Below are 110,712 nucleotides of genomic sequence, written 5' to 3'. Positions count from 1 at the left end.
CGGTGTCCGCGAACGACTTCGTGGGAGCGGACTTCAGATACAGGGCCATGGGCCTTCCTCTCAATGCATACGTATGCTGAGATTATGACCCCGTATGCATCGGCGGTCAAGGGTTTAGAATCCGATGAACCACAGGAGGGGGATCCGCATGGTGGTCACGAGCCGCGATGTAGCACGCCTGGCCGGCGTATCGCAGCCCACCGTCTCGCGCGCCCTGCGAGATGACGCCCGGGTGTCGGAGGACACCAAGAAGCGCGTGCGCGATGCCGCACAGCTGCTGGGGTACGTACCCAGCGAGGCGGGTCGTGCACTGTCGTCCGGGCGCACGCGGCGCATCGGCCTGTTGGTGACGGATCTCGACAACCAGTTCTACTCGCACATCATCGCGCCCGTGCATCGCGAGCTCGAGCGACTCGGCTATCAGCTGATGCTGCACACCGAGACCGCCGACAACGAGACGGTCGCCGAGCGCCTCGCCGCCAACGGCCTCGACGGCGTGCTTCTGGCGACATCCACGGTCGACTCGGTCGCACCGCTTCGACTGCGCGATCGCGGCATGCCCTTCGTCTACTTCAATCGCATCGGCTCGCTGGTGAGCGCCGATGCCGCTGTGGTCGACCCGACCGCGGGCTACCGGGATGCCGTCGACCTCGTCGCCGACCTCGGTCACGTGCGGGTGGGCGCCGTGCTGGGGCCGGCGAACACCAGCACCGCGCAGGTCCGCGAGGCGGCCCTGCGCAGTGCCCTCTCCGCCCGCGGGCTTCTGCTGCCGGAGTCATGCGTGCGCAGGGCTCCCTATGACGCCGTCGAGGGCGAAAGGGTGGCGGCCGACCTGCTCGCCGGGGATGCCCCGCCCACGATGCTGTTCTGCGGCAACGACGTGGTCGCGTACGGTGCGCTGAACGCCGCGCGGCGAGCCGGACTCTCGGTCCCCGATGACCTGTCGATCATCGGCTTCGACGACCTCCCTGAGGCGGCCTGGCCCATCATCGACCTGTCGACCATCGGCTACGACATCACCGGCATGGCCCGCGCGGCGGCCGACCTGATCGTCCGCCGCATCGAGCATCCGGACGCCGAGCGCAGCGAACTGCGCTTCGAGTCGTCGTTCGTTGCTCGCAGCACCGTCGGGACGCCGCGCGCTCGCTGAGGGGTGCAGGCGCAGCGGCGGGGCTGAGTCTTGTCGCGCCCGCGATCCGGGTGCGCATCGCGCTGAGCAAGCGCGTGTTCCAGGATCGACCCTTGCATCTCGCAATGCATACGCATACACTGCCATCATCGACGATCTCTCAAGCGGACTTCGTCGACAAGGACAGCAGCAAAGGAGCAACAGCGTGCCTCTCGACCCGGTCGCATACCAGCCGTACAAGGATCCCGACGACTTCATCCGCGAGGTGACCGACCTGATCTGGGTGGACCGGTCGATCAGCTACATCCGCGAGAACTACGAGCCCGACTCCATCGTCCACGGCGCATACGGCACCTCCACGACCCGGGACGAGGTGATCGAGGGCACCCTGATGCGCATCTCGGACACCCCCGACCGCACGGGCCAGGCCGAGGACGTCATCTGGGAAGCGCGCGGCGACGACGCCTTCCTCAGCTCGCACCTCGTGCTCTCCGGTCACCTGCAGACCTCCGAGTACAGCCGCACCATCGCCAACTGCCTCTATCGCCGGGGACGCATGGTCGAGGAGTGGGTCGTGCGCGACTCCCTTGCCGGTGCGCTCGCCCATGGTGCCGATCTCGACGAGCTCGCCCGGCGGCAGGCGTTCCGCGGCTATCAGGGCTCGTGGACCGAGGCTGCGCCCGCCGATCCGATCGCCGCGGGTGACTCCGGCGTCCGTCCCGATGCTTATCGCAGCGAGGTCGAGCTGGTCATCGACATGATCAACACGGTGTGGAACGACCGCGACCTGCAGAAGGTCGAGAGCTACTTCCACCGCGACCTGGTCCTCCTCACGGTGGGCAACCGACTCGTCATCCGCCCCGAGGGCTACCGGCGTGCGCTGCTGCGCTTCCTGGAGTCCTTCCCGTCCGGGCGGTTCGAGATCCGTGACATCCAGACCAACTACGACGTCCGATACGCAGGGCTGCGCGTCGCCGTCACCTGGAAGTTCGTCGGCGACTACAACGGCCGCGCGAACTACGGCCCGCTCACCGGCAAGCCGGTGGACGTGCTCGGCATCTCGCAGTTCACCTTCCACCAGGGAGCCCTGGTCAAGGAAGTGCGGCTGTGGGACGACATCGCCCTGCGCGCGCAGATCGCCGGCATGCGCGGCGACGAGCCAGTCGGCCCCTCGAACATCTACTGAACGATCAATGCCCATCGGGGCGACAAGGAGAGAGTGAAATGAACGACGTCATCGTCGATGCGGCCGAGATCGATCGACGGACGATCCGCAAGTCGGACTGGGTCGCCTGCAACGCGGCCTTCATCGACTGCCGCACGCCCGGATCCGACAAGAAGGAGAACTACTCCTTCATCGGCGTGGGTGTCTCGCAGAACGCGAACCAGTACATCAACCTCACCGAACAGCACGGATTCAACACCGGGGCCGCAGGCATGCCCAACGGCATCTCCAACAACCTGCACCTGCATTTCACCGCTGAGGTGTTCGTCAACCTCGGCGGAGAGTTCCGGTTGCGGTGGGGTGTCGACGGGAAGCAGGGCGAGTACGTCAGCCACGATGGCGACATCATCTCCATCCCGACCTGGATCTTCCGCGGATTCACCAACGAGGGCCCGGACGACGGCATCCTCTACACGGTGCTCGGCCGTGACGACACGGGCGGCATCATCTGGGGGCCCTCGGTGCTGCGCGAGGCGGAGTCCTATGGCCTGCACCTCACGGCCGACAACCAGCTGATCGACACGGTGGCAGGCGATGTCCTCCCGGAGGGCGTCCAGCTGATCACGCCGATGAAGCAGCACTACATCGACGAGCTCACCTCGTACTCCGTCGAGGAGATGCGGTCGCGCGTCGTGCAGCCGGGCGACCGGCGCTACGACTCGCACGCGCTGCTGTGCACGGCGGTCGAGGGCGGGAAGGTCGACCTCGCGCTGGTGATCGGGTACGGGATGACGCAGAACCGCCGTCAGGTGCCCTCGATCCACGAGCCGCACTCGTTCAACCTCGCGTGGGTGCGTGCCGAGGCGGGCCAGGGCGTGCTGCGCTACCGCCAGGAGCAGACGCAGGCGCTTCTGGTCAAGTCGGGCCAGTGGGAGGTCGTGCTCAATGGCGACCCCGCGACCGCGCTGCGCTTCGGTCCCGGCGACTCGTTCTCGGTGCCCGTGGGAGCCTGGCGCTCGTTCACCTGCGTCGAGAACGGCGAGTCCGGTGCTGGCGAGGTGCTCGTGATCAACGGAGGAGACGATCGGGTGTACCCGGAGTGGGCACCTGAAGTCGTCGAGGCTGCCGCAGCCGCGGATGCCACCGTCGACCCGAACGGATACCTCGCGCCCCTCGGTGTGATGGTCACCGCGACAGAAGACGACTGACGACGATGTGGCGGGGGGGGGGGGGGGGGGGGGGGGGGCCCCCCCCCCCTCCCCCCCCCCCCCCCCCCCCCCCCTCCCCCTCCCTCCCCCCCCCCCCCCCCCCCCCCCCCCCGGCCCGGGATAGACCGGGATGTCGAGGTGCAGGTCGACATTGAGGTCGCCCAGAAGCACGACCTCCACGCCCGGCACCCCGCCATCCCTTTGTTGCACGTCGTCAGTCTCCCAGCGCCTGCGCGAAGTCGGCGATGAGGTCGTCGATCTTCTCGATGCCGGCCGACACGCGGATCATGCCCTGGGTGACGCCCATCTGCTGACGCTCCTCCTCGGGGATGTCGAGGAAGGCCATGGTCGCCGGAAGCTGGGTCACGGTGCGCACGCCGCCGAGGCTGGCCGCGAACGAGGCGAGCTTCAGGCTCTTGCATACCTGCGCCGCCTCCTCCTCGCTGGCGACGCTGAACGCCAGCATCGCACCGGGAGAGTCGAGCTGCTCCCGTGCCGCCTCGTACTGCGGGTGCGACGGATGGCCCGGGTAGTAGACGCGCTGCACCTTGGGGTGCGCCTCCAGCCACTCCACGAGACGGCCGGCGTTCTCGGTCATCCGCTCGACGCGCAGCGGAAGCGTCTGGATGCCGCGCAGCAGCAGCCAGGCGTTGAACGGCGACAGGGCCCCGCCGAGCTTGGTCAGCGTGTTCCAGCGGATCTGCTCCAGCCAGTCGGCGGGAAGGATCTCGGAGTTGATGCTGATGATGCCGCCGACGGCGTCGTTGTGCCCGCCGATGAACTTCGTGGCGCTCTCGAGCACGATGTCGACGCCGTGCTCGTGCGGACGGCAGACGATCGGGCTCGCGAAGGTGTTGTCGCAGATCACCACGATGCCGCGCTCATGCGCGAGCTCGGTGATCGCCCGCAGAGGAGCGACCTTCATGGTCGGGTTCGCGATGGTCTCGACGTAGACCGCCTTGGTCTCGGGGCGGATCGCCGCGCGCACCGCCTCCACGTCGGCGGAGTCCACGAAGGTCACCTCGATGCCGAAGTCCTGGATGCGGTGGTCGAAGAACTCGTGCGTGGAACTGTAGGTGGTCAGATCCACCACGATGTGATCGCCCACCCGCAGCAGGCCGAGCACGGCGTGCGACACCGCGGCCATGCCCGACGCCACGGCCAGCGCGTCCGTCGCGCCGGCGATCAGCGCCATCTGGTCGTCGAGCTTGTACTCGTTGGGGTTGCCGCAGCGGCTGTAGATGTTCACGCTGCGCCGGGCGCCGTCGACCACCTGGTCGTAGGCGTCGCCGTCGTACTGGTAGTTGGCCGACATGAAGATCGGGTAGCTGATCGACTGCGTGCTCTCCTCGGGCGAGTAGAACACGGCACGGCTGGCGAGGCTCAGCTCCTGCGGGTTGTCCACGGAAGGTCCTTTCTGTTCGAGTGCTGATGCGGCGTGCGCCGTCAGATCACTGCTTGAGCGCGCCGCTGGTCAGCCCGCCGATGACGTGGCGCTGGAACACCAGGTACACCAGGAACGAGCCGAGGGCGGCGAGGAGGATCGCGGCGAGAAGCACCGGGTAGTTGGTGGTGCGCTCCCCGACGAAGTCGGTGAGCCCGAGCGGCAGGGTCTTGCGCTCGGGGCTGTTGAGGATGACGAGCGGGAAGAGGAAGTCGTTCCACACCCAGATGACGTTCACGATCGCGGTGGTGAACATGGCCGGCTTCGCGATCGGCACCATCACCCGCGCGAAGGCGGACAGCTCGGATGCCCCGTCGATGCGCGCCGCCTCGATCAGATCGCGCGGAACCGTGGCGAAGAAGCCGCGCATGATCAGCACCGAGATCGGCAGGTTGAACGCCACGGTCGGCAGGATCACCCCGGGCAGAGTGTCCAGCATCCCCATCTCGCGGATGATCGCGACCAGCGGCACGAGGGCGATGTAGGCCGGGATCGCCATCGTCACGAGCATGACGATCTCCACGACGGGCATCCAGCGCGTGCGGTACACGACGAAGGCGTACCCGGCCGCCGTGGCGATGACGACGGTGATGAGCACCGAGACGAGCGTGACGATCAGCGAGTTCCCGGCATACAGGGCGAGGGACCCGTCGGCGAGCGCCGTGGCGTAGTTGTCCCACTGCAGACTGGACGGCAGCGACCAGACCGACTGCTGGAACTGCTGGTTCGTCTTGAACGAGCTGTAGATCATCCAGACGAACGGGAACAGCACCACGACCAGATGCACGCCCAGCAGCGCGATGACGGTGACCACGCCCGCGCTGAGCCTGGTGCGCGGGAGCTGCTCGCGCTCGCGTCTGCGCCGCCGGCGCGGCGTGAGCGCCTCGTCGGGCATGGTGACGGCCATGGTCGCCTGGCTCATCGTGCGACCTCCTTGATCGCCTTGGATCGGCGGGGCCGCGTGGCGGTGAGCACGAACACGCCGACGAGCACCGTGATCAGCAGCTGCGCGATGCCGATCGCCGAGGCGTAGCCCGCCTCGAAGTTGCCGAAGCCGGTCTTGAACAGGTACGTCGAGATGACGTCCGTGGCGTTGCTCGGCCCACCCCGCGTCATCACGAAGACGAGGGAGAAGGTCTTGAACGAGGTGACCACCGCGAGCAGCACCGTCGCCTGCACGTTGGAGGCGATCATCGGCGCGCTGATGCCGAAGAAGGTGCGGAAGTGACCCGCGCCGTCCAGGGATGCGGCCTCGTACACCGATTCGTCGACGTCCTGGAACGCGGCGACGAACAGCAGGATGTAGAGCCCCAGGTAGGTGAGGTTCATGACCACGAGCACGGCGGGCATCGCGAGGGTCTTGTCCCCGAGCCATCCCTTCGCGAGGTCGCCCAGGCCGATGAGGCGCAGGAACCCGTTGAGCAGGCCGAAGTAGGGGTTGTAGACGAACTGCCACAGCAGGCCGATGCAGATCTCGCTGATCACGACCGGGATGACGTAGAGGAACATCGCGGCGCGCTTGAACCGCGGGATGACCCGCACCAGCCAGTAGGCGATGACCATGCCGAGCCCGACCTGGAACACGATCGCCGCCACGGCGATGAGCACGTTGTTCCTGAGCGACGACCAGAACACCCCGTCCGCGGCGAGCCTGACGAAGTTGTCGATCCCGACCCACTCCCGGGGAGAGAAGCCGTCCCACTTGAAGAACGACAGCATGCCCGCGTTGGCGAGCGGGTAGGCGACGAAGATCGCCAGGAACGCCAGGGCGGGGACGAGGAACAGCAGGGCGATCAGCGACTCACGGCGCTTGGCGCGATGCAGCCCACCGCGCCGGGCGCGCTCCGAGAGAGCGCTCGTCATGGGCGCCCCCTCGGACCGGATCTCGCTGCGCACCCGCTCACTTCCCCGCGCTGATCGCTTCGTTGATCGCGTCGACGGCCTGCTGGGCGTCGACCGAGCCTTCGATCAGACCCTGCAGCGTCGAGTAGTAGACCGTGGTCGCCTTCGGCGGCAGAGCGGTGTCGTAGAACGGGTCGAGGTGCCCGGCCGGCTCGATGATGTCGGACACGATGCCCGAGAGCACGGGGCCCGCCACGTCCGGCGTGGTCGCGCCCTTCAGCGTCACCATGGTCTTGCGCAGCTCGACGTACTTCTTCATCACGTCGGGGCTCGTCATGTACTGCAGGAACTCGGTGGCCAGCTTCTTGTCCTTCGCCTTCTCCGAGATCGCGAAGGCGGCCGCGACGCCGGCGAGCGTGTCGGTCTGGTCGCCCTTGCCGGCGGCGACGGTCGGGAACGGGAAGTACCCCAGCTCGAAGCCGGCGGGCGCGTCGGCCGACATGCCGATCTGCCACGTGCCGTTGAGCACCATGGCCGCCTGCCCGTTCAGGAACAGCAGGTTCGCCTCCTGATCGGACATGCCGTTCGCCCCGGTCGGCAGGAGCTTCTTCTGCGCGAGGGTCTGCAGCGGCTCCGCGCCCTTGGCGTCGAGTGCGATCTTGCCGCCGTTCAGGAAGTCGGTGACCAGACCGCTGCCCTCCGTGCGCATCTGCCCGTACTGGAACCAGAAGGTCGCCGGCCAGCTGTCCTTGTTGCCGAGCGCCACGGGGACGATGCCGTCGGCCGCGATCTTCTCGCTGAGCTGCACGAACTCGTCCCACGTCTTCGGCGTCGTCCACCCCTTCTTCTCGAAGAGCGCCTTGTTGTACCAGACGACGGCGGCATCGATGTCGATCGGCACTGCGTAGGTGGAGTCGTCGAAGGTGACCGAGTCCATCGCGGCCGGGATGAAGCTGTCGCCCCAGCCGTCCTCGGCCAGAGCGTCGTCGAGGTCGGCGACCTGGCCGCTCTTGACGAAGGCGTCGAGGAACCCGCCCGGCAGGGTGTAGAAGACGTCGGGCGCGTCGCCCGTGGACATCGCGGTCTGCAGCTTGGTCTTGTACGACGACTGCTCGGCGGAGACCTCCTTGATCTTCGCCTCCGGATGCTCCTTCTTGAAGCCGTCCATCGCCCACTTCATGAACTCGACCTTGTCGGCCTGCCCGGCGTAGGCGTGCCAGATGGTCAGGCTGTCCGCGCCGCCTCCTGCGGCGGGGGCCGATCCACTGCCCACGCAACCGGACAACGCGACCAGCGCGCCGACGGCAAGCGCCGCCGCTGCGGCCTTGCGGAGGTGACGGTTCATGAGGACTCCTTCTGACGACACTGTCGGGAAACGTGGTATCACAATATACTCATCGAGTTGGATGTGGTAGCACCACATTACGATCCGCCGGCCAGATCGGAAGCGAGGATAGGACGCATGGCATCCCATGAGAGAGCCGGAGCGATGACGCTCCTGCGTGCAGCCCTTCCCGGTCTTTCCACCACCGAGCGCCGCGTCGCCGACTGGATCCTCACCCGGCCGGAGCACCTCCTCGAGGCATCGATGATCGACGTCGCGAAAGCATGCGATGTGAGCGACACCACCGTGCTGCGGATGTGCCGCAATGCCGGATTCGCGGGCTACACCGACCTGAAGCTCGCACTCGCCCGGGACCTCGCGACTCCGATGCAGCTCATCCACGACGATGTCGCGGACGGGGACGACCCGATGACCATCGCGCGGAAGGTGTTCGCGCACGCCGCCCTCTCCCTGCAGGACACCGCGGACGTGATCGCGCAGGACGACTTCACCGCCGCACTCGAACTGCTCGAGACGTCGCGCAGCGTGCTCGTCGGGGGCGTCGGCACGTCGGGCGTCGTCGGCCAGTCGTTCTATCAGCGCTGCCGGCGACTCGGCATCAGCTGCGACGCCCCTCAGGACTCGCAGGTGCAGAACATCCACGCCGCACTGCTCGACCCCGGTGACCTCGTCGTCGCGATCTCGTACTCCGGCGAGACGCGGTCGGTGGTCAGCATGGCCGAGGGCGCCAGGCGCGCGGGCGCGAAGGTGCTCGCGGTCACCGGAAACCGCGAATCGCACCTCGCCAAGGTCGCCGACGTGGTGCTGCAGAGCGTCTCGCACGAGACCAGGAACGAGCCCCTGGCGGCCCGTCTCTGCCAGCTCGCCCTTCTGGACGCCCTCTGCGTCGCGTACAGCCACCGTCATCTCGCCGACGTGCTGAGCAGGGATCAGCGCGCGGGCCAATCCATCGTCGAGAGCTCGTTCTAGCTCTCGATCCCACCCCACAGAGGAGTCGTACACGATGATCGTCCAGATCTACACCGCGCAGTCCGCCGATGAAGCGGTCGCGCTCGCAGAGCGCGGGGTCGACCACGTCGGTCTCACGCCCACGACCGTGGGACTGCCCGGCCAGATCAGCGAGGCTGTCGCCGCCGAAGCGGTGGCAGCACTGCGCGGACGCGCGCGTTCGGTGGCGCTCAGCGTTGAGACCGACCTGGCCGAGATCGCGCGCATGGCGGCGGCCGTGCGCCCCGACATCCTGCACCTGTGCGGCGAGATCGGCGCCGTCACGCCGGACGACGTGCGGGAGCTGCGCGGAATGCTGCCCGCCGGCATGGAGATCATGCAGGCGATAGCGGTCGGCGCCGAGGACGACATCGCGATGGCCAGGGAATACGCCGAGGTCGCCGACTACCTGATCCTGGACTCGTACACCACCGATGTGCAGGGGGTGGGCGCCGCGGGTGTGACGCACGACTGGTCGCGCAGTGCGGAGATCGTCGCGAGCGTGGGAATCCCGGTGATCCTCGCAGGCGGTCTCTCCGCGGCGAACGTCGCCGAGTCGATCGCGGCCGTGCGTCCGTGGGGCGTGGACTCGCTCACGCTCACGAACCGCCCTCTCGGGGACGGGCGCTTCGAGAAGGACCTCGACGCCGTGGCCGCGTTCGTCGAAGGCGCGACCGCGGTCGCCGCGGTCTGAGAGCGGCCGCGGTCGCGCGGGCATCCGCCTGCTCGGCGGGCATCCGCCTACTCGGCGAGATCGAGCACGGCCCGCACCATGGTGTCCTCGTCGATGCCGTGGTACCGGTAGACGTCGGCGAGGTCGCCGGCCTGCCCGAACCGGCTCACGCCGAGATGGCGGGCGGGAACGCCCTGGACGCCGGCGAGGAACGCCAGCGCGTGCGGATGCCCGTCCAGTACCGTCACCATCGGCACGGTCCGTTCCGCGGGCAGCACCTGATCGAGGATCCAGGTGTCCGCGCTCCCCTGCCCGCCGCGCGCCTGCACCGCCTCGAAGAGGAGCCCGGGGCTGGTGACCACGACCACGTCGACCTCCCTGCCGAGCGCAGCCAGACGGCCGGCGGCGCGCAGGGCATCCGGGACCATCACGCCCATCGCGACCAGCGTCGCCACGGGCGCATCCGCCGTGCGCAGCCGATAGGCCCCCGCGACGACCTGGCGGCGCCGGCGCTCCCGGGCCGCAGGGTCGGCGGGGATCGCCGCGAGGCTCTGGTCGACGGGCTTGGTCGACAGGCGCAGATACGCCGAGCGCCCACCCGGTCGGGCCATCTGCGACATCGCCGCCAGCAGCGACCACTCCACCTCCTGGACGAAGGCGGGTTCGTAGCTGAGCAGCTCGGGCTGCTCGATGCCGATCGACGGCGTCTTGATCGACTGGTGCGCGCCGCCTTCCGCTGCCAGGGAGACGCCCGACGGCGTGCCGATCAGGATCGACTGCCCGCCGGCGTACATGCCGTACGACCACGGTTCGAGTGCGCGCTCGACGAACGGATCGTAGAGCACCCCGATGGGGTACAGCGGCTGCCCCCAGCGGCTCCACGTCGTCCCCAGCTCGCCGATCAGGCTGACCAGATTGACCTCGGCGATCCCGAGTTCGATGTGCTGACCGCTCAGCCGCTCGCGCCAGTGCATGATCGTCTCGGGGTCGTCCTCGAACCAATCCTGCCGGTCGTCGGTCGACCACACGCCGACCTTGTTCAGCCAGCCGGCGAGATTCGTGCTGGTGCTCACGTCCGGGCTCGCGGTGACGACCCGGCGTGCGACGTCGGGCGCCGATCGGGTGAGATCGAGCAGCACGCGACCGAGCGCCGCCTGCGTCGTGCCGCTGCCGGTCGGCGTGCGGCCGAAGTCCGCGGGCACGGCCGGGACGACCGCGGCCGGAACGGGGTCGCGGCTCAGACGCCGTGCGGTGGCCGCGCACGCCCGCCCTTCCGGGGAGTCGGGCTCGAATCGCCGCCACGGGGCGGACGGATCCATCCCGGCCTCCTGCGCGAGCTGCGCGTACTGCTCGTGCGTGAGCAGCGAGGAGTGGTTCTGCGGATGCCCGGCCGTCGGGAGCCCGTTCCCCTTGATCGTGTACGCGATGATCACCGTCGGGCGCGCGTCGTCGATCTGCGCGAACGCCTCACGCAGCGTCGCCAGGTCGTGGCCGCCCAGGTTGCGGATCGTGGCGATCAGCTCGTCGTCGCCCACGGTCTCGAGCAGAGCGCGGATGGCCGGAGCCGATGCCTCGGCCCCCGGCAGGCGGTGGCGCAGCTCCGCCGCGGGGCAGCGCAGCAGCCGCTGGTACTCCGCATTGGGCATGTCGAGGATCCGCCGGCGGAGCTCCGCGCCTCCCGGATGCGAGAAGAGCGCTTCGAGCCGCTGCCCGAACGGCACGGTGATGACCTGCCACCCGGCGGCATCGAACATGCGCTCCAGCCTGCCTGCGGCGATGTTCGGCACCACCCGGTCGAGCGACTGCCGGTTCAGGTCGACGATCCAGACGATCTCCCCGAGGGCGGACACATGAGGGTCGAGCACCGCCTCCCAGACCGCCCCCTCGTCGAGTTCGGCGTCCCCGACCAGCGAGTACTGCCGCCCCTGCGCCGACGCCCCCGAGATCGTCGCCGCATAGCGGCGGGCGATCGCGCCCCAGATGGGTGCGGTCGCGCCGATCCCCACCGAGCCGGTGGAGTAGTCGACCGTGTCGGGGTCCTTCGACCGGCTCGGATAGCTCTGGATGCCGCCGAACTCGCGCAGTGAGCCCATGTGGTGGTCGTCGAGCTCACCGAGCAGATAGTGGATGCCGTGCAGCACCGGAGAGGCGTGCGGCTTCACCGACACGCGATCCTCGGGCTGGAGCTGGTCGAACCACAGCGCCGTCATGATCGTCGCGATGGACGCGCTGGACGCCTGGTGTCCTCCCACCTTGAGTCCGGAAGGGTTGGGACGGACGCGGTTGGCGTGGTGGATCATCGATGTCGACAGCCACAGCACCCGCTGCTCGATCGCGGCGAGCGTGCGGAGGTCTGCTGCGGAGTCGACGACGGGTGCGGCGAAGGCGTTCATGCGACGGATTCCTCGGAATGGGATGCGGCGTCCTCGCCGGCATCCGCGGATGCTCCGGCCCTTCTGGGACCACGGGCTGCAGGCGCATGATGCGCGCCGATGCCCGGAGATGAAGCAGATGTTTCCCCTATTGGAGCAAGAGGTGCCGTGATGGACAATAGTCGACATCGATGTTGAGCAGAACGGGCAGAATCCCGCGATCGAGAACAAGGATGGTGAGCACTGTGTCCAGCACCAGAACCGCCGACCGCACCGACCGGGAGCTGCTGCGCCGGCTGATCCGCACCCCGGGCGCGACGATCGTCGCCCTCGCCGAATCGGCGGGGCTCGCACGCAACACCGTCCGCGCACGCCTCTCCCGATACGACGAGGACGGGACGCTGCGCTCCTTCCAGCGCCGCATCGCCCCGGCGGCGCTGGGCTACCCGCTGAGCGCGTACGTGCTCACCCGCGTCACGCAGCGGAAACTCGATCAGGTCGGTGAGGCGCTGTCGGAGATCCCCGAGGTCATCGAGGTGCTCGGCCTCTCGGGGATCACCGATCTCATGATCCAGGTCGTCGCACGCGACGCCGACGACCTGTACCGGGTCGCCGGCCGCATCCTCGGCGTCGACGGCGTCAAGCGCACCAGCACGGGCCTGGTGATGCGCGAGATGGTGCCGTACCGCATCCAGCAGCTGCTGTGAGCGCCCCTGTGTTCATGAGCGGCTTCCGCATCGGATAGGATGGACAGGTTGTTTCCTGGTGACGTGTCCGAGCGGCCGAAGGAGCACGCTTGGAAAGCGTGTGTTGTGCAAGCAACCGCGGGTTCGAATCCCGCCGTCACCGCCGAATGAATGAAGGCCCCCGCTGAGCGGGGGCCTTCATTCATGTGTCGACGCGGAGACGCAGTACACGTCAGTCGAAGCGGATGCCGTACATCGTGGTGTCGGGCGCGGAGTACAGGCGGTGCATCCCCAGACGCTCGTAGAACGCGCCGGCGCCGGCGTTCGCGGGGTTCATGCCCAGGTGAAGACCGGGTACGCCACGACGGCGCAGCTCGTCGAAGAGGGTGTCGATCAGGCGGCGTCCCAGCCCCTGGCCCTGCGTCTCGGGCAGCAGATCGATGTGCAGGTGCGCGGGGTACTCGGTCGCGTGCTCCTGGCGCCCGGGTCCGCGGCGGGTCGCGTAGCCGATCATGCCGTCCTCACGGGTCGGCTCGCTCTCGCCCGACAGCGGGTACCGGTCCGCGACGCCCGGCCACCACTCGTCGCGGAACCACGTCTCGAACGCCTCGGTGTCGTCTGTGCTCACGATGTACCCGATCGTGCGCCCGTCCTCGGACTCCACCACCCAGGCCAGATCCGGATGCCGCTCCACGTAGGGCACCGCGAAGATGTCGCCCCAGAGCCGGTCGTCCCGGAAGAGCCCGGTCGCGTCGCGACCGACATCCGCGGTCTTCACGCACACCTCGTACATCGCCTCGCGATCCGAGGGACGGTAGGGGCGGATGCTCGACACGGGCGACTCCTTGGGATCGGGCGTTCCAGTACCCGTCCAGCCTAGCGACGCCCAGGCTCCGGCCGCCGCGGCGACCAGCAGCGGCGCCGCGACGCCGACCAGCGCCCCGCCGACGGTGTCGGTGAGCCAGTGCACGCTGAGGACGGTCCGCGACAGCGCCATGGCCGTCGTCCAGACGATGCCGGCCGCTGCCGTCCAGCGCCGCGGCCAGACGAGGTACAGCAGCACCGCGAGCGTGGCGGCGTTCGTCGTATGCCCGGAGGGGAATGATCCGGGGTCCGAGACGACCAGCATGTCCTCCGGCCGCGCACGGTCGAACAGCGCCTTCATCAGCTGAGCGAGTCCCACGCTCACCAGCAGTGCGGCGGCCGCGAGCACCGCGACCCGCCAGCGCCGCAGCAGCAGGAGGATCCCGATCGGCACCAGTGGCACGGCGAGGCCCGCCCGCCATCCCCCGCCGACGTAGTTCAGCACGTACGACAGCGCCAGCATCCACGGCTGCCTGACCTCGACCATCAGATCGTGCCAGCCCTGGTCGAGACCGTTCACCGCGCCACCAGGCAGCATCACGACGGTCCAGCCGATCACGGCGGCGATCGCCAGCATGCTGCCCGCCGCGATCAGCATCCTGGCCCTGGTCATCGTCCCATTCTGCCTGCCCGGCCCGATCGACCCGGCATCATGCGCGTCAGGGCGCGAGCATGGCGACCGTGCGCGGGCGCACGATCAGCCACAGCGACAGGATCGCCACCACCGCGCATCCGACCATCACGATCGCCATGGTGGTCGCCGTGATGCCGGACCCGGCCGAGATCAGCCCGACGGCGGGCGAGATGATCGCGGCGACGCCGTTGTTGCTCGCGCCCAGCACGGATGCCGCCGTGCCAGCGGCCTTGCCGTGCCGGTCGAGCGCGAGCACCTGCACGCACGGGAATGTGAATCCGCAGGCCGTCATGAACAGCCACAGCGGGATGACGGTGCCCCAGAACCCGGCGCCCACCTGGTCGCACACGATGATCGTCGCGCCCGAGATCAGCAGCAGAGCCGTCGAGAACGCCATCACCCACTGCGGCCCGAACCGCGCCGCCAACCGCGCGGACACCTGCACGCCACCGACCACCCCGAGCGAGTTCGCCGCGAAGAGCAGCCCGTACGCCTGGGGGTTCAGCCCGTGCGTCTGCTGGAACAGGAACGGCGAGGCCGACAGGTACGAGAACAGGCCGGAGAACGTCATGCCGCCGATGATCAGCACGCCCACGAACACCCGATCGGAGAACACGCTGCGGTAGCGCTGCAGCACGGTGCTGGACCCGCGCTCCTGCCGGCGCGCCTTCGGCAGCGTCTCGGGCAGCAGCAGGATCGCTGCGAGCAGCATCACCGCGCCGTAGCCGGCCAGGACCACGAAGATGCCCCGCCACGGCATGATCGTCAGCAGCCCCGAGCCGATGATCGGCGCGACCACGGGGGCGACGCCCGACACCAGCGACAGACGCGAGAGCATCACGACCAGTCGCCGCCCGCCGAACAGGTCGCGGACGATCGCCATGGCCACCACGCCGCCGGCGGCCGCTCCGATGCCCATCACCACGCGCGCCGCACCCAGCAGGATCAGATCCGGCGCGACCGCGGCGGCGATGCTGGCGAGCACGTGCAGTGCTGTCACCACGATCAGCGGCACGCGGCGCCCGACCTTGTCGCTGAGAGGCCCGACGATCAGCTGCCCGATCGCGAAGCCGATCATGGTTCCGGTGAGCGTCAGCTGGATCATCGCCGCCGACGTGGAGAAGTCCGCCTCCAGCTGCGGGAACGCTGGCAGGTACAGGTCGATCGTGAACGGCCCGAGCGCCGTGAGCGCCCCGAGCAGCAGGATGTAGAGCACCCGGCGTCCGGTGGAGATCGCGTCGCCCGGGTGCAGCATGATCGGCGCGGTCGCCGGGTTCGCCCCGAGGGTGCGGATCGCACCGGTCGGCATGGAGGTGCGGATGGTTCCGGTGATGGCCCGGATGCTGCCGGTGGGAGTGCGGTCGTCGCTCACGGGGAACTTTCGAGGGAGGAGCGGAAGCTGCGCTCGAATCGTTTCGACGCAGGGGAAGTCCTCCATGTTACTCGCCCCGCAGCGCGCTGCGGATTCTGCGCAGCGCGGCCTCAGCGTGCGGCGACGCGCGCCAGGCCCTCCTCCAGGTCGGCGATGAGGTCCGCGACGTCCTCGATTCCGACGGACAGCCGCACCACGTTCTCGGGGACGGCGAGCGCGGTGCCGCGCACCGAGGCGTGCGTCATCTCCGGCGGGTAGCCGATCAGCGACTCCACACCGCCGAGCGACTCCGCGAGCTGGAACAGCGTGGTCGACTCGGCGAACGCGCGCGCGGCTGCCGCGCCTCCGGAAAGACCGAGGGACAGCATCCCGCCGAAGCCGCTCATCTGGCGTGCGGCGATCTCGTGGCCGGGGTGCGAGGCGAGGCCGGGGTGGTAGACCTCGGAGAACTCCGGCCGCGCCGCCGCCCACTCGGCGATCGCCTGGGCGTTCTCGCTGTGCTGACGCACCCGCACGGCGAGCGTCTTGATGCCGCGCGTCGTGAGCCAGGCGTCCAGGGGCGCGGACACCGCACCCACGGCGAACTGCTGGAAGCGCACCGCCTCCTCGAACCGGTCGTCGGCCAGCACCACCGCCCCGCCGAGCACGTCGGAATGCCCGCCGAGGTACTTGGTGGTCGAGTGGACCACGATGTCGGCTCCGAGCGCGAGCGGCTGCTGCAGCGCCGGCGAGGCGAACGTGTTGTCGACGACCAGCACCGCACCGGCGGCGTGCGCGATCTCCGCGACCACGGCGATGTCGACGATCTTCAGCAGCGGGTTGCTGGGGGTCTCCAGCCACACGATCCTCGTCTCGGGCCGGAGCGCCGCGCGGATGGCATCCGCGTCCTGCAGCTCCACCGTGGTGGTCTCGATGCCCCAGGGCGCCAGCACCTTCGTGAGCAGGCGGTAGGTGCCGCCGTACACGTCGTTGCCGAGCAGCACGTGGTCGCCGGGCCGCAGGATGCCGCGCAGCAGCGCATCCTCGGCGGCGAGCCCCGACGAGAACGACAGCGCCGAGGCGCCGCCCTCCAGAGCCGCGAGCTGCGTCTCGAGCGACGAGCGCGTGGGGTTTCCCGCGCGGTTGTACTCGTAGCCCTCCCGGAATCCGCCGATGCCGTCCTGCACGTGCGTGGACGCCTGGTAGATGGGCGGGATGATCGCGCCGGTCGTCGGGTCGGGCTCCTGACCCGCGTGGATGGCTCGGGTGGCGAAGGCGCGGTCGGTCATGACTCTCCTCAGGTCGTGTGGGGCGGTGTGCCCACGGTACGCCCGGCGACCAGGGCATCCGGCTTCCTGTTACGTCGCGAGACGACCTCAGCGGGAGAGGTAGCCGAGCAGATCCTGACGGGTGAGGACCGTGTGCGGGCGCCCGTCGACCGTGACGAGCAGGGCGTCGGCGTCGGCGAGCGCGCTGCGCGCCTGCGCGACCGGGGTGTGGATGCCGATGAGCGGCAGCCGCTCCCCCACGTGCATGCCGACCGGGTCGGCGGGCCGCGCCTCGCCGCGGAACAGCAGGTCCAGTAGCCCCTTCTCATCCACTGCGCCGACGACCTCGCCCATCATCACGGGCGGCTCGGCGCTGAGGACCAGCAGTTGCGAGACGTCGTACTCGGTCATGGTTCCGATGGCCTCGAGCACGGTCTCGTCGGGATGTGTGTGCACCAGGGCGGGGATCGCCCGGTGGGTCTCCTGCTTGAGCTTGATCACGACGTCGCGCGCGGCCAGCACGTCCGCGACGGTCTCCTCCGCCTCCACCTCACTGAAGCCGTAGGAGCGCATCCACGAATCGTTGAAGATCTTGCCCAGGTATCCGCGCCCGCCGTCCGGCAGCAGCACCACCATCACGGCATCCGCGGGCAGATCCCGTGCGACCCGCAGCGCGCCGACCACTGCCATCCCGCTGGATCCGCCGACGAGGATGCCCTCCTCGCGGGCGAGCCGGCGAGTCATGGCGAACGCCTCGGCATCCGTGACGGCGACGATCTCGTTCGGCACCTGCGGGTCGTACGCCCCGGGCCAGATGTCCTCCCCCACGCCCTCGACGAGATACGGCCGGCCGGTTCCGCCCGAGTACACGCTGCCCTCGGGGTCGACGCCGATCACGCGCACGCGGTCGTCCGAGACCTCGCGCAGGTACCGGCCGGTGCCGCTGATCGTGCCGCCGGTGCCGACGCCGGCGACGAAGTGCGTGATCTCGCCGTCGGTGTCGCGCCAGATCTCGGGCCCCGTGGTCTCGTAGTGGCTGCGCGGCCCGTTGGGGTTCTCGTACTGGTTGGGCTTGAACGCGCCGGGGATCTCACGGGCCAGCCGATCGCTGACGCTGTAGTACGACTCGGGGCTGTCGGCGGGGACAGAGGTCGGCGTCACGACGACCTCGGCGCCGTAGGCGCGCAGCACGTCGATCTTGTCGGCGCCCACCTTGTCGGGCACCACGAACACGCAGCGGTAGCCGCGCTGCTGCGCGACCAGTGCCAGCCCGACGCCGGTGTTGCCGCTGGTGGGCTCGACGATCGTGCCGCCCGGCTTCAGATCACCGGCGGCCTCGGCCGCGTCGATGATGCGACTGGCGATCCGGTCCTTGGCGGAGCCGCCGGGGTTCAGGTACTCGAGCTTGACCAGGACGGTGCAGGCGATGCCGGAGGTCACCCGGTTGAGCCTGACCAGGGGCGTGTCGCCGACGAGGTCGACGATGTTCTCGGCATAGCGCATGCGCTCCACCGTAGATGCACGGAAGCCGGATGCCGCTTGTGTTTCAGCCTGCGCGGGCTCTGTGTCCCGCGCAGGCCGCATTGCGGCATCCGGCTTCCGCCCGGCTCAGCCCTTGGTCGCGCCGGCCAGCAGGCCGCGCACGAAGAAGCGCTGCAGCGCGAAGAACACGATCAGCGGCACCACGATCGCGATCAGCGTGCCCGCCGACTGCAGGAACCAGCGGTTGCCCCAGGTGCCCGACAGCGAGTTCAGCGCCTGGGTGATCGGCAGCGCGCCGGGCGAGGCGAAGATCGTCGCGACCAGCAGGTCGTTCCACACCCACAGGAACTGGAAGATGCCGAACGAGGCGATGGCCGGCATCGCGAGCGGCAGGATGATCCGGAAGAACACCTGGCCGTGGCCGGCGCCGTCCACTCGAGCCGCCTCGACGATGTCGCCCGGGATCTCCGCGATGAAGTTGTGCAGCATGAACGTCGCCAGCGGCAGGGCGAAGATCGCGTGCGCGATCCACACCCGGGCGAAGCTGTAGTCCAGGTCGTTCAGCGTGAAGCCGGGGAAGACCGCCACATCGCCGATCGTCAGCCCGTTGGAGAACAGGCTCAGCAGCGGCACCAGGGCCATCTGCAGCGGCACGATCTGCAGCGCGAACACGAACACGAACAGCAGGTTGCGGCCCTTGAAGTCGATCCACGCGAACGCGTAGGCGGCGAGCGACGCGATCACGATCGGGAACACGGTGGCGGGGATCGTGATCGCGAGCGAGTTCACGAACGCCGTAGCCAGCGTGGTCGACGTGCCACCCGCGTTGAGCGCCTGCGCGTAGTTGTCCAGGGTGAACTTCGGGTCGGTGAAGACGGTCCACCAGCCGGTCGACTGCGTGTCGGCGCCGGGGCGGAACGAGGTCACGAACAGGCCGAAGGTGGGGATCGTCCAGAAGAAGGCGATGATCACGGCTGCGATCGTCGCGCCCTTCGAAGTGAGCTTCTTGTGGGCGATGGCCTCATTGCGGCGGGTGTCGCGGGCGACCTGGCGCTTGCTGCGGGTGTCGCGGACGATGGCTTCGGTGGCGCTCATCAGCGGATCTCCCTCTGCTTGGCCATGGATCGGGCGTTGTAGATGATCAGCGGCAGCACGAAGATGAACAGCACCACGGCCAGCGCCGAGGAGTGCCCGTAGCTCTGGAACCGCTGCTGCTGGTTGACCATCTCGAAGCCGAGCACGGTGGTGTCGTCGCGTCCGCCCGTCATCACCGCGACGATGTCGTACACCTTCAGCGACATGATCGTGATGGTCGTCAGCACGACGATCAGCGAGGAGCGGATGCCAGGGACCGTGACGTTCGTGAACCGCTGCCACGCGTTCGTGCCGTCGAGCTCGGCTGCCTCGAGCTGCTCGGTGGGAACGGCCTTGATCGCGGCGGAGAGGATCACCATCGCGAATCCGGTCTGGGTCCAGATGAAGACGATCAGCAGCATGATCGTGTTGAGCAGCGGCTTGACCGCCAGCCAGTTCACGGGGTCGCCGCCGAAGATCGTGACGATGGCGTTCAGCAGGCCGAGCTGGTCGCCCTGCCGGTAGTCGTACATGAACTTCCAGATGATGCCGGCGCCCACGAACGAGATCGCGACCGGCATGAACACCAGCACCTTGAGCACCTTCTCGCCGCGGGCGCGGTCGATGAAGACGGCGTAGGCCAGGCCGAACGCGACCGAGATGGTCGGGGCCAGCAGCGCCCAGATGAGCGTGTTGATGACGGACCAGGTCCCGACCGGGTTCGTGAACACCCAGACGTAGTTCTCGAAGCCGACGAACTCCTTGCCCGTCTTGTCGAAGAAGGACTTGAAGAAGGTCGCAACGGCCGGGTAGATCAGGCCCATCAGCAGCATGATCGCCGCCGGTGCCATGAAGAGGATCAGCTGGAACAGGTAGCCGGCGCCCTGCCGCGACCGGTAGTCGGCGAAGAACAGCAGCGCTCCGGAGAGCAGCGCGATCCCCACGACGTAGAGCACGGCGTTCGAGTACGGCCGCAGCAGCATGAACGCGAGCACCGGGATCACCATGCACGCGACGAGCCGCATGATGAAGTAGCCCTTGCCAGGGCGCGGGGCGTACTCGATCAGCACCAGCACGATCGCCACGACGAGGCCGAAGGCGAGCAGCACGACCGGGATCTGCACCAGCGGATGCAGGCCGCCCAGCCACATGAAGAACGTGTTCAGCGAGACCGGGCCCAGCGCGATGCGGGCGGCGTTCTCCACGGGGGCGGAGAAGAGCAGCAGGAAGAACAGGGCGACGATCAGCGCGAAACCGACCACCACGAGGGTGCGGGTGAGCGCGCGTCCCCTCCGGTCGGTGCCGTGCGTGGTCCGGGGCAGTTCGCCCGTACCCTGATCCTCATCTTCGACGATCACTTGCGACATGGATTCCCCTTCTGTGAGGCGGGTGCGGGGCGGGCGTCTCCGCCCTACCCCGCACCCGTCAGCAGGTTGCGCTCAGACTAGCGCGACCGATCAGTTGTTGTAACCGGCCTGGATGTCGCTGAGCACCTGATCGGTGGCCTTGCCGTCGATCCAGTCGACCATGCCCTTCCAGAACGAACCGGAGCCGACGGTCGCCGGCATCAGGTCGGACGCGTCGAAGCGGAACGTCGTCTTGTCGTCCTGCATGATCTTCATGGCATCCTGCAGGAACTCGCTCGAGGCCAGGCTCGGGTCGGCGTTCTTGTTGGCGGAGATCACACCGCCGAGCTTGACGCGGGCGTCCGCGAACTCGGGCGAAGCCATGAACTCGAGCACCTTGACGGTGGACTTGTCCGCGTTGAAGCCGGCGACGAACTCGCCACCGCCCTCGACGCTGAGCTCGCCCTCCTTGGTGCCGGGCATGATGAACGCGTACACGTCACCGTCGGGGGCGACCTTCGGGGTCTCGCCCGCGGCGTTCTTCACGTCGAGGAAGTTCGCCGACAGGAACGACGCCTGGTGCGTGAGCGCGCAGCTGCCGTCCGCGACCTTGGCAGCGACGTCGCCGAACGCGGTCGAGTTGATGCTCTTCACGTCGCCGAAGCCGGCGTTCACGTAGTCCGGGTTCTTCAGGATGGAGCCGACCGCCTCGAACGCGTCCTTGATCTCCGGGTCGGTGAACTTCACGTCACCGGCGACCCACTTGTCGTAGACGTCGGGGCCCGCCTGGCGGAGGACGAGGTCCTCGACCCAGTCGGTGCCGGGCCAGCCCGAGGCGTCACCCGAGGCGAAGCCCGCGCACCAGGGCGCCGTGCCGGTCTTGGACCGGATGGTGTCGGTGAGCTTGATCATGTCGTCCCAGGTCTTGGGGACCTCGACGCCCCACTCCTTGAACTTCGCCGGCGAGTACCAGATGTAGCCCTTGAGGTTGGCGAGCATCGGCGCGGAGTAGAACGTGCCGTCGATCGTGCCATAGTTCTTCCAGTCCTTCGACCAGTTCTCGTCGACCGCCTTCGACACCCCTTCCGGGGCCTTCTGCACCTTGCCGGTCTCGACGAGGGACTTCAGCAGACCCGGCTGCGGGACGATCGCGATGTCAGGCGCGTCGCCACCGGTGACCTTGGTGACGATGTTGCCCTCGAAGCTCTTGTCACCGGTGTACTCGACCTTGATCCCGGTGTCCTTGGTGAACTGCGCGAACGTCTTGTTGAGGTCGTCGGCCTCGGAGCCGGTGATGCCGCCGGAGATGCGGACCGTGGTCTTGCCCTCCGAGCCGCCGTTCCCGCCGCCCGGCGTCGCCTCCGCGCATCCGGACAGTGCGATCGCAGCCGCACCGACCAGAGCGAGGGGAGCAAGTAGGCGGTATCGCTGTGACAGAGCCATGTGTTTTCTCCTCATTCGGGTGGATCCCGGCCCTCAGGCTGCGATCTCCGCAACCTTTGAGGAACCGATTCCAGGACAACCTACTTGCCCTGAGCGCCCTTGCACAACGCCACGCACAGAGATCTTCACAACCGTTGTGGAGACGTGATGCGTCGCGTGGGAGCGCTCCCATAGCCTATCCTGTGGAACCGGTTCCTTTCGACGCGGCATCCGGATACGCTGTCGTGAGCCCACCCCGGACGCCCGACCGGGCATCCGATTCGGAGGAATGATGAGCACGATCGCCGATGTCGCCGCACGCGCCGGCGTCTCCAAGGCGACCGCGAGCCGCGCGCTGAGCGGGGGCGGCTACGTGTCGCAGGAGACCCGCGCGCGCGTGCAGGCCGCAGCATCCGAGCTCGCGTACGTCGCGCACTCGTCGGCGACCAGCCTGGCGACCGGACGCTCGCTCTCCGTCGGCGTGATCATGCCTGCGCTGGACCGCTGGTTCTTCGCCGAGCTGCTCGCGGGCATCCAGGAGGGACTGCTCGCCTCCGGCCAGGACCTCGTGCTCTACGGCATCCAGGAGGGCACGGCCGAGCGCGCCCGGCTCTTCGAGGAGGTGCTCCCTCGGCGCCGGCTGGACGGCATCATCGCGGTGGGCATCCAGCCCAGCGCCCACGAGCTGGAACGCCTGATCCAGGTGGAGTCGCCCCTGGTCAGCGTCGGCGCCTACAGCGAGGACACCAGCGCCGTCTCGATCGACGACGCCGCCGCCGCGCGGATCGCCACCGAGCATCTGATCGACCTCGGCCACCGCGACATCGCCTTCCTCGGCGGCAGGGCGGATGCCGCGACCCATGCTTTCGGCGACGAGCAGCGCCGGTCGGGCTACCGCGAGGCCATGACCGCCGCAGGTCTCGCCGAGTTCATCCGGCACGCCGACGGCGAGCCGACCATGCCGGGCGGATACGAGGCGGGCGTGCGGATCCTCGGCGACAGGCAGAACCGGCCGACCGCTCTCGTGGCCGTCTGCGACGAGGCCGCGATCGGCGGCGTGATCGGCGCACGAAGGCTCGGCCTGTCGGTCCCGGCCGAGCTCAGCATCGTCGGCATCGACGACCATGAGCACGCCGAGATGTTCGCCCTCACCACCGTGCGGCAGCAGCCGCGGGTGCAGGGGCGCGCGGCGGTCGATCTGCTGCGCCAGCGCATGGAGGCGCCGGATGCCGTCCCCGAGCGGCGCGTGCTCCCCTCCGAGCTCGTGGTGCGTGCATCGACCGCCGCGCCGCGGACATAGCAGAGGGCCCCGGGACGAATCCCGAGGCCCTCCGAGCGCTGTGAAGCGCGGGACGATGCGCTTCGCGCTTCGCCCCAGACAGAATTACTTGAGGGTGACCGTGGCGCCGGCGGCCTCCAGGGCCTCCTTCGCCTTGTCAGCGGTCTCCTTGTTGGCGCCCTCGAGGACGGCCTTCGGCGCGCCGTCGACGACAGCCTTGGCCTCGCCGAGGCCCAGCGAGGTGAGCTCGCGGACCGTCTTGATGACCTGGATCTTCTTGTCGCCGGCAGCCTCGAGGATGACGTCGAACGAGTCCTTCTCCTCCTCGGCCTCGGCCGCACCAGCGCCACCAGCAGCGCCGGCGACGGCGACGGGGGCAGCAGCGGTGACGTCGAACTTCTCCTCGAACGCCTTCACGAACTCGCTGAGCTCGACAAGGGTCAGACCAGCGAACTGCTCAAGCAGCTCCTCGGTGGAAAGCTTCGCCATGATGTATCTCCTAATAAATGGGGTTTGGGTGAAAGAACGCAGGTCGCTTACGCGGCCTCGGCGGTCTCCAGCTTTTCGCGAAGAGCATCGATGGTGGCGGCAGCCTTGCCCATCGTCGCCTTCATCATGCCCGCTGCCTTCGCCAGCAGAACCTCACGGCTCTCGAGCGAGGCGTACTTGTTGACCTCGTCGGCGCTGAGGGTCTTACCCTCGAAGACGCCGCCCTTGATCACGAGAAGCGGGTTGGCCTTGGCGAAGTCACGCATGGCCTTGGCAGTGGCGACGAAGTCACCGTGCACGAACGCCACGGCCGACGGACCCTTGAGGTCGTCGTCCAGCGTCGTGATCCCCGCGTTGTTGGCGGCGATCTTGGTCAGCGTGTTCTTCACCACGGCGTATTCCGCGTCCTGACGGATGTCGTTGCGCAGCTGCTTGAGCTGGGCAACCGTCAGACCGCGGTACTCGGTCAGCAGGACGGCGTTCGAGTTCTCGAAGTTCTTCGTGAGCTCGGCAACCGTTGCATCCTTCTGCGCCATGGTCACTCCTTACGTGTACGGATGCCGCGCGGCTGCGTGGCATCGACCTCGACCACCCCGCCTGAAAAGCAGAAACGCCCCGGCGCAAGCGCACGGAGCGTGAAACCCTCTGTGTCACCTGCGCGGGCCCCTGCTGAGCAGTGCTTCGATCCTCGTGCTCGCGCACGACGATGACCGGCGGTCTTCGGTTGCCTCCAGCTTACGGCATCCGTCCCTCTCCCCCAAATCCAGTCGACGGAACGGCTCCACACCACACACCATTTCCGTCGAGAGCACGGCATCTCGCCGAACGCACGGCCTGTAGACGCAGACTTCCCGGGCACTCGGCGAATTCCCGTGCTCTCGACGATGAGAAGCGACGACGCAGGTCACGGAGAGCTGATGTGGAAGGAAGACAGGCGAAGCGCGAGGTCACGAGCGGTGCGGATGTGTGAGGAGCCCCAACGCGCGAACGGCCGGTGAGTGGTTCCGCGTATCCAGTCCTCGCGCTCCTTCTCCTCGAGCATGACCTGATCGATGGTCTTCCCGGATCGCATCGCCTCATCGAGGTACTTGCCCTTGCCATCGAACTCGCCGAACGCGTTGACATCGTCGAGACCGAAGTCGACAAAGAACATCCTGCCGGCGGGGCCCCGAACCGGGACCTGCAGTTGCGGTGGAGCGAAGCCGAGCCTGTGCAGCTGCAACCTGCTCACGCTCTCTCCCGGAAGCTGCGCACGCCCGTCTGCGAAGTTCGCCACCCAGCGCGCCTGCCGCACACCGCGCGCGCCCGCAGCAGTGTCGAGCCTCTGCTGTTGTCCCGCGCGCCACGATTCGATCGCGTCGAGGTCCCACTCCCGAATGCGCTGCCCCATCAGTCGCTCAGCGGCGTCGGCGACAGCGACGGCCGCCTCGAGCGGCAGAATGCGGCACAGATCGAGAACCGTGCGGGAAAGGTTCGTGCAGCGAATGCCGTCGATGACCACCAAATCCTCGGGCGGCAGCGGCTCGACATGACGAAGCACATCCGGGGCACTCGAGATCCTCCGCGGGGCGTCCGTGGTCATGTGCACTCGCACGAGTCCGGTGCGATAGAACGGCAGACGCCACAGCACACCCGCCGATGCGTACGACATCGCCGCGCCTCCTTCGGAGTCACGCGCGACGGCGATCACCTGCGCCCGGTGCTGCTCCTCCGGAGTGAGTCGCTGATATTCCTCCGCATCGATGTACCAGCCCCTCCGCATGTGCCGCATGGTCTTGGCCCGGACAGCCGCGGCGATCTTGCGATCCGTCCAGCCGTTGAGGATGAGGTCCTCGCGTGAGCGCACCAGGTGTTCGAGATGCGCGCCAGTATCCCTCGCAGAGGGGAGTCGCGTGTCCGCGTCGATGAGCATGGCCCATGTTCCAACGTGCCCGACCCGCATGAACTCCGATTCCCACGACCTGTGCACAGCCCGACGACATCTCTCACCTGTGCAGGCCGAATCCCCAGCATCCGCCCCGGGTCCCTCCCGCCCCCACCCACACACCCGTCGAGAGCACGACATCTCGCCGAGCGCACGGCTTGTTGGCGTGAACGTCCTGTGCTGTCGGCGAGGTCCCGTGCTCTCGACGAAATAGATGGGGAGGCGGAGGAGACGAGAGCACGGCGTGGGCGCTCGGGAGGGTGGGAGGCGAGGCGTAGGGTCGAAGGGTGACACCGGAACTCGAAGCGCGCATCATCGCGGACTCCCGCGATCGGGTCGCCTGGCTTCGGGCACGAGCGCGCGGGATCACCGCGACCGACGTCGCGGGTCTCTCCGGAGAGGCATCCATCATCCGTGCGGCTGATGCCAAGCTCGGGCACGGTCCGCGCTTCGGCGGGAACGCCTACACCGATCACGGCCGGCGCCGCGAGCCGGAGATCGCCGCCTGGGTCGCCGCGACCCACGGCATCCTGCCCTCCTCCGCCCTGTTCCGCGCCGAGGTCGAGCAGCGCCACCTCGCCACACCCGACGGCGTCTGCGTCGACGGGGAGGGCCGCGTGCTTCTCGCCGAGATCAAGACCACCAACAAGTCCTGGGCCACGATCCCGCGCACCTATCTTCGCCAGGTGTGGTGGCAGCAGTACGTGCTCGGGGCCGAGCGGACGCTGTTCGTCTGGGAGGAGCACGTCGACTTCCAGCCGATCCACGACGAGCCCAAGAGCGTGTGGATCGAACGCGACGACAAGGAGATCGGCCGCCTCGTGGGGCTCGCCAACCGCCTGATCGACGAGCTCTACCACCGCACGACGGGCCAGACCCCTCCTGCACGCGGCCCCATCGCGCCCAACCGCCGCGATGCCCTGCGCGAGCGCGACATGTTCCGCGCACTCGCCCTGTCCGACTGAGGCCGCTCGGACCGGATCCGCGCGTCGCCGCGCCGGTCGCTCACGCGGCGGAGCGCTCGCGCTCCTTCGCCCTGCGTCGCACGCGCAGATCCCCGAGGAGCATCGGGATCCAGGCCACGGCGCACACGGCGGCGACGATCAGGGCGATCGTGGTGAGGACCATCGGCGCCGTCACCGAGCCCTCCGGCGAGAAGCCCGCCTCGACGGCGTCGAGCACGCCCATCCGGAAGAACCAGGCGGGCAGGGCGATCGTGATGGCCGGCCCGATCAGGCCGACCGCGTACCCGCTGAGCAGCACCGCTCCGACCGTTCCCAGCAGAGCCACCGGCATCGCGAACGACCGCGGATCATTCGTCGCGCAGCTTCCGCCGCCGCAGTCCCAGTCCATCTGGTCGGCGGTGTACGCGAATGCGTACGCCGCCCAGGTCGCGACGGCCACGAGGAGGATGGCTCCCACCGCCGCGAGCACCTTGCGATCTCCTCCCACGAACGGCTTCACACGATCCATCCTATGAACGGCCGGAGGCTTCGAAGAACCGGCGGTCATCAGAGCGGTGCGAGCACGCGGCGCGCTTCGGCCGCCACCTCCGAGGCGATCGCGTCGAGCAGCGGGGAGCGCAGGTTCCACTGCTGCCAGTAGAGCGGCACCCGGATGAGCGGATCACCGAGGGAGACCAGCGCGTCCGAGACGTGCGGCGCGGGGATGAGGCCCCACCCCAGCCCGAATCGCACCGCCTCGGAGAAGTCGTGGGAGGCCGGAACATAGTGCCGCGGCACCGACCAGGGGTCCACTCCCCTGGCCCTCAGCCAGCCCTGCTGCAGCGCGTCGCGCCGGTCGAAGTCCACGAACGGCGCATGCTGCAGCGCCTCGGGCGTCACGCCGTCGGGGAACCAGCGAGCCACGTAGTCGGCCGTCGCCATCGCGCGGTACTCCAGTACGCCCAGGGGCGTGACGGCGCTGCCGCCGACGGGCTCGGCCTCACTGGTGACGGCCGCCATCACCTCGCCCGACTCCAGCATCCGCGCGGTGTAGTCCTGGTCGTCGCGGTGCAGGTCGACGTCGATCGGATGCTGTCGCGCGACGCGCGCGAGCGGCGCGAGGAACCACGACGCCATCGAGTCGGCGTTCACTGCGAGCGGCACGCGCACGCGCGTCGCCCTGGCGGCATCCGCGTCGCCGAGCCCGAACGCGGCGACCGTGTCGTGCTCGAGCAGCTCGACCTGCCTGGCCAGGCGCACGAGCGCCTCACCGGCTTCGGTCGCGCGGACGGGACGGGAGCGCACCAGCACAGCACGACCGATCTGCACCTCCAGCGCCTTGATCCGCTGGCTCACCGCGGACTGCGTGATGTGCAGCCGCCGGGCAGCCGCCTCGAAGCTGCCCTCGTCCACGACTGCGGCCACGGTCGCCGCGAGCTGAGCATCGATCCTCATATCAGTCACGCTAATGGTGGAGCAGTTCTCTTCGCTGGTGCTGATGTCGGTGCGGACCTAACGTGGAGTCGTGCTCACCCTGCTCTCCGGCCTCGGCCTCATGTTCTCGCTCATCATCGCCGTCGGCGCGCAGAACGTGTTCGTGCTGCGCCAGGGCCTGCGTCGCGAGCACGTGCTGCCCGTGGTGCTCATCTGCGCGGCCTCCGACGCCCTGCTCGTGCTCGCCGGAACCGCCGGCCTGGGCTATCTGATCGGCCAGCTCCCCTGGCTGCTCGTCGCGGCGCGCTGGCTGGGCGGCATCTCCCTGGTCGTCTACGGGATCTACGCCGCGCGTCGCGCCTGGGGCTCGAACGGCGAGTCGCTCGTCGCAGACGCCTCGCCCGCCACGGACGCCGAGGGCGGACCGGGCGCAGGGGGCACGGCCACGGCCACGCGATCGCGCCTGGCGACGGTGGTCATCGCGACGCTGGCCTTCACCTACCTGAATCCCAACGTCTACCTCGACACCGTGCTGCTGATCGGGTCGATCGCCGCGACGCACGGTGATCAGCGCTGGCTGTTCGCCTCCGGCGCGATCCTGGCGAGCATCACGTGGTTCTTCGCGCTCGGCTTCGGCGCCCGGCACCTGGGGCGCTGGCTGCGCACCCCCCGGGCCTGGCGCATCCTCGACACGGGCATCGCCGTGCTGCTGGTGGTCATGGGCGTGCTGCTGGTGCTCCCCGTCTTCACCGGCTGACCGGCGGCGGGTCATCCTGCGGCGTCGCCGCCCTCGAGCGGCCGCAGGATGCGGGTGAGGAAGCGGCGAGTGCGCTCCTGCCGCGGAGAGGAGAAGAGCTGCGCAGGCGGCCCTTCCTCGACCACCACTCCGCCGTCGAGGAACAGCACATGATCGGCGGCCTCACGGGCGAAGCCGAGCTCGTGCGTGACGACGATCATCGACCAGCCCTCGTCGGCGAGCTCCTTGATCACCAGGAGCACCTCCCCGACGAGTTCGGGATCGAGGGCGCTGGTGGGCTCGTCGAACAGCAACAGCTCGGGTCGCAGCGCCAGCGCGCGCACGATGCCGACCCGCTGCTGCTGACCGCCCGAGAGCTCGTGCGGATACGCGTCCTCGCGGTCGCCGAGGCCGACCCTGGCCAGCAGGTCGCGCGCCTCGGCGATCACCTCCGCCTTCGCACGTCGCTGCACGCGCCATGGGCCCTCGATGACGTTCTGCAGCACGGTGAGGTGCGGGAAGAGGTTGTGCTGCTGGAACACCATGGCCGAGCGATCGCGCAGCGCGAATCTCTCCCTGGCGTCGATGCCGGCGGCGAAGTCCGCAGCCGGGGCGCCGTGGATCTCCAGGGTTCCCGCATCCGGGATCTCGAGGCCGTTCAGAGAGCGCAGCACCGTCGTCTTGCCCGAGCCGCTGGGGCCGATGAGCACGACCACCTCGCCGCGATGCAGGGTGAGATCCACGCCCTGGAGCACCTCTGCGTCGCCGAAGCGCTTGCGCAGACCTCGTGCCGTGAGCAGCGGCTCGGCACCCGCAGACCTACCGCGCGACATGACGATCCAGCCTCTTCTCCACGAGGTTCTGCAGCCCCGAGAGCACGAGGCAGAACACCCAGTACACCAGAGCAGCTGCGAGGTACACGACCATGAACTTCTGGGATGCCGACGCGATCTGCTCGCCGATCCGGAACAGCTCGGTCACCAGGATCAGCGAGGCCAGCGAGGTGTCCTTGACCAGCGAGATGAAGGTGTTCGACAGCGGCGGCACCGACACCCTCGCCGCCTGGGGCAGGATGATGCGGCGCAGTGTGCGCGCGCGACCCATACCGACCGTGTAGGCGGCCTCCCACTGTCCCTTGGGCACCGACAGGATCGCCGCGCGGACGACCTCCGCGGCGTATCCGCCGACGTTGAGCGAGAACGCGACGATCGCGCTGGGCCAGGGATCCACGAGCAGCCCGATCGAGGGCAGCCCGTAGAAGATCACGAACAGCTGCACGAGCAGGGGCGTGCCGCGGATGATCGAGATGTACGTGCGGGCCGTGGCCGCGAGCACGCGATTCTGCGAGATCCGCATCAGCGCGATGCCGACCGCGATGGCCAGTCCGACCGCGAACGAGATCACCGCGAGCGGGATCGACGCGGTGGCCCCTGCCAGCGCCAGCGGCCCGAGCGAGCTGAGGAAGAGCTCCCAGCCGTCCATCGCTACTTCGAGACGTCGGCGCCGAAGTACTTCTCGCTGATCTCGGCCAGCGTGCCGTCGGCCCGCAGCTCGTCCAGCGCCCCATCGATCGCCTCGACCAGCTTCTTCTTGCCCTTGGTGAACACGAATGCCTGCTCACCGGCCTCGTCCGTCTCGGCGGCGATCTTCAGGCCCGTCGGTCCGTCGGTCTTCTCGAAGTCGAGGAACGTGAGCTTGTCGTTGATGGTGGCGTCGACGCGCCCCTGCTGCAGCAGTGCGACGGCCTGCGCCCAGCCTTCGACGCTCTCGACCTTCGCGCCGGAGTCCACGGCCAGCTGGTACCAGTTGCTGGTCAGCGACTGCGCGGTGGTCTTGCCCTTCAGATCGGAGAACGACGAGATCGAGTCGTCGTCCTTCTTCGTCACGATCACACCGGGAGACACCGTGTAGGGCTCGCTGAACAGGTAGTTCGCCTTGCGCTCGTCGTTGATGGTGACCTGGTTCGCGATCAGGTCGAAGCGCCCCGCGTCGAGGCCAGCGAAGATCGCGTCCCACTGGGTCTCCTTGAACGAGACCTTCAGGTCGAGCTTCTCGGCCACGGCCTCGATGATCTCCACGTCGTAGCCGGTGAGCTTGCCCGTGCCGCCGCCCTCGTGGAAGCTGAAGGGCCGGTAGGTGCCCTCGGTGGCGACCGTCAGCGTGCCGTTCGCGACGAGACCGTAGTCGGGCCCTGCCGCGGGTGCGGACTCCTTGTCGGCGGGTGCGGTGGCGCTGCTGCAGCCGACCAGCGCAGCGGCTGCGATGGTGAGGGCGGTGACGGCGACGGTCAGACGACGGACCATGTTCGGATCTCCAGGTGCTCGGGTATGCGGCGCCGTTCGGGCGCCCGCCCCACAGTACGCCGCACGACGCCGCGGCGCCGTCGTATGACGCCGGATTTCACCTCGGCGGCGACCGGGTCCCTCCCGAGGTCCGTCCGGCACGCAGAAGACCCCCGTCCGGCGAACCGGGCGGGGGTCTTCGCGTCGACGGGCTCTGCAGCCCGCCGGGGTCACTCAGATGGCGTTGACGTCCAGCGGGATGCCGGGGCCGAACGTGGTCGACACGGCGCCCTTCTGGATGTAACGGCCCTTCGAGCTCGACGGCTTCAGACGCACGATCTCCTCGAGAGCGGCCTTGACGTTCTCGTCGAGCTGCTCAGCGGTGAAGGAGGCCTTGCCCACGATGAAGTGCACGTTGGCGTGCTTGTCGACGCGGAACTCGATCTTGCCGCCCTTGATCTCCTCCACGGCCTTGGCCGGGTTGGGGGTCACGGTGCCGGTCTTCGGGTTCGGCATCAGGCCGCGGGGACCGAGCACCTTACCCAGACGACCGACCTGGCCCATGAGCTCGGGGGTCGACACGGCTGCGTCGAAGTCGGTCCAGCCAGCGGCGACCTTCTCGATCAGCTCGCTGCCGCCGACCTCGTCTGCGCCGGCGGCGATGGCGGCCTCAGCAGCCGGGCCGTTGGCGAACACGATGACGCGGGCGGTCTTGCCGGTGCCGTGCGGGAGCATGACGGTGCCGCGCACCATCTGGTCGGCCTTGCGCGGGTCGACGGAGAGCTTCAGCGCGACCTCGACGGTCGAGTCGAACTTCGCCGAACCGGTCTCCTTCGCGAGAGCCACGGCCTCGGTCGGAGTGTAGAAACGGTCTGCCTCGATCTTCGCGAGGGCAGCCTGGTATGCCTTGGACTTGGTAGCCATTGTTATCTCCCTCAGCCCTCGACCGTGATGCCCATGGAGCGGGCGGTTCCGGCGATGATCTTCGACGCGGCGTCGATGTCGTTCGCGTTCAGGTCGGCCTGCTTCTGCTCGGCGATCGCGCGGACCTGGTCCATCGTGATCTTCGCGACCTTGACGGTGTGCGGGGTCGCGGAGCCCTTGGGGACGCCTGCGGCCTTCTTGATCAGCTCGGCTGCCGGCGGGGTCTTCAGGATGAACGTGAAGCTGCGGTCCTCGTAGACGGTGATCTCCACGGGGATGACGTTGCCGCGCTGCGACTCGGTCGCGGCGTTGTACGCCTTGCAGAACTCCATGATGTTGACGCCATGCTGACCGAGCGCGGGGCCGATCGGCGGCGCCGGGTTGGCTGCACCGGCGTTGATCTGAAGCTTGATCAGGCCGGTCACCTTCTTCTTCGGTGCCATTCTCTTTCCTTTCATCGAGCGGATGCCGGGGCATCCCTCTCCCGCAGATCCGGCATCTCCGGACCGCGGTTCCGTCTGCGCGCACGCCGAAGGCGGCGCACAAACCACACAAGTCTACCGGATAGGAGCGGATGCCGCGCTCACGCGTACCGCTCGACGATCCTCTCCCCGAGACGGCGCAGCTCGTCCCGCACCTCGGGCGGCCCGAGCACCTCCGCGACGCTCGTCCAGCCCGCGAGCTGCTCGGCGAGCGCGTCGATGCGATGAGCGCTGACCTCGACGGCCGTGCGTCCCTCGGCATCCGGCTCCTCGTCCAGGATCCGCGCCTGCGCGCCGAATCGATCGGTCAGCGCTCGCACCGCCCACGGCTGCACGCGCAGGGTCGCGCGCACCGATCCCCGCAGATCCTCGACGCGCTCGACCATGCGCGCCCACTCGCCCGCGAGGTCGAAGCCGTCCGGCGCGGCGCCGGGGGCGGCGAGAGCGGATGCCGACAGCACGCGGTCCACGCGGTAGGTGCGCAGTCGCTCGGCATCCGCCGTCCCGGCCTCGGTGGCCGCGGGAGCTGCCAGCAGATACCAGAGCGCGCCGCGGCTGCCGACGACGAGCGGCACCAGCTCGCGGGTCACGGCGCCCTGCGAGCCGTCGTACTCGACGCGCACCTGCCGCCGCGCGGCGATGGCCCGCTGCAGCGTGGTCACGGTCTCGGAGACGGATGCCGGCTGCACCTCGCCCCAGGCGACGTCGCGCACCGTGGCTTCCGCCACCCGCTGGGCACCCTCCCGGAACGGGGCGGGCATGGCGCGCACGAGCTTGCGGACCGCGGCGACCCGCTCGGGCTCCGCGCCCAGGCTCTGCGTCAGGCCGATGAGCAGCGAGGTGACCTCGCCCTCCGTGAGGCCGGTCAGATCGGTGCGGGCGCCGCCGATCAGCCGCCATCCGCCGCCTCGGCCGCGAGTGGGGTAGATCGGCACGCCCGACATCGCCAGCGCCTCGAGGTCGCGCCGTGCGGTCGGCACCGAGACCTCCAGCTCGCGCGCCAGCTCGGCAGCGGTGACCTGGGGTCGCCCCTGCAGCAGGAGAAGGGCCTGGATGAGGCGGTCGGCGCGGATGCGGAAGCTCGATTCGGAGGATTCTTCAGAAAGATTTTTAAGTGATCAGAAGATGATCACTTCACGCTCGAGCATAGAAGAACAAGCACCTCAGCAGAAGGAGAAATCATGTTCCGTGGACTCGCCAACCTCAACCTCGTCGCCGTCGACATGGATGCAGCCGTCGAGTGGTACTCGACCGTGTTCGAGTCGGCCCCCTACTTCGTCCGGCCCGAGCAGGGACCCGCGCAGTACGCGGAGTGGCGCTTCGGCGATGACGAGGATGAGTTCGCCCTGATGGACGCGCGCTTCCGTCCCGCGCTCCCCCAGCCGGGCGGCGCTCTGGTCAGCATGCACGTCGACGACATCCAGGCGTCGTTCGACCGCCTGATCGGCCTCGGCGCCGTCGCATTCGACCCGGTGACCCAGCGCGGAGAGGGCTGGTGGTCGGCATCCGTCAGCGACCCCTTCGGCAACCTGATCGGCCTGATCCAGAGCCCGCACTGGGCCGCGCAGCATGCCTGAACACCCTCGCCGACATGAAGGAACGGCCGCCCCGGAAGGGACGGCCGTTCTTTCACGCATGAAGCTTGGTCTGGGTTTCGACTCGCTTCGCTCGCTCAACCTTGTGACGGCCTCGCATCAACTTCGCTTCGCGAAGATTGATCCGAGTCGTCACAACATCTTGGTGACCTGCTCGAACGACAGCTCGACGGGGGTCTCACGCTCGAAGAGCGAGACGAGCACGGTGAGCTTGCCGGCGGCGGCATTGATTTCGCTGATCGTGCCGGGAAGACCCGCGAACGAGCCCTCCTTGATCGTGATGGTCTCGCCGACCTCGAAGTCGACCTCGGCGGCCATCGGACGAGCCACGGCCACGCCGCCCTTGGCGGCGATGGACTTCGCGGTGGGGACGTCCTTCACCTCGACCAGCGACTTGAGCATGTTGAACGCCTCTTCGAAGCGCAGCGGCGTCGGGTTGTGGGCGTTGCCCACGAAGCCGGTCACACCGGGGGTGTGGCGGACGACGGACCAGGTGTCCTCGTTCAGCTCCATGCGCACGAGCACGTAGCCCGGGATGCGCACGCGGGTGACCATCTTGCGCTGGCCGTTCTTGATCTCGACGACGTCCTCCATCGGGACCTCGATCTGGTAGATGTCGTCCTCGACCTCGAGCGTCGACTTGCGCTGCTCGATGTTGGCCTTCACCTTGCGCTCGAAGCCGGCGTAGGAGTGGATGACGTACCACTTGCCGGGCAGCATCCGCAGGTCCATCTTGAAGGCCTCGTACGGGTCCTCCTCGGCGGCCTCGTCGGACTCGTCGTCGGATTCCTCGTCAGCACCGAGCTCGGGGCCGTCGTAGGGAGTCACTTCCTCAGCGGCGGCGGCCTCCTCTTCGGCGGTCTCCTCCGCAACAGCGTCGTTGAGGACTTCGGCGGCTGCTTCGGACTCAGCCGCTTCGTCCAGGTTCAGAGCGTCGTTCACGATCGCGTCCGCCTCCGGGTCTTCGATGTCGATGTCGTCGATGTCGTCTTCGTACTCCTCGTCGGAGTCGTCGTCGCCCTCGAGATGAAGGGCGACGGTCTCCGCGGACGCCACCGACTGCTCCTGCTCGGCGAGGATGTTGCCCTCCTGGGCCTCGTCCTCCTCGCTGGACTGCTCGGCCGCGGTGGCCCAGTCGGCGTCGTCGGAATATCGTTCAGACACGTTGCTTACTTTCCGTTCACTGCGCGGGCGCAGGTGCGGTGCCGGGAACTCCGAACACCAGGTGGGTCACGAAGCCGAACAGCGAGTCGAAGCCGTAGACCAGCCCCATCACGATCAGCACGAACACCAGCACCACCAGGGTGAACTTGATCAGCTCCTTGCGAGTCGGCGTGACGACCTTGCGGAGCTCGCTCATCACCTGCCGGAAGAACAGCGCGATGCGGCCGAAGAAGCCGAGCTGCTTGTCCCGCAGGGAGTACGGGCCCATTGCCACGGCATCGCCGCGAACGTCGTCCTGATCCATCCCGCAAGTACCTTTCGTGAGTCAGCATGTGCGCTGACGCGCAGGGCGGACAGGAATCGAACCTGCAACCTGCGGTTTTGGAGACCGCTGCTCTGCCAATTGAGCTACCGCCCTAGAGACCGGATGGTCCCTGGGTCCGCGTCCTCCGTGTGCCGATCAGGGCACGGTGAAGGATGCAGACAACTGCCCCTCAAGTGTACGGCATCCGATCGGCTGGGCCGAACCGAGCCGACATCCCGCGTGAGTCGCGCACCTCCGCAGCCCGCCGGATGCGGATCATCGCCCGTACTTCGGGCAGACTTGAGGGCACTGATTTCCACACGGCCGGAGGGGGTCCCGTGAGTTCGGACGTGCAGCAGTTCCAGGTCGATCTGCGCGGTGTCGTCGACCTGCTCAGCAGGCACATCTACTCGAGCCCGCGGGTGTACCTGCGCGAGCTGCTGCAGAACGCGAGGGACGCGATCGCCGCGCGCTCCGAGGTCGACGGCGAAGGCGGCAGCATCCGCATCTCCCCCCTCAGCGAGGAGACCGGTGAGTTCGTGCTGCGCGACGACGGCGTCGGCCTGACCGCATCCGAGGTCACCGAGCTGCTGGCCACCGTCGGCCGCAGCTCCAAGCGCGACATCTTCGACCTTCCGCGCAGCGACTACCTCGGGCAGTTCGGCATCGGCCTGCTCAGTTGCTTCATGGTCTCGGACCGCATCGTGATCCGCTCCCGCAGCGCCCGCGGCGGTGCGAGCGTGGAATGGGTGGGCAGCTCGGACGGCACCTTCCAGGTGGTCGAGCTGGACGAGGAGCTGCCGGTCGGCACGAGCGTGCACCTGGCGCCGCGCTTCGACCAGGCCGATCTGCTGCGCCCCGCCGCCGTACGGGAGCTGGCGCGCACCTTCGCCGAGTTCCTGCCGGTGCGGGTGACCGTGGAGATGCCGGGCGGCGACGTCGAGATCACCCGCCCGGCGCCGTTCCTCGGCGAAGGCGGACCGGAAGCCGTGGCCGAGTACGGCCGCGACCTCATCGGCGCGACGCCGATGGACGTGATCGAGATCTCCGAGCCGGGCACCGGCACGCGCGGCGTCGCGTACGTGCTCCCGTTCGCCCCGCCGCCGAACGTGCGGCAGGCGACCCGGATGTACCTCGGGCGGATGCTGCTCGCCGAGCGCGCCCCCGACGTGCTGCCGGACTGGGCGTTCTTCGTGCGCGCCGTGGTCGACTCGCAGACGCTGTCGCCCACCGCCAGCAGGGAGTCGCTGGTGGAGGACGCCGCACTCGAGCACGTGCGCGAGCAGCTCGGTGCGGGCATCCGCCGCTGGGTGCTGGAGCTGGGGCTGACCGCACCGCACCTGCTCACCCAGTTCGTGGCGGTGCACGAGCTGGGCCTGAAGTCGCTGGTTCGTCACGACGAGGAGCTGGCGCGCTTCATCACCCGCTGGCTCACCGTGGAGACCACGCACGGCACCATCCGCCTCGGCGACCTCGTGGAGCGTTACCCGCACGTGCGCTACGCGCGCACCGTGGACGAGTTCCGTCAGGTGGCGGGGATCATCCCCGCATCCGAGGTGCTGGTCAACGGCGGATACCTGTACGACGCCGATCTGATCGCCGCGCTCCCGGAGCTGCATCCCGAGGTGACCGTCGAGCAGATCGACGTGTCGGCGGAGCTCGACCGCCTCGACCCGCCGCCGCTGGACGACCGCGACGCCGCGATCGCGCTGGAGGACCGCGCGAGCGCCGTGCTCGCGGCTTCCGGCTGCGCGGTGGTGGTGCGCTCGATCGACCGGGCCGACCTGACCGGCCTGTACGTCGCCGACCCCGCCGTGCTGCGCGCCATCGACCGCAGGCGCACCAAGGGCGTCACCGGCGGGCTCTGGGGCGGCGTGCTCTCGCGCATCGACGACGCCGTGGGCGCCGCCCGCGACGACGACCTGTCCGCGCGGCTGTGCCTGAACTGGGCGAACCGGGTCGTGCGCACGCTCGCGGGCGTCGCCGACGAGGCCGTGTTCGCCCGCACCGTGCAGCTGCTGTACATCCAGGCGCTGCTGGCCGGGCATCATCCGCTGTCCGACGCCGACCGCACCCTCATGACCACCGCACTGTCCGACCTGGTCTCGCTCTCGGCGGGCATCGGCGACGACGACTTCCCTTTCGAGATCTGAACCCACCGCAGGAGGACCCCATGGCCCGACCGAAGAAGCGCTTCAAGGAGCTGCTCGAGGAGATCGACCGCACCCCCTGGGGGCCGGCCGAGCAGGCGCTCGTCGGCGAGGCCGTCGCCCTCGCGCAGGAGATCGGCGACGAGCAGCTGGAGTACCAGGCGCGCATGCGCCAGACCGCGTCGGCGAACATGGGCGGCCTCACCGACGTGATGCTGAACTCGTTCGCCTGGTGCCTGGCGCATCACGACGCCGACCCGAAGCGCTTCCCGCTGGACATCGAGAACGGCGCCGCCGACCTGATGTGGCAGTTCAAGTGGATGGCGGCCTCGCTGCGCGGGTCGCCCGCGTTCTCGGCCGAGCAGGTCGCCGCGGTGCTCGACGACATGGAGGCGCACTACGTGCGGGCGGGCCTGGGCATGAGCGGCGTGCTGACCGCGCGGTTCGAGGATGCCTGGGACTCCGGACGCTTCGACGAAGCCGAGGCGCTGCGTGTGCAGCTGGAGACCACCCCGCGCGACGACTACAGCCACTGCGATGCCTGCGGGCGCAGCCAGTTCGCGGGATTCTTCGCGGAGACCGACCGCGACGACGAGGCGATCCGCCTCGTCGAGGAGATGCTCGAAGGCGGATTCTCCTGCGGCGAGGAGCCCGAGCACGCCCTCTCCCGCGTACTGCTGCCGTACCTGCGCGCAGGCCGCCCCGAGGAGGCGCGCTCCGCTCACCTGCGCAGCTACCGGCTCGCGAAGGACAACCCCGACAACCTGGTGATCGTCGCGAACAACATCGTGTTCGCCGCGGTGACCGGCAACGAGGCGCGCGCCCTGGCCCTGGTGGAGCGGCACCTGCCCTGGCTCGCACACGACCAGCTCAATGTGGACGGCCACTTCACCGCACTCTCGGCGATCGGCTTCGCCCTGGACCGGGTGACCGAGGCCGGGCACGGCGACGCCCGCGTGCGCGGTGCGGACTCCCCCGCGCTCACGCCGTTCTTCGGCGCGCACGAGGGCCCCTGGACGGCATCCGAGCTGGCCGCGGCCGCGAACGCCGCCGCCGAGCGGATCGGCGCGGCGTTCGACGAGCGCGACGGCACCGACGCGCACGCCGCCCGCCTGGCGCGGACGCGCGCGCTGAGCACGCAGCGCTGGGACGTGCCGATCCGCTCCGACGCGTTCGCTGCCGCTCCCGTCGCTCCCGAGCCGCAGGACGCCGAGGGCTGGTACGACCGCGCCGTGGCGCTGGGCAGCTACGGCTCCGAGACGGATGCCCTGGCCGCGGCCGCACGCGCCACCGAGCTCGCCGACGCCGAGAAGCGCGCGCGACTGCTCGGACTCCGCATCGGGGCGCTGGTGTCGCTGGAGCGCTGGGACGAGGCATCCGCTCTGCTCCCGGAGCGTGCGGCCGCGCTGGCCGCGGCAGGACTCACCGAGCAGGTCGCCGTGGAGGGCCGGCTGGGCCTGGCGCTGTTCGGGCGCTACGACGAGGCCGACGTCGCCGCTCTCGAGCGGGAATGGGCGGATGCCGTGGACCTGCCGGCGTGGACGCGCGGCGACCTCGCCCTGACGCTCGCGTCCGCGCGCCTGCGTGCGGATGACCCCGAGGGCGCCCTTCAGCTCGCTGAGCACGCCGCCCGGGCCTTCGGCGAGGCCGGTGACGACCGCCTGGTCGCCGGGACCACGCTGCTGGCGATCATGACGCTGCTGCGGTCCGGCGACCTCGAGCGCGCCTCCGCCCTGGTGGACGGCATGCTCGCCGACGAGACCCTGAACCCGGGGCAGCGCGCCCGGGTGCTGGAGACCCGCGCCCGGATCCGCGGCGGCGCCGGCGAGCTCGCAGACGGTGCGGCGGACGCCGACGCGGCCGCCGGGATCCTCGCCTCGCTGGGCGGCTCCCAGTCCCTGGCGAGCACGCAGATGCTCGCGGGCGCGCTCTGGGAGGACGCCGGTGACGCCGAGCAGGCCGTGCTGCGGTACCGCTCGGGTGTCCGGCTCATCGAGCAGGAGGGCGGCGATGTGGCCGGCGCCCGGTACCGCCTCGGCCGCGCCATGCTGCACGCGGGCTACGCCGCGGAGGCGGCCGAGCTGCTCGGCGACGTGCTGCGCGCCGAGGAGGAGGCCGAGGTGCCGGCGGGGTCCAGAGCCGTCACCGTCGGGATGCTGGCCCGGTCGCTGGCGGCATCCGAGGAGTTCGGGCAGGCCGTCGGCGCCTTCGGGTACGCGGCCGACCTGCACGAGCAGGCGGAGGAGCCCGCCGACCAGGCGCTGATGCTCACCGAGCAGGCGAAGATCCTCGCCCGTTTCGGCGAGGGCGACGACGCCCGTGGGCTGCTGGAGCAGGCGGCCGAGCTCGTGCGGCCGACCGAGGCCACCGGCGCCATCGTCGAGGTGCTGCACAACCTGGGTCAGGCGTACGGCGGCACGGCCGACGAGCGCGCGTTCGGGCTGTTCGACGAGGTCGCGACGCTCGCCCGTGAGAACGACGCCCCCTGGCTGCTCGCCGATGTCACCGACTCGCGCGGGCGCGCCCTGGTGGAGTTCGGGCGCATCGACGAGGCGATCTCGGCGCTGCTGACCGCCGCGGACGGGTTCGCCGGGATCGGGGATGCCGGATCCGCCGGCGGCTCCGAGCTGTTCGCGGCGCGCACGCTCGTGAACGCGGAGCGTCTGGACGACGCGGTGCCGCTGTACCGCAGCGTGCTTGATCGGTCCTCGGAGATCCCGCCGCTGCGCCAGGTCGGCGCGCTGGAGCTGGGCGACGTGCTCGAGAAGCTCGGCCGCGCCGGCGAGGCCGCGCAGGTGCGGGCGCTCATCGAGGACTGACCGCGGGTTCCGGCCCGCAGCCGCCGAACCACCATCGAAACGCCGAGCCACCACGCAGATCACCGTGATCTGCCTGGTGGCTCGACATCTGCGTGGTGGCTGGCGGGCTCAGCATCCCATCCGGATCAGAACAGCTGGCGCCAGTTGGCCTTGGCCAGATCGAGCAGCTCGTCGCCGCGGCCCGACATGACCGTGCGGATGGCGTAGAGCGCGAAGCCCTTGACCTGCTCGGCCTTGATCGACGGCGGCATCGACAGCTCCTGCCGCTCGGTGACGACGTCGAGCAGCGCGGGCCCGTCATGCGCCAGCACCTCGGCCACGGCATCCAGCAGGTCCTCCGACCGCTCCACCCGCCTCGCGAAGATGCCGAGCGCCTGCGCGACGGCTGCGAAGTCGGGGTTCTCCAGGTCGGTGCCGTAGGTGACGAAGCCGGCCGCCTTCATCTCCAGCTCGACGAAGTTGAGCGAGGAGTTGTTGACCACGATGGTCTTCACCGGAAGCCTGTTCTGGGTGATGGTGATGAGCTCGCCCAGCATCATCGCGAGTCCGCCGTCGCCGGCGAGTGCCACCACCTGCTGGTCGGGACGGGCGACCTGGGCGCCGATCGCATGCATGAGGGCGTTGGCCATCGAGCCGTGGTTGAACGATCCGATCAGGCGGCGCTTCTCGGTCATGGTGAAGTAGCGCGCCGCCCACACGGTGGGCGAGCCCACATCGGCGGTGAGGATGGCATCCGAGGCCGCGGCCTCGTCGATCAGCCGTGCCAGGTACTGCGGGTGGATCGGCGCCTTGCCGCGGGCGGGCACGGCGAGGTCGTCGAGCTTCGCGCGGGTGCGACGATAGTGGGCCGTGGCATCGTCCAGATGCGCGCGGTCGCTCTTCCGCTTCAGCCGCGGCAAGAGCGCCTCCGCCGTCGCCCTCACATCGCCCACCAGACCGAGATCGAGCGGATGCCGCTTGCCGAGCTGCTCGCCGCGGATGTCGACCTGGATGGTCGTGGCGCCCGCCGGGTAGAACTGCGTGTACGGGAAGTCGGATCCGAGGATGAGCAGCGCCTCGGCATCCTCCATGGCGCGGAAGCCGGAGGCGAAGCCGAGGAGCCCGGTCATGCCGACGTCGAAGGGGTTGTCGTACTCGATGTGCTCCTTGCCGCGCAGGGCGTGCACGATCGGCGCGGCGAGGGCGTCCGCGAGGGCGATGACCTCGTCGTGGGCGCCCTCGACGCCGGCGCCGGCGAGGATCGTGACCCGGCTGCAGCCGTTCAGCAGCGTGGCGGCCTTCTCGAGCTCGGCCGGGCTCGGGGTGACCACCGGGTTCGCGCGCGGGATGACCACCGCCCGGTCATCGGCGATCTCGGCGAGGGCGACGTCACCGGGGATGACGAGCACCGCGACACCGCGCTTCTCGATGGCGGCGCGCATCGCGATCTCCATCAGCCGCGGCATCTGCGAGGGGTCGGCCACGTACTCGGCGTAGACGCTGGACTCGCGGAAGAGTTCCTGCGGGTGGGTCTCCTGGAAGTAGCCCGTGCCGATCTCGACCGTGGGGATGTGCGCGGCGATCGCGAGCACCGGCACGCGGGAGCGGTTGGCGTCGTAGAGGCCGTTGATCAGATGCAGGTTGCCCGGTCCGCAGGAGCCCGCGACGACCGCGAGATCGCCGGTGAGGGCGGCATCCGCCGCTGCGGCGAACGCGGCCGACTCCTCGTGACGGACATGCACCCAGCGGATCGTGCCGTCCTTGCGGAGGGCATCCGTGAACCCGTTCAGCGAGTCGCCCGGGATGCCGTAGACCCGGTCGATGCCGTTGGCGCGGAGCGTGCGGACCATGTTCTCAGCGACGGTCGTCATGACACGAGCCTATGCCGGGAAGGGCATGCGCCGGGCCGGGAATCCGACCTCAGCGCGGCGGCGTCTATTCCGTGACGTACACGGCGTGGCCTGCCCAGTCGGCCCTAGCAAGGGCGGCGACCGCAGTACGTCCCACCGTGTCGAAGGTCGTGCTGTAGTGCCATCGCACCGAGAGATCGATCCGGATGCGGGGCTCCGGCCGGCCCGTCCCCGGGATCAGGCGACCGGGCCGGATGCTGGTCCAGTCGAGTCCGGATGCGGCGAGCACGGCATCCATGGCCATGGTGTCCTCGTTGTTGGCCCGCAGCACCCGGCGCAGGATCGGCTTGGCGATGAAGCGGGCGAGCGGGTCGTCCCCGGCGACGTACGGCGCGCCCGCCGAGATCGCGATGATCCGCCGGACACCGGTGCGCCGCATCGCCTCCACCGTGGCGGTGATGCCGTCGCGGAGGAGGGTCGGATCAGCATCCTTCGCGACGTGACCGAGCGTCGAGATCACGGCATCCGCTCCCGCCATCGCCGCGGCGAGCGCGTCCACGTCGCGAGCATCCGCCTGCGCCACGGCCGTCGACTCCGGTGCCGATGCGGGTGTCCGCACGACGGAGACGACCTCGTGACGCGCGGCGAGCGCGTGCGCGACGGCCCTTCGGCCCGACCTGCCGGATGCTCCGATGACGACGACGCGCATGCGCTTCCTCCTGGAGTGAGTGAACACTTACTCACTAGACTAGGTGACATGGATGCCCCTGTCACCCCCTCCCGTGAGCGCTTCATCGACGCCGCCCTGGTGGTGATGAGCACACGGGGCATCGCCGCCTCGACGACCAAGCTCATCGCCGCGCAGGCCGGCCTGTCCGAGGCGCTGCTGTACAAGCACTTCGCCGACAAGCAGCAGTTGTTCCTCGCCGTGCTCGAGGAGCGGCTCCCCCGGCCCCGGTTCGACCCGAACGCCTCGCGGGGCGATGACCTCGCCGAGGGACTGACCGCGCTGGTCGAGCAGCTGATGGCGTTCTTCACCGCGTCGTTCCCGATCTCGGCATCGATCTTCGGCACCCCCGAGCTGCTCGCCCAGCACCGCGAGGGCATCGCCGCACACGGGCACGGGCCGCACGAGCCGGTCTCGGTCGTGATCGCCTACCTGGACGCCGAGCGCGAGTCCGGGCGGGTCCGGGCCGACGCCGACACGGCATCCGTCGCGCGCGTCCTGGTCGGCGCCGCCTTCCATCAGGGCTTCCTCGCCGCCTTCTCCGGCGCGGATGCCGTGCCGGACGCGCGAGCCGTGGCCGCGGGCATCGCCGCGGCTGTGCTCCCCGCGCTCACGCACTGACGGCACGACCATCGGCTCGCCGTCGAACCACCACCGAAACGACGAACCACCACGCGGATCGCGGTGATCTGCGTGGTGGTTCGTCGTCTGCCTGGTGGTTCGGCGGCGGATGCCGGCCATCCGCCGCCCGGAAGCCGATCAGCCCTTGCGGATGAGCTTCTTGTTCACGAACTCGTCCGCGGCCAGCAGGCCCAGCTCGCGCGAGGTGCCGCTGCGCTTCACGCCGCCGAAGGGCAGCTCGGGGCTGTCGGCGAGGACGAGGTTCACGTAGACCATGCCGGCCTCGATGCCGTTCGCCACGCGCTCTGCCTGCTCGGCATCCGTGGTGAACACGTACGAGCCGAGGCCGAACGAGGTGTCGTTCGCGAGCGCCACGGCCGCATCCTCATCCGCGACGCGGTACACGACCGCGGCCGGGCCGAAGAGCTCCTCGCGGTAGACGTCCATCGTGGGCGTCACGTCGGCCAGCACGGTCGGGGCGAAGAACGCACCCTCACGGGTGCCTCCGGTCAGCAGCGTCGCACCCTGGGAGACGGCCGTGTCGACCTGCTCCTGCAGGCGCTCGGCCGCGGCCAGCGACGACAGCGGCCCGAGCACGGTGTCCTCCTGGGTGGGGTCCTCCGCCGAGACCGCGGCGAGCGAAGCCACGAACTTCGACGTGAACTCCTCGTACAGGCCGTCCACGACGATGAAGCGCTTGGCGCCGTTGCAGGACTGGCCGTTGTTGTCCAGTCGTGCATCCACGGCGTTCTGCACCACGGCGTCGAGGTCATCGGTGGAGAGCACGATGAACGGGTCGGAACCGCCGAGCTCCAGCGCGACCTTCTTCAGGTTGCGCCCTGCCACCTCGGCCACGGCGGCGCCGGCGCGCTCGGAGCCGGTCACCGAGACGCCGTGCACGCGCGGGTCGGCGATGATCGTCGCCGCCTGCTCGTTCGTGGCGTACACGTTGACGTACCCGCCGTCCGGCAGGCCCGCGTCACGGTAGATCGCCTCGATCGCGGCCGCCGACTCCGGGCACTGCGGAGCGTGCTTGAGGATGATCGTGTTGCCGATGGCGAGGTTGGGGGCCGCGAAGCGGGCCACCTGATACGCCGGGAAGTTCCACGGCATGATGCCCAGCAGCGCGCCCAGGGGTGCGCGGCGCACCACGGCGGTGCCGTCGCCCACGATGTCCAGCGGCTGGTCGGCCGTGATCTTCTCGATGTTGTCGGCGTAGAACTCGATGATGTCGGCAGCGAACTCCACCTCGCCGACGGCGGCGGCGATCGGCTTGCCCATCTCGCGCACGATGATCGCGCCGAGCTCGTCCTTGCGCTCGCGGTGCAGCTCGGCGATGCGCCGGATGACGTTCGCGCGCTCGGCGGGCGAGGTGGCCGCCCAGGTCGTGGCCGCGGATGCCGCACGGGCGATCGCGTCCTCGACCTGCGCGTCGGTGAAGGTGTCGTAGGTGGCGAGGGTCTCGCCGGTGGCCGGGTTGATGACGGCGTAGTCGATCATGTCGGTTCCTCTCGTCGGATCAGCTGTAGGGAAGCATCGTGTACTTGGTGGACAGGTACTCGTGGATGCCCTCGGCACCGCCCTCGCGGCCGATGCCGGACTGCTTGACACCGCCGAACGGAGCCGCGGCGTTGGAGATCACTCCCACGTTCAGGCCCATCATGCCGGTCTCGAGCGCATCGATCATGCGGTGCCCGCGGGCGAGGTCCTCGGTGAAGACGTAGCCGACCAGCCCGTACTCGGTGTCGTTGGCCAGGCGCACGGCCTCGGCCTCGTCCGAGAAGCGGGCGATCGCGAGCACCGGTCCGAAGATCTCCTCGCGGAGGATGTCGCTGCCCGCGACCACGTCGGCGAGGACGGTCGGCTCGTAGAACGTGCCGTCGCCCTCGATCGCGTTGCCGCCGGCCAGCAGGCGGGCGCCGCGCTGCACGGCGTCGCCGACCAGCTCCTGCGCCTTGGCGACGGCATCCGCATCGATCAGCGGGCCGATCACGACGTCGTCCTCGGTGCCGCGGCCGATCTTCATGGCGTTCACGCGCTCGGCGACGCGACGCGCGAACTCGTCGGCGACGTCCTCGTGCACGATGAAGCGGTTCGCGGCCGTGCAGGCCTGCCCGATGTTGCGGAACTTCGCCGCGATCGCGCCGTCCACGGCCTTGTCCAGGTCGGCGTCCTCGAACACGACGAACGGCGCGTTGCCGCCGAGCTCCATCGACACCCGCAGCACGCCCTGCGCGGCCTGCGCGATGAGCTTCTGCCCCACCGGGGTCGACCCGGTGAACGACAGCTTGCGCAGGCGCGGGTCGGCGATGATCGGGGCCGACAGCGCGCTCGAGCGCGAGGTCTGCACGATGTTGACGACGCCGGCGGGGAGCCCCGCCTCCTCCAGCAGCTTCGTGAAGAAGATCGTGGTCAGCGGCGTGAGCGCCGCGGGCTTGACGACCACGGTGCAGCCGGCGGCGAGCGCCGGGGCGATCTTGCGCGTGGCCATCGCGAACGGGAAGTTCCACGGGGTGATGAAGAACGACGGACCGACCGGGCGCTGCGAGACGATCATGCGACCGGTGCCCTCGGGGTTGCTGCCGTAGCGACCGCTGATACGCACGGCCTCCTCGCTGAACCAGCGCAGGAACTCGCCGCCGTAGGCGACCTCGCCGCGGGACTCGGCCAGCGGCTTGCCCATCTCGAGGGTCATCAGCAGCGCGAGATCCTCCTTGTGCTCCTGCACCAGCTCCCAGGCGCGGCGCAGGATGTCGCTGCGGGTGCGCGGGGCGGTGGCGGCCCAGGCGTCCTGGGCGGCGACGGCGGCGTCCAGAGCGCGGATGCCGTCGGCGGGCGTCGCATCGGCGATCGAGGCGATCACCTGGTTGGTGGAGGGGTCGCGCACGTCGAAGGTGCGCCCCTCCTCGGCATCCGTCCACTGGCCGCCGATGAAGAGGCCGCCGGGGACGCGGGCGAGGAGTTCCTGCTCGTTCGGTGCGAGTGCAGTGCTCATGGTTTCTCTTTCTCTCGAGGAGGATCAGTGCTGGCGGAGGCTGGGCGGCGCGTCCATGCTAAGCGTCTTGCCGCGGAAGAAGTCGGGGGAGACGAATCTCTGCACGAGCATCAGCACACCGCCGAAGACGAGCAGGCCGACGCCGATGAAGAACACGATGCCGATGCCGCCCTCGCCGTTCTCGTCGGCGCCGATCGCGATCGACCCGTAGTCGGGGGCGAGGCTGTCGATCGCCGTGATCACGAACAGCACCAGCAGGATGATGCCGCCGACCAGAGGGCTGGCGAACTTGAAGAAGAAGTCCTTGCCCGAGTCGAACCACTGGTGACGGAAGTACCACACGCAGGACAGCGCGGTGATGCCGTAGTAGAAGCAGATCATCATGCCCAGCGCCAGGATCGTGTCCCACAGCGCGTCCTCGCTGAGGAAGCGCATCACGGCGTAGAAGCCGCCCGCGACGACGGCCGACGCGATCGTCGCGAACCCGGGGGTGAAGAACCGCGGGCTGACGCCGGCGAACCTCTTGGGCACGGCGCCGTAGTGGCCCATCGCCAGCAGGGTGCGAGCCGGCGAGATGAACGTCGACTGCAGCGAGGACGCCGACGAGGTGAGCACCGCGAGCGAGAGCAGGAAGGCCAGGCCGCCCATGACCGGACCCGACAGCGCGAAGAACACGTTGCCGCCGATCTCCTCGTTCGTCAGGCCGAGGCCCTTGTCGCCGATCCCGGAGTACATCAGGCTGCTGACCGTGAGCAGGAGGTAGATCGCGATGATCGAGATCACCGTGAGCATGGCCGCGCGCCCTGGCGTGCGCTCGGGGTCCTTCGCCTCCTCGTTCATGGTGAGGGTGACGTCCCACCCCCAGAACATGAAGACCGAGGCGGACAGGCCCATCACGATCATGGACAGGCCGCCCTTGATCTCGAACGGGTTGAACCATGCGAACTCGGGCATGTGCGCCTCGAAGGCGCCGCCCTGCACGGTCTCGACGATCGCCATCACGGCGAACAGCACGAGGATCGCGATCTGGAAGGCCACCAGGCCGTACTGCAGCTTCTGCGAGGTGGACACGTCGCGGTAGGAGACCCAGGTGGCGAGCGCGACGAAGATCAGGCACACGGCGACGTTCACGAACGGGTTGCGGGTGATCTCGGCGATGGCTTCGTTGCCGGAGATCTGCGAGATCAGCAGGAAGAGGAAGTCGACGGCGATGCCGGCGAGGTTGGAGAGCACCAGGATCGTCGCGACGATCAGGCCCCATCCCGCCATCCAGCCGACGTACGGGCCGAACGCCCGCGTGGCCCAGGTGAAGGAGGTGCCGGAGTCGGGCATGGCCTTGTTGAGCTCGCGATAGCCGAAGGCGACGAGAAGCATCGGGATGAACCCGAGCAGCAGGATCGCGGGCACCTGGAATCCGACTGCGCCGACCGCGCCGCCGATGCCGGCGGTGTAGGTGTACGCCGGGGCGATGCACGAAATGCCCATCACCAGGGCGCCCAGGACGCCCACCGTTCCGACGCTGAGTCCCTTGCGGGAGATGCCTCCGGTCACCGGGTCCGCGGTGCCGGGCACGGCGTCGCCCGGTGCAGCGGCGTGTGCCGCCGTGGAGAGCGGAGACTTCGTCGACTCGCTCATGTTCACGCTCCTTCGGCGCGGGTGCGGGGCACCACGATCATGGGTACGGGCAGCTCGCGGAGCATCTTCGCCGCGGTCGAGCCCAGGAACAGCCGGCGCGGCTGGGCGAGCCGGCTGGAGCCGACCAGCACGATCTCGCCTGGCAGCCAGTCCAGCTGCGCGACGGCGTCCTCGATGCTGTCCCCGCCGGCCTGCAGCACCTCCACGTCGGTCTCGCCGGAGAGCCGGTCCCTGGCCGAGGCGAGCACCTCGTCGACGTGGGCGTCCTTCAGCAGCGTGATCGCGCCGGTGTTGAGCCCTGCGGGAACGTCGAGGGGCATCAGCGAGACCAGCCGCACGGCGGCACCGGACGCCGAGGCGAGGCGCACGGCGCTCTCCAGCAGCAGCTCGGCACCCGGACGGGTGCCGGTGGCGACCGTGATGCGCGGCAGCCCGGCATCCGGCTCGCGCGAGAGTCCTGCCGGCGCGAGCGCCACGGGCACGGTCGAGGCGTGCAGCAGCTCGGATGCCACCGAGCCGAGCCGGTGGCGGCGCAGGGCGCCGCCGTTCGCGGCGCCGAGGACGAGCAGCGTGGCGCCGAACTCGTCTGCGGCGGCCTGCAGACCCTCACCGAACGACTCGGCGAAGCGCACGTGGGCGCTGTGCACGATCCCCGCGGGGATGGTCTTCGCGGCATCCGCCAGCCAGGTGCGCGCCTGCTCGCGGAGAAGCTCCTCGTACGCGCGCTCGGGGGCGACGGCCTTGCTCATGGTCCCCTCGGAGGGCAGCACGATCACGACCCGCAGTGCGGCACCCGTGGCGCGCGCGAGGCGCGTGCCGAGGGCGAGCGCGTCAGCGCCCGCATCCGTCGCCGTGTAGCCGACGACGATCGAGCCGGTCACGCGTCGCCGCCGGCGGCGCGCGCCTTCTCGACGATCTGGGATGCCGCCAGGCGGCCCATCCGGATCGCGCCGTCGACGTGCTGGTAACCAGCGCCGGCCATGTCGCTGCAGGCGAAGTGGATCGGTCCGACGGCCGAGCGCAGGTCGGCGCCGTAGCGGTGCAGCCCGCCCATGTCGAAGCTGGCGGCGTAGGCGCCGCGGGTCCACTCCTCGGTGCCCCAGTCGCTCTCGTAGTAGACGACCGGGTTCTTCGCCTCGGGGCCGTAGTAGTGCGAAAGCGACTCGAGGATGCGCTCCTTGCGCTCCTCGGCGCTCAGCGCGAACAGGTCGTCGGCGTTGCGGTCGCTGACGAAGCCGACCAGCGTGCCGCGCTCATCGCCGTGGTTGGTGTTGTCGTAGGCCTCGTGCGAGAGCTCGTACGGGCTGAAGGCGGTGCCGCTGAGGCCCTGCTCGCGCCAGAACGGACGGTCGTACACCGCGTGCACCTTGATGACGAAGCCCATCGACAGGTGCTGGTGCAGCTGGTGCTGGCGACGCGGCAGCGGCGGGACGAACGAGATCCGGTTGTAGAGCACCGGGGCGTGCGCGAGGATCGCGAAGCGCGCGCGCACGGTGGTCTTCTCGGTGACGGCGACGACGCCGCCGGTCCCCGAGCCCGTCGAGGCGTCGGACCACTCCAGGCTGCGGACGGGCTGACCCAGCAGCACGTCGTCGCCGAGGCGCTCGGCGAGCAACAGCGGAACCTGCTGCAGGCCGCCGACGACGCGCTTGTCGAGGATGAAGTCGGCGTCGACGAGGTTCGAGTAGGAGCCCGCGGATGCCGCCATCAGCAGCGACTGCAGCAGCGAGAACGCGTGCGTCGGCTTGGTGAGCATGGCGGAGCCGGTGGCGAACGCGAGGTTGCGGATCGCCTCGTCGTCGTCGGTCTGCGTGCGCAGCCAGGCGTCCCAGGTGATGCTGTCCCACTCCGCCGCGTTCGGGTGCTCCCAGGGTCGGTCGGGGTCGATCTCGGCGACCATCGCGTCCAGACGCTCGGTGACCTCGGCGATGACCTTCTCGGTCGCGGGCGACACCGGGAACATCTCGCCGGTGAAGCGGTGCACGACGCCGTCGGGGCCGACGTACACGCTGTCGCCCTCGCGGTAGCGGCTGAAGGTCTCCAGGCCGAGCTCCTCGACCGTCTGCTTCAGGGCGTCCTGATCCGGCGAGATCCACTGGCCGCCGAGCTCGAGCATGGCGCCGTCGATGACATCGGTCCACAGCCGGCCGCCGACGCGGTCGCGCGCCTCCAGCACGGCGACGGAGAGGCCCGCCCTGCGCAGCTCGTTGGCTGCGGTGAGGCCGGCGGCGCCGGCTCCGATGATGACGACGTCGCGGCTGATCTCGTGCTCGCTCATGAGCGATCTCCTTTGATGCAGAGGTTGAGGTGTGAAGGTGCTGCCGGCCGCGATCCCTGATCCCCCGACCAGGATCGCGGCCGGCGGTCTCAGTTGCCCTGGGCGTTCGCGAGCGCGGCCGCCACGACGTCCAGGCCGTCGTTCAGCAGCTCGTCGCCGATCGACAGCGGCGGCAGGAAGCGGATGACGTTGCCGAACGTGCCGCAGGTCAGGACGATGACGCCCTCGGCGATGCAGGCCTTGGCGACGGCGCCGGTGAGGGCGGCATCCGGCTCCCCCGTCTCGGGGTTCACGAACTCGGCGGCCATCATCGCGCCGTGACCGCGGACGTCGCCGATGCGGGGGTCGGTCGCCTTGATGGCCTCGAGGCGGTCGCGCAGGATGCTGCCGATCTGCTGCGCGCGCTCGACGAGGCCCTCGTTCTCGAAGGCGTCGATCGCGGCCAGCGCGGCGGCGCAGGCGACGGGGTTGCCGCCGTAGGTGCCGCCCAGGCCACCGGCGTGCGCGGCGTCCATGATCTCGGCGCGGCCGGTGACGCCGGCGAGCGGCAGACCGGCGGCGATGCCCTTGGCCGTGGTGATGAGATCGGGCTCGATGCCGAAGATCTCGCTGGCGAACATGGCGCCGGTGCGGGCGAAGCCCGTCTGCACCTCGTCGGCGATGAAGACGACGCCGTTGGCGCGGCTCCACTCGACGATGGCGTCGAGGAAGCCGTCGGCGGGGACGATGAAGCCGCCCTCGCCCTGGATGGGCTCGATGATGACGGCGGCCAGGTTGTCGGCGCCGACCTGCTTCTCGATGAGCGTGATGGCGCGCTTGGCGGCCTCGGCGCCGGACAGGCCGTCGCGGTAGGGGTACGAAGCGGGCACGCGGTAGACCTCAGGGGCGAACGGTCCGAAGCCGGACTTGTACGGCATCGACTTCGCGGTCAGCGCCATCGTGAGGTTGGTGCGGCCGTGGTAGCCGTGGTCGAAGGCCACGACGGCCTGGCGGCCGGTGTGCTTGCGTGCGATCTTGATCGCGTTCTCGACGGCCTCGGCGCCGGAGTTGAACAGCGCGGTCTTCTTGGCGAAGTCGCCCGGGGTGAGGCGGTTCAGCGCCTCGGCCACCTCGATGTAGGACTCGTAGGGCGAGATCATGAAGCAGGTGTGGGTGAACTGCGCGGCCTGGGCTGCGACTGCTGCGGCGACCTTGGGGTGCGCGTTGCCGACGCTGGTCACGGCGATGCCGGAGCCGAGGTCGATGAGCGAGTTGCCGTCCGCGTCGAGGACCACCCCGCCGCCCGCGGCCACGACGGCGACCGGCATGGACGTGGAGACGCCGCCGGCGACGGCGTCCGCCTTGCGGGCGAGGATCGCGGCCGAGCGGGGCCCGGGGAGTTCGGTGACGACGCGACGGACCTGCTCGAGGGTGGGTCCGCCGGCGGGGATCGTGGAGGTCTCGTCGATGAGTGTCATGAGGCGAGGCTACGTCCGGCGCCGGACGGATGCATTCACCCGTCCGTACAATGGAACTGCACGATTCGCCGCTTCGTACATTCTGGAGACGCCATGGAACCCGCCGCCGCACCGTCGCTGCGCACCCTGCTCGGCCGGCGCGATCTCGGGCTGCGCCTGGTGTCCGACGAGTCGGAGCTGGTCGACGGAGCCCTGGAGCAGCCCGTGCGCTGGGTGCACAACTCCGACCTGGTGGACCCCACACCGTTCCTCGCCGAGGACCTGGTGCTGCTGACCACCGGCATGCAGCTCGCCGAGGAGGACGCCGAGGGCGCCGCCGCGTACGTCGCGCGCCTGGTCCACCGCGGCGTGCTGGCTCTGGGCTTCGGCTCCGGCGTGCACCGCGTCGGCGTGCCCGACGAGCTCATCGCCGCGTGCGCGCACGCCGGGCTCGCACTGTTCGAGGTCCCCTACGACATCCCGTTCCTCGCGATCGCCCGCGCGCACGCCGAGGCCATCGCGGCCGCCGCGTACGCGCGGCGCACCTGGGCGCTCGAGGCGCAGCGCGCGCTCGCGATCGCGGCGCTCCGCCCGCACGGGCTGGAGTCGACGCTGTCCGAGCTGTCGCGCCGGCTCGGCTGCTGGGTGGGGATGTACGACGCGACGGGCGCGCTGAGTCACGAGCATCCGACGGCGCTCGGATCGGGAGCGGATGCCGTCGCCGCCGGCGTCGCCGAGCTGCTGGCCCGCGGCGGTGCGGCCAGCCGGACGATCGAGGATCCCGACGGCGCCTTCACGCTGTTCACCCTGGGGCGCACCGGCCAGCTGCGCGGCGCGATCGCGATCGAGGCGGCGGCGCTGGACGCCGAGACCCGTGCGGTCATCACCTCCGTGATCGCGATGGCGGGACTCGCGCTGGAGCAGAACGAGCAGATGTCCAGGGCTCGCCGCCGCATGCACACCCAGCTGCTGGCATCGCTGCAGGACGACGACCCGACGCTGGCGCGACGCGTGCTCGGTTCACTTCCGGCCGCTCCTGTCGTGCTGGCCGTCGCCGAGACGCCACGCGCCGGCGCCCTGATCGACTGGTGGGAGAGGCGGCGGACGGATGCCGGTGTCGCCTCGTTCCTGGCCGAGGGACCGGATGGCGTGACGATCTGCGTGTCCGCCGCGGACGCCGCCGAGTTCGACGAGGTCGCCGGCAGGCTCGGCATCCGGATCGGACTCTCCGGCGCCGGGGAGTACAGCGCGTTCTCGCAGGCGCACGCACAGGCCCTCACGGCGCTGCGCCGCGGGCGGAGCGGGGTCACCCGGTACGCGGATGCGACCTCGGGCGGCGTGCTCGATGCGCTGGGCGGCGAGGAGACGCGGCTGCTCGCCCGCACCCGTCTGGCCCCGCTCCGCCGCCACGACCAGGAGACCGGCGGCGAGCTGGAGCTCACTCTGCGCGTGTGGCTGGAGCACGACGCCCACAGCGAGCGCACCGCGGCGGCCCTCGGCATCCACCGTCATACTCTGCGCACGCGCATCGCGCAGGCCGCCGGCCTGCTGGGCTCCGACCTGTCGTCGTTCCCCGCGCGGGCCGAGCTGTGGGCCGTGCTGCGGGCGGCGGGGCACCGCTGAGCACACGGCGGGTCAGCCGTGCGGGATCAGCGCTGCAGGATGCGCTCGGCGAGGATCCGCCTGCTCCGCCGCACGTCGATCTCGGTCTGGGCGATGAGGGCCGCGACGTCGTCGAAGCGCAGCGTCGGACGCATCCTCTCGTGCAGGCGGACGCGCATGAACCGGCCGTACAGGTCGAGGTCGAGGTCATGGACGAAGACCTCCACTCGGCGTGCCCGCTCCCCCGCGAACGTGGGATTCATGCCGATGCTGACCGTGGCGCCCCACGGGGACGGGCCGGTGCCGCCGATGAGCGCCGTCGCGACGTAGACGCCGTCCTCGGGGATGTCCGCGTCGAGGCAGGCCAGGTTCGCCGTGGGGAATCCGATCACGCGTCCTCGCCCGTCGCCGGGGACGACGCGCCCGCCGAGCGTCAGCGGGCCCCTGCGCGCCGGATTCATCCGCGCGGCGGGTCGCCGACGATGCTGCGGTAGCGGCTCTGGTGGAACACGAGCGGCTCGACGCCGTCGAAGAGCTGCACGTCCGCGATCTCGTACAGGGCGATCTCGTGATCGCCGCCGTCGTAGGTGGCATAGGGACGGCAGGTGAGCCAGAGTGCGGCACCCTCGACCAGCAGCGCACCCTGCTCCGCGTGCCGCATCGGCTGATCCCCGAACCTGTCGCCCTCGCGCGCTGCGAGACGGCGGGAGAACTGCTCCTGATCGTGACCCAGCACGCTCATGCCCAGCTCGGGCACGCCGCACAGCAGCGGCCAGGTGCGCGACGTGCGAGCCGCGCTGATCGCGACCAGCGCGGGCTCCAGCGAGATCGACGTGAAGGAGTTCACCGCCATGCCGACGGGCACGCCCTCGACCTCGGCGGCCAGGGCGACCACGCCGGTCGGGTACAGCGAGAACGCACGGCGCAGAGCGAGGTCACGGGTGAGCGGTTCTGCCACAGAGGTCATCTCCGGATCCTTTCGTCAACTTTGACTATATAAAACTGTACGACATCGTGATCATGCAAGACAACACGGATTCGGCCTTCGGCTGGATAGCATGGGCCCATGTCGACCACACGCCTCGTCGTCCTCGGTGCCGTCAAGCAGTTCCAGCCGGTGCACGGCTACTTCCTGCGTCGCGAGCTGATGACCTGGCACATCGACGAGTGGGCGCGCATCCAGCCCGGCTCCATCTACAACGCGCTGCGCGCGCTCGAGGTCGACGGCTACATCGTCGAGAACGGCACGGTCGCAGAGGGAAAGCGTCCCGCGCGCACGACCTACCGGATCACCCCGTCGGGCGAGGTGGAGCTGCAGCGGATGCTGCGCGAGAACCTCTGGAACGTGAAGCCGTTCGACACCGAGGCGATCATGACGATCGCGTCGTTCATGTTCGTCCTCAGTCGGCAGGAGGTCATCGCAGGCCTGGAGAACAGGCTCAGCAAGAGCGACTCGATCATCACGACCAACGGATTCAACGTGCAGGACACGCTGCGATCCGAGACCACGCCCAAGTACGTGCGGGAGATCTTCGACCTGTCCACCGCGCGCCTCACCGCCGAGAAGGAGTGGACCCTCGCGCTGCTCGAGCGCCTGCGCGCCGGCGAGTACCGCTTCGCGGGCGAGACGCCCGAGCCCGCGGGCACCCCTGCCTCCGACGCCTGACGCGGGTACCCGGAACCTGCCAGAACACGCGTCAGCGCCGGTGCACCTCCACGTCAGCGACCGCGCACCAGTCCGTCGATCGCCTCGGGCGTGAGGGTATCCGTCGTCGCGCCGCGATGACTCGCGACGATCGCGCCGGCCGCCGCCGCGCGCAGCAGGGCGTCGGCCAAGCGGATGCCGCCGGCCAGCGCCGCGGCCAGTGCACCGCAGAACGCGTCGCCCGCGCCCGTGGTGTCCACCGCGTCGACGGGGAACGCCGGCACGTACCAGGGCTCCTCCCCCGCACGGTGCAGCTCCACGCCGTCCGCACCGAGGGTGCGGATCACGATCGACGCCCCGCCCGCGTGCAGGCGCGCGATGCCGCCGAGCTCATCCGCCTCGGTCTCGTTCACCACCAGGATGTCCACGTCGCCGAGAAGCGCGAGCGCGGCCTCGGCAGCCGGAGCCGCGTTGAGGATCGTCAGCGAGCCGGCGGCCCTCGCGGCGGCGAGCGCGGCTTCCACGGCCTCGACCGGCACCTCGAGCTGGGCGAGCACGACGGCGGCGCCGGCGACGTCGGCCGCGGCATCCGCGGCGGCGAGCTCGCGGTTGGCTCCGGCGGCGACCAGGATGCTGTTGTCGCCGTGCACCGAGAGGATGTGCGCGACGCCCGTGGGCGCGGCATCCGTGCGGCGGAATTCGCCGATGACCCCGGCATCCCGCGCCGACGCCTGCAGCAGATCGCCGGCCTCGTCGTCCCCCACCATCGCGCACATCCGGGTGGGAGCGCCGGAACGGGCCGACGCCACCGCCTGGTTCAGCCCCTTGCCTCCGGGGAAGCGCCCGAGCGCCTCGCCCAGCAGCGTCTCGCCGAGGGTGGGGAGCCGCGGGATCCCGACGACGATGTCGAGATTCGCGCTCCCCACCACGACGACTCCGGTGAGGGAGTCAGACACGCGTGAGCGACTTCCGGTACGAGGATCCGATGTGGGTCTCGGCCAGGGCCGGGGTCGACGTGCCGATCAGACGCTCGCGCAGCGACTGCGGCTGCTCGGGCTGCGGGGCGATCGCGCCGCGGTCCTTGAGGATCGGCAGCACGTGCTCGATGAAGTCCTCGGTCGATGCCGGCGGGATGGTCGGCGCGAAGAGGAAGCCGTCCAGGTCGGCGCCGTCGGCCAGCTCGATCATGCGGTCCGCGATCTGCTCGGGGGTGCCGACGATGGGGCGGGCGCCCACCCCGTGCGCATGCCAGTCGCCGAGCACATCGCCGACCGTCTTGTCGGCGAAGCGGGCGACCTGGGTCTGCGACAGCTCGGTGCTCAGCTCCGACATCGGGGTGTCGGGCGCGTATGCCGAGAGGTCGAGGCCCGTGAACCACGCGTACGAGGCCACCGTCACCTCCGGGTTCTGAGCATCCGCGACCTCGGCGTACTTGCGGCGCGCCTCCTCCTCGGTGCTGCCGACCACGGCCGCGAAGGCCGACATGATCTTGACGTCGGTGCGGGCCCGGCCGTTCTTCTCGGCCTCGTCGCGGATGGCGCTGGAGTGTCCGAGCAGTTGCTCGACCGAGCCGCTGCCGACGAAGATCGCCTCGCCGTGCTTTCCGCCGAACTCACGGCCGGCCGGCGACGCGCCCGCCTGGAACAGCACCGGGGTGCCCTGCGGCGATCGCGAGGTGTTGCCGTAGCCGTGCGAGCGGAAGTAGGTGCCCTCGTGGGCGATCCGGTGCACCTTGGCGGGGTCGGCGAAGCGGCCGTCCTTGTCGCGCTCCAGAGCGCCCTCCTCCCAGGCCTCCTCCCACAGCTTGTAGACGACCTGCATGAACTCGTCCGCCATCACGTAGCGCTCGTCGTGGCCGACCATCGGCACGCCGAAGCCCTGCACGGCGGTGTCGGCGGTGCCGGTGGTGACGACGTTCCAGCCGATGCGTCCGCCCGAGAGGATGTCGAGCGTGGCCATCCGGCGCGCGAAGCTGTACGGCGCCTCCAGCAGGGTCGAGCCGGTGGCGACGAGACCGAGGCGGCTGGTCTCGGGGATCAGCGCGCCGAGGATGATCGCCGGGTCGAGCCGCGGCAGGTCCAGTCCCTCCACCGAGCAGATCTCCGGCCGGTCGCCGGCGACGTCCGCCCAGCCCCACGCATCGGCGAGGAAGAGGAAGTCGAAGCCGGCGTCCTCGACCATGCGGGCGGTGCCGCGCCAGTAGTCGAGGCTGTCGAACAGGTAGCGCTTGTTGTCGGGGTGCCGCCAGGTCGCGGTGCCCGAGTCGTTCGCCTGGGCGTTCTCGAAGAGTCCGAGTCGCAGCTGCTTGGCCATGATGTGCCTTTCTTTCGGAGGTCGATGGATGCTGTTTTCGGGTGCGCCGAGGGAACCCGAGGGCGTGGGTCGCCCGGGGACGGAGGGATGGATGCGGCGGATCAGCCCTTGGCGGTGACCTCGCCGTCGCTCCACCACAGCAGGCGCCTGCGCACCAGGGCGAGCAGCACGATCAGCAGCACGCCGGTGATCGCGAGCAGGGTGATGGCGCCCCAGGTCACGGGCAGGTTGGCCTGTGCGGCGGAGGTCGTCACGAGCGAGCCCAGGCCCGCCTGCTGACCGGCCGCCACGAACTCGGCGACGGCCGCGCCGACCACGGCCATCGGCAGCGCGATGCGCAGACCCGCGAACACGTACGGCATGCTGCCGGGGAAGCGCAGCTCCCGGAAGATCTCCCAGCGGCTGGCGTGCAGAGTGGTGAACACGTCGAGGGCGCGCTGGTCGACGTCGCGCAGACCCGCGAGCGAGTTCACGAGCATGGGGAAGAAGACCACGAGTCCGGTGACGATGAACTTCGGCACCATGCCGAAGCCGAACGCGACCACGAGCGCGGGGGCGATCGCGACGATCGGGGTGACCATCACGATGATCACCAGCGGCATGACGGCCCGCTCGATGATCTGGAACTCGGTCATCACCACGGCCAGGAGGAATCCGGCGAGGATGCCGGCGGCGGCGCCGACGACGACCTCGAGCAGGGTGACGAGGAAGTTGGACCAGTACATCGACGCGTCGCCGATCAGGCTCGCGCCGATGTCCCCCAGCGAGGGGAGCACGTAGGGGTTGGTCCAGGCGATGACCTGCCACAGCACGGCGGCGATCAGGAAGGTGATCAGGGTCGGCACCCAGGAGCCCCAGCGCAGCCACGGCGGCATCCCCCGGCGCGGACCAGCCGCACGGGCGGTGGCCGCGGCGATCGTCGCGGTCGTGTCGCGGATGGTGATGTCAGACATGAGCCTTCTCCATCTGTGCGCGCAGGGTTTCGCGCACGGTCCTCTCCAGGTCGCGGTACTCGTCGGTGGCCCAGGCGTCCTCGCCGCGCGGGCGGGGCAGGTCCACGTCGATGATCTCGGCGATGCGGCCCGGGTGCGCGGCCATGACGACGATGCGGTCGGACAGCATGATCGCCTCGGGCACGGAGTGCGTGACGAACATCACCGCCTTGCGGTTGGACTGCCAGAAGTCCAGCAGCGCCATGCGCTGCAGGTCGCGGTTCATCTCGTCCAGCGCCGAGAACGGCTCGTCCATCAGCATGATGGCGGGATCGAACACGAAGGCCCGTGCGATGGCGGCGCGCTGCTGCATGCCGCCCGACAGCTGACCGGGGTACTTCTTCACGGCGTGGCCGAGGCCGAAGGTGGACAGCAGCCGCTCGGCGTCGCCCGCCTGCCGGCTCCCGCCCGGCTTCCGGTTGATGCGCAGCGGGAGCTCGACGTTCTCGAGCACGGTCTTCCAGGGCAGCAGAGCCGGCGACTGCGGGACGAGACCGATCTTCTTGTCCCTGGATGCCGCGGTCACGCTCTCGCCGTCGATGGTGACGGTGCCCTCCTCGGCATCCAGCAGGCCCGCGACCACCTTCAGGAGCGTCGACTTGCCGCATCCGCTGGGTCCGATCACCGAGACGAACTCGCCCATGCCGATCGTGAGGTCGATGTCGTCGAGCACGGTCACCTGCCGGCCGTCGACTCCGAAGCGCTTGGTGACGCCGCGGACCTCGACACCGGCGCCGGCGGTCACTTTCCGGCCTCCGGCCAGATCAGCTCGTCGCCGTCGTAGAGGTCAGCCACGAGCTCGGTGTCCATCATGTCGGCGATCTTCGGGACCGACTTCACGTTGCCGTACTTCTCGACCAGCTTGTACTCGGGCTCCCACATGGCCTCGGTGTGCACGCCGGGGTGGCCGCCCTTGCTGGCGCGCACCCACTCCGACTCGACGGCCCAGGTGCGGGCGAGCTGCTCGCGCGGGAACGCGGCACCCTGGTTGTTGTCCTCGGCGAGCTTGGCGAGCTTGTCGATGCAGGCGTCGCTCTCGTCGAGGCAGTACTGCAGGGCCTTCAGGCTCGCGCGCATGAAGTCGGCGGCGACCTCGCGGTGCTCCTTGAGGAAGCGCGAGTTGACCTCCATGACGTTGTAAGTGCCCTCGACGCCCTCGTCCTCCGGGAGGAACTCGCTGAACGGCTGGTTCTGCGCCTTCAGCGACTGCGGCTGGTTCGAGGCGTAGCCGACGATCGCGTCGACCTGGCCGCGCACGACGACGGTGGGGTCGTAGTTGGTCATCTTGACCATCTCGACCTTGGACGCATCCACTCCGGCGTTGTCGAGCATGGCCGACGCGATGGGAGTGAGGTTGATGAAGTAGCCGAGGGAGCCGCCCTCGAGGTCCTTGAGGCTCTTCAGCTTCTCGTTGCCGAAGATCGAGAACGGCGACGTGGTGCCGTAGGTGGCGACGGCCGTGAGGTTCTTGCTGTTGGCGGCGGCGAGCATGACATCGGATGCCGAGCCGAGCGCCGTGAACTGCGCCTGGCCGGAGGCCACGAGCTGCTGCCCGTTCGCTCCGGAGGCGTTGATCTCGACCTTCAGGCACAGGTCGTCGAAGTAGCCGAGCTCCTGGGCGAGGAAGACGTCGAGCTGGCCGGCGCTGGCGGAGTAGCCGTAGCCGGAGATGTAGGTGATCGTTCCGGCATCCTGATTCCGCTGGCAGGCGTCGGCATCGACGGCCGCCTTGTCGGGAGCGGTTCCGCCGGCGCTGGACTGTGCGGCGCAGCCGCCCAGTGCCAGTGCGGCTGTGAGAACACACGTCAGGGTGGCGGCAGTGCGGAATCGGGTTTCAGCGTGAGCCATGGGGGTCCCTTCTCGGCCGTTCGTCGTTGATGGCTCGTCGAAAGTAACATAGTCAAGATTGACTATGCAAGAACGAACGAGTTTGACGAAGGTGGACCCGGGCCCCGCCGTGATCAGCGGGCGAGCGCCGCGATCAGCTCATCGGCGGTGCCGGCGAACTCCGGACCGTGGCCGGGCAGCATCCGCCGCTCGGGAAGTCCGCGCAGGCGCTCGAGGCTCGCCGGGGTCTGGTCCGGCGCATCGCTGAACGGCCCGAGCGCCACCGCCTGGACGCCCGTGAGCACATTGCGCGTGGTCACGGCGTCACCGAGGAAGACGGCATCCGCCGCGGGAACGCGGATGGCGACCGATCCGGCCGAGTGGCCGGGCAGGCCGATGATCTCGGGGCGGCCCGGCAGGTCGAGCACGTCGCCGTCACGGAAGGTGCGCACCTCACCCAGATGACGCGTGCGCAGCGCGCCGCGCCGGATGCCGGTCACGAGGAAGCGGACGGTGGCACCGAGCCGCCACGCGCCACCCGCGGCGTGGGACTTCTCCTCTCCCCTGGCCCGCGCGGCATCCGCCTCGTGCACGTGCACCGGAACGCCGTGCTCAGCGCGCAGCCACTCCGCGATGCCGATGTGGTCGCTGTCGCCATGCGTCAGCACGACGCCGCGGATGTCGGCGATGTCATGGCCCGCGGCGTGCAGCGCCGCCTGCAGGGCGCGGCGATCGCCGGGCAGCCCGGCGTCGACGAGCGTGATGCCCTCGTCGGTCGAGATCGCGTGCATGGCGACCAGGTCGTCGCCGATTCGGATGAGCTGTGCGTTCATGTTGGCTACATTACGTAGCCTTGATGGCTAATGTCAATAGCCTTATGATCGAAGGACCAGCACAGATCGAAGGACGAGCACAGGGAGGATGCATGCCCGCACCGCTGCGCGTGAGCCAGGAGCGCCTGGTGCACGCCATCCGCGAGATCGCCGAGCGCGACGGCATCGACGCCGTCACCATGAGCTCGGTGGCGTCCGCCGTCGGCGTGCGCACTCCGAGCCTGTACAAGCGGGCCGCTCAGCGACACGATCTGCTGCGCCTGGCCGCCGATGACGCCGTGCGCGAGCTCGTGACCGACATCTCCGAGCTTCCGGCACAAGACCCGGCGGGAGCGCTCACCGTGCTCGCGCGCGCGCTGCGTTCGTATGCTGCGCGCGCTCCCCGCGTCTCGGCGCTGATCTTCGCCGCCCCTTCCGCCCAGGCCGGCCCGACCCCGGCATCCGCCGAGCCGCTGCTCACCGCGCTGATGACCGCGATCGCCGCCGCGGTCCCCGGAGACCCCCTCCCGGCCGCACGCACGTTCACCGCCTGGATCTTCGGCTTCTGCACCATGGAGCAGGCCGGCGCCTTCCGCCTCGGCGGCGACGTCGACGAGGCGTTCGAGTTCGGACTCGACGCCCTGCTGGGCGCCATCGGGGTGCGACGCGGCTGACGGTCAGCGCGGGGCGTGCGCCTCGAGGAACTCGTACACGTCGGTCGTGTCGACACCGGGGAACGAGCCTGTCGGCAGCGTGGCCAGCAGGGTGCGCGGGGTGCGCACGTTCGGCCAGGACTGCTCGCGCCAGCGCTCCTCGAGCTCGGCGGGCGCACGCCGGCAGCACACCTCGACGGAGTGCTTCGAGACGCCCCTGTTGGTCGTGTCGCGGCCGACGAACCACTTCGTGTCGTCGAAGCGCACGCCCACGCTCACCGAGTGCAGCCCCTCGCTGGAGGGCTCGACCCGGGCCGTGCACCAGTACGTGCCGTTGCCGGTGTCGGTGTACTGGTAGTACGGGTTGAAGCGGTCCTCCACCTCGAACACCTCGCGGCTGGTCCAGCGCCGGCAGCACATCTGCCCCTCGATCGAGCCCAGCCTGTCGGTGGGGAAGTTCACATCGTCGTTCTCGTACGCCTTGGTGATCGTGCCGGACTCGTGCACCTTGAGGAAGTGCACCGGGATGTCCAGATGCCGCGTCGCGAGGTTCGTGAAGCGGTGCGCGGCCGTCTCATACGACACGGAGTAGGCGTCGCGCAGATCCTCGACCGAGATCGCGCGACGGGACTTCGCCTCCTGCAGCACCGGGACGACGTGCGACTCGGGCACGAGGATCGCCCCGGTGAGGTAGTTGGTCTCCACGCGCTGCCGCAGGAACTCGGCGTAGCTGCGGGGTTCGCCGTGGCCCAGGATGCGACTGGACAGCGCCTGCAGCACCGCGGTGCGGGCATCGCCCTTCGCCTGCACGTTGCCGGAGAGGTACAGCCGGCCGTGCGCGAGGTCGGCGACGCTGCGGGTCGTCTGCGGCAGATCGTTCGCGTAGTGCAGCGTGAAGCCGAGATGCGCGGCGATCTCGGATGCCGTGCGCTGCGTGATCGGCCCGCCGGGATGCCCCACCGCCGCGAGGATGTCGGCCGCCTGGGCCTCCAGATCCGCGAAGTAGTTGTCCTGACTGCGCATGAGGTGACGCAGCTCGACGTTGGCCCGCCTCGCCTCCTCCGGGGTGGCGGCCCGTTCGTCGCGCAGCCGCTCGATCTCGCCGTGCAGGGCCAGCATCGCGGCCAGCGCCTGATCGGGCATCGACTTGCCGATGCGGAAGGAGGGGATGCCGAGGGCCTGGAACGTCTGCCCCTTCATCGCGCGCTCCAGCGCGATCTCCATCGTGCTGCGCTCATCGAGCGGCTCGCCCTCCAGCAGCGCGTCGATCGTGGTGCCCAGGGCGCGGGCGATCGACTGCAGCAGGGTGAGCTTGGGCTCGCGCTTCCCGGTCTCGAACATCGACACCTGACTGGGCGCGCGGTCGATGCGCGTCGCGAGCTCCTCCAGGGTCATCCCCTGCGCGGTGCGGAGCTGCCTGATCCGCCGCCCGATCGTGAGGGCGTCGGACTCTTCTGGGGCATCCGTGCTGGCCATGGGGGCAAGTGTGTCACAGAAACAGAAATTTCAGAAAACTTCTCCCTTGAAATGGTCGGTCGACGCCTGAATCTTCACCCACAGTGGATGTCAAGCCACCCCGGCATCCCATCTCACGGAGGAGACAGATCATGAGCATCGCCACTGCTGCACAGAACGACCAGATCAGGATCGTCGACGCCGTCGCATCCGCCCGGCCCGAGCTCGGTCCCGCGCTGCGCATCACCGGACCCCTGAACGACCGGTTCGACGAGATCCTGACGCCGGAGGCCCTGGCCTTCCTCACCGAGCTGCACCACCGCTTCGCCGGCCGCCGCCTCGACCGCCTGGCCGACCGCATGCGTCGCCGCTTCGAGATCGGCAACGGCCACGACCCGCGCTTCCGCGAGGACACCGCGCACATCCGCGAGGACGCCGACTGGCGCGTCGCCGGCGCAGGCCCCGGCCTCGAGGACCGCCGCGTGGAGATCACCGGACCCACCGACCCGAAGATGACCATCAACGCCCTCAACTCCGGCGCCCGCGTGTGGCTGGCCGACCAGGAGGACGCCACCAGCCCCACGTGGGGCAACGTCATCGGCGGCCAGCTGTCGCTGCGCGACGCGATCCGCGGCGAGCTGACCCACACCAGCGCCGACGGCAAGGAGTACCGCGTCACGGCCGAGCGCACCCCCACGATCGTGATGCGCCCGCGCGGCTGGCACCTCGCCGAGAAGCACATCGACTTCATCGACCGCACCGGGCGCACCCTGTCGGCATCCGGCTCCCTGGTGGACTTCGGCCTGTACTTCTTCCACAACGCGCAGGCGCTCATCGACGCCGGCCGCGGCCCGTACTTCTACATCGCCAAGCTGGAGTCCAGCGAGGAGGCGCGGCTGTGGAACGACGTCTTCTCCTTCAGCGAGGAGTACATCGGCATCCCGCACGGCACGATCCGCGCGACCGTGCTGATCGAGACGCTGCCCGCCGCGTTCGAGATGGACGAGATCCTCTACGAGCTGCGCGACCACTGCGCAGGGCTCAACGCCGGCCGCTGGGACTACATCTTCTCGATCATCAAGAACTACCGCGGTCGCGGCGCGCGCTTCGTGCTCCCCGACCGCAGCGAGGTCACCATGACCGTGCCGTTCATGCGGGCCTACACCGAGCTGCTGGTGAAGACCTGCCACCAGCGCGGAGCCCACGCCATCGGCGGCATGAGCGCCTTCATCCCGAACCGCCGCGACCCCGAGGTCACCGAGCGCGCGCTGGAGAAGGTGGCCGCCGACAAGCGACGCGAGGCCGGCGACGGCTTCGACGGCACCTGGGTGGCCCACCCCGACCTGATCCCCGCCGCACAGGCCGAGTTCGACGCCGTGCTCGGCGACCGCCCGAACCAGATCGACCGGCAGCGCGACGACGTGCAGGTGACGGCCGCTCAGCTGCTGGACCTGCGCATCGGACGCCCGATCACCGAGAAGGGCGTGCGCGACAACGTGTCGGTGGCGATCCGCTACATCGAGGCGTGGCTGCGGGGCCTCGGCGCCGTGGCACTCGACGACCTGATGGAGGACGCCGCGACGGCCGAGATCAGCCGCTCCCAGGTGTGGCAGTGGATCCACCAGGACCGCCGCACCGAGGAGGGCGACCTGATCACCGCCGATTACGTCGAGCGCCTCATCGCCGAGATGCTCGCGCACACCCCGCGCACCGAGGGCGACCGCTTCGACGACGCCGCCGAGGTGTTCCGCGAGGTGGCCCTGCACCCGGAGTTCCCCGCGTTCCTGACGCTCCCGGCATCCCGCTTCCTGACCGAGACCGACTGACGACCCGCCCCACTGAGAAGGACATGACATGACTCACTACCAGGACGACATCGCCGCCATCCAGGAGCTCAAGGACGCGAACGGCTCCGCGTGGAACGCCATCGACCCCGAGTCGGCCGCGCGGATGCGGGCGCAGAACCGCTTCCGCACGGGCCTCGAGATCGCGCAGTACACCGCCGACATCATGCGCCGCGACATGGCCGAGTACGACGCCGACTCGTCGGTCTACACCCAGTCGCTCGGCGTCTGGCACGGCTTCATCGGGCAGCAGAAGCTGATCTCGATCAAGAAGCACCTGAAGTCGACGAACAAGCGCTACCTGTACCTCTCGGGCTGGATGGTCGCGGCACTCCGCTCCGAGTTCGGGCCGCTCCCCGACCAGTCCATGCACGAGAAGACGGTCGTCCCCGCGCTGATCCAGGAGCTCTACACGTTCCTCCGCCAGGCGGATGCCCGTGAGCTCGATCTGCTGTTCACCCAGCTGGATGCCGCACGTGCGGCCGGAGACGAGACCGGGGCGGAGTTCATCCAGTCCCAGATCGACGGTTTCGAGACCCACGTCGTGCCGATCATCGCCGACATCGACGCCGGCTTCGGCAACCCCGAGGCGACGTACCTGCTAGCCAAGAAGATGATCGAGGCCGGCGCCTGCGCCATCCAGATCGAGAACCAGGTCTCGGACGAGAAGCAGTGCGGTCACCAGGACGGCAAGGTCACGGTCCCGCACGAGGACTTCATCGCCAAGCTCAACGCGGTCCGCTACGCGTTCCTCGAGCTCGGCATCGACAACGGCATCATCGTCGCCCGCACCGATTCGCTCGGCGCGGGCCTCACCCAGAAGCTCGCCGTCAGCCAGACGCCCGGCGACCTGGGCGACCAGTACAACTCGTTCCTCGACGTCGAGGAGATCGGCGAGGCCGAGCTCGGCGACGGCGATGTGATCATCAAGCGCGACGGCAAGCTGCTGCGGCCGAAGCGCCTGGCCAGCAACCTCTACCAGTTCCGTCAGGGCACGGGCGTCGACCGCGTGGTGCTGGACTGCATCACCTCGCTGCAGAACGGCGCCGACCTGCTGTGGATCGAGACCGAGAAGCCGCACGTCGAGCAGATCGCCGAGATGGTCGACCGCATCCGCGAGGTCGTCCCGGACGCCAAGCTGGTGTACAACAACAGCCCGTCGTTCAACTGGACGCTGAACTTCCGGCAGCAGGCCTACGACCAGCTCGTCGAGCAGGGTCAGGACGTCTCCGCCTACGACCGCGACAAGCTGATGAGCGTCGACTACGACGACACCGAGCTCGCCCGCATCGCCGACGAGAAGATCCGCACGTTCCAGCGCGACGGGTCGGCCCGCGCCGGCATCTTCCACCACCTGATCACCCTGCCGACGTACCACACGGCCGCGCTGTCGACCGACAACCTCGCCAAGGGCTACTTCGGCGACGAGGGCATGCTGACCTACGTCCGCGACGTGCAGCGCCAGGAGATCCGCCAGGGCATCGCCACGGTCAAGCACCAGAACATGGCCGGCAGCGACCTCGGCGACAACCACAAGGAGTACTTCGCCGGAGACGCCGCCCTCAAGGCCGGCGGCCAGCACAACACCATGAACCAGTTCAGCTGACGCACCTGCACGACCGTGGAACGCCTGCACGACCGATTCGCCGAGTCGGCCGTGCAGGTGTTCCCGCGTCGTGCATCAGTACCGCCCGCACATCCGAAGGAGCCCGCATGATCTCCACCGCCGACCTCTACGACCTGCACGGCGATGCCCTGCAGTCCCTCCCCCTGCAGCTGCGCTCCTTCGGCGGCCTGCTCCGCTTCGAGGGCCGCATCCGCACCGTGCGCTGCTTCCAGGACAACGCACTGGTGAAGCGGATCCTGCAGACACCGGGCGACGGCGCGGTGCTGGTCGTGGACGGGGCCGGCTCCCTGGAGACCGCGCTGATGGGCGACATGATCGCGCAGAGCGCCGTGGACTCGGACTGGGCCGGCGTCGTGATCAACGGATGCGTGCGCGACAGCGTGGCGCTGCTCGGGATGCCGCTGGGCGTCAAGGCACTCGGCACCAACCCGCGCAAGAGCGCGAAGGAGGGCACGGGCGAGGTCGACGTCGTGGTCGAGTTCGGCGGCGTGACCTTCCGCCCCGGCGCACTGCTGCACGCCGATGAGGACGGCATCCTCGTCGAGCGCTGAGGCCTGAGCCGGCGCATTTTCGGCAGACCCGATCACTGGGTAGTGTGCTCAGTGAGATCACATGGTGGTCTGCGCGGGTGGTTCGACTTCATCGACGCCCGCGGCGGTCGGCTTGGATGACCACCTCACTCTCGGGAGGACTCGATGCGCCCCATCCCACGCAGGTCGCTCGTCGATGAGGCCATCGAGCAGTTCCGCGAGCAGATCGACAACGGCAGTTGGCCTGTCGGACAGCGGCTGCCCGCCGAGGCCAAGCTGGCCGAGGAGCTCGGCATGAGCCGGGCATCCGTCCGCGAGGCGACACGCGCACTGGTGCACGCGGGTCTGCTCTCGTCCCGTCAGGGGGACGGCACGTTCGTGATCGCCACCGACGAGTCCGATGTCGCACTGCGACGGCGGCTCGGCGCGGCCGAAGTCGTCGAGGTCATCGAGGTGCGTCGGGGCCTGGACATCGCAGCCGCACGAGCCGCCGCCCTCCGCCGCACGGACGGCGACCTGGATCGGCTGACGGGCATCCTCCAGCGCCGGCGTCGCGCTGCGGACGAAGGCGACGAGGCGACCTTCGTGCAGGCCGACGTCGACTTCCATGTCGGGCTGGCCGATGCTGCGCACAACCGCACGCTGCGCGAGATGTACCGCAGCTTCTCGGCGGTGATCAGTTCCACCGTCGAGCTGAACGACTGCTACATCCCCGGCAGCATCGAGCTGGCGCACGACCACGAGGACCTGCTGGACGTCATCCGCAAGCAGGACCACGCCGCCGCGGTGCTGGCGGCGCTGAGCATCCTGGACGCCCAGGAGTCCGCGGTCCGCAACCGCGAGACGCGCTGACACGACAGGCCCACGCACCGGCGTCGCTGATCTGCGCGACGAGACTGCTCCAGACGCCACTCTTTTCGAGGATTCTGTCCTGTTTTCGCCGGATTGTGCAGATTCTTCGGATGCTTCCCCGCACGCCCGGTGTTTCTGCGATTCTCTTCTACGCTCTGCTGTCACCCACACACCAGGAGAATCAATGAAGATCGGCGTACCCACCGAAGTCAAGAACAACGAGAATCGCGTCGCGCTCACCCCTGCCGGCGCCGACCGACTCGTGCACGAAGGCCACCGCGTCCTCGTGCAGTCCGGCGCCGGCCTCGGATCGCGCATCACCGACGACGCCTATGTGGCCGCAGGCGCGGAGATCGTCGCTTCGGCCGAGGAGGCGTGGGGCGAGGCGGATCTGCTCCTGAAGGTCAAGGAGCCGATCGCTCAGGAGTACGGTTTCCTGCGTCCCGACCTGACACTCTTCACCTACCTTCACCTCGCCGCCGACCGGGCCCTGACCGGCGCGCTCGTCGACGCGGGCACCACGGCCGTCGCCTACGAGACCGTGCAGCTGCCGGATCGCAGCCTGCCGCTGCTCGTGCCGATGAGCGAGATCGCCGGTCGCCTCTCGGTGACCGTCGGCTCGTACTCGCTGATGCGCTCCAACGGCGGCCGGGGAACCCTGCTCGGCGGCATCGCCGGCACTCCGCGGGCCAAGACCGTGGTGATCGGCGGCGGGGTGGCTGGCGAGCACGCGGCCGCGAACGCGCTGGGCCTGGGCTCGAAGGTCACCGTGTTCGACATCTCGCTCCCCCGCCTGCGGGAGCTCGAGCACCGCTACGGCGGCGCGCTCGAGACCCGGGCATCCAGCCGCTACGACATCGCCGAGGAGCTCGCCACGGCCGATCTGGTGATCGGATCAGTGCTGATCCCCGGCGCCGCGGCGCCCAAGCTCGTCACCGACGAGATGGTGGCGGGCATGAAGCCGGGCTCGGTGCTGGTGGACATCGCGATCGATCAGGGCGGATGCTTCGAGGGCTCGCGCCCCACCACACACGACGACCCCACCTTCGCCGTGCACGACTCGATCTACTACTGCGTGGCGAACATGCCCGGCGCCGTGCCGGAGACCGCCACTCGCGCGCTCACCAACGCCACACTGCCGTATGTGTCGGCGATCGCCGGCAAGGGCTGGGACCGCGCTGCGTCCGAGGATGCCGCCCTCGCGAAGGGCCTCAACGTCAAGAGCGGCCGGATCACACTCTCGGCAGTCGCCGAGGCGCACGGTCTCGCCGCATGATCGTTCTGGGCGCGGGTCAGGATTCCGTTCTCCTGACCCGCGCCCGCGTACGATGGATGCCGTGACCGAACGCGCACCACTCTCCCGCAAGCTGTCCGCCATCGCCGAGTCCGCCACCCTGAAGGTGGATGCCAAGGCCAAGGCCCTCAAGGCTGAGGGCAAGCCCGTCATCTCCTACGCGGCCGGCGAGCCCGATTTCGCCACCCCGCAGTTCATCGTGGACGCTGCGGCCGAGGCCCTCGCCGATCCGGCGAACTACCGCTACACCCCCGCCCCCGGTCTTCCGGCGCTGCGCGAGGCGATCGCCGCGAAGACGCTGCGCGACTCGGGGCTGGAGGTCTCCCCCAGCCAGATCATCGTCACGAACGGCGGCAAGCAGTCGGTCTACCAGGCCTTCCAGACCGTGGTGAACCCGGGCGATGAGGTGCTGCTGCCGGCCCCGTACTGGACCACCTACCCCGAGGCCATCCGCCTGGCCGACGGCACCCCGGTCGAGGTCTTCGCCGGCGCCGATCAGGACTACAAGGTCACGGTCGCTCAGCTCGAGGCCGCACGCACCGAGCGCACCACGGTGCTCGTGTTCGTCTCGCCGTCCAACCCGACCGGCTCGGTCTACTCCGCCGAGGAGACGAAGGCCATCGCCGAGTGGGCCCTCGAGCACGGGATCTGGATCATCTCCGACGAGATCTATCAGAACCTCACCTACGACGGCGTGAAGGCCACCTCGGTGGTGCAGGCGCTGCCCGAGATCGCGAACCAGACGATCCTCGTCAACGGCGTGGCCAAGACCTACGCGATGACGGGCTGGCGCGTGGGCTGGATGGTCGGACCCGCGGATGCCATCAAGATCGCGGGCAACCTGCAGTCGCACCTGTCCAGCAACGTGAACAACGTCGCGCAGCGCGGCGCGATCGCCGCCCTGAACGGACCGCAGGACGAGGCCGAGCAGATGCGCCAGGCCTTCGACCGCCGTCGCCGCCTGATCGTCTCCGAGCTGTCGAAGATCGAGGGTCTCGTCGTCCCGACCCCCACGGGCGCCTTCTACGTGTACCCCGACGTGCAGGGCCTGCTGAACCGCACGTGGACCCGCCGCGACGGCAGCACCGTGACGCCCACCACCTCGCTCGAGCTCGCGGACTTCATCCTCGACGAGGCCGAGGTCGCGGTCGTGCCAGGTGAGGCGTTCGGCCCCTCCGGCTACATCCGCATGTCCTACGCGCTGGGCGACGACCAGCTTCTGGAGGGCGTGCAGCGCCTGCAGAAGCTGTTCGCGTCCTGAGCCGCTGCGATCCTCCCGGCGCCCCTGGCATGGACATCCGTGCCGGGGGCGCCGTCTTCAGCCCTGGTGCCCGATCAGCCAGCGCACCCCGTGCCTGTCGACCAGCGTGCCGTCGGAATCACCCCAGGGGCGCTTCTGCAGCGGGTCAATGACCTCCCCGCCCGCAGCGAGCGCGTCGAACCACCCGGCGAGCGTGTCCGGGTCCGCCGTGCCGAGCAGCGAGAGGAACATGCCGCTCATCGCCACCGCGTCCTCGCCGGTCGCGGCATCCGCTCCCGCCAGCTCGACCGGGCCGTTCACCAGCATCCCGTGCGCGATCGCGTCCTCGGGACCGTCGGTGCGCCCGGCCTGCGCGTAGGTGAACATCTGCAGTTCGCCGCCGAAGATCGCGGCGTACTGCTGCAGCGCCTCGGCTGCGTCTCCGGGGAACAGCAGGTAGGGGATCAATCCGCTCATCCGGCGAGCCTACGCAGGATGGGTCGCGATCACCAGACCTACAGCTCCACCCCCACGAGCACAGGCTCCGGCTGCAGCAGCAGGCCGAACTCGGAGTGCACACGGCTCTGGATGAAGCGGGCCAGCTCGCTGAGCTCCGCCGCGTTCGCCCCGCCGCGATTGGTCAGTGCGAGGGCGTGCTTGGTCGAGACGGATGCCCGTGACCGAGGGAGCTTGAACGCCTTGCCGATGCCGGAGTGCTCGATCAGCCAGGCGGAGCTGACCTTGACGAGGCCCTCCGGGCGGTCGGCGCGCGGCGTGAGCCCGTAGTAGTTCTCCAGCGGGATCACGGTCATGGTGTCGAGGTCGGGCTCGACCGGCCAGCGCGGGCACTCCGGCGGCAGGGTGCGGGCGACGTGCTCGGGCACGATCGCGTTCTGGAAGAACGACCCGGCGCTGTGGGTGTCGGGATCGTCCTCGTCAAGCAGCATCCCCTTCGCCGCGCGCGTGGCGAGGATGCGGGTGCGCACCCAGTCCAGCGGCACCGGGTCGAAGCCCTCCAGGCCCAGGGCACGGCGCAGCTGTTCGCCGCGGATCACCCGCCCGGCGTCGCCCGTGACGGCGAGGTCGAGCGTGACCGACGTGATCACCGCTCGTCGCTGCGGGACGCCGCCGTAGTGGTGCTTGAGCACCGAGGTGCGGAAACCCAGGCCCAGATCGGCGGCCGGCACGACGACCGGCGCGTTCGCGCCCTCGTCGATCAGCTCCACCTCGACGAGCGTCTCCTGGATCTCCTGACCGTAGGCGCCGACGTTCTGCACGGGTGCGGCGCCGACGGTCCCGGGGATGCCGCTCATCGCCTCGATGCCCGCATAGCCGCGCGCGACGGCATAGGCGACCAGGTCGTCCCAGCCGTGCCCGGCCTGCGCGCGCAGCCGGATGCGACCCTCGTGCGGAGACGGGAGCTCCTCGATGCCGGAGGTCAGGATGCGGATCACCGCGCCCTCGAAGGGCTCGTCGCCCACGAACAGGTTCGACCCGCCGCCCAGCACGAACCACTCGTCGCCGGTAGCCCACGCCTCGTGCAGCGCGTCGACGAGCTCGGCGGTGGAGGCGGCATCCAGCATCCGCTCGGGAGCGGCGCCGGTGCGAAGCGTGGTCAGCTGCCGCAGCGGGATCGGGGTGACCTCGAGCGACGCCATGTCAGAGCGCGACCCGCAGCTGCGCCTTGACGAGCACGGTCGTCTCGGCCGCCTTCACGGTCAGGTCGATGCGCGCCGAGGTCTCGTCCACGGTGCCGACCTTCGCGAGCACGTGCACGTCGGCGCCGTTCTCGGGGTCGACGACGACGGGCTTCGTGAAGCGCACGCCGTAGTCGATCAGCCGCGCATCGGCGGGGAGAGCGGCGACGACGACCGAGGAGGCCAGGCCCATGGTCAGCATCCCGTGCGCCAGCACGCCGGGCAGGCCGACGGCCGCTGCGACGTCGTCGCGGTAGTGGATCGGGTTGAAGTCGCCGGACGCCCCGGCATAGCGCACCAGCGACTCGCGCGTCAGATGCACGGTGCGCTCGGCAATGACGTCGCCCACGGTGAACCCGGCCATCAGGCGTCCTCTCCCTCGGAGTCCGAGCCGACCAGCAGCACGCTCGTCGCGGTCACGACGTGCTCGCCGGCCGCATCGGTGATGGTCGCGTCACTCGTGATCATCGCGTTGCCGCCGAGTGCGCGGATGCCGGTGACCGACAGCTGCGCGGTGAGCTCGTCGCCCGCGACGATCGGGCGCGAGTAGGTGAAGCGCTGCTCGGCGTGGATGGTGCGGGCCAGCACGATCCCGGAGTCGGGCTCGGCGAGCAGCTGCTGCAGCGTGAGGTCCTGGATCACCATCGCGAAGGTGGGCGGAGCCACGACGTCCGCGTAGCCGGCCACCTGCGCGGCTGCGACGTCGGTGTGCTGCGGAGCGTCGGCGAAGACCGCGCGCGCGAACTCGCGCACCTTCTCGCGGCCGACGAGGTAGGGGGCCGTCGGCGGGAACTCCCGGCCGACCAGATCGTTGTTCACGGGCACCCCTCGATCCTATCCGGGGCCGCTGGGCGCCGTCGTCTGCCCGCCACCGTGGGAATTCTCCTGTGCGAACACGAGCGGACCCCTTGACCATCAGCCAGCTCATTGATTAAATGCGATTGTTTCTGCCATTGAACGATCAGAATCAGTCACTCAGAGGAGACGATGAAGTTGAACTCACCATCCTGCCGCCCGCGCTTGCGTGCGCTCGGCCTCGCCATCGCCCTGGGGGTGTCCGGCATCGGGATCGCCGGCACTGCATCGGCGGCATCGGCCGCATCGATCGCCCAGACGGCGGTGAAGGCGTCGTCCGCCCCCACCCCGATCACTCCCCGGCCCGCCTCGCCCGAGGTCCCCGTCGACTCCACCGGCACCTCGATCGGCTCGATCACGGACGTGCAGCGCGATGGAGCGTCGGTCACCCTCACCGCCGAGCACGGCGCCATGCGCGTGACCTTCCTCGAGGACGGCACCTTCCGGCTCGAGGCCGACCCGAGCGGATCCTTCACCGATCCCGCGAACACCCCGCAGGGCGACGCGGCGCGCACCGCCGACATCGTGGTGGGCGCGAAGACGTTCGGCGGCGCGGATGTCGCGGTCGCCGAGGGCGACGTGATCCGCATCGCGTCGAAGACCGTCGCGGTCTCGGTCGACCGCGCCACAGGTATGGTCGCAGCCACCCGCGCCGACGGCTCGACGATCTTCGCGGAGACCGCCGCCATCACCTTCGGCAAGAACTCCGCCACGCAGCACCTGAAGAGTCAGGACGGCGAGCAGATCCTCGGCGGCGGCATGCAGAACGGCCGCTCGATCCACACCGGATCGGTCATCAACATCGCCAACAACTTCGACTGGGACGACGACGGCTACCCGAACGCGGTGCCGTACTACATGTCCTCCCAGGGCTACGGCGTGCTGCGCAACACCTTCGCGAAGGGCACCTACGACTTCGCCCAGCACACCACCACGCACCAGGAGCGCCGGTTCGACGCGTACTACTTCGTGGGCGACTACGAGCAGTCCCTCGAGTCGTACACGCAGCTCACCGGCCGGCCGATGATGCCGCCCGTGTACGCGCTGGAGTACGGCGACGCGGACTGCTACAACCGCTCCAGCCCCACCTATTCGGGCACCAGGACGCCGTCGAAGCTGCGCACCCCGCAGGCGCTCGACGTCGCCAAGGGCTTCGTCGAGAACGACATGCCGGCCGGCTGGATGCTGGTCAACGACGGCTACGGCTGCGAGTACCAGGAGCTGCCCGAGACCATCGACGCCATCCAGGAGCAGACCGATCTGAAGACCGGCCTGTGGACCCAGCGCTCGCTGGACAAGCAGGAGTACGAGGTCGGCGAAGCCGGCGTGCGGCTGCGCAAGCTCGACGTCGCGTGGGTGGGCAGCGGCTACCGTCTCGCCCTAACCGGCTGCGAGGCCGCGCACGACGGCATCGAGAAGTACTCGGATGCCCGCGGCACCGCGCTCATGGTCGAGGGCTGGGCCGGTGCCCAGCGCTGCGGCATGCAGTGGACGGGCGACCACTCCGGCAACCTCGACGCCGTGCGCTGGCAGATCTCCGCGCTGACCGGTGCGGGGAACTCGGGCCTCGCGTTCTCCACGGGCGACGTGGACGGCATCTTCGGCGGTTCGCCGGAGAGCTATGTGCGCGATCTGCAGTGGAAGGCGTTCGCCCCGGCGCTCTACTCGATGAGCGGCTGGGCCTCGGTCGACAAGCGGCCGTGGCTGTACGGCGACGAGGCGACGAAGATCAACCGCAGCTACCTGCAGCTGCGCCAGCGTCTGATGCCGTACATCTACACGCTGGCCGCCGAGTCCCACCGCTCGGGGCTGCCCATGATGCGCTCGCTGGCACTGGAGTACCCGAAGGACCCCGGCTCGTACAGCGTCGAGGCGAACAACGAGTTCCTGCTCGGCAGCGACTACCTGGTCGCCCCGGTCTTCACGAAGACCGACGTGCGCAACGGCATCTACCTGCCGGCCGGATCCCAGTGGGTGGACTTCTGGACCGGAGCCGTGCACGAGGGCGGACAGGTGCTGAACGGCCACCCCGCTCCACTGGACAGACTGCCGATCTTCGTGCGCGCCGGCGCGGTGGTGCCCCAGGGCATCACCGCCCGCAACGCGTCGCTGGTTCCGGCGGACTCCCCCGTGACGCTGTCGCTGTTCCCGCAGGGCGAGAGCTCGTTCTCGCTCTACGAGGACGACCAGGTCACCCGCGCCTACGCGGACGGCGCCTCCAGCACCCAGAAGTTCACCGTGGATGCTCCGGCTGCCGGCAAGAAGGGCTCGGTCGTGATCGGAATCGGCAAGCGCGCCGGCTCTTACGACGGCAAGGCCGACGCCCGGCCGTACGTGATCGAGGCGCACACCGGCTCCGCTCCTGCGAACGTGTCGATCGACGGCAAGGGCCTGAAGCAGGCCGCTTCCCGCGAAGCGCTGGATGCCGCCGCATCGGGCTGGTTCTTCGACGCGGAGGACGCCGGCGGCGTCATCCGCGTGAAGGTTCCCGCCGTCGCCTCCTCCGCATCGGCCGAGGTCGTGCTCGCGGCGACCAGCGCCGTCGGCGGACGGGACGCCGATCTCACCGCGGCATCCGTCTCGGTGACTCTCGACGACCGCGTGTTCCAGGGCGACACCACCACGGTGGAGGCGACCTTCCGCAACACCGGCACCAAGAAGAAGGAGAACGTCACTCTCTCCCCGCAGATCCCCGAGGGCTGGTCTCTGGTCTCCGCGAAGGGCGACAAGGCCTCCGTGGTCGAGCCCGGCGCCTCGGTGACCGCCACCTTCAGCGCGAAGGTCACGGATGCTGCCGCCGCCGACCTGCAGACCGTGAAGGTGGTCGCCGACTACACGGCGCAGAAGACCGCGCAGCAGGCGTCAGGGGCGAACCAGATCTACGTCGCCTACGGATCGCTGGCCGGCGCGTACAACGCCGACGCCGTGACCACCATCGACACGGCGAAGGCCGGGGACTTCGACGGCGGCGGCGCCACGTTCTCGGCCGAGGCGCTGGCGCGGGCCGGCGTCACCCCCGGATCGACGGTCACCGTCGGCACCGGCGACGCGGCGATCGCATACACGTGGCCGAACCCGTCCGGCGCGAAGGACTCGGTCTCCCCGGCCGGACAGACCGTCGCGCTGACAGGGAAGGGCACGCACCTCGCGGTGCTGGCCTCCGCGGCATCCGGCGGTGGCGTCAACCCCGCGCTCGAGCTGCACTACGCCGACGGCACGGTCTCGAAGCAGAACGTGTTCTTCCCGAACTGGCTGCCGCAGGCATCCGGTCTGGGCGGCGCCGGCGTGGCGATCACGAGCCTCGGGCGCAACAGCGCGACCAATCCGAACGTGTACGAGTACCCCACCGGCAGGTACCAGGTGTACTCGAACCTCGTGCGGCTGAACCCGGCGAAGGAGCTCGCGTACGTCGTTCTGCCCACCGAGAGCCGGCTGAAGATCTTCGACTGGAAGGTCGTCGACCAGCCGATGCCGCCGGCGCCCTCGGGCACGGTCTACGCGTCGGATCTGAACTGGATCAGCGCGACCAACGGCTGGGGCGTGATCGGCAGGGACGTCGCCAACAAGGACTCGGCGACCTCGCCCGATCTTCCGCTGGCGATCAACTACGTCGATCCGGCGACCGGGTCGAGCCCGACCTACGGAAAGGGCCTCGGCGTGCACGCCGCATCGAAGGTGACATACTACCTCGGCGGCAGGTGCTCCAGCTTCACGGCATCCGTCGGTCTCGAGAAGGGCTTCGCCGGCAACGTCATCTTCACGGTCGACACCGATGGGACCAACCGCTACCAGTCCCGCACGTTCACGCCGGGCTTCGCTCCGGAGGAGGTGAACGTCGACCTCACGGGGGTGCAGTACATCGACCTCAACGTGACCGCTCCCGGCAGCATCAACGGTGCGCACGGAGTGTGGGGAGACGCCCTGTTCCACTGTTGATCGTTCCACTGCTGATCCGTCGGATGCGGGCGGCGTCTCCTTCGGGAGGCGCCGCCTGCTCCGTGTCGGACACGCGCCCTGCGGCGAGCGCCGCGGACTCAGCGGATCCTCAGCGGCTGCGGATCGCCTTGATGCTCATCTGCACGGCGATCGCGACGAGATACGCGGCGAACAGGATGTTGCCCGCCGCCGGGTCGATCAGGGTCGCCACCCACGCGCCGAGAGCGGTCGTGGTGCAGGCCGCGACGCCGATGACCAGAGCGCCCGCCACGTCGACGTTGCGATGACGCAGGTTGCCGACGGTGCCGGACACCGCAGTCGGGATCATCATCAGCAACGACGTGCCCTTGGCGACCAGATCGCTTGTGCCGAACACCACCATCAGGACGGGGACGACGACCACGCCTCCGCCGACGCCGATCAGGCCGGCGATGACGCCGGTCAGGATGCCGACCAGCACTAGCCCGGCGCCGTTCAGCCAGGTCAGGTGGAACACCGAGTCGCGGGACGGGATCACCAGGAAGAGGCTCACCAGCACCACGAGCAGGAAGGCGACGAAGCCCCAGCGCAGCGCGCGCTGCGAGACCCTCGGCATCAGCCGCGATCCGATCTGCGCGCCCACCACGGCCCCCGCAGCGAGGATGAGCGCCGGGATCCAGGCGACCGATCCCGAGAGCGCGTACGAGATGACGCCGACGCTCGCCGTCGGCACGATCGCGGTCAGCGAGGTGCCGGCCGCGAGCCTCTGGTCGAAGCCCAGCAGCAGCACGAGCAGCGGCACGATCACCGTGCCCCCGCCGACGCCGAACAGGCCGGAGAGGAGGCCGGCGATGAGGCCGATCGCCACGAAGCCGACGTACGCTCGAGGCCCCCGGGTGATGGCCTGTTCGTCGCGCACGATGAACAGACTATCCCGGGAGCCCCGTCGGCCCTGCGGCGCGGGTCGCCGCTCAGACCTCCTGGTCGGCCTTGATCGGCACCGCGATCGACTCGGTCAGGTGCTGCTCGTAGCGCGTCTGCCTGCGGCGCAGCCAGAGCGCACCGAGGATCAGCACCACCAGCACGCCGTACGCGATCGCCGCGAACGGGCTCGTGATCAGCGTCATCGGGTCGCCCTGGCTCAGCTGCAGCGCCTTGCGCAGCTCGCCTTCGCCCATCGGGCCGAGGATCATGCCGACCACCAGCGGCGCCACCGGGATGCCGTAGCGCCGCATGAAGTAGCCGAGCACGCCGATGATCAGCAGGATGATGATGTCGGTGATGTTGAACTTGATCGCGTAGGCGCCGAAGGCGGCGAACATCAGGATGCCGGCGTACAGGTACGGCCGCGGGATCTGCAGCAGCTTGACCCACATGCCCACCAGCGGCAGGTTCAGCACGATCAGGATGACGTTGCCGAGATACAGGCTCGCCACCAGCGCCCACACCAGCGCCGGCTGGTTGGCGAACAGCAGTGGGCCCGGCTGGATGCCGTAGGACTGGAACGCGAACAGGATGATCGCGGCGGTCGCCGTGGTCGGCAGGCCCAGCGTCAGCAGGGGCACGAGCACGCCGGCGGCCGCGGCGTTATTCGCCGCCTCCGGACCCGCCACGCCCTCGATCGCTCCGCGGCCGAACTGCTCCTTGTGCTTGGAGAGCTTCTGCTCGGCCGCGTAGGAGAGGAAGGTCGCGACGTCTGCGCCGCCCGCGGGGATCGTGCCGATCGGGAACCCGATCGCCGTGCCGCGCAGCCACGGCTTCCAGGACCGGCGCCAGTCCTCCTTGGTCATCCAGTTGCGCCAGCCCTTCGTGACCGGGATGACGTCGACCCCGCCGTGCCTCATCCGCGAGGCGACGTACAGGGTCTCCCCGACGGCGAACAGGCCCACGGCGACCAGCACCACGCTGATCCCCTGGTTCAGCTCCGGGATGCCGAGCGTGTAGCGCTGCTGTCCGGAGAGGGCGTCGGTGCCGACCAGTCCGATGAACAGGCCGATCGCGAGCGACAGCACGCCGCGCGGCACGGACTTGCCCATCAGCGCGCCGACCGTGACGAACGCGACCACGATCAGCGCCAGCTTGTCGGGGTTGCCGAGCGACACGGCGAAGTCGGCGAGGATCGGCGCGAGGAGCGTCAGCCCGACGGTCGCGATGGTGCCAGCGATGAACGAGCCGATGGCCGCCGTCGCCAGCGCGGCGGCGCCACGTCCGAGCTTGGCCATCTTGTTGCCCTCGATGGCCGTGACTATCGAGGCGGATTCACCCGGCGTGTTCAGCAGGATGCTCGTGGTCGATCCGCCGTACATGCCGCCGTAGTAGATGCCGGCGAAGGTGATGATCGCCGCGGTGGCGTCGAGCGTGTAGGTGAGCGGCAGCAGCAGCGCCACGGTCATGGCCGGGCCGATGCCGGGGAGCACGCCGACGGCCGTGCCGATGAAGACTCCGATGAACGCCCACATCAGGTATTCGGGCTGCAGCGCCGTGGCGAAGCCCTCCAGGAGCAGACTCCAGCTGTCCATCAGAACATCCCTCCCAGCCAGCCGAACGCAGGACCCCAGGGCAGCGAGAGCCCGAGGAACCCGCCGAACACGACCTGCACGACGAGTGCGACGACCAGTCCGATGACGAAGCCCAGCCACCAGCGCTTGGCGCCGAGGGCCCAGGCGACGATGCCGAACAGGACGGCTGCGGCGGGCGCCCAGCCGATGAGCTCGATGAGCAGCAGATGCACGACGATCGCTCCGACGATCTTCGCGAGCGTCACCCAGTCGGTGCTGGCATCCGGATCGATGTCCTCGCCCTCCTCGACCTCCGCGTGCTCACCGCGCAGCACGCCGATGAGCACGGCGGCCGCAGAGCCGATGAGAAGGATCGACACGGCGATCGGGAAGACGGTGGGCCCCACCTGGATGCCGACGGGGACGTGGATGCTGAAGGCGCCGACCAGGGCGAGGATGCCGAGGGCGAGCATGAGCAGGGCGAAGACGAGTTCTCCGATGGGAACCCGTGGGGCGGGCCGAGTCTCCTCGGCCCGCCCGTTCGCCCCGGTGATCGGGGCGGACATGTCAGATCAGCCCGATGTTCTTGAGGGTGCCGGTGACGTCGGTGATGTTCTGCTTCACGAACGCGTCCAGGTCGGAGCCGGTGAGGAAGGCGTCCGCCCATCCCTTGGTCTCCAGCTCCTTCTTCCACGCCTCGGAGTCGTGCATCTCGGTGACGATGCGCTCGAGCTCGGCGCGGTCGGCGTCGGAGATGCCACCCGGTGCGATCACGCCGCGCCAGTTGGTGAGCACCACGTCGTAGCCGGCGTCGGTGATGGTGGGAACGTCGGGCAGCTGCTCGACGGGCTTCTCGCTGGACACGGCGAGCGCACGCATCTTGCCCGCCTCGATGTGCTGCTGGAACTCGCCGACGCCGGAGATGCCCGCGGCGACCTTGCCGCCCAGGATCAGCGAGACGGCCTCACCACCACCCGCGTTGGGCGTGTAGTTCAGCTTGGCGGGGATGTCGGCGCTCTTCACCCCGGCAGCGTCCAGCAGGAGCCCGGCGAGGATGTGGTCGGCGCCACCGGCGGAGCCGCCGGTGACGGTGATGGCCTGGCCCTTGTCGACGATGTCCTCGACCAGGCTCTTCAGGTCCTTGTACTTGGAGTCCGCCGGAACGACGACCACGAGGGGCTCGTCGGTGAGGCGGGCGATCGGGGTGGTGTCCTCCAGGCGCACCTTGGATGCGTTGGTCTCGATCGCGCCGACCATGACCAGGCCGTTGACCATCAGGGTCGCGGGGTCCTTCTCGGTGGCCAGCTGCGCGAGGCCGATCGTGCCACCTGCGCCGCCGACGTTGGTCACCGGCGCGGTCTTCACGATCTTGTCCTCGGTGAGCACCTTGGCCATCGTGCGACCGGTCTGGTCCCAGCCGCCGCCCGGGTCGGCGGGGACGACGATCGAGACGCTCGAGAAACTGGACTTGGCGTCCTTTCCGCCGGCATCCGTCTTGTCGCCTCCGCCGTTCTGCGCCGAGCATCCGGCGAGTGCCAGGGCTGCGATGGCAGCGATCGCGACGATCGCGTGACGGGACTTCTTCAGGCGCTGATTCTTCATGCGCTCCTCCTTGAGCGGTGTAGGGAATGACGCAACGCTATGCATCGCGGCCGCGCCGCCATCGCTTCGGAAACCATTGGTCGCGTTTCGAAAGTATTGGTCGTGGATGCCGGCCGGAGGCGGTTCCGGGCGTGCGCATGTGCGGGGAGAATGGATCCGTGGCCTCGAGGATGAAGCACGCATCGAAGAGGATGCGCGAACGCAGGATGACCCTGCGTGTGCAGCTGATCCTGCTGCAGGCCCTGATCGTGGCAGTCGTCACGCTCATCGCGGGGGTGACGGCGGGCATCATCCAGGCGCACACCGTGCGCGACGCGTACGAGGACCGGATGCTCGCAGTGGCGCAGTCCATCGCCTCCATGCCGCTCATCCGCGCCGCCTTCGACGACGAGGACCCGTCGGCGACCATCCAGCCGCTCGCCGAGGCCATCCGGCGCGCCTCGGACCTCACGTACGTGGTCGTGGCGAACGCCGACGGCATCCGCTATTCGCATCCGAACGAGGCGCTCATCGGCCAGAGGGTCTCCACGGATCCGTCCGTGCCGCTGTCCGGGAAGATCTACATGGGCACGCAGACCGGCACGCTGGGGCCGTCGTGGCGGGTCAAGGTGCCGATCTTCTCGGACGACTCGAAGGTCATCGGGACGGTCTCGGTGGGCATCCTGGAGTCCCAGGGCGACGGCGAGTTCGCGGTCTACCTGTTCTGGATCATCGGCGCCATGCTCGGCGCGGTGATCCTCGGGGTGTTCGGCTCCGCCTGGGTGACGGCGGTGATCCGCCGCCGCATCCATCTGCTGGAACCCCATCAGATCACGGCGCTCGTGCGCAATCAGGAGACCACGCTGCACGGCCTCAGCGAGGGCGTGATCACGGTCGACGCGGACGGGGTCGTGACCCTGGCGAACGACGCCGCCGCCCGCCTGCTCGGAACGGACGCAGAGACGCTGACCGGCTCCCCCGCCGCCGACGTGCTCGGCGACGAGCTCATGGCCGTGCTGCACGACGGCGAGGATGCCGGACGGCCGGTCATCGTGGGCAGCAGCGTGCTCGTGGCGCGCAGCACCGGAGCGCGCGTCGACGACGCCGCCGTGGAGGCCACCCTGCTGCTGCGCGACCACACCGAGCTGCACGACGTGGTGCGCCGGGTGGAGGCGGCGGACGCCATCATCGCGTTCCGGCAGCGCGCGAGCCTGCCCAAGGGGCTGAGCGCGGAGACGCTCGAGCGGGTGTCCGCCGCGCTCGCGCAGCATCCGGACGCCTCCGCCGCCGAGCTCGGCGAGGTGCTGTCGATCTCGCGCGTGAGCGCGCGACGCTACCTGGAGCACCTGGCCAGCACGGGGCGCGCGCTGCGCTCCCTGGACTACTCCACCAAGGGCAGACCGGGAACGCGCTACCGTGCGAACGAGCCGGTCGGAATCCTTGGGACTGTGTCTCAGATTGTGCGAGACTGACTCCCATAACGGGGCGGTGTGCCTGACGCCGCACGTCGATCAAAGGGGATCCCATGTTCCGCAGCACCTACCCTGACGTCGAGATCCCCGCGATCTCGATCTACGACTACCTCTTCGGAGACCTGGACGAGGCCACGCTCGACCGCGTCGCCATCGTCGACGGGCCCAGCGGTGCCGAGACGACCTATCGTCAGCTCATCGGCCAGATCGACCTCTTCGCGGGTGCGCTTGCGGCCCGCGGCGCCGGCGTCGGCACCAAGGTGGCCGTGCTCTGCCCCAACGTCCCGGCGTTCGCGACGGTGTTCCACGGCATCCTGCGGGCGGGCGCGACGGCCACCACGCTGAACTCGCTGTACACCGCCGACGAGATCGAGAACCAGCTCCGGGATGCCGAGGCGGAGTGGCTCGTGACGGTGTCGCCGCTGCTCGCCGGCGCGAAGGAGGCGGCGGCGCGCGTCGGCTTCGCCGACGACCACGTCATCGTGCTCGACGGGGCGGAGGGACACCCGAGCCTGCGCGATCTGCTGGGCGAGGGGCATGCCGCACCCGACGTGTCGTTCGATCCGGCCACGCACCTCGCGGTCCTCCCCTACTCGTCCGGCACCACCGGGCGCCCGAAGGGCGTGATGCTCACCCACCGGAACCTGGTCGCCAACGTGGCGCAGTGCCAGCCGCCGGTGATCAGCGTCGACTCGTCCGACCGGCTGCTGGCGGTGCTGCCGTTCTTCCACATCTACGGCATGACGGTGCTGCTCAACTTCGCACTGCGTCAGCGCGCGGGCCTGGTCACCATGCCGAAGTTCGACCTGCCGGAGTTCCTGCGCATCATCGCCGAGCACCGCACCACCTGGGTGTTCGTGGCACCCCCGATCGCGGTCGCCCTGGCCAAGCATCCGATCGTCGACCAGTACGACCTGTCGTCGGTCAAGGTGATCTTCTCCGGCGCGGCGCCCCTGGACGGCGCGCTCGCGTCGGCGGTGTCCGACCGGCTGCACTGCCGTGTGGTGCAGGGGTACGGCATGACCGAGACCAGCCCGGCGGTGAACATCGTGCCCGCCGGCCGCACCGACATCGATCCCTCCTCGATCGGTCCGCTGGTCCCGAACACCGAGGCCCGGCTCGTCGACCCGGACACGGGTGCGGACGTCGAGCCGCCGGCATCCGGCGCGAGCGCCCCCGGTGAGCTGTGGGTGCGCGGCCCGCAGGTGATGGCGGGCTACCTGAACCGTCCGGACGCCACGGCCGAGATGCTGGATGCCGATGGCTGGCTGCACACCGGCGACATCGCCACCGTGACCGCCGACGGGATCTTCCGCATCGTCGACAGGCTCAAGGAGCTCATCAAGTACAAGGGCTATCAGGTCGCACCGGCCGTGCTCGAAGCGGTGCTGCTGGAGCATCCGCAGATCGCGGATGCCGCGGTGATCGGCGCGAACGATGCCGACGGCCAGGAGGTGCCGAAGGCGTACGTCGTGCGTCAGGCTGACGCCGACCTGTCCGCCGAGGACGTGATGGAGTTCGTCGCGGCGCACGTCGCCCCGCACGAGAAGGTGCGGATGGTGGAGTTCATCGACGTCATCCCGAAGTCCAGCTCCGGCAAGATCCTGCGCAAGGACCTGCGAGCCCGGGCCTGAACGGCCCGGTCCTGGGGCGCTGAGCACGTCGAAGCGTCCCAGGACCGGGCATCCGGACGCGAAAGAGCCCGCCACCTCGGAAGGTGACGGGCTCTTTCAGCGTGCGTTGCGGCTTACTTGCCGGCCTCGACGAAGCCTGCGGCCTCGGCGGCCTCAGCGGTGCGGAACCACACCTCTGCGACGGTCGCGTCGTACCACTGGCCACCGGGCTGGTGGAACTTCATGGAGTCCTTGTTGCCCTTGATGTCGAAGCCCTCGGGAGCCGAGCCGTCCTCGAGAGGAGCGGCGGAGTCCTCGCCGAAGCCGCCGTCGACGAGAGCGGCCGGAGCGGCGGTCTCCTCAGCGGGAGCCTCCTCGACCTTCTCGGCCTTCGGGGCGGCCTTGGCGGCCGGCTTCGCAGCGGCCTTCTTCTTCGGGGTGACGGGCTCGAGGACGAGCTCGATCACGGCCATGGGCGCGTTGTCGCCCTTGCGGTTGCCGACCTTGGTGATGCGGGTGTAGCCGCCCTCACGCTCGGCGACGAGCGGCGCGATCTCGTTGAAGAGGATGTGCGCGGCGTCCTTGTTGGAACGCAGCACGGTCAGCGCGCGACGGCGGGCGTGCAGGTCGCCGCGCTTGCCGAGCGTGATGAGGCGCTCAGCCAGCGGACGCAGGCGCTTCGCCTTGGTCTCGGTCGTCTTGATCGACTTGTGGGTGAAGAGCGCTGCCGCGAGGTTCGCGAGAAGAAGGCGCTCGTGTGCGGGGCCGCCTCCGAGGCGGGGACCCTTGGTGGGCTTGGGCATAATCGTCTAACTCCTGGTCGGAAAGAGGTCGGGTATCAGAAGGACTCGTCTTCGTTGCCGCTGTAGAAGTGGGCGCCGTCGAAACCGGGCACCGAATCCTTCAGCGACAGACCGAGCGAGACGAGCTTGTCGCGCACCTCGTCGACCGACTTCTGACCGAAATTGCGGATGTTCATCAGCTGCGTCTCGGAAAGGGCGACCAGCTCCGAAACGGTGTTGATGCCCTCGCGCTTGAGGCAGTTGTACGAGCGCACCGACAGATCGAGGTCCTCGATCGGCATGGAGAGCTCGCTGGAGAGGACAGCCTCGACCGGCGCGGGGCCGATCTCGATGCCCTCGGCCTCGACGTTCAGCTCGCGGGCGAGACCGAACAGCTCGGTGAGGGTCTTGGCTGCCGAAGCGACGGCGTCGCGGGGGCTGATCGCCGACTTCGTCTCGACGTCGAGGACGAGCTTGTCGAAGTCGGTGCGCTCACCGGCACGCGTGGCGTCGACGCGGTACGCGACCTTCAGGACCGGCGAGTAGATCGAGTCGACCGGGATCTGACCGGCCTCGGCGTACTCGTTGCGGTTCTGCGAGGCGGACACGTAGCCGCGGCCGCGCTCGATGGTGAGCTCGAGCTCGAAGCGAGCGGTGTCGTTGAGCGTCGCGATGACCAGGTCGGGGTTGTGCACCTCGACACCCGCCGGAGCGGAGATGTCGGCCGCGGTGACCTCGCCGGCGCCCGTCTTGCGCAGGTACGCGGTGATGGGCTCGTCGCGCTCGCTGGAGACGACCAGCTGCTTGATGTTGAGGATGATCTCGGTGACGTCCTCCTTCACACCGGGGATCGTGCTGAACTCGTGCAGCACGCCGTCGATGCGAATGGTGGTGACCGATGCGCCGGGGATCGACGAGAGCAGGCTGCGGCGCAGCGCGTTGCCGATCGTGTATCCGAAACCGGGCTCCAGCGGCTCGATGACGAACCGGCTGCGGTTCTCGGAGATCTTTTCCTCGGTGAGAGTGGGACGCTGTGCGATGAGCACTATGTGTTCCTTTCGATCACATGCCCGCTATATGACATGTGTTTTGGTGAGGTCTTGAGTTATGGAAATCTGCGGGCGACTGTGCCCTGCGGGGCCCGGAAGGGCCCCAGCAGGGCAGCAGTCATGCGAGATCAGACGCGGCGACGCTTCGGCGGACGGCAGCCGTTGTGCGCCTGCGGGGTGACGTCCTGGATGGACCCCACCTCGAGGCCGGCGGCCTGCAGCGAGCGGATCGCGGTCTCGCGGCCCGAACCCGGACCCTTCACGAAGACGTCGACCTTCTTGACGCCGTGCTCCGCAGCCTGGCGGGCAGCGGACTCGGCTGCCATGCCTGCGGCGTACGGGGTCGACTTGCGGGAGCCCTTGAAGCCCACGCCACCCGACGAGGCCCAGCTGATGACAGCGCCGGACGGGTCGGTGATCGAGACGATGGTGTTGTTGAACGTCGACTTGATGTGGGCCTGGCCCAGCGCGATGTTCTTCTTCTCCTTGCGGCGCGGCTTGCGCGCGGCGGCCTTGGGTGCAGCCATGAAAGTGTTCTCCTAATCCCTGGCCGCCGCTTAGCGGGCCTTCTTCTTGCCGGCGACGGTGCGCTTCGGGCCCTTGCGGGTACGGGCGTTGGTCTTGGTGCGCTGACCGCGGACCGGGAGGCCACGACGGTGGCGGAGGCCCTCGTAGGAGCCGATCTCGACCTTGCGGCGGATGTCTGCGGCGACCTCGCGGCGCAGGTCACCCTCCACCTTGTAGTTGCCTTCGATGTGGTCGCGGAGGGCCACGAGCTGGTCGTCGGTGAGGTCCTTGACGCGGATCGACTCGTCGATCTCGGTCGCCTTGAGGATCTCGACGGAGCGGGTACGGCCGATGCCGTAGATGTAGGTGAGGGCGATCACCACGCGCTTGTCGCGCGGGATGTCAACGCCGGCAAGACGTGCCATGCGGTTCTCCTGGAGTGTTGTGGAGGTGTGGAGCAGCATCCGTTCCCGGGCCTCCGTCCCGGGGTGTCCGCCTCCGTCGCCCCGCAGGGGCGAGCCGAGGCATCCGATGCTGCCTGTTGTTCGATATTGAGTTGTTCAGCTGCCGGGCCGGATGCCGGGGCATCCGATCCGACCCCTGCTCAGCCCTGGCGCTGCTTGTGGCGCGGGTTGCTCTTGCAGATCACCATGACGCGACCGTGACGACGGATCACGCGGCAGTGGTCGCAGATGGGCTTGACGCTGGGGTTGACCTTCATGATGTTTCCTGTTCGCTGTCTTCACCGTGCGGGCGCGAGCGCCCGGGGTGTTACTTCTCGACCGATCAGCGGTAGCGGTAGACGATGCGGCCGCGGGTCAGGTCGTAGGGCGAGAGCTCCACGACCACGCGGTCCTCGGGGATGATGCGGATGTAGTTCTGCCGCATCTTTCCGGAGATCGTCGCCAGAACCTTGTGTCCGTTGGTGAGCTCAACGCGGAACATCGCGTTGGGCAGAGCCTCGGATACAACGCCCTCGATCTCGATGACACCGTCTTTCTTAGCCATAGCCTCGCTGACGCTTCTGCAGATCGGTCGATCTGCGGTGGATGGGTGATGGTTGGTGGGCCTCATCCGGACACGCCGGAACAAGGCGCAAGGCACCAAGGATCAATACTAGCCGACACGCCCGCCTCCGGCAAATGCGGGGACGGGCGTGCGGGATGTGCAGATCAGGCGTCGGTCACTTGATGGTCTTGATCCAGGCGTCGACCTTCGTGAACATCTCCTGCAGCGACTGCCCCTCGACGGTCTTGCCATCGAGCTCGATCGTGGGTGTCCCCTGGATGTTGTGAGCCTGGGCCTGTGCGACGCCGTACTTGAGGTACTTGCCGTCCGCGATGATCGCGCCGGCCTTGTCGGCGCCCACCTGCTTGGCGTATGCCGTGAGCTGCTCGTCAGTCAGGCCGGTCGAGTTCTCCTTGGGCTGGTTCGCGTACAGGAGCTTGATGAACTCGAGAGTCTTGTCCGGGGCGGTCTCGGCGACCGCGTAGACGGCTGCCGCGGCGCGCGATGAGTAGTTCGTGCCGGCGGAGAACCGGTCCAGGATCGCGATCGGGTGCACGTTCAGCGTGATCTTGTCCTCGCCGGCAAGAGTCGTCAGCTGCTCGGAGAAGGTCTGCTCGAAGGCGTTGCAGGCGGGGCACATCAGATCGATGTAGGTGTCGATGACCTTGTCGCCCTTGCCGAACGTGATCGCGCCGGTGTCGGAGTTGATGATCGCCCCCTTGGGCGCGGGCCCGGCATCCGTCGCACGGTTGTTCATCCACACCACGACCGCGCCGAGTGCGATCAGCACGACGACGACAGCGGCTGAGATGCCGATGACGAACCAGTTGGGCTTGCTCTGTGCCTGGGCCATGACAGTCCGATCTTTCTGCAGAGAAGTTGACACCCTATTGTGCCGTGCCCACGCTATGCCTCCCCTGTGATGGAGGTCAGGGAACGGCCGCGCCGCGCCCGGAGGCGGCGCTACGGGATCGGGACGGGGGTGACGCCGAACGGAGCGAGGCCTGCGGCGCCGCCGTCGGGCGCCGTCAGCACCCAGATGCCGCTCTCGTGCCTGGCGACGCTGTGCTCCCAGTGCGAGCCGTCGGAGCCGTCGATCGTGGACACGGTCCAGTCGTCGTCCTCGACGAACGTCTCCTCGCCGCCGGCGGTGACCATCGGCTCGATGGCCAGCACGAGACCCGGACGGATCTCGGCGCCGGCGTCGGGCGTGCGGTAGTTGAACACGCTCGGGGACTCGTGCATCTTGCGTCCGATGCCGTGGCCCACGTACTCGCGCAGGATGCCGTAGGTCTCCCCCGACACCGCAGAAGGACCCTGGGCCTCGATATACTCCTGGATGGCTGCGCCGATCTCACCGATGTGCGAGGCGGATGCCATGGCAGCGATGCCGGCCCACATGGATCCCTCGGTGACACGGGAGAGCTCCTCCCGACGCTCGACGAGCTCCGGCCGACCGGGATCGGGCACCACGAACGTCACGGCGCTGTCGCCGTTCCACCCCTGGTACTGCGCGCCGCAGTCGACGGAGACGATGTCGCCGGGCTGCAGCACCAGCTCACCGGGGATGCCGTGCACGACCTGCTCGTTGACCGAGATGCAGGTCGTGTGCCGGTAGCCCCGCACCAGCTTGAAGTTCGACTCCGCGCCGCGGTCGGCGATCAGACGGTCGGCGACCGCATCCAGCTCGGCCGTGCTGACGCCGGCGCGCACCAGCGGGCGCACGGCCTCCAGTGCGGCGGCCGTGATCAGGCCGGGCTCGACCATCGAGCGCAGCTGCGCCGGGGTCTTGTAAATCGACTTGCGGAACATCGTCATGCGGACGCGGCTCAGACGAGCTGGCCGATGCCGCGGGCGCTGAGCGCCGCGGAGATCCGCGCGGTGATCTCGTCGAGCGAGCCCACGCCGTCGATGCGATCGACGATGCCGCGCTGCTCGTACACCGAGATGATCGGAGCCGTCTCATGCTCGTAGATGTCCAGGCGGTGCGCGATCGCCTCGTCGGTGTCATCCGAGCGGCCCTGCTCCACCGCACGCAGGCGCAGGCGGGTGAGGCTCTCCTCGCGCGGGACGTCGAGCAGGATGACGGCGGCGAGTGCAGCATCCGACTCCGCCAGGAACGCGTCCAGGTGAGCCACCTGCGTCGTGTTGCGCGGGTATCCGTCGAGCAGGAACCCGTCGGCCGCATCCTCCTGCGACAGGCGGTCGCGCACGATCTCGCTGGTCAGCTCGTCGGGGACCAGGTCGCCGGCCTCGAGGATCGCGGTGACCTGCTGCCCGAGCTCCGTGCCGGCCTTGATGTTGGCGCGGAAGATGTCGCCCGTGGACACCACCGGGATGTTCAGCGCCTCGGCGACGCGGACGCCCTGCGTGCCCTTGCCCGAGCCCTGCGGGCCGACGATCAGGAGTCGTGCGGATGTCGTCATCGGAGGAGCCCTTCGTAATGGCGCTGCTGCAGCTGCGCGTCGATCTGCTTCACGGTCTCCAGTCCGACACCGACGATGATCAGGATCGACGCGCCGCCGAACGGGAAGTTCTGGTTCGCCTGCACGGTGGCCAGCGCGATGAGCGGGATCAGCGCGACGATGCCGAGGTACAGGGAGCCGGGGAACGTGATGCGGGTGATCACGTAGTCCAGGTACTCCGCCGTGGGACGACCGGCGCGGATGCCGGGGATGAATCCGCCGTACTTCTTCATGTTGTCCGCGACCTCGACCGGGTTGAAGGTGATGGCCACGTAGAAGTAGGTGAAGGCGATGATCAGCAGGAAGTAGATGAGCATGTACAGCGGCTGATCGCCCGATACGAGGTACGTCATGATCCAGGTCACCCACGCGGCCGGCTCGCTGCCGTCGGTCGGGGTGTTGAACTGCGCGATCAGCATCGGCAGGTACAGCAGCGACGAGGCGAAGATGATCGGGATCACACCCGCCATGTTCACCTTGATCGGGATGTAGGTGTTCGTGCCGCCGTAGGTGCGGCGGCCCACCATCCGCTTGGCGTACTGCACCGGGACGCGACGCTGCGACTGCTCGACGAACACCACCAGCGTCATCACGACCAGGCCGACCACGAGGACGAGCAGGAAGGTCTCGAAGCCCTTGGCCTCGGCGATGGCCCACATCGAGCTCGGGAAGGTCGCGGCGATCGAGGTGAAGATCAGCACGGACATGCCGTTGCCGATGCCCTTCTCGGTGACCAGCTCGGCCATCCACATGATCAGGCCGGTGCCTGCGGTCAGGGCGATGATGATGAGCATCTGCGCCCACCACACGTCGTTCGTGAGCAGCTTCTGGCAGGCTGCGTCTCCGGCCTGGCCGAAGAGCTGCCCGCTGCGGGTCACGGTGACCAGGGTCGCGGACTGCAGCAGTGCGAGTGCGATCGTGAGGTACCGGGTGTACTGGGTGAGCTTGGTCTGGCCCGCCTGGCCCTCCTGGTGGAGGGTCTCGAAGTGCGGGATGACCACGCGCAGCAGCTGCACGATGATCGTCGCGGTGATGTACGGCATGACGCCCAGCGCGAAGATCGAGAGCTTCAGCAGCGCGCCGCCGGAGAAGAGGTTGACCAGCCCGAGGAGTCCCTCGGTGCCGGCGCTGGCGGCGAGGCACTGCTCGACGTTCGGGAAGTGAACGAACGGAGCCGGCACATTCGAGCCCATGCGGTACAGGGCGATGATGCCGATGGTGAAAAGGATCTTCGCACGCAGATCGGGCGTGCGGAAGATTCGCGCGATGGCGCTAAACAAGGGCGTTCCTCCTGAAGGGATTGCCGAACGTCGAAGGACGGCCGAAAGTCCAGGGTAACGCACAGGAGGGGCCGGAGAATCTCCGACCCCTCCCAGCGTTCACAGCTGAATGCTCAGTTGACCGAACCGCCGGCGGCGACGATCTTCTGCTCGGCGCTGCCGGACACCTTGTCGACCGACACGGTGAGCTTGACCGAGATGTCGCCGTCGCCGAGGACCTTGACCTTCTCGTTCTTGCGCACGGCGCCCTTGGCGACCAGGTCGCTGACGGTGACGTCGCCACCCTTCGGGTACAGCTCCGCGAGCTTGGCCAGGTTCACGACCTGGTACTCGACGCGGAACGGGTTCTTGAACCCGCGCAGCTTCGGGGTGCGCATGTGCAGCGGCATCTGCCCACCCTCGAAGCCGACCCGCACGGTGTTGCGGGCCTTGGTGCCCTTGGTGCCGCGACCGGCGGTCTTGCCCTTGGAGCCCTCACCGCGACCCACACGGGTCTTCGGGGTGTTGGCGCCGGGGACCGGACGCAGGTGGTGGACCTTCAGGACGGCGGGACGCGAGACCTCGGCCTCGGCGTCCTTCTTGGCCGGTGCCTTCTTGGCAGCGGCCTTGGCCGGAGCGGCCTTGGCAGCAGCCGGCTTGGCGGCGGCCTTCTTCGGAGCGGCCTTGGGCGCCTTCTCCTCGACGGCTTCGTTCTTCTCAGCCATTAGTCGATCTCCTCAACCTTGACGAGGTGAGCGACGGCGCGGACGTAACCGCGGGTCTGGGCGTCGTCGGGACGGACGACAGAGTCGCCGATCCGCTTGAGACCCAGCGAACGCAGCGTGTCGCGCTGGTTCTGCTTCTCGCTCACCTTGGACTTGATCTGCGTGACCTTGAGGCGCTCGGCCATCAGGCACCTACCTTCTGCGCGGCGGCGGCGGCAGCAGCGGCCTTCGCCTCGTTGCGGATGATGATCTGCGGCACGACGGCGTCGTACTCGAGACCACGGCGAGCCACGACGGCACGGGGCTCCTCGAGCGACTGCAGAGCCTCGACGGTCGCGTGCACGATGTTGATCGTGTTCGACGAACCGAGGGACTTCGACAGGACGTCGTGGATACCGGCGCACTCGAGCACGGCGCGGACCGGACCACCGGCGATGACACCGGTACCGGCAGCGGCCGGACGCAGCAGCACCACACCGGCAGCGGCCTCACCCTGCACGGGGTGCGGGATGGTCGAGCCGACGCGCGGGACGCGGAAGAAGTTGCGCTTGGCCTCTTCGACACCCTTCGAGATCGCCAGGGGGACCTCGCGGGCCTTGCCGTAGCCGACGCCCACCAGACCGTTGCCGTCACCGACGACCACGAGAGCGGTGAAGCTGAAGCGACGACCACCCTTCACGACCTTCGAGACGCGGTTGATGGTGACGACGCGCTCCAGGAACTGGTTGTCGCCACGGTCGCGCGAGTTGCGGTCGCGGCTCTGACCGCGGTCGCGGCCTCCACGACGGCCGTCGCGCTGCTCGCGCTGCGGCTCGCTCTGGGCCTGGCCCTCGGCAGCAGGCTGCTCGGTGGTCACTTCGTTCTCCTTGTTGTCACTCACAGTGCCAGCCCCCCTTCACGGGCGCCATCGGCGATGGCCGCGACACGACCGGCGTAGCGGTTGCCGCCGCGGTCGAACACAGCCTCGGTGAAGCCGGCTGCCTTGGCGCGCTCGGCGAGCAGCTCGCCCACCTTGCGGGCCTTGGCGGTCTTGTCACCGTCGAAGGAGCGCAGGTCGGTCTCGAGCGTGGAAGCGGATGCCACGGTGTGGCCCTTGCTGTCGTCGACGAGCTGCACGAACACGTGGCGCGCGGAGCGGTTGACGACCAGACGCGGGCGGACGTCGGTGCCGACGATCTTCTTGCGAAGACGCAGGTGACGACGCGCGCGGGCGGCGGACTTGGACTTGACAGCCATGGTTACTTACCAGCCTTTCCGGCCTTGCGACGCACGACCTCGCCGGCGTAACGCACGCCCTTGCCCTTGTACGGCTCGGGCTTGCGGATCTTGCGGATGTTCGCAGCTGCCTCGCCGACAGCCTGCTTGCTGATCCCGCTGACGGTCAGCTTGTTCGTGCCCTCGACCGTCAGGGTGATGCCGGCGGGCGGGTCGATCAGGACCGGGTGCGAGAAGCCGAGGGCGAACTCGACCGAGTTGCCCTTCTGCTGCACGCGGTAACCGGTGCCGACGACCTCGAGGCCCTTGGTGTAGCCCTGGGTCACGCCGATGATGTCGTTGCTGATGAGCGTGCGGGTCAGGCCGTGAAGCGACCGGGACGCGCGCTCGTCGTCGGGGCGGGTGACCAGAACCTGGTTCTCCTGCACCTCGACCTGGATGGGAGAGGCGACCGTGAGGGTGAGCTCACCCTTGGGGCCCTTCACCGCGACCTCACGGCCGTCGACCGAAACGGTCACGCCCGCGGGGATCTCGATGGGAAGTCGTCCGATACGAGACATGTCAGATCACCACACGTAGGCGAGAACTTCTCCGCCCACGCCCTTCTGCTCTGCCTGACGGTCCGTGAGGAGACCGGAGGAGGTGGACAGGATGGCAACACCCAGGCCGCCGAGGACCTTGGGCAGCTCGGTCGACTTCGCGTAGACGCGGAGACCGGGCTTCGACACGCGCTTGATGCCGGCGATGGAGCGCTCACGGTTGGGACCGTACTTGAGCGACAGGGTGAGGCTGCTGCCGACGCGGGCGTCGGTCACCTCGAAGCCGGCGATGTAGCCCTCCTTCTGGAGGATCTCGGCGATGTTCGTCTTGAGCTTGCTCGACGGCATGGTCACGGAGTCGTGGTGCGCCGAGTTCGCGTTGCGCAGACGGGTCAGCATGTCTGCGACCGGGTCTGTCATTGTCATGGTGATTTCCTTCGTTCATGAGGTTCCGGCTGCCGTTACACGACAGACGGCCTGCTATGAGCACAGTGTCCGAGCGGACACACAATCTTCAATTGTACGGGACGTGGGGAGGGATGCCGTTCAGCACCCCTCCCCACCTCTCCGCTTACGCCGCGGCGTCGGCCGACTTGAACGGGAAGCCGAGCGCCTTCAGCAGCGCGCGACCCTCGTCGTCCGTCTTGGCCGTGGTGACCACGGTGATGTCGAAACCGCGGACGCGGTCGATCTTGTCCTGATCGATCTCGTGGAACACGCTCTGCTCCTGGAGACCGAAGGTGTAGTTGCCGTTGCCGTCGAACTGCTCACCCGACAGACCGCGGAAGTCGCGGATGCGGGGCAGAGCGAGGTTCACCAGGCGGTCCAGGAACTCCCACGCGCGGTCACCGCGGAGGGTGACGTGCGCGCCGATGGCCTGGCCCTCGCGCAGCTTGAACTGCGCGATCGACTTGCGAGCCTTGGTGACGATGGGCTTCTGACCGGTGATCCGGGTGAGGTCCTCGACCGCACCATCGATCACCTTGCTGTCGCGAGCCGCCTCGCCGACACCGGTGTTGACGACCACCTTGACCAGGCCGGGGATCTGCATGACGTTGGCGTAGCCGAACTGCTCCTGCAGAGCCTTCTTGATCTCGGTGTTGTACTTGGCCTTCAGGCGGGGCTGCACCTTGACAGCCTCCGCAGCCTCAGTCGCTGCCATCAGAGGTCCTTACCTGACTTCTTCGCGTAGCGCACGCGGACCGTGCGCTTCACGCCGTCCTTGACCTGCTCCTCGACCCGGTGGCCGACGCGGGTCGGCTGCTTGGTCGAGGGGTCCACGACGGCGACGTTGGAGATGTGGATCGGGGCCTCGACGGTCTCGATCCCACCCGTCTTGGTGCCGCGCTGGGTCTGGCCGACACGGGTGTGCTTGGTGACGTAGTTCACGCCCTCCACCACGACGCGGTTCTGCTCGACGAGGACCTCGAGGACCTTGCCCTGCTTGCCGCGGTCGCCGCCCTTGTCCTGCTTGCGACCGGTGATGACCTGAACCAGGTCGCCCTTCTTGATGTTCGCCATGATCAGATGACCTCCGGGGCGAGCGAGACGATCTTCATGAACTTCTTGTCGCGAAGCTCACGACCGACCGGTCCGAAGATACGGGTGCCGCGGGGCTCCCCGTCGTTCTTCAGGATCACGGCGGCGTTCTCGTCGAACTTGATGTACGAGCCGTCGGGACGGCGCGTGGACTTGACGGTGCGGACGATGACGGCCTTGACCACATCGCCCTTCTTGACGTTTCCACCGGGGATCGCGTCCTTGACCGTCGCGACGATGGTGTCGCCCAGGCCCGCGTAACGACGGCTGGAACCGCCGAGAACACGGATGGTGAGCAGCTCCTTCGCGCCGGTGTTGTCGGCGACCTTGAGGCGGGACTCGGTCTGAATCACTTTGCCTTCTCCAGGATCTCCACCAGACGCCAGCGCTTGGTGGCGCTCAGCGGGCGGGTCTCGTTGATGAGGACCAGGTCGCCGATGCCGGCGCTGTTGGTCTCGTCGTGGGCCTTGACCTTCGAGGTCTGGCGGATGACCTTGCCGTAAAGCGGGTGCTTCACGCGGTCCTCGACCTCGACCACGATGGTCTTGTCCATCTTGTCGCTGACCACGTAGCCACGACGGGCCTTGCGGTAACCACGGGCGCCGGCCTCGCGCACATCGTGCGCGGCGTGCTCGACGGCCTCAGCAGCCTTCTTCTCAGCCATTACTCGGCCTCCTCCTTCGGCGCGTCGGCCTCTTCGGCCTTCTTCGCCTTCGCCTTGGACGCCTTCTTGGCCGGAGCCTCGACCGGAGCGGGCGTCGCACGGATGCCCAGCTCGCGCTCGCGGATCACGGTGTACAGGCGCGCGATGTCGCGCTTGACGGCGCGGATGCGGCCGTGGCTCTCCAGCTGGCCGGTGGCCGACTGGAAACGGAGGTTGAACAGCTCCTCCTTGGCCTTGCGCAGCTCCTCGACGAGGCGCTGGTCTTCGAACGTGTCGAGCTCGGCAGGTGCGAGCTCCTTGGTGCCGATCGCCATTACGCGTCGCCCTCCTCGCGCTTGATGATGCGTGCCTTGAGCGGCAGCTTGTGAATGGCCCGGGTGAGGGCTTCGCGTGCGAGCTCCTCGTTCACGCCCGCGACCTCGAAGAGGACACGGCCCGGCTTGACGTTGGCGACCCACCACTCGGGGGAACCCTTACCGGAACCCATGCGGGTCTCGGCAGGCTTCTTGGTGAGGGGACGGTCGGGGTAGATGTTGATCCACACCTTTCCACCGCGCTTGATGTGACGCGTCATGGCGATACGAGCGGACTCGATCTGACGGTTGGTCACGTAAGCGGGAGTCAGAGCCTGGATGCCGAACTCGCCGAAGGAGACCTTCGTGCCGCCGGTCGCCTGGCCCGAACGCTTCGGGTGGTGCTGCTTGCGGTACTTGACCTTGCGAGGGATGAGCATTATGCCGACGCTCCTTCTGCGACAGGCGCCTCGTTGCGAGGCGCGCGACGACGGTCGCCACGCTCGCGCTGCGGCTTCATGTTGGCCTGCTCGCGTGCGAGTTCCTTGTTGGTGAGGTCGCCCTTGTAGATCCAGACCTTCACGCCGATGCGGCCGAAGGTGGTCTTGGCCTCGTAGAAGCCGTAGTCGATGTTCGCGCGCAGCGTGTGCAGCGGCACACGACCCTCGCGGTAGAACTCGGAGCGGCTCATCTCCGCGCCGCCGAGGCGGCCGGAGACCTGGATGCGGATGCCCTTGGCGCCGGCGCGCTGCGCGCCCTGCAGACCCTTGCGCATCGCACGACGGAACGCCACGCGAGCAGACAGCTGCTCGGCGATGCCCTGCGCGACGAGCTGAGCGTCGGCCTCGGGGTTCTTGACCTCGAGGATGTTCAGCTGGATCTGCTTGCCGGTGAGCTTCTCGAGGTCACCGCGGATGCGCTCCGCCTCGGCGCCGCGGCGGCCGATGACGATGCCCGGACGTGCGGTGTGGATGTCCACACGCACGCGGTCGCGGGTGCGCTCGATCTCGATGCCCGAGACGCCGGCGCGGTCGAGCTGCGTCTGCAGCAGGCGACGGATCTTGATGTCCTCGGCGACGTAGTCGGCGTAACGCTGGCCGGGCTTCGTCGAGTCCGAGAACCAACGAGACACGTGGTCCGTGGTGATGCCGAGGCGGAAGCCGTACGGGTTGACTTTCTGGCCCATTACTTGCTCGCCTTCTTCGTCTTGGCCGCCGGAGCCGCGTCAGCGACCTCGGGGGTGGCCAGCACGACCGTGATGTGGCTCGTGCGCTTCTTGATCTGGAAAGCGCGACCCTGAGCGCGGGGCTGGAAACGCTTGAGCGTCGTGCCCTCGTCGACGTACGCGTTCTTCACGTACAGGTCCTGCTCGTCCAGGTACTCGCCGTCGCGATCTGCCTTGACCTGTGCGTTCGCGATCGCAGCGTGCACGAGCTTGTAGATCGGCTCGCTTGCGCCCTGCGGGGCGAACTTGAGGATGGCCAGTGCTTCCTGCGCCTGCTTGCCCTTGATGAGGGCGACGACACGACGAGCCTTCTGCGGGGTCACGCGGATGTGCTTCACGCGTGCGATGGAGTCGACCATTAGCGGCGCCGCCCCTTCTTGTCGTCCTTCTCGTGGCCGCGGAAGGTGCGGGTGGGCGCGAACTCGCCCAGCTTGTGGCCGACCATGGTCTCGGTCACGAACACGGGGATGTGCTTGCGACCGTCGTGGACGGCGATCGTGTGACCCAGCATGGCCGGGATGATCATCGACCGGCGGGACCAGGTCTTGATGACGTTCTTGGAACCGGCCTCGTTCTGACCGACCACCTTGCGAAGCAGGTGCTCGTCGACGAAGGGGCCCTTCTTAAGACTGCGTGGCATCTTCCTCTACTCCTACTTGCGCTTCTTGCCGGCGTTACGGCGACGCACGATGTACTTGTCGGATTCCTTGTTGGCGTGACGGGTACGACCCTCGGCCTGGCCCCACGGGGAGACGGGGTGACGTCCACCGGACGTCTTGCCCTCACCACCACCGTGCGGGTGGTCGACCGGGTTCATCGCGACACCGCGGACGGTCGGGCGGACGCCCTTCCAGCGCTTGCGGCCGGCCTTGCCCCAGTTGATGTTCGACTGCTCGGCGTTGCCGACCTCGCCGATGGTCGCGCGGCAGCGCGCATCGACGTTGCGGATCTCGCCCGAGGGCAGACGCAGCTGAGCGTAGGGGCCGTCCTTCGCGACCAGACGCACCGAGGCGCCGGCCGAACGCGCCATCTTCGCACCGCCGCCGGGACGCAGCTCGATCGCGTGGATCACGGTACCGGTGGGGATGTTCTTCAGCGGCAGGTTGTTGCCGGGCTTGATGTCGGCGCCGGCACCGGACTCGACGATGTCGCCCTGCTTCAGCTTGTTCGGCGCGAGGATGTAGCGCTTCTCGCCGTCGAAGTAGTGCAGCAGCGCGATGCGCGCGGTGCGGTTGGGGTCGTACTCGATGTGAGCGACCTTGGCGTCGATGCCGTCCTTGTCATTGCGACGGAAGTCGATGACGCGGTACTGGCGCTTGTGGCCACCACCGATGTGACGGGTCGTGATGCGGCCCTGGTTGTTGCGACCACCGGTCTTCGAGAGCGGACGCAGCAGCGACTTCTCCGGCGTCGATCGGGTGATCTCGGCGAAGTCGGCCACCGACGAACCGCGGCGACCCGGGGTCGTGGGCTTGTACTTGCGAATAGCCATTATCTGTCCTTATCCCCCGGTCAGCCGACTGCCGTGAAGATGTCGATGGAACCCGACTTCAGCGCGACGATGGCGCGCTTGGTGTCCTTGCGCTTACCGGTGCCGAAACGGGTGCGGCGGGCCTTGCCGACGCGGTTGATCGTGTTGACCGAAGCCACCTTGACACCGAAGATCTTCTCGATGGCGAGCTTGATCTCGGTCTTCGAGGCGCGGGGGTCCACCAGGAAGGTGTACTTGCCCTCGTCGATCAGACCGTAGCTCTTCTCGGAGACGACCGGGCCCAGGATGATGTCGCGCGGGTCCTTGTTCAGGGCCGTTGCGAGGATGTTCTGCTCAGTCATGCCGAGACCTCCTCGGTTGCGCCGGTCTTCGAGGCGATGAAGGCCTCGAGGGCGGCCTTGGTGAAGACGATGTCGTCGGAGACGACCACGTCGTAGGCGTTCAGCTGGTCGAAGCTGAGCACGTGCACGTTCGGAAGGTTCCGGACGCTCTTCACGGTCAGCTCGTCGCTGCGCTCGATGACGACGAGCACGTTCTTCGGACCGGCGACGGCGGCGAGCAGGCCCGCAGCGGTCTTGGTCGAAGGCGTGGCGTCGGCGACGAAGGCCTCGACAGCGTGCAGGCGCTCACCGCGGAAGCGGTCGCTGAGCGCGCCCAGCAGGGCGGCGGCGATCATCTTCTTGGGGGTGCGCTGCGAGTAGTCGCGCGGCTTCGGACCGTGGACGATGCCACCACCGGTCATGTGCGGCGCGCGGATGGAGCCCTGACGGGCGTTACCCGTGCCCTTCTGCTTGAAGGGCTTGCGGCCTGCACCGGAGACCTCACCGCGACGCTTGGTCGAGTGGGTGCCCTGGCGTGCGGCAGCGAGCTGCGCGACGACGACCTGGTGGATCAGCGGGACGTTGGTCTTGACGTCGAAGATGGCGGCGGGCAGCTCGATGGAGCCGGCCTTCTTGCCGTCGACTGCGATGACGTCGAGCGCGAGAGTCGAGTCAGCCATGATCAGGCACCCTTCACTGCGTTGCGGACGAAGACGATGCGACCACGTGCGCCGGGGACGGCGCCCTTGACGAGCAGCAGACCCTTCTCGACGTCGACGGCGTGCACCGTGAGGTTGAGGACGGTCACGCGCTCGCCACCCATACGGCCGGCCATGCGCATGCCCTTGAACACGCGGCTCGGGGTCGACGAGGCGCCGATCGAGCCGGGCTTGCGGTGGTTGCGGTGCGCACCGTGCGATGCCGAGACGCCCTTGAAGTTGTGGCGCTTCATGACACCCGCGGTGCCCTTGCCCTTGCTGGTGCCCACGACGTCGACCAGCTGGCCGGCCTCGAAGGTGCCGTCCACGGTCAGCTCCTGGCCGAGCGCGTAGTCAGCGGCATCCGCGGTGCGGATCTCGGTGACGTGGCGACGCGGCGTGACGCCGGCGGCCTCGAAGTGAGCGGTGAGCGGCTTGTTGACCTTGCGGGGGTCGATCTGACCGTAGGCGATCTGAACGGCGTTGTAGCCGTCCTTCTCGGGGGTACGGATCTGGGTGACCACGTTCGGGGCCAGCTCGATGACGGTGACGGGAACGAGCTTGCCGTTCTCGTTCCACACCTGGGTCATGCCGAGCTTGGTGCCGAGCATGCCCTTGGAGATCTTTGCGTTGATGTCAGCCATGTCGAACCTCAGAGCTTGATCTCGATGTTGACATCGGCCGGAAGGTCGAGACGCATCAGCGAGTCGACAGCCTTGGGCGTCGGGTCGACGATGTCGATCAGACGCTTGTGGGTGCGCATCTCGAAGTGCTCGCGGCTGTCCTTGTACTTGTGGGGGGAACGGATCACGGCGATCACGTTCTTCTCCGTGGGAAGCGGCACCGGGCCGACGACAGTCGCGCCCGCACGGGTCACGGTGTCGACGATCTTGCGGGCCGACGTGTCGATGACCTCGTGGTCATACGACTTCAGGCGAATGCGGATCTTCTGTCCCGCCATTGTCTGCTCTCTCTCTATAAGCGTCTTACCGACCGGGGCCGGGTGACCCTGGGGCATTGGACGCACCTCGGCGCTGTTCACGCCTCGGCACTCGATCGGCTCCGAAGAGCCTCTCTGCGCACCACTGTTCTGCTGTCATTCCGCGCGCCGGAACGCGCGGCATCCGACTTCCTGCCATGCAGGCACACCAGGACCCCTGTGAGGAGGTGTCGGATTGTGTGTTCTGCTGCCCGCGGCCTAGAACCCTGCGCATGCTCGTGATGAGCGCGCCGCCTATGCACTTTCGTGGCAGTGATCCCGCGCATCGCGAAGAGCGCAGGAATGTGGAACCTGTCTATTCTGCCATGACCGATTCGCCTACTGCAAACCCGGGCGTGTCGCGCTCCGATTCCGCGTCTTCCCGGGCGTCTGCGAGGTGCGGCTCAAGACGCTGGGCGGAGCATCCCCATGCTCCGCCCAGCGCTATGGGAGGCCCGGTGGGAGGGGACGCACCGGGCAGGAGGTGCCGACGAGAAGGGATGCCGGTCGCCTCGCTCAGGTGCGCGACCGGACGGTCGCGCAGACATGGCGATGCATCCGTGGTCGACCCACGTGCGCGGCACGGCGTTCCCCATGATGAATCCCCAGTCATTCGGATGCCGTGCCCCCACGGCATCCTTCGCCGCACAGATCCCCAGGCGGCGCTCACAGTCTAGAGGAGAATCCGCTTGCGCGACATAGCAGAGGGCGACGCGCCTCTCGGCGCGTCGCCCTCCTGGATCCGGCGAGTGCTGTTACTCGTTGCCGACGGCTCCGTCGACGTTGTCGCGGACGCCGTCGATCTGCTCGGCGGCACCCGGGGCGACCTTCTTGGCGAGGTCAGCCGCTCCGTCGAGGAGCTTGTCGCTGATGCCCTCGGCCTGCTCGCTGTGCAGCAGCTCCTCGACCTTCTCCTTGTTCTGCTCGAACAGTTCCTTGCCCTGGTTGACGAGATCCTCGATGCCCATGGGTTCCTCCCCCTGTCGCTTCGCGCAGTTCTCTGCGCCACGTACAGTTCTACGCGATGCACGCGGCTCCGACAAGAGCCGGGATCGTCCCGGCGCGTCGGCGGCGGCCCCTCGGGGAAGACGAAAGGGGCCGGGCCCGAAGGCCCGACCCCTGAGGTCGCTTGAGAAGCGGAATTACGCGTTGATCTTCGTCACCGTGCCGGCGCCGACGGTGCGGCCACCCTCACGGATCGCGAAGCCGAGGCCCTCTTCCATGGCGATCGGCTGGATCAGCTCGACCGACATGTCGGTGGTGTCGCCAGGCATGACCATCTCGGTGCCCTCGGGCAGCGTGATGACGCCGGTGACGTCCGTGGTGCGGAAGTAGAACTGCGGACGGTAGTTCGTGTAGAACGGGTTGTGACGGCCACCCTCGTCCTTCGAGAGGATGTAGGCGGTGCCCTCGAAGTTGGTGTGCGGGGTGATCGAGCCCGGCTTCACGACGACCTGACCGCGCTCGACGTCCTCGCGCTTGGTGCCGCGGAGCAGCAGACCGCAGTTCTCGCCGGCCCATGCCTCGTCGAGCTGCTTGTGGAACATCTCGATACCGGTGACCGTGGTCTTCTGCGTCGGGCGGATGCCGACGATCTCGACCTCGGAGTTGATGGCCAGGGTGCCACGCTCGGCGCGGCCCGTGACGACGGTGCCACGACCGGTGATCGTGAAGACGTCCTCGATCGGCATCAGGAACGGCTTGTCACGGTCGCGCTCCGGGTCCGGCACGCTGTCGTCGACGGCCTGCATGAGGTCAAGGATCGCCTTGACCCACTTCTCGTCGCCCTCGAGCGCCTTCAGCGCCGAGACCTGCACGACGGGAGCGTTGTCACCGTCGAAGCCCTGCGACGAGAGCAGCTCGCGGACCTCGAGCTCGACGAGCTCCAGGATCTCCTCGTCGTCGACCATGTCGCTCTTGTTCAGGGCGACGAGCAGGTACGGCACGCCGACCTGCTTGGCGAGCAGCACGTGCTCGCGGGTCTGAGCCATCGGGCCGTCGGTGGCGGCGACCACGAGGATCGCGCCGTCCATCTGGGCAGCACCGGTGATCATGTTCTTGACGTAGTCGGCGTGGCCGGGGGCGTCGACGTGCGCGTAGTGGCGCTTCGGGGTCTCGTACTCGATGTGCGAGATGTTGATCGTGATACCGCGCTGACGCTCCTCGGGAGCCGAGTCGATCGAGGCGAAGTCACGCTGGACGTTGGTCTCCGACGGGTAGGTGTCGGCGAGCACCTTCGAGATCGCGGCAGACAGCGTGGTCTTGCCGTGGTCGACGTGACCGATCGTTCCGATGTTGACGTGCGGCTTGGTGCGCTCGAACTTGGCCTTGGCCACTGGGTCCTCCTCAGGACGTTCGTGTAGAGACGGCCGGGCACTGGATTGTGACCGGCTCCCTACGGGTTAGGTTTCTCAGTTTAGTAGAGAGGGAATGTGAAGTTGTAGGGAGCCCGGGATGCCGTTCGCACGGCATCCCGGACAAGGACTTACTCGCCCTTGGTCTTCTGGATGATCTCGTCAGCGACGGCGCGAGGAACCTCGGCGTAGCTGTCGAACTCCATCGAGTACACGGCGCGGCCCGAGGTCTTCGAGCGCAGGTCGCCGATGTAGCCGAACATCTCGGACAGCGGGACCGATGCGCGCACGACCTTGACGCCCTGGGCGTCCTCCATCGACTGGATCTGGCCACGACGCGAGTTCAGGTCGCCGATGACGTCGCCCATGTACTCCTCGGGAGTACGGACCTCGACGGCCATCAGCGGCTCGAGCAGCACGGGGTTCGCCTTGCGGACGGCCTCCTTGAAGCCCATCGAGCCGGCGATCTTGAACGCCATCTCCGAGGAGTCGACATCGTGCGATGCGCCGTCGATCAGGCGGGCCTTCACGCCGACCATGGGGTAGCCGGCGAGCACACCGGTGTTCATGGCGTCCTGGAAGCCCTGGTTGGTCGGCTCGATGTACTCGCGCGGGATGCGACCACCGGTGACCTCGTTGGAGAACTCGTAGGTCTTGTCGGCCGTGACCTCGAGGGGCTCGATCGTGAACTGGATCTTCGCGAACTGGCCCGAACCACCGGTCTGCTTCTTGTGCGTGTAGTCGTGCTTCTCGACGGTCTTCTTGATCGTCTCGCGGTACGCCACCTGCGGCTTGCCGACGTTGGCCTCGACCTTGAACTCGCGCTTCATGCGGTCCACGAGGATGTCCAGGTGCAGCTCGCCCATGCCCTTGATGGTCGTCTGACCGGTCTCGGGGTTCAGCTCGGTGCGGAAGGTCGGGTCCTCCTCGGCCAGCTTCTGGATCGCGGTGCCCAGCTTCTCCTGGTCGGCCTTGGTCTTCGGCTCGATGGCGACCTCGATCACGGGCTCCGGGAACGTCATCGACTCGAGGACGACCGGGGCGGCCGGGTCGGCGAGGGTGTCACCGGTGGTGGTGTCCTTCAGGCCGATGACGGCGTAGATGTTACCGGCGGTCAGCGAGTCGACCGGGTTCTCCTTGTTGGCGTGCATCTGGAAGATCTTTCCGATGCGCTCCTTCTTGCCCTTGGTCGAGTTGACGACCGCGGAGCCGGAGTCCAGGTGGCCCGAGTACACGCGCACGTAGGTCAGACGGCCGAAGAACGGGTGCACGGCGACCTTGAAGGCGAGCGCGGAGAACGGGTCGTTGGCGTCGGGGTGACGCTCGATGACCTTCTCCTCGTCCTTCGGGTCGTGCGCCTCGATGGCGCCCACGTCGAGCGGGTTCGGCAGGAAGTCGACGACGGCGTCCAGCATCGGCTGCACACCGCGGTTCTTGAACGCCGAACCGCACAGGACGGGGTAGATCTCGTTCGCGACGACCATCTTGCGGATGGCGCCCTTGATCTCGGCGACCGTGAGCTCCTCGCCACCGAAGAACTTCTCGAGCAGCGCGTCGTCGGTCTCGGCGACGGTCTCGAGCAGCTGCTGGCGGTACTCCTCGGCCTTGGCCTGGAGGTCGGCCGGGATCTCCTGGATCTCGTACGACGCGCCCATGGTCACGTCACCCTTGGCATCGCCGGGCCACACCAGTGCGCGCATCTCGATCAGGTCGACGACACCGACGAAGTCGTTCTCGGCACCGATCGGGAGCTGCAGCACGAGCGGCTTGGCGCCCAGGCGGTTCACGATGGTGTCGACGGTGTAGTAGAAGTCGGCGCCCAGCTTGTCCATCTTGTTGACGAAGCAGATGCGGGGCACGTTGTACTTGTCGGCCTGACGCCACACGGTCTCGGACTGGGGCTCGACGCCCTCCTTGCCGTCGAAGACGGCGACAGCACCGTCGAGCACGCGGAGCGAGCGCTCCACCTCGACCGTGAAGTCCACGTGGCCGGGGGTGTCGATGATGTTGATCTGGTTCTTGTTCCAGAAGCAGGTCACGGCGGCAGACGTGATCGTGATGCCGCGCTCCTTCTCCTGCTCCATCCAGTCGGTCGTCGAGGCGCCGTCGTGGGTCTCGCCGAGCTTGTGGTTGACACCCGTGTAGAACAGGATGCGCTCGGTGGTGGTGGTCTTGCCGGCATCGATGTGCGCCATGATGCCGATGTTGCGGACCTTGCTCAGGTCGGTGAGCACTTCTTGTGCCACGGGGGTTCCTCCGGGATGGTTCAGGAACGAACAGTTGGTGGGAGCGGATGCCTCCGATGGCGGCATCCGCTCAGCCCGTTACCAGCGGTAGTGGGCGAAGGCGCGGTTCGACTCGGCCATCTTGTGGGTGTCCTCGCGGCGCTTGACCGCGGCACCCAGACCGTTCGACGCGTCCAGGATCTCGTTCTGCAGGCGCTCGGTCATCGTCTTCTCACGACGACCCTTCGCGTAGCTGACCAGCCAACGCAGCGCGAGGGTGTTCGCACGGTGCGGCTTGACCTCGACGGGCACCTGGTAGGTCGAGCCGCCGACGCGACGGCTGCGGACCTCGAGGGTGGGGCGCACGTTGTCGAGCGCCTTCTTGAGGGTGGCGACGGCGTCCTGGCCGTTCTTCGCCTCGACGCCGCGGAGGGCGCCGTAGACGATCGACTCGGCGAGCGACTTCTTGCCGTCGACGAGGATCTTGTTCACCAGCGAGGTGACGATCGGAGCACCGTAGACCGGGTCGTTGACGACCGGGCGCTTGGGAGCGGGTCCCTTACGAGGCATCTAACTCAACCCTTCTTCGCGCCGTAGCGGGAACGAGCCTGCTTACGGTTCTTGACGGCCTGGGTGTCCAGGGCGCCACGGACGATCTTGTAGCGGACACCGGGGAGGTCCTTCACACGGCCACCGCGCACGAGCACCAGCGAGTGCTCCTGCAGGTTGTGACCCTCACCGGGGATGTACGCGGTCACCTCGGTGCCGTTGCGGAGCTTCACACGAGCGACCTTGCGCATCGCCGAGTTCGGCTTCTTCGGGGTGGTGGTGTACACACGGGTGCACACGCCGGCCTGCTGCGGGTTCGACTTCAGGGCGGGCGCCTTGGTCTTCGAGACCTTGGGCGTACGTCCCTTGCGAACCAACTGCTGAATCGTTGGCACGTTCTCTCCTAATAGTGCTGCACGGTGACAGCATGATGGGTTTCACATCATGACCCACCGGCAGGACGGAACCGCCCTGCTTTTGGTGTGATGGGTATGCCGTGGGGGCGAACCGGCGGTGCCGGCGCCCAGCATGCGCGCACAGCCGTGCGCACACCCGATCAAGTGTAATGCGGCGTAACCCCGACGGTCAAATGACGGCGGACGCCACGCCGGTCTCCCGAGATCTCATCGCAGATCCCGCATCCGCGCCACCACGCTGCGGTCGGCGCCCTCGCGCCGCTCCCCCGCGACGGCGATGATCAGCAGCACCGCGCCGATGGTCGCCAGCGTGATCCACCACGGCATGGACTCGATCCCCCGTCCGAGCTGCACCGCGAACACGAACACGTTCTCGACCGGCAGCACGATCAGGCCGATCACGAACGGCGCGGCCAGCCGGCGCGCGGCCCCGACCAGGATCGCGGCGAGCGCGAGCACCATCACGAGGATCGCCCGCCAGGTGAGCGGATCGGTGAAGGTGGACACGACGGATGCCGACATCATCACGATCAGGCCGGGCGCGAGCAGCGGCCAGGACCCCCGCCAGCCGTGCGGCCAGGCGTCCAGGACCGGAAGATCGCGCACCGGGTCCGCACCCAGGGCATCCGCTCCCCTGACTCCGCCCGCGGAGCGCAGGCCGAGGGCGCCCGCGGCGAGCAGGAACAGGCCGAGCGGCAGCGAGAACGTCTCCACGCGCAGTTCGCGGGGACTCCAGGCGACGACGGCGGTGATGAAGGCGAGGCCGAACAGCACCCACACCGGCGGGAGCGTCGCCGAGGGTCGGCGCGCGGTCAGCACCATCAGGGTCAGCCAGCCGAGCATGAGCGTCCACATCCCCCAGATCACGAACCAGTCCTCCGCGATCGCGGGCCACACGCCGACGCCGAAGGCGAGCGCGCCGGGCACGGCGAGCCAGCGGGAGGCCGCCAGCACCGCGGACGCGGCGTGCGCCTCGCGCGGAGATGTGCGCTCCGCGCGGACGTTCTGCGCCGATCCGTCCGCGGGAGGCGCACTTTCCCGCGGCTGGCGCACGGCGGACGCGGCGGACGCCGTGGCGCGCAGCATCCGTGCGGCGACTAGCAGCGCGAGCGCGGACAGGGCGCTGGATCCCGCACAGAGCAGGAAGAGCCCGGCGTCGCCGCCCAGCACCGGCGAGCGGTCCAGGCCGCTCCCCCAGCGCACCGACTGGGCGGTGCCGCCGAGCGCGGCGACGGATGCCAGCAGGATCGCGGTCGCGCGCAGCGGGCGCAGCCTCCGCATCCGCGGACCCGCCGCCCTGCTCACGAGCGCGGCGAGTGCGAGCAGGATCCAGGCCGAGGCGAGCAGCGCATGCGCACGCCAGGGCACCTCGGCCATGCCGCGGCCCGCGATCAGCAGGACCAGCACGGGGATGATCGCTCCTGCGAGGCCTGCGGCGAACAACGGGACGGCTCGGGCCCCGCGCAGCGCGAGCAGAACGGCGATCAGCGCCGCGGCGAGCGCGGGCGGGAGCAGGTAGGCCTCGGCGAGCCGCACGCCGTTCAGCGCCCACAGCGACCAGAGCGCGCCCGTGAACGCGACGCCGGCGACCCACCATCCGTACCGGCGTGCGGCGAGGAGGGAGGTGAGCGCCGCTCCGACGCCGAGCAGGATCAGCACCAGGCACGCGGTGCCGAAGCCGGCCGCCTCGCGGGCCAGCGCCAGCAGCACGGCGATCGCGCCGGTGAGCAGCGCGGACGCCTCGATCGCGACCCGGGCCGCATCCGCCGTGGCGGCGATGCGTCCGCGGGCGACGAGCCCGTCGCGGATCATACGACCCGAAGGCAGCACGAGCGCGATGACCGCCGCGATGATCGGCAGCACGACCGGCGACCCGCTCTGCACCAGCAGCTGGGCGCCCAGGCACAGGATCACGACCGCGAGCGTCGGCACCAGCAGCCCCGCCGCGACCGTGCGGATGACCACCGTCAGGCCCTCGCGACGCGTCAGCAGCAGGGCGAGGGCGAGCCCGAACATCAGCCCGGTCGACAGCGCGGTCCAGCCGCTGCGCTCGAACACCACCTGGACGACGCCCAGGGCGAAGGGCACGGTGGCGACGACCAGCACGGTCTGCCAGTTCCGCGCGTGCACGACGGGGAGGAACGTGGCCACGACGGCCCCGAGAAGTCCTGCGGATGCCGTCAGGCTCAGCAGCGCGACGCCGTCGACCCCGGCCAGCGACAGCGCCGTCCCGACCAGGACCAGCGCGTAGGCGTATCCGATGCCCACGTGCAGGAAACGGGCCGCCTCGGGCACGGTCAGCGCGACTGCAGCGAGCACGACGAGGGTGGCGGTCCCGGCGTACGGCACGAGCGCCCGATCCTGCCAGGACAGCAGCACCGCGACCGCCAGCGCGAGGTGCACGGCGATGACGAGCAGAACCCGCAGCGACGTCCATGCGGGCGCCTTGCGCGCGGCGCCGTCCGGCGCGATGTCGGGCGCGGTCTCGGCCGTCGCGCCGGCCGCCGCGATGGCGGGCCTGATGCGGGTGAGGACGAGGGCGGTCCCCGCGGCCGCGATCAGCACTGCGGCGATCCCGATCGGAAGGGGCAGCACATGCGAGGCGGCCAGGCACAGCACCGCCGCGGTCGAGTACAGCACCGTCACGACCAGCGCCGCGGAGCGCAGCGGGCGGATGTCCGGGCGGATGCGCGTGCACAGCGCGAAGGCCCCGAAGCCCGCCGCGATGAGAGCGAGGGAGAGGAGCATCGCCCAGGTGCCCGATCCGAGAACCGGTGCGGAGCTCCCACCGGTGGTGTCCGCGATGGCGAAGCGGAGCAGCGTGGTTCCGATGAACCCGCCGGTGATCACCGCCGGGGCGCTGGTCACGCCCGCCGCCAGGCCGGCGCCGACGGCCATCGGGATGCGCGGGGTGCGCTGCGGCAGCGGGACGAGCGCGCACAGGATCAGCGCGATGACCGCGCCGGCGGGCGGGAACGCCATGAACCATGCGTAGTCGATCGATGCGGACTGCAGGAGTCCGGATGCCGCGAAGGCCCCTGCGCCCGTGATCAGCACGCCGGCGGCGAACGCCCAGGTCCTGGGGATCGTACGGGTCGTCGCCAGCACGGCGTGCCCGGCGAGCACCGCCAGTACCGCGGCGATCGACAGGCCGGTCGCACCGGTGAGGACGACGCGTCCGATCGCGAGGACCGTGACGAGCACCTGCAGTGCGGTGAGTGCCGCGAGCTCGGCGGCGAGCGGGCTGTGGGATGCGAGGCCGGGGGCAGCGCCCGCCACGGCATCCGGTCGCTCCGAGGCCTCGGGTCGCTCGGTGAGGTCGAGGTCCGTGAGCAGCGGCTCCGCGGCCGGAGGCGTATCGCCGTCGGCATCCGATCCGTCGTCGCGCGCCGGGAACCGGGGCGCGAACCGCGGCAGCAGGGCCATCAGGCCGGTCGCGGCGAAGGCGGAGGCCGCCAGCCACAGTGCCGCGCCGACGCTGGTCTGCGCGGCGAAGCCGAGCATGGCGGGGGCCGCGGCGAGCCCGAGCAACGAGGTCCACAGCCAGATGCGGATGCGAGCGCGCAGCGCGGCGGCGAGCATCAGGAGGCCCGCCGCGGCCGTCGCGATCGCGGCGGAGGTCCATGCCGAGCCGGCGCCCGGGAACGAGCCGGCGACGGCCTGCACGTCGAGGCCGACGAACACCAGACCGAGTCCTCCGACGGCCTCAGCAGACGACTGCAGTCGACGCCGTGCCAGCAGCCACGCGCCGCC

At 68.9% G+C, this 110,712-nt stretch carries 112 protein-coding genes and 2 tRNA genes (2 of these 114 running past the window's edge); 26 read left to right on the top strand and 88 right to left on the bottom strand.

What is annotated here, in order from left to right; translation table 11 throughout:
• Window positions 1-49 carry the beginning of a histidinol dehydrogenase gene (hisD, locus tag ACTJJ4_RS09935; protein ID WP_440943147.1) on the bottom strand. The gene continues 1,289 nt to the left of window position 1, outside the view, so the window shows 49 of its 1,338 coding nt (coding positions 1-49); it begins with the start codon at window positions 47-49; the stop codon falls past the left edge of the window.
• Between the two features lie 99 nt (window positions 50-148).
• Between hisD and ACTJJ4_RS09930 the strand changes: the two genes are divergently transcribed.
• The 3 genes from ACTJJ4_RS09930 to ACTJJ4_RS09920 all read left to right on the top strand — a co-directional run bounded on the left by ACTJJ4_RS09930 (window position 149) and on the right by ACTJJ4_RS09920 (window position 3,502).
• On the top strand, window positions 149-1,150 hold the full coding sequence (locus ACTJJ4_RS09930) for a LacI family DNA-binding transcriptional regulator (protein WP_440943146.1): 1,002 nt from the start codon (window positions 149-151) through the stop codon (window positions 1,148-1,150).
• Window positions 1,151-1,334: 184 nt separating this feature from the next.
• Complete coding sequence (locus ACTJJ4_RS09925; RefSeq protein WP_440943145.1) at window positions 1,335-2,315, top strand: ester cyclase; 981 nt, start codon at window positions 1,335-1,337, stop codon at window positions 2,313-2,315.
• Between the two features lie 38 nt (window positions 2,316-2,353).
• Window positions 2,354-3,502 carry a hypothetical protein gene (locus ACTJJ4_RS09920; protein ID WP_440943144.1) on the top strand — a complete coding sequence of 383 codons (1,149 nt, stop codon included), beginning with the start codon at window positions 2,354-2,356 and terminating at the stop codon, window positions 3,500-3,502.
• 214 nt (window positions 3,503-3,716) lie between these two features.
• Here the strand turns inward: ACTJJ4_RS09920 and ACTJJ4_RS09915 are convergent, their stop codons facing one another.
• From ACTJJ4_RS09915 to ACTJJ4_RS09900, 4 genes are read right to left on the bottom strand one after another with little or no spacing between them, the layout of a single operon-like run.
• Window positions 3,717-4,907, bottom strand: coding sequence for a trans-sulfuration enzyme family protein (locus tag ACTJJ4_RS09915; RefSeq protein WP_440943143.1), 1,191 nt, complete (start codon window positions 4,905-4,907; stop codon window positions 3,717-3,719).
• A gap of 46 nt (window positions 4,908-4,953) precedes the next feature.
• Window positions 4,954-5,868 (bottom strand): carbohydrate ABC transporter permease, encoded by a 915-nt coding sequence (locus ACTJJ4_RS09910; protein WP_440943142.1) that lies wholly within the window; start codon window positions 5,866-5,868, stop codon window positions 4,954-4,956.
• The gene (locus ACTJJ4_RS09905) at window positions 5,865-6,809 is read right to left on the bottom strand and encodes a carbohydrate ABC transporter permease (RefSeq protein WP_440943141.1); all 945 of its coding nucleotides are present in this window, start codon (window positions 6,807-6,809) and stop codon (window positions 5,865-5,867) included. Before ACTJJ4_RS09905 ends, ACTJJ4_RS09910 begins: the two co-directional genes overlap by 4 nt.
• 37 nt (window positions 6,810-6,846) lie before the next feature.
• Window positions 6,847-8,133, bottom strand: coding sequence for an ABC transporter substrate-binding protein (locus ACTJJ4_RS09900; protein WP_440943140.1), 1,287 nt, complete (start codon window positions 8,131-8,133; stop codon window positions 6,847-6,849).
• A gap of 117 nt (window positions 8,134-8,250) precedes the next feature.
• On the opposite strand from ACTJJ4_RS09900, the gene ACTJJ4_RS09895 reads away from it, so the two are divergent.
• Both ACTJJ4_RS09895 and ACTJJ4_RS09890 read left to right on the top strand, forming a co-directional pair.
• Window positions 8,251-9,102, top strand: a complete 852-nt coding sequence (locus tag ACTJJ4_RS09895; protein WP_440943139.1) for a MurR/RpiR family transcriptional regulator — start codon at window positions 8,251-8,253, stop codon at window positions 9,100-9,102.
• Between the two features lie 34 nt (window positions 9,103-9,136).
• Window positions 9,137-9,814 (top strand): phosphoribosylanthranilate isomerase, encoded by a 678-nt coding sequence (locus ACTJJ4_RS09890; RefSeq protein WP_440943138.1) that lies wholly within the window; start codon window positions 9,137-9,139, stop codon window positions 9,812-9,814.
• A gap of 47 nt (window positions 9,815-9,861) precedes the next feature.
• On the opposite strand, the gene ACTJJ4_RS09885 is transcribed toward ACTJJ4_RS09890, so the two are convergent.
• Complete coding sequence (locus ACTJJ4_RS09885) at window positions 9,862-12,186, bottom strand: transketolase-like TK C-terminal-containing protein (RefSeq protein ID WP_440943137.1); 2,325 nt, start codon at window positions 12,184-12,186, stop codon at window positions 9,862-9,864.
• Window positions 12,187-12,410: 224 nt separating this feature from the next.
• Between ACTJJ4_RS09885 and ACTJJ4_RS09880 the strand changes: the two genes are divergently transcribed.
• Both ACTJJ4_RS09880 and ACTJJ4_RS09875 read left to right on the top strand, forming a co-directional pair.
• Window positions 12,411-12,872 (top strand): Lrp/AsnC family transcriptional regulator, encoded by a 462-nt coding sequence (locus tag ACTJJ4_RS09880; RefSeq protein WP_440943136.1) that lies wholly within the window; start codon window positions 12,411-12,413, stop codon window positions 12,870-12,872.
• A gap of 57 nt (window positions 12,873-12,929) precedes the next feature.
• Window positions 12,930-13,014, top strand: a tRNA-Ser gene (locus ACTJJ4_RS09875).
• Between the two features lie 69 nt (window positions 13,015-13,083).
• Here the strand turns inward: ACTJJ4_RS09875 and ACTJJ4_RS09870 are convergent.
• The 7 genes from ACTJJ4_RS09870 to ACTJJ4_RS09840 all read right to left on the bottom strand — a co-directional run bounded on the left by ACTJJ4_RS09870 (window position 13,084) and on the right by ACTJJ4_RS09840 (window position 22,313).
• Entirely contained in the window at window positions 13,084-14,328 is a 1,245-nt protein-coding gene (locus tag ACTJJ4_RS09870) for a GNAT family N-acetyltransferase (RefSeq protein ID WP_440943135.1), read from the bottom strand.
• 46 nt (window positions 14,329-14,374) lie between these two features.
• Window positions 14,375-15,658: a multidrug effflux MFS transporter gene (locus ACTJJ4_RS09865; RefSeq protein WP_440943262.1), complete on the bottom strand. Its 1,284-nt coding sequence runs from the start codon at window positions 15,656-15,658 to the stop codon at window positions 14,375-14,377.
• A gap of 173 nt (window positions 15,659-15,831) precedes the next feature.
• Window positions 15,832-16,989, bottom strand: a complete 1,158-nt coding sequence (locus ACTJJ4_RS09860; protein WP_440943134.1) for a cystathionine gamma-synthase — start codon at window positions 16,987-16,989, stop codon at window positions 15,832-15,834.
• A gap of 87 nt (window positions 16,990-17,076) precedes the next feature.
• Window positions 17,077-18,471: a cystathionine beta-synthase gene (locus tag ACTJJ4_RS09855; protein WP_440943133.1), complete on the bottom strand. Its 1,395-nt coding sequence runs from the start codon at window positions 18,469-18,471 to the stop codon at window positions 17,077-17,079.
• A gap of 105 nt (window positions 18,472-18,576) precedes the next feature.
• On the bottom strand, window positions 18,577-19,545 hold the full coding sequence (locus tag ACTJJ4_RS09850; RefSeq protein WP_292704590.1) for a carbohydrate ABC transporter permease: 969 nt from the start codon (window positions 19,543-19,545) through the stop codon (window positions 18,577-18,579).
• Window positions 19,545-20,891 (bottom strand): carbohydrate ABC transporter permease, encoded by a 1,347-nt coding sequence (locus ACTJJ4_RS09845; protein ID WP_440943132.1) that lies wholly within the window; start codon window positions 20,889-20,891, stop codon window positions 19,545-19,547. The genes ACTJJ4_RS09850 and ACTJJ4_RS09845 overlap by 1 nt, the downstream gene beginning before the upstream one ends.
• A gap of 90 nt (window positions 20,892-20,981) precedes the next feature.
• Window positions 20,982-22,313, bottom strand: coding sequence for an ABC transporter substrate-binding protein (locus ACTJJ4_RS09840; protein ID WP_440943131.1), 1,332 nt, complete (start codon window positions 22,311-22,313; stop codon window positions 20,982-20,984).
• Between the two features lie 271 nt (window positions 22,314-22,584).
• Here ACTJJ4_RS09840 and ACTJJ4_RS09835 point away from each other — a divergent pair, with 271 nt between their 5' ends.
• Window positions 22,585-23,592, top strand: a complete 1,008-nt coding sequence (locus tag ACTJJ4_RS09835; protein WP_440943130.1) for a LacI family DNA-binding transcriptional regulator — start codon at window positions 22,585-22,587, stop codon at window positions 23,590-23,592.
• An 84-nt stretch (window positions 23,593-23,676) separates the two neighbouring features.
• On the opposite strand, the gene rplL is transcribed toward ACTJJ4_RS09835, so the two are convergent.
• From rplL to ACTJJ4_RS09820, 3 genes are all read right to left on the bottom strand, one after another.
• The gene (rplL, locus tag ACTJJ4_RS09830) at window positions 23,677-24,060 is read right to left on the bottom strand and encodes a 50S ribosomal protein L7/L12 (protein ID WP_285636854.1); all 384 of its coding nucleotides are present in this window, start codon (window positions 24,058-24,060) and stop codon (window positions 23,677-23,679) included.
• A gap of 47 nt (window positions 24,061-24,107) precedes the next feature.
• Window positions 24,108-24,596, bottom strand: a complete 489-nt coding sequence (gene rplJ, locus ACTJJ4_RS09825) for a 50S ribosomal protein L10 (RefSeq protein ID WP_292704583.1) — start codon at window positions 24,594-24,596, stop codon at window positions 24,108-24,110.
• Window positions 24,597-24,964: 368 nt separating this feature from the next.
• A complete protein-coding gene (locus ACTJJ4_RS09820; protein ID WP_440943129.1) occupies window positions 24,965-25,750 on the bottom strand; it encodes a hypothetical protein in 786 nt (261 codons plus the stop codon).
• A gap of 521 nt (window positions 25,751-26,271) precedes the next feature.
• Here ACTJJ4_RS09820 and ACTJJ4_RS09815 point away from each other — a divergent pair.
• The gene (locus ACTJJ4_RS09815; RefSeq protein ID WP_292704581.1) at window positions 26,272-26,949 is read left to right on the top strand and encodes a YqaJ viral recombinase family protein; all 678 of its coding nucleotides are present in this window, start codon (window positions 26,272-26,274) and stop codon (window positions 26,947-26,949) included.
• Window positions 26,950-26,989: 40 nt separating this feature from the next.
• Here ACTJJ4_RS09815 and ACTJJ4_RS09810 read toward each other — a convergent pair whose 3' ends face one another.
• Both ACTJJ4_RS09810 and ACTJJ4_RS09805 read right to left on the bottom strand, forming a co-directional pair.
• Window positions 26,990-27,448: a hypothetical protein gene (locus tag ACTJJ4_RS09810; RefSeq protein ID WP_440943128.1), complete on the bottom strand. Its 459-nt coding sequence runs from the start codon at window positions 27,446-27,448 to the stop codon at window positions 26,990-26,992.
• 47 nt (window positions 27,449-27,495) lie between these two features.
• Window positions 27,496-28,383: a LysR family transcriptional regulator ArgP gene (locus ACTJJ4_RS09805; protein ID WP_440943127.1), complete on the bottom strand. Its 888-nt coding sequence runs from the start codon at window positions 28,381-28,383 to the stop codon at window positions 27,496-27,498.
• Between the two features lie 70 nt (window positions 28,384-28,453).
• On the opposite strand from ACTJJ4_RS09805, the gene ACTJJ4_RS09800 reads away from it, so the two are divergent.
• Window positions 28,454-29,119 carry a LysE/ArgO family amino acid transporter gene (locus ACTJJ4_RS09800; RefSeq protein ID WP_440943126.1) on the top strand — a complete coding sequence of 222 codons (666 nt, stop codon included), beginning with the start codon at window positions 28,454-28,456 and terminating at the stop codon, window positions 29,117-29,119.
• 11 nt (window positions 29,120-29,130) lie between these two features.
• Here ACTJJ4_RS09800 and ACTJJ4_RS09795 read toward each other — a convergent pair whose 3' ends face one another.
• From ACTJJ4_RS09795 to ACTJJ4_RS09770, 6 genes are all read right to left on the bottom strand, one after another.
• Window positions 29,131-29,931 (bottom strand): amino acid ABC transporter ATP-binding protein, encoded by an 801-nt coding sequence (locus tag ACTJJ4_RS09795; protein ID WP_440943125.1) that lies wholly within the window; start codon window positions 29,929-29,931, stop codon window positions 29,131-29,133.
• Entirely contained in the window at window positions 29,918-30,580 is a 663-nt protein-coding gene (locus ACTJJ4_RS09790; protein ID WP_440943124.1) for an amino acid ABC transporter permease, read from the bottom strand. Before ACTJJ4_RS09790 ends, ACTJJ4_RS09795 begins: the two co-directional genes overlap by 14 nt.
• Before the next feature lie 2 nt (window positions 30,581-30,582).
• Window positions 30,583-31,401, bottom strand: a complete 819-nt coding sequence (locus ACTJJ4_RS09785) for an amino acid ABC transporter substrate-binding protein (RefSeq protein WP_440943123.1) — start codon at window positions 31,399-31,401, stop codon at window positions 30,583-30,585.
• Window positions 31,402-31,614: 213 nt separating this feature from the next.
• Entirely contained in the window at window positions 31,615-32,304 is a 690-nt protein-coding gene (gene rplA, locus ACTJJ4_RS09780; protein ID WP_285636875.1) for a 50S ribosomal protein L1, read from the bottom strand.
• Window positions 32,305-32,315: 11 nt separating this feature from the next.
• Entirely contained in the window at window positions 32,316-32,747 is a 432-nt protein-coding gene (gene rplK, locus ACTJJ4_RS09775; protein ID WP_285636878.1) for a 50S ribosomal protein L11, read from the bottom strand.
• 140 nt (window positions 32,748-32,887) lie between these two features.
• A complete protein-coding gene (locus ACTJJ4_RS09770; RefSeq protein WP_440943261.1) occupies window positions 32,888-33,841 on the bottom strand; it encodes a helix-turn-helix transcriptional regulator in 954 nt (317 codons plus the stop codon).
• 126 nt (window positions 33,842-33,967) lie between these two features.
• Between ACTJJ4_RS09770 and ACTJJ4_RS09765 the strand changes: the two genes are divergently transcribed.
• A complete protein-coding gene (locus ACTJJ4_RS09765) occupies window positions 33,968-34,363 on the top strand; it encodes a VOC family protein (protein ID WP_440943122.1) in 396 nt (131 codons plus the stop codon).
• A gap of 150 nt (window positions 34,364-34,513) precedes the next feature.
• On the opposite strand, the gene nusG is transcribed toward ACTJJ4_RS09765, so the two are convergent.
• The 3 genes from nusG to ACTJJ4_RS09750 all read right to left on the bottom strand — a co-directional run bounded on the left by nusG (window position 34,514) and on the right by ACTJJ4_RS09750 (window position 35,963).
• Entirely contained in the window at window positions 34,514-35,545 is a 1,032-nt protein-coding gene (gene nusG / locus ACTJJ4_RS09760; RefSeq protein ID WP_292704569.1) for a transcription termination/antitermination protein NusG, read from the bottom strand.
• A 16-nt stretch (window positions 35,546-35,561) separates the two neighbouring features.
• A complete protein-coding gene (secE, locus tag ACTJJ4_RS09755) occupies window positions 35,562-35,849 on the bottom strand; it encodes a preprotein translocase subunit SecE (RefSeq protein WP_292704567.1) in 288 nt (95 codons plus the stop codon).
• Window positions 35,850-35,890: 41 nt separating this feature from the next.
• Window positions 35,891-35,963 (bottom strand) — tRNA-Trp (locus ACTJJ4_RS09750).
• Between the two features lie 224 nt (window positions 35,964-36,187).
• Between ACTJJ4_RS09750 and ACTJJ4_RS09745 the strand changes: the two genes are divergently transcribed.
• Entirely contained in the window at window positions 36,188-38,002 is a 1,815-nt protein-coding gene (locus ACTJJ4_RS09745) for an HSP90 family protein (RefSeq protein ID WP_440943121.1), read from the top strand.
• A gap of 20 nt (window positions 38,003-38,022) precedes the next feature.
• Complete coding sequence (locus tag ACTJJ4_RS09740; RefSeq protein ID WP_440943120.1) at window positions 38,023-40,818, top strand: hypothetical protein; 2,796 nt, start codon at window positions 38,023-38,025, stop codon at window positions 40,816-40,818.
• A 125-nt stretch (window positions 40,819-40,943) separates the two neighbouring features.
• Here ACTJJ4_RS09740 and poxB read toward each other — a convergent pair whose 3' ends face one another.
• Both poxB and ACTJJ4_RS09730 read right to left on the bottom strand, forming a co-directional pair.
• Entirely contained in the window at window positions 40,944-42,668 is a 1,725-nt protein-coding gene (poxB, locus tag ACTJJ4_RS09735; protein WP_440943119.1) for a ubiquinone-dependent pyruvate dehydrogenase, read from the bottom strand.
• 64 nt (window positions 42,669-42,732) lie between these two features.
• Complete coding sequence (locus ACTJJ4_RS09730; RefSeq protein WP_440943118.1) at window positions 42,733-43,356, bottom strand: NAD(P)-dependent oxidoreductase; 624 nt, start codon at window positions 43,354-43,356, stop codon at window positions 42,733-42,735.
• A 48-nt stretch (window positions 43,357-43,404) separates the two neighbouring features.
• Between ACTJJ4_RS09730 and ACTJJ4_RS09725 the strand changes: the two genes are divergently transcribed.
• Window positions 43,405-43,995 carry a TetR/AcrR family transcriptional regulator gene (locus tag ACTJJ4_RS09725; RefSeq protein ID WP_440943117.1) on the top strand — a complete coding sequence of 197 codons (591 nt, stop codon included), beginning with the start codon at window positions 43,405-43,407 and terminating at the stop codon, window positions 43,993-43,995.
• A gap of 138 nt (window positions 43,996-44,133) precedes the next feature.
• Here ACTJJ4_RS09725 and ACTJJ4_RS09720 read toward each other — a convergent pair whose 3' ends face one another.
• The 6 genes from ACTJJ4_RS09720 to gabT form a co-directional block, all read right to left on the bottom strand.
• Window positions 44,134-45,495, bottom strand: a complete 1,362-nt coding sequence (locus ACTJJ4_RS09720) for an NAD-dependent succinate-semialdehyde dehydrogenase (protein ID WP_440943116.1) — start codon at window positions 45,493-45,495, stop codon at window positions 44,134-44,136.
• Between the two features lie 19 nt (window positions 45,496-45,514).
• Window positions 45,515-46,990: an NAD-dependent succinate-semialdehyde dehydrogenase gene (locus tag ACTJJ4_RS09715; RefSeq protein WP_285636908.1), complete on the bottom strand. Its 1,476-nt coding sequence runs from the start codon at window positions 46,988-46,990 to the stop codon at window positions 45,515-45,517.
• Window positions 46,991-47,014: 24 nt separating this feature from the next.
• The gene (locus tag ACTJJ4_RS09710) at window positions 47,015-48,625 is read right to left on the bottom strand and encodes an APC family permease (protein ID WP_440943115.1); all 1,611 of its coding nucleotides are present in this window, start codon (window positions 48,623-48,625) and stop codon (window positions 47,015-47,017) included.
• A gap of 2 nt (window positions 48,626-48,627) precedes the next feature.
• Window positions 48,628-49,506 (bottom strand): universal stress protein, encoded by an 879-nt coding sequence (locus ACTJJ4_RS09705; protein ID WP_440943114.1) that lies wholly within the window; start codon window positions 49,504-49,506, stop codon window positions 48,628-48,630.
• Window positions 49,503-50,903: a flavin monoamine oxidase family protein gene (locus tag ACTJJ4_RS09700; protein ID WP_440943113.1), complete on the bottom strand. Its 1,401-nt coding sequence runs from the start codon at window positions 50,901-50,903 to the stop codon at window positions 49,503-49,505. Before ACTJJ4_RS09700 ends, ACTJJ4_RS09705 begins: the two co-directional genes overlap by 4 nt.
• An 89-nt stretch (window positions 50,904-50,992) precedes the next feature.
• The gene (gene gabT / locus ACTJJ4_RS09695) at window positions 50,993-52,360 is read right to left on the bottom strand and encodes a 4-aminobutyrate--2-oxoglutarate transaminase (RefSeq protein WP_440943112.1); all 1,368 of its coding nucleotides are present in this window, start codon (window positions 52,358-52,360) and stop codon (window positions 50,993-50,995) included.
• Window positions 52,361-52,453: 93 nt separating this feature from the next.
• Here gabT and ACTJJ4_RS09690 point away from each other — a divergent pair, with 93 nt between their 5' ends.
• A complete protein-coding gene (locus tag ACTJJ4_RS09690) occupies window positions 52,454-53,962 on the top strand; it encodes a PucR family transcriptional regulator (protein WP_440943111.1) in 1,509 nt (502 codons plus the stop codon).
• 26 nt (window positions 53,963-53,988) lie between these two features.
• Here ACTJJ4_RS09690 and ACTJJ4_RS09685 read toward each other — a convergent pair whose 3' ends face one another.
• Together ACTJJ4_RS09685 and ACTJJ4_RS09680 are read right to left on the bottom strand one after the other, a co-directional pair.
• Complete coding sequence (locus ACTJJ4_RS09685; RefSeq protein ID WP_440943110.1) at window positions 53,989-54,402, bottom strand: riboflavin kinase; 414 nt, start codon at window positions 54,400-54,402, stop codon at window positions 53,989-53,991.
• Window positions 54,399-54,908 carry a flavin reductase family protein gene (locus ACTJJ4_RS09680; RefSeq protein WP_440943109.1) on the bottom strand — a complete coding sequence of 170 codons (510 nt, stop codon included), beginning with the start codon at window positions 54,906-54,908 and terminating at the stop codon, window positions 54,399-54,401. Before ACTJJ4_RS09680 ends, ACTJJ4_RS09685 begins: the two co-directional genes overlap by 4 nt.
• A gap of 99 nt (window positions 54,909-55,007) precedes the next feature.
• Between ACTJJ4_RS09680 and ACTJJ4_RS09675 the strand changes: the two genes are divergently transcribed.
• Window positions 55,008-55,607: a PadR family transcriptional regulator gene (locus ACTJJ4_RS09675; RefSeq protein ID WP_440943108.1), complete on the top strand. Its 600-nt coding sequence runs from the start codon at window positions 55,008-55,010 to the stop codon at window positions 55,605-55,607.
• Window positions 55,608-55,660: 53 nt separating this feature from the next.
• Here the strand turns inward: ACTJJ4_RS09675 and ACTJJ4_RS09670 are convergent, their stop codons facing one another.
• From ACTJJ4_RS09670 to ACTJJ4_RS09645, 6 genes are all read right to left on the bottom strand, one after another.
• Window positions 55,661-56,542 carry a PfkB family carbohydrate kinase gene (locus ACTJJ4_RS09670; RefSeq protein ID WP_440943107.1) on the bottom strand — a complete coding sequence of 294 codons (882 nt, stop codon included), beginning with the start codon at window positions 56,540-56,542 and terminating at the stop codon, window positions 55,661-55,663.
• Window positions 56,535-57,899 (bottom strand): NtaA/DmoA family FMN-dependent monooxygenase, encoded by a 1,365-nt coding sequence (locus ACTJJ4_RS09665; RefSeq protein WP_440943106.1) that lies wholly within the window; start codon window positions 57,897-57,899, stop codon window positions 56,535-56,537. Before ACTJJ4_RS09665 ends, ACTJJ4_RS09670 begins: the two co-directional genes overlap by 8 nt.
• 101 nt (window positions 57,900-58,000) lie before the next feature.
• Complete coding sequence (locus ACTJJ4_RS09660; protein ID WP_440943105.1) at window positions 58,001-58,852, bottom strand: ABC transporter permease; 852 nt, start codon at window positions 58,850-58,852, stop codon at window positions 58,001-58,003.
• The gene (locus ACTJJ4_RS09655) at window positions 58,845-59,636 is read right to left on the bottom strand and encodes an ABC transporter ATP-binding protein (RefSeq protein WP_440943104.1); all 792 of its coding nucleotides are present in this window, start codon (window positions 59,634-59,636) and stop codon (window positions 58,845-58,847) included. Before ACTJJ4_RS09655 ends, ACTJJ4_RS09660 begins: the two co-directional genes overlap by 8 nt.
• Window positions 59,633-60,739 (bottom strand): ABC transporter substrate-binding protein, encoded by a 1,107-nt coding sequence (locus tag ACTJJ4_RS09650; RefSeq protein WP_440943103.1) that lies wholly within the window; start codon window positions 60,737-60,739, stop codon window positions 59,633-59,635. The genes ACTJJ4_RS09655 and ACTJJ4_RS09650 overlap by 4 nt, the downstream gene beginning before the upstream one ends.
• A 113-nt stretch (window positions 60,740-60,852) precedes the next feature.
• Window positions 60,853-61,551, bottom strand: coding sequence for an MBL fold metallo-hydrolase (locus tag ACTJJ4_RS09645; protein WP_440943102.1), 699 nt, complete (start codon window positions 61,549-61,551; stop codon window positions 60,853-60,855).
• A 92-nt stretch (window positions 61,552-61,643) separates the two neighbouring features.
• On the opposite strand from ACTJJ4_RS09645, the gene ACTJJ4_RS09640 reads away from it, so the two are divergent.
• Window positions 61,644-62,204 (top strand): TetR/AcrR family transcriptional regulator, encoded by a 561-nt coding sequence (locus ACTJJ4_RS09640; protein WP_440943101.1) that lies wholly within the window; start codon window positions 61,644-61,646, stop codon window positions 62,202-62,204.
• Between the two features lie 3 nt (window positions 62,205-62,207).
• On the opposite strand, the gene ACTJJ4_RS09635 is transcribed toward ACTJJ4_RS09640, so the two are convergent.
• On the bottom strand, window positions 62,208-63,659 hold the full coding sequence (locus tag ACTJJ4_RS09635; protein WP_440943100.1) for a helix-turn-helix domain-containing protein: 1,452 nt from the start codon (window positions 63,657-63,659) through the stop codon (window positions 62,208-62,210).
• A 131-nt stretch (window positions 63,660-63,790) separates the two neighbouring features.
• On the opposite strand from ACTJJ4_RS09635, the gene aceB reads away from it, so the two are divergent.
• The 6 genes from aceB to ACTJJ4_RS09605 all read left to right on the top strand — a co-directional run bounded on the left by aceB (window position 63,791) and on the right by ACTJJ4_RS09605 (window position 71,046).
• Window positions 63,791-65,464: a malate synthase A gene (aceB, locus tag ACTJJ4_RS09630; RefSeq protein ID WP_292704536.1), complete on the top strand. Its 1,674-nt coding sequence runs from the start codon at window positions 63,791-63,793 to the stop codon at window positions 65,462-65,464.
• A gap of 28 nt (window positions 65,465-65,492) precedes the next feature.
• Complete coding sequence (locus ACTJJ4_RS09625; protein ID WP_440943099.1) at window positions 65,493-67,088, top strand: isocitrate lyase; 1,596 nt, start codon at window positions 65,493-65,495, stop codon at window positions 67,086-67,088.
• Between the two features lie 107 nt (window positions 67,089-67,195).
• Entirely contained in the window at window positions 67,196-67,660 is a 465-nt protein-coding gene (rraA, locus tag ACTJJ4_RS09620; RefSeq protein ID WP_440943098.1) for a ribonuclease E activity regulator RraA, read from the top strand.
• Between the two features lie 144 nt (window positions 67,661-67,804).
• Window positions 67,805-68,491 carry a FadR/GntR family transcriptional regulator gene (locus tag ACTJJ4_RS09615; protein ID WP_440943097.1) on the top strand — a complete coding sequence of 229 codons (687 nt, stop codon included), beginning with the start codon at window positions 67,805-67,807 and terminating at the stop codon, window positions 68,489-68,491.
• Between the two features lie 184 nt (window positions 68,492-68,675).
• On the top strand, window positions 68,676-69,767 hold the full coding sequence (ald, locus tag ACTJJ4_RS09610; RefSeq protein ID WP_440943096.1) for an alanine dehydrogenase: 1,092 nt from the start codon (window positions 68,676-68,678) through the stop codon (window positions 69,765-69,767).
• Window positions 69,768-69,828: 61 nt separating this feature from the next.
• Window positions 69,829-71,046, top strand: a complete 1,218-nt coding sequence (locus ACTJJ4_RS09605; protein WP_440943095.1) for a pyridoxal phosphate-dependent aminotransferase — start codon at window positions 69,829-69,831, stop codon at window positions 71,044-71,046.
• Between the two features lie 57 nt (window positions 71,047-71,103).
• Here the strand turns inward: ACTJJ4_RS09605 and ACTJJ4_RS09600 are convergent, their stop codons facing one another.
• Genes ACTJJ4_RS09600 through ACTJJ4_RS09585 form a run of 4 tightly spaced genes read right to left on the bottom strand, consistent with a single transcriptional unit; the run spans window position 71,104 to window position 73,547 of the window.
• Window positions 71,104-71,502 (bottom strand): VOC family protein, encoded by a 399-nt coding sequence (locus ACTJJ4_RS09600; RefSeq protein ID WP_440943094.1) that lies wholly within the window; start codon window positions 71,500-71,502, stop codon window positions 71,104-71,106.
• Window positions 71,503-71,540: 38 nt separating this feature from the next.
• Window positions 71,541-72,683: a UDP-N-acetylmuramate dehydrogenase gene (locus ACTJJ4_RS09595; protein ID WP_440943093.1), complete on the bottom strand. Its 1,143-nt coding sequence runs from the start codon at window positions 72,681-72,683 to the stop codon at window positions 71,541-71,543.
• 1 nt (window position 72,684) lies between these two features.
• On the bottom strand, window positions 72,685-73,086 hold the full coding sequence (locus ACTJJ4_RS09590) for a MaoC/PaaZ C-terminal domain-containing protein (protein ID WP_440943092.1): 402 nt from the start codon (window positions 73,084-73,086) through the stop codon (window positions 72,685-72,687).
• Complete coding sequence (locus ACTJJ4_RS09585; protein ID WP_440943091.1) at window positions 73,086-73,547, bottom strand: FAS1-like dehydratase domain-containing protein; 462 nt, start codon at window positions 73,545-73,547, stop codon at window positions 73,086-73,088. Before ACTJJ4_RS09585 ends, ACTJJ4_RS09590 begins: the two co-directional genes overlap by 1 nt.
• Before the next feature lie 162 nt (window positions 73,548-73,709).
• On the opposite strand from ACTJJ4_RS09585, the gene ACTJJ4_RS09580 reads away from it, so the two are divergent.
• Entirely contained in the window at window positions 73,710-77,513 is a 3,804-nt protein-coding gene (locus ACTJJ4_RS09580; RefSeq protein WP_440943090.1) for an NPCBM/NEW2 domain-containing protein, read from the top strand.
• Between the two features lie 109 nt (window positions 77,514-77,622).
• Here the strand turns inward: ACTJJ4_RS09580 and ACTJJ4_RS09575 are convergent, their stop codons facing one another.
• The 4 genes from ACTJJ4_RS09575 to ACTJJ4_RS09560 are packed head-to-tail and all read right to left on the bottom strand — an operon-like array spanning window position 77,623 to window position 81,592.
• The gene (locus tag ACTJJ4_RS09575) at window positions 77,623-78,411 is read right to left on the bottom strand and encodes a sulfite exporter TauE/SafE family protein (protein WP_440943089.1); all 789 of its coding nucleotides are present in this window, start codon (window positions 78,409-78,411) and stop codon (window positions 77,623-77,625) included.
• 52 nt (window positions 78,412-78,463) lie between these two features.
• Window positions 78,464-80,011, bottom strand: coding sequence for a tripartite tricarboxylate transporter permease (locus ACTJJ4_RS09570; protein ID WP_440943088.1), 1,548 nt, complete (start codon window positions 80,009-80,011; stop codon window positions 78,464-78,466).
• Window positions 80,011-80,556 carry a tripartite tricarboxylate transporter TctB family protein gene (locus ACTJJ4_RS09565; RefSeq protein ID WP_440943087.1) on the bottom strand — a complete coding sequence of 182 codons (546 nt, stop codon included), beginning with the start codon at window positions 80,554-80,556 and terminating at the stop codon, window positions 80,011-80,013. The genes ACTJJ4_RS09570 and ACTJJ4_RS09565 overlap by 1 nt, the downstream gene beginning before the upstream one ends.
• A gap of 1 nt (window position 80,557) precedes the next feature.
• Complete coding sequence (locus tag ACTJJ4_RS09560) at window positions 80,558-81,592, bottom strand: Bug family tripartite tricarboxylate transporter substrate binding protein (RefSeq protein ID WP_440943086.1); 1,035 nt, start codon at window positions 81,590-81,592, stop codon at window positions 80,558-80,560.
• A 206-nt stretch (window positions 81,593-81,798) separates the two neighbouring features.
• On the opposite strand from ACTJJ4_RS09560, the gene ACTJJ4_RS09555 reads away from it, so the two are divergent.
• Together ACTJJ4_RS09555 and ACTJJ4_RS09550 are read left to right on the top strand one after the other, a co-directional pair.
• On the top strand, window positions 81,799-83,043 hold the full coding sequence (locus ACTJJ4_RS09555) for a PAS domain-containing protein (protein WP_440943085.1): 1,245 nt from the start codon (window positions 81,799-81,801) through the stop codon (window positions 83,041-83,043).
• 53 nt (window positions 83,044-83,096) lie between these two features.
• A complete protein-coding gene (locus tag ACTJJ4_RS09550) occupies window positions 83,097-84,677 on the top strand; it encodes an AMP-binding protein (protein WP_440943084.1) in 1,581 nt (526 codons plus the stop codon).
• Between the two features lie 113 nt (window positions 84,678-84,790).
• Here ACTJJ4_RS09550 and rplQ read toward each other — a convergent pair whose 3' ends face one another.
• The 36 genes from rplQ to ACTJJ4_RS09370 all read right to left on the bottom strand — a co-directional run.
• Complete coding sequence (gene rplQ / locus ACTJJ4_RS09545) at window positions 84,791-85,459, bottom strand: 50S ribosomal protein L17, sunset domain variant (RefSeq protein ID WP_285637001.1); 669 nt, start codon at window positions 85,457-85,459, stop codon at window positions 84,791-84,793.
• Between the two features lie 35 nt (window positions 85,460-85,494).
• Entirely contained in the window at window positions 85,495-86,484 is a 990-nt protein-coding gene (locus ACTJJ4_RS09540; RefSeq protein ID WP_285637003.1) for a DNA-directed RNA polymerase subunit alpha, read from the bottom strand.
• A gap of 131 nt (window positions 86,485-86,615) precedes the next feature.
• On the bottom strand, window positions 86,616-87,014 hold the full coding sequence (gene rpsK, locus ACTJJ4_RS09535; protein WP_071644012.1) for a 30S ribosomal protein S11: 399 nt from the start codon (window positions 87,012-87,014) through the stop codon (window positions 86,616-86,618).
• A 30-nt stretch (window positions 87,015-87,044) separates the two neighbouring features.
• A complete protein-coding gene (rpsM, locus tag ACTJJ4_RS09530) occupies window positions 87,045-87,419 on the bottom strand; it encodes a 30S ribosomal protein S13 (protein WP_193596792.1) in 375 nt (124 codons plus the stop codon).
• A gap of 179 nt (window positions 87,420-87,598) precedes the next feature.
• Window positions 87,599-87,715, bottom strand: a complete 117-nt coding sequence (rpmJ, locus tag ACTJJ4_RS09525; protein WP_071644008.1) for a 50S ribosomal protein L36 — start codon at window positions 87,713-87,715, stop codon at window positions 87,599-87,601.
• Window positions 87,716-87,780: 65 nt separating this feature from the next.
• Window positions 87,781-88,002 carry a translation initiation factor IF-1 gene (gene infA / locus ACTJJ4_RS09520; RefSeq protein WP_005050493.1) on the bottom strand — a complete coding sequence of 74 codons (222 nt, stop codon included), beginning with the start codon at window positions 88,000-88,002 and terminating at the stop codon, window positions 87,781-87,783.
• 175 nt (window positions 88,003-88,177) lie between these two features.
• A complete protein-coding gene (locus ACTJJ4_RS09515) occupies window positions 88,178-88,855 on the bottom strand; it encodes a DsbA family protein (protein WP_440943083.1) in 678 nt (225 codons plus the stop codon).
• A gap of 110 nt (window positions 88,856-88,965) precedes the next feature.
• Entirely contained in the window at window positions 88,966-89,814 is an 849-nt protein-coding gene (gene map, locus ACTJJ4_RS09510; protein ID WP_440943260.1) for a type I methionyl aminopeptidase, read from the bottom strand.
• A 17-nt stretch (window positions 89,815-89,831) separates the two neighbouring features.
• Window positions 89,832-90,428 carry an adenylate kinase gene (locus ACTJJ4_RS09505; RefSeq protein ID WP_292704480.1) on the bottom strand — a complete coding sequence of 199 codons (597 nt, stop codon included), beginning with the start codon at window positions 90,426-90,428 and terminating at the stop codon, window positions 89,832-89,834.
• Window positions 90,425-91,747 (bottom strand): preprotein translocase subunit SecY, encoded by a 1,323-nt coding sequence (secY, locus tag ACTJJ4_RS09500; protein WP_440943082.1) that lies wholly within the window; start codon window positions 91,745-91,747, stop codon window positions 90,425-90,427. Before secY ends, ACTJJ4_RS09505 begins: the two co-directional genes overlap by 4 nt.
• 113 nt (window positions 91,748-91,860) lie before the next feature.
• On the bottom strand, window positions 91,861-92,451 hold the full coding sequence (gene rplO, locus ACTJJ4_RS09495; protein ID WP_285637057.1) for a 50S ribosomal protein L15: 591 nt from the start codon (window positions 92,449-92,451) through the stop codon (window positions 91,861-91,863).
• Entirely contained in the window at window positions 92,451-92,636 is a 186-nt protein-coding gene (gene rpmD, locus ACTJJ4_RS09490) for a 50S ribosomal protein L30 (RefSeq protein ID WP_071640253.1), read from the bottom strand. The genes rplO and rpmD overlap by 1 nt, the downstream gene beginning before the upstream one ends.
• Window positions 92,636-93,331 carry a 30S ribosomal protein S5 gene (gene rpsE / locus ACTJJ4_RS09485; RefSeq protein ID WP_440943081.1) on the bottom strand — a complete coding sequence of 232 codons (696 nt, stop codon included), beginning with the start codon at window positions 93,329-93,331 and terminating at the stop codon, window positions 92,636-92,638. The genes rpmD and rpsE overlap by 1 nt, the downstream gene beginning before the upstream one ends.
• Window positions 93,328-93,687: a 50S ribosomal protein L18 gene (gene rplR / locus ACTJJ4_RS09480; protein ID WP_285637062.1), complete on the bottom strand. Its 360-nt coding sequence runs from the start codon at window positions 93,685-93,687 to the stop codon at window positions 93,328-93,330. The genes rpsE and rplR overlap by 4 nt, the downstream gene beginning before the upstream one ends.
• 2 nt (window positions 93,688-93,689) lie before the next feature.
• Complete coding sequence (gene rplF, locus ACTJJ4_RS09475) at window positions 93,690-94,226, bottom strand: 50S ribosomal protein L6 (RefSeq protein ID WP_285637064.1); 537 nt, start codon at window positions 94,224-94,226, stop codon at window positions 93,690-93,692.
• Window positions 94,227-94,232: 6 nt separating this feature from the next.
• On the bottom strand, window positions 94,233-94,631 hold the full coding sequence (gene rpsH, locus ACTJJ4_RS09470) for a 30S ribosomal protein S8 (RefSeq protein WP_285637066.1): 399 nt from the start codon (window positions 94,629-94,631) through the stop codon (window positions 94,233-94,235).
• Between the two features lie 145 nt (window positions 94,632-94,776).
• Entirely contained in the window at window positions 94,777-95,367 is a 591-nt protein-coding gene (gene rplE, locus ACTJJ4_RS09465; RefSeq protein ID WP_292704464.1) for a 50S ribosomal protein L5, read from the bottom strand.
• On the bottom strand, window positions 95,367-95,726 hold the full coding sequence (gene rplX, locus ACTJJ4_RS09460) for a 50S ribosomal protein L24 (protein WP_285637070.1): 360 nt from the start codon (window positions 95,724-95,726) through the stop codon (window positions 95,367-95,369). The genes rplE and rplX overlap by 1 nt, the downstream gene beginning before the upstream one ends.
• Window positions 95,727-95,728: 2 nt before the next feature.
• Window positions 95,729-96,097, bottom strand: coding sequence for a 50S ribosomal protein L14 (gene rplN, locus ACTJJ4_RS09455; protein WP_028496524.1), 369 nt, complete (start codon window positions 96,095-96,097; stop codon window positions 95,729-95,731).
• Complete coding sequence (gene rpsQ / locus ACTJJ4_RS09450) at window positions 96,094-96,408, bottom strand: 30S ribosomal protein S17 (protein ID WP_440943080.1); 315 nt, start codon at window positions 96,406-96,408, stop codon at window positions 96,094-96,096. The genes rplN and rpsQ overlap by 4 nt, the downstream gene beginning before the upstream one ends.
• Window positions 96,408-96,722 carry a 50S ribosomal protein L29 gene (gene rpmC / locus ACTJJ4_RS09445; protein WP_285637080.1) on the bottom strand — a complete coding sequence of 105 codons (315 nt, stop codon included), beginning with the start codon at window positions 96,720-96,722 and terminating at the stop codon, window positions 96,408-96,410. Before rpmC ends, rpsQ begins: the two co-directional genes overlap by 1 nt.
• Window positions 96,722-97,141 carry a 50S ribosomal protein L16 gene (gene rplP, locus ACTJJ4_RS09440; RefSeq protein ID WP_179410064.1) on the bottom strand — a complete coding sequence of 140 codons (420 nt, stop codon included), beginning with the start codon at window positions 97,139-97,141 and terminating at the stop codon, window positions 96,722-96,724. The genes rpmC and rplP overlap by 1 nt, the downstream gene beginning before the upstream one ends.
• Window positions 97,141-97,887, bottom strand: a complete 747-nt coding sequence (rpsC, locus tag ACTJJ4_RS09435) for a 30S ribosomal protein S3 (protein WP_193596808.1) — start codon at window positions 97,885-97,887, stop codon at window positions 97,141-97,143. Before rpsC ends, rplP begins: the two co-directional genes overlap by 1 nt.
• A complete protein-coding gene (rplV, locus tag ACTJJ4_RS09430; protein WP_285637090.1) occupies window positions 97,887-98,285 on the bottom strand; it encodes a 50S ribosomal protein L22 in 399 nt (132 codons plus the stop codon). Before rplV ends, rpsC begins: the two co-directional genes overlap by 1 nt.
• Window positions 98,285-98,566, bottom strand: coding sequence for a 30S ribosomal protein S19 (rpsS, locus tag ACTJJ4_RS09425; RefSeq protein ID WP_197220002.1), 282 nt, complete (start codon window positions 98,564-98,566; stop codon window positions 98,285-98,287). The genes rplV and rpsS overlap by 1 nt, the downstream gene beginning before the upstream one ends.
• A gap of 12 nt (window positions 98,567-98,578) precedes the next feature.
• Complete coding sequence (gene rplB / locus ACTJJ4_RS09420; RefSeq protein WP_193596811.1) at window positions 98,579-99,418, bottom strand: 50S ribosomal protein L2; 840 nt, start codon at window positions 99,416-99,418, stop codon at window positions 98,579-98,581.
• Window positions 99,419-99,438: 20 nt separating this feature from the next.
• Window positions 99,439-99,759, bottom strand: coding sequence for a 50S ribosomal protein L23 (gene rplW / locus ACTJJ4_RS09415; RefSeq protein WP_285637097.1), 321 nt, complete (start codon window positions 99,757-99,759; stop codon window positions 99,439-99,441).
• Window positions 99,756-100,418 carry a 50S ribosomal protein L4 gene (gene rplD / locus ACTJJ4_RS09410; protein WP_285637100.1) on the bottom strand — a complete coding sequence of 221 codons (663 nt, stop codon included), beginning with the start codon at window positions 100,416-100,418 and terminating at the stop codon, window positions 99,756-99,758. Before rplD ends, rplW begins: the two co-directional genes overlap by 4 nt.
• Before the next feature lie 2 nt (window positions 100,419-100,420).
• On the bottom strand, window positions 100,421-101,080 hold the full coding sequence (gene rplC, locus ACTJJ4_RS09405) for a 50S ribosomal protein L3 (RefSeq protein WP_285637105.1): 660 nt from the start codon (window positions 101,078-101,080) through the stop codon (window positions 100,421-100,423).
• Between the two features lie 8 nt (window positions 101,081-101,088).
• Window positions 101,089-101,397 carry a 30S ribosomal protein S10 gene (rpsJ, locus tag ACTJJ4_RS09400; RefSeq protein WP_193596815.1) on the bottom strand — a complete coding sequence of 103 codons (309 nt, stop codon included), beginning with the start codon at window positions 101,395-101,397 and terminating at the stop codon, window positions 101,089-101,091.
• A 773-nt stretch (window positions 101,398-102,170) separates the two neighbouring features.
• On the bottom strand, window positions 102,171-102,383 hold the full coding sequence (locus tag ACTJJ4_RS09395) for a hypothetical protein (protein ID WP_285637108.1): 213 nt from the start codon (window positions 102,381-102,383) through the stop codon (window positions 102,171-102,173).
• A gap of 174 nt (window positions 102,384-102,557) precedes the next feature.
• Window positions 102,558-103,751, bottom strand: coding sequence for an elongation factor Tu (gene tuf, locus ACTJJ4_RS09390; protein ID WP_285637112.1), 1,194 nt, complete (start codon window positions 103,749-103,751; stop codon window positions 102,558-102,560).
• 149 nt (window positions 103,752-103,900) lie between these two features.
• A complete protein-coding gene (fusA, locus tag ACTJJ4_RS09385; RefSeq protein ID WP_440943079.1) occupies window positions 103,901-106,015 on the bottom strand; it encodes an elongation factor G in 2,115 nt (704 codons plus the stop codon).
• Window positions 106,016-106,093: 78 nt separating this feature from the next.
• Window positions 106,094-106,564, bottom strand: coding sequence for a 30S ribosomal protein S7 (gene rpsG / locus ACTJJ4_RS09380; protein ID WP_017201608.1), 471 nt, complete (start codon window positions 106,562-106,564; stop codon window positions 106,094-106,096).
• A 5-nt stretch (window positions 106,565-106,569) separates the two neighbouring features.
• The gene (rpsL, locus tag ACTJJ4_RS09375) at window positions 106,570-106,938 is read right to left on the bottom strand and encodes a 30S ribosomal protein S12 (protein ID WP_029145644.1); all 369 of its coding nucleotides are present in this window, start codon (window positions 106,936-106,938) and stop codon (window positions 106,570-106,572) included.
• 228 nt (window positions 106,939-107,166) lie between these two features.
• Window positions 107,167-110,712: the 3' portion of an SCO7613 C-terminal domain-containing membrane protein gene (locus ACTJJ4_RS09370; RefSeq protein WP_440943078.1), read on the bottom strand. The gene runs 510 nt beyond the window's last position; 3,546 of the gene's 4,056 nt are visible here — the last part of the coding sequence; its start codon lies beyond the right edge, outside the window; the stop codon is at window positions 107,167-107,169.

Source organism: Microbacterium sp. 22195 (assembly GCF_052056515.1).
In the GTDB taxonomy this organism is placed as follows: domain Bacteria; phylum Actinomycetota; class Actinomycetes; order Actinomycetales; family Microbacteriaceae; genus Microbacterium.
This window is presented reverse-complemented; position numbering and strand designations above follow the sequence as displayed.

Excerpts from the sequence above, each read along its gene's own strand:
- ACTJJ4_RS09930 (WP_440943146.1), top strand. The coding sequence starts at position 149 with ATGGTGGTCACGAGCCGCGATGTAGCACGCCTGGCCGGCGTATCGCAG.
- ACTJJ4_RS09920 (WP_440943144.1), top strand. The coding sequence starts at position 2,354 with ATGAACGACGTCATCGTCGATGCGGCCGAGATCGATCGACGGACGATC.
- ACTJJ4_RS09910 (WP_440943142.1), bottom strand. The coding sequence starts at position 5,868 with ATGAGCCAGGCGACCATGGCCGTCACCATGCCCGACGAGGCGCTCACG.
- ACTJJ4_RS09905 (WP_440943141.1), bottom strand. The coding sequence starts at position 6,809 with ATGACGAGCGCTCTCTCGGAGCGCGCCCGGCGCGGTGGGCTGCATCGC.
- ACTJJ4_RS09900 (WP_440943140.1), bottom strand. The coding sequence starts at position 8,133 with ATGAACCGTCACCTCCGCAAGGCCGCAGCGGCGGCGCTTGCCGTCGGC.
- ACTJJ4_RS09895 (WP_440943139.1), top strand. The coding sequence starts at position 8,251 with ATGGCATCCCATGAGAGAGCCGGAGCGATGACGCTCCTGCGTGCAGCC.
- ACTJJ4_RS09890 (WP_440943138.1), top strand. The coding sequence starts at position 9,137 with ATGATCGTCCAGATCTACACCGCGCAGTCCGCCGATGAAGCGGTCGCG.
- ACTJJ4_RS09885 (WP_440943137.1), bottom strand. The coding sequence starts at position 12,186 with ATGAACGCCTTCGCCGCACCCGTCGTCGACTCCGCAGCAGACCTCCGC.
- ACTJJ4_RS09870 (WP_440943135.1), bottom strand. The coding sequence starts at position 14,328 with ATGACCAGGGCCAGGATGCTGATCGCGGCGGGCAGCATGCTGGCGATC.
- ACTJJ4_RS09865 (WP_440943262.1), bottom strand. The coding sequence starts at position 15,658 with ATGCCGACCGGTGCGATCCGCACCCTCGGGGCGAACCCGGCGACCGCG.
- ACTJJ4_RS09860 (WP_440943134.1), bottom strand. The coding sequence starts at position 16,989 with ATGACCGACCGCGCCTTCGCCACCCGAGCCATCCACGCGGGTCAGGAG.
- ACTJJ4_RS09855 (WP_440943133.1), bottom strand. The coding sequence starts at position 18,471 with ATGCGCTATGCCGAGAACATCGTCGACCTCGTCGGCGACACGCCCCTG.
- ACTJJ4_RS09850 (WP_292704590.1), bottom strand. The coding sequence starts at position 19,545 with ATGAGCGCCACCGAAGCCATCGTCCGCGACACCCGCAGCAAGCGCCAG.
- ACTJJ4_RS09845 (WP_440943132.1), bottom strand. The coding sequence starts at position 20,891 with ATGTCGCAAGTGATCGTCGAAGATGAGGATCAGGGTACGGGCGAACTG.
- ACTJJ4_RS09840 (WP_440943131.1), bottom strand. The coding sequence starts at position 22,313 with ATGGCTCTGTCACAGCGATACCGCCTACTTGCTCCCCTCGCTCTGGTC.
- ACTJJ4_RS09835 (WP_440943130.1), top strand. The coding sequence starts at position 22,585 with ATGAGCACGATCGCCGATGTCGCCGCACGCGCCGGCGTCTCCAAGGCG.
- rplL (WP_285636854.1), bottom strand. The coding sequence starts at position 24,060 with ATGGCGAAGCTTTCCACCGAGGAGCTGCTTGAGCAGTTCGCTGGTCTG.
- rplJ (WP_292704583.1), bottom strand. The coding sequence starts at position 24,596 with ATGGCGCAGAAGGATGCAACGGTTGCCGAGCTCACGAAGAACTTCGAG.
- ACTJJ4_RS09805 (WP_440943127.1), bottom strand. The coding sequence starts at position 28,383 with ATGAGGATCGATGCTCAGCTCGCGGCGACCGTGGCCGCAGTCGTGGAC.
- ACTJJ4_RS09795 (WP_440943125.1), bottom strand. The coding sequence starts at position 29,931 with ATGTCGCGCGGTAGGTCTGCGGGTGCCGAGCCGCTGCTCACGGCACGA.
- ACTJJ4_RS09790 (WP_440943124.1), bottom strand. The coding sequence starts at position 30,580 with ATGGACGGCTGGGAGCTCTTCCTCAGCTCGCTCGGGCCGCTGGCGCTG.
- ACTJJ4_RS09785 (WP_440943123.1), bottom strand. The coding sequence starts at position 31,401 with ATGGTCCGTCGTCTGACCGTCGCCGTCACCGCCCTCACCATCGCAGCC.
- rplA (WP_285636875.1), bottom strand. The coding sequence starts at position 32,304 with ATGGCTACCAAGTCCAAGGCATACCAGGCTGCCCTCGCGAAGATCGAG.
- rplK (WP_285636878.1), bottom strand. The coding sequence starts at position 32,747 with ATGGCACCGAAGAAGAAGGTGACCGGCCTGATCAAGCTTCAGATCAAC.
- ACTJJ4_RS09765 (WP_440943122.1), top strand. The coding sequence starts at position 33,968 with ATGTTCCGTGGACTCGCCAACCTCAACCTCGTCGCCGTCGACATGGAT.
- secE (WP_292704567.1), bottom strand. The coding sequence starts at position 35,849 with ATGGATCAGGACGACGTTCGCGGCGATGCCGTGGCAATGGGCCCGTAC.
- ACTJJ4_RS09740 (WP_440943120.1), top strand. The coding sequence starts at position 38,023 with ATGGCCCGACCGAAGAAGCGCTTCAAGGAGCTGCTCGAGGAGATCGAC.
- poxB (WP_440943119.1), bottom strand. The coding sequence starts at position 42,668 with ATGACGACCGTCGCTGAGAACATGGTCCGCACGCTCCGCGCCAACGGC.
- ACTJJ4_RS09730 (WP_440943118.1), bottom strand. The coding sequence starts at position 43,356 with ATGCGCGTCGTCGTCATCGGAGCATCCGGCAGGTCGGGCCGAAGGGCC.
- ACTJJ4_RS09725 (WP_440943117.1), top strand. The coding sequence starts at position 43,405 with ATGGATGCCCCTGTCACCCCCTCCCGTGAGCGCTTCATCGACGCCGCC.
- ACTJJ4_RS09720 (WP_440943116.1), bottom strand. The coding sequence starts at position 45,495 with ATGATCGACTACGCCGTCATCAACCCGGCCACCGGCGAGACCCTCGCC.
- ACTJJ4_RS09715 (WP_285636908.1), bottom strand. The coding sequence starts at position 46,990 with ATGAGCACTGCACTCGCACCGAACGAGCAGGAACTCCTCGCCCGCGTC.
- ACTJJ4_RS09710 (WP_440943115.1), bottom strand. The coding sequence starts at position 48,625 with ATGAGCGAGTCGACGAAGTCTCCGCTCTCCACGGCGGCACACGCCGCT.
- ACTJJ4_RS09700 (WP_440943113.1), bottom strand. The coding sequence starts at position 50,903 with ATGAGCGAGCACGAGATCAGCCGCGACGTCGTCATCATCGGAGCCGGC.
- gabT (WP_440943112.1), bottom strand. The coding sequence starts at position 52,360 with ATGACACTCATCGACGAGACCTCCACGATCCCCGCCGGCGGACCCACC.
- ACTJJ4_RS09690 (WP_440943111.1), top strand. The coding sequence starts at position 52,454 with ATGGAACCCGCCGCCGCACCGTCGCTGCGCACCCTGCTCGGCCGGCGC.
- ACTJJ4_RS09685 (WP_440943110.1), bottom strand. The coding sequence starts at position 54,402 with ATGAATCCGGCGCGCAGGGGCCCGCTGACGCTCGGCGGGCGCGTCGTC.
- ACTJJ4_RS09680 (WP_440943109.1), bottom strand. The coding sequence starts at position 54,908 with ATGACCTCTGTGGCAGAACCGCTCACCCGTGACCTCGCTCTGCGCCGT.
- ACTJJ4_RS09675 (WP_440943108.1), top strand. The coding sequence starts at position 55,008 with ATGTCGACCACACGCCTCGTCGTCCTCGGTGCCGTCAAGCAGTTCCAG.
- ACTJJ4_RS09665 (WP_440943106.1), bottom strand. The coding sequence starts at position 57,899 with ATGGCCAAGCAGCTGCGACTCGGACTCTTCGAGAACGCCCAGGCGAAC.
- ACTJJ4_RS09660 (WP_440943105.1), bottom strand. The coding sequence starts at position 58,852 with ATGTCTGACATCACCATCCGCGACACGACCGCGACGATCGCCGCGGCC.
- ACTJJ4_RS09650 (WP_440943103.1), bottom strand. The coding sequence starts at position 60,739 with ATGGCTCACGCTGAAACCCGATTCCGCACTGCCGCCACCCTGACGTGT.
- ACTJJ4_RS09645 (WP_440943102.1), bottom strand. The coding sequence starts at position 61,551 with ATGAACGCACAGCTCATCCGAATCGGCGACGACCTGGTCGCCATGCAC.
- ACTJJ4_RS09640 (WP_440943101.1), top strand. The coding sequence starts at position 61,644 with ATGCCCGCACCGCTGCGCGTGAGCCAGGAGCGCCTGGTGCACGCCATC.
- ACTJJ4_RS09635 (WP_440943100.1), bottom strand. The coding sequence starts at position 63,659 with ATGGCCAGCACGGATGCCCCAGAAGAGTCCGACGCCCTCACGATCGGG.
- aceB (WP_292704536.1), top strand. The coding sequence starts at position 63,791 with ATGAGCATCGCCACTGCTGCACAGAACGACCAGATCAGGATCGTCGAC.
- ACTJJ4_RS09625 (WP_440943099.1), top strand. The coding sequence starts at position 65,493 with ATGACTCACTACCAGGACGACATCGCCGCCATCCAGGAGCTCAAGGAC.
- rraA (WP_440943098.1), top strand. The coding sequence starts at position 67,196 with ATGATCTCCACCGCCGACCTCTACGACCTGCACGGCGATGCCCTGCAG.
- ACTJJ4_RS09615 (WP_440943097.1), top strand. The coding sequence starts at position 67,805 with ATGCGCCCCATCCCACGCAGGTCGCTCGTCGATGAGGCCATCGAGCAG.
- ald (WP_440943096.1), top strand. The coding sequence starts at position 68,676 with ATGAAGATCGGCGTACCCACCGAAGTCAAGAACAACGAGAATCGCGTC.
- ACTJJ4_RS09600 (WP_440943094.1), bottom strand. The coding sequence starts at position 71,502 with ATGAGCGGATTGATCCCCTACCTGCTGTTCCCCGGAGACGCAGCCGAG.
- ACTJJ4_RS09595 (WP_440943093.1), bottom strand. The coding sequence starts at position 72,683 with ATGGCGTCGCTCGAGGTCACCCCGATCCCGCTGCGGCAGCTGACCACG.
- ACTJJ4_RS09590 (WP_440943092.1), bottom strand. The coding sequence starts at position 73,086 with ATGGCCGGGTTCACCGTGGGCGACGTCATTGCCGAGCGCACCGTGCAT.
- ACTJJ4_RS09580 (WP_440943090.1), top strand. The coding sequence starts at position 73,710 with ATGAAGTTGAACTCACCATCCTGCCGCCCGCGCTTGCGTGCGCTCGGC.
- ACTJJ4_RS09570 (WP_440943088.1), bottom strand. The coding sequence starts at position 80,011 with ATGGACAGCTGGAGTCTGCTCCTGGAGGGCTTCGCCACGGCGCTGCAG.
- ACTJJ4_RS09565 (WP_440943087.1), bottom strand. The coding sequence starts at position 80,556 with ATGTCCGCCCCGATCACCGGGGCGAACGGGCGGGCCGAGGAGACTCGG.
- ACTJJ4_RS09560 (WP_440943086.1), bottom strand. The coding sequence starts at position 81,592 with ATGAAGAATCAGCGCCTGAAGAAGTCCCGTCACGCGATCGTCGCGATC.
- ACTJJ4_RS09555 (WP_440943085.1), top strand. The coding sequence starts at position 81,799 with ATGACCCTGCGTGTGCAGCTGATCCTGCTGCAGGCCCTGATCGTGGCA.
- ACTJJ4_RS09550 (WP_440943084.1), top strand. The coding sequence starts at position 83,097 with ATGTTCCGCAGCACCTACCCTGACGTCGAGATCCCCGCGATCTCGATC.
- rplQ (WP_285637001.1), bottom strand. The coding sequence starts at position 85,459 with ATGCCCAAGCCCACCAAGGGTCCCCGCCTCGGAGGCGGCCCCGCACAC.
- rpsK (WP_071644012.1), bottom strand. The coding sequence starts at position 87,014 with ATGGCTGCACCCAAGGCCGCCGCGCGCAAGCCGCGCCGCAAGGAGAAG.
- rpsM (WP_193596792.1), bottom strand. The coding sequence starts at position 87,419 with ATGGCACGTCTTGCCGGCGTTGACATCCCGCGCGACAAGCGCGTGGTG.
- rpmJ (WP_071644008.1), bottom strand. The coding sequence starts at position 87,715 with ATGAAGGTCAACCCCAGCGTCAAGCCCATCTGCGACCACTGCCGCGTG.
- infA (WP_005050493.1), bottom strand. The coding sequence starts at position 88,002 with ATGGCTAAGAAAGACGGTGTCATCGAGATCGAGGGCGTTGTATCCGAG.
- ACTJJ4_RS09515 (WP_440943083.1), bottom strand. The coding sequence starts at position 88,855 with ATGGCCCAGGCACAGAGCAAGCCCAACTGGTTCGTCATCGGCATCTCA.
- map (WP_440943260.1), bottom strand. The coding sequence starts at position 89,814 with ATGTTCCGCAAGTCGATTTACAAGACCCCGGCGCAGCTGCGCTCGATG.
- ACTJJ4_RS09505 (WP_292704480.1), bottom strand. The coding sequence starts at position 90,428 with ATGACGACATCCGCACGACTCCTGATCGTCGGCCCGCAGGGCTCGGGC.
- rplO (WP_285637057.1), bottom strand. The coding sequence starts at position 92,451 with ATGGCTGAGAAGAACGAAGCCGTCGAGGAGAAGGCGCCCAAGGCCGCT.
- rpmD (WP_071640253.1), bottom strand. The coding sequence starts at position 92,636 with ATGGCCGAGCGCCTCAAGGTCACGCAGATCAAGTCCAAGGTGAGCGAG.
- rplR (WP_285637062.1), bottom strand. The coding sequence starts at position 93,687 with ATGGCTGTCAAGTCCAAGTCCGCCGCCCGCGCGCGTCGTCACCTGCGT.
- rplF (WP_285637064.1), bottom strand. The coding sequence starts at position 94,226 with ATGTCTCGTATCGGACGACTTCCCATCGAGATCCCCGCGGGCGTGACC.
- rpsH (WP_285637066.1), bottom strand. The coding sequence starts at position 94,631 with ATGACAATGACAGACCCGGTCGCAGACATGCTGACCCGTCTGCGCAAC.
- rplE (WP_292704464.1), bottom strand. The coding sequence starts at position 95,367 with ATGGCAGCGACTGAGGCTGCGGAGGCTGTCAAGGTGCAGCCCCGCCTG.
- rplX (WP_285637070.1), bottom strand. The coding sequence starts at position 95,726 with ATGGCGAACATCAAGAAGGGCGACCTGGTTCAGGTCATCACCGGTCGC.
- rpsQ (WP_440943080.1), bottom strand. The coding sequence starts at position 96,408 with ATGGCTGAGAAGAAGGCTGCTGAGGCCGTCGAGCACGCCGCGCACGAT.
- rpmC (WP_285637080.1), bottom strand. The coding sequence starts at position 96,722 with ATGGCGATCGGCACCAAGGAGCTCGCACCTGCCGAGCTCGACACGTTC.
- rplP (WP_179410064.1), bottom strand. The coding sequence starts at position 97,141 with ATGCTCATCCCTCGCAAGGTCAAGTACCGCAAGCAGCACCACCCGAAG.
- rpsC (WP_193596808.1), bottom strand. The coding sequence starts at position 97,887 with ATGGGCCAGAAAGTCAACCCGTACGGCTTCCGCCTCGGCATCACCACG.
- rplV (WP_285637090.1), bottom strand. The coding sequence starts at position 98,285 with ATGGTCGACTCCATCGCACGCGTGAAGCACATCCGCGTGACCCCGCAG.
- rpsS (WP_197220002.1), bottom strand. The coding sequence starts at position 98,566 with ATGCCACGCAGTCTTAAGAAGGGCCCCTTCGTCGACGAGCACCTGCTT.
- rplB (WP_193596811.1), bottom strand. The coding sequence starts at position 99,418 with ATGGCTATTCGCAAGTACAAGCCCACGACCCCGGGTCGCCGCGGTTCG.
- rplW (WP_285637097.1), bottom strand. The coding sequence starts at position 99,759 with ATGACTGAGCAGAACATCCTCGCAACGGCCCTGAACAAGGACCCGCGC.
- rplD (WP_285637100.1), bottom strand. The coding sequence starts at position 100,418 with ATGGCTGACTCGACTCTCGCGCTCGACGTCATCGCAGTCGACGGCAAG.
- rplC (WP_285637105.1), bottom strand. The coding sequence starts at position 101,080 with ATGGCTGACATCAACGCAAAGATCTCCAAGGGCATGCTCGGCACCAAG.
- rpsJ (WP_193596815.1), bottom strand. The coding sequence starts at position 101,397 with ATGGCGGGACAGAAGATCCGCATTCGCCTGAAGTCGTATGACCACGAG.
- ACTJJ4_RS09395 (WP_285637108.1), bottom strand. The coding sequence starts at position 102,383 with ATGGGCATCGAGGATCTCGTCAACCAGGGCAAGGAACTGTTCGAGCAG.
- rpsG (WP_017201608.1), bottom strand. The coding sequence starts at position 106,564 with ATGCCTCGTAAGGGACCCGCTCCCAAGCGCCCGGTCGTCAACGACCCG.